An 84,219-nucleotide genomic window follows, 5' to 3' on the forward strand; every position below is an offset into this window, starting at 1 on the left:
ACCCCACCCCACCCCGCCCCGTCCGGTCGCGGCGGGAGCCGGCCCGGACGCGAGCGGCCCGGGGCGCCGGTCCCAAGGCCCGCCGCTCCCCGCCGCGAGGGCCCACCCATGGTTCGCCCTTCCCCGCCGCGAGGGGCCCCGGGGTCCACGACCCCGCCCCTCCCCGCCGCCGCTTTAGAGCGCCGCCCCACGGGGCAGGACTGGCCCATGACTTCCGTACACTCCGCAGCCCCGAGCGGTCCCGGTGCCCCGGGTGCGTGGCAATTCACCGACTCGCGCGGCCAGTTGGTCACCGCCGCCGTCCGTCCCACCCGTATCGCCGCCTACATCCAGGCCGGTGCCACCCTCTGGGACCACGGCGTGCGGCCCGCCGGGATCTTTGGCTCCTTCCACGACGGTCCCGCACCCGACCGGGCCAAGTCCGGCCGTCTGCCCCTCTCCGGCCTGACCTACTTAGGTGCGGGCGCCACTCTCGACCCGGACGCCGTCCTCGCCCTGGGCGCGGATCTCCTGGTCGCCGTCAGTTACGGCGGCGGTGCCGTCTACGGCATGGCCCCCGAAGCCGCCAAGCACCTGGAGGAGCAGATCCCGGTGGCCGTGATCGACGTCGGCCAGGGCCGTTCCCTGTCGGAGTTACGAGAGAGCTTCGGCGCTCTCGCGGCGAGCCTGGGCGGTTCGGAGCCCCCGAGGGCGGGCCATCTGCTGGCCGACGCCCAGGCCAAGCTGAAGTCGCTGGCAGGCCCACAGACCCCGCCCCTCCTCGCGCTCTCCCCGGCGAGCGGCACCGAGGTCCACCTGGCCCGCTCGCACGCCTGGCCCGACCTCCGTGCGCTCACCGCACTCGGCGTACCCCTGCTCTCCCCGCCCGCGGGGGGCGGCGCGAACTGGGCCACCGTCGACTGGCCCACGGCCGCCGCACTGGCCCCGCGTCTCGTCCTCGCCGACGTACGGGCGAACGCCCTGCCACTGGACCCGGCCCTCCTGGGCGACGGCGTCCGCACGCTCCCCTGGAACCCCGAACTCCCGGCCTCCAGCACGGCCCACACCCTCTTCTACGACACGGTCGCGGACGCCCTGACCAGCTGAACCACCCCGCCCGCACACCCCGGCGCCTCCTGACGGATCATGCACACAGCGCGACGCACCCGCCCCAGGAGGCACCCATGTCCCAGCCCGCACCTTCGGCACCCCCGGCCCGCCCCCGCACGCTCGTCACCGGCGGCAGCCGGGGCATCGGGGCCGCCACCTGCCTGCGGCTCGCGGCCGACGGCCATGACGTGGCCCTCGCGTACGTACGGGACGACGCGGCCGCGGAGGAGACGGCGGCGGGCGTACGGGCGGCCGGGGCGCGCTGTGCGGTGGTGCGGGCCGACACCTCCGACGAGGCGGACGTGGAGCGGCTGTTCGACACCGTCGCCGCCGAACTGGGGCCGCTCACCGGCCTGGTGAACAACGCCGGAGTCACCGGAAAGCTCAGCCGCCTTGCCGACGCGACCACCGAGGACCTGCGCAGGGTCCTCGACGTCAACGTGTTCGGCACCCTGCTGTGCTGCCGCCGCGCCGCCCGCGACATGGCGGCCCACGGCGGCGGCGCCATCGTCAACGTCTCCTCCGGTGCGGCCACCCTCGGCAGCCCGGGAGAGTACGTCCACTACGCCGCCTCCAAGGCCGCCGTCGACACTCTCACCCTCGGTCTGTCCAAGGAGCTCGGCCCCGACGGCATCCGCGTCAACGGCGTGGCCCCCGGCCTCACCGACACCGACATGCACGCCACCATGGGCGACCCCGACCGCCCGGCCCGGATGGCCCCCGGCATCCCGCTGCGCCGCGCGGCCGACCCTTCCGAGGTCGCGGCGGGCATCGCCTGGCTGCTCTCGCCGGAGGCCTCGTACACGACGGGCACGGTGCTGCGGATCGCGGGCGGCAGGTAACCGGGCGGCGAGCAACCGGGCGACCGGCAGCCGGGTCACGGGGTCCGCTCCCAGCCCCCGGTGGCCGCGTGTGCCCACGCCCGCGCCGCATGAGCGCCCGCCCGGGCCCCCAGGCCCCCGCCCCGCCGCACGAGCGCACGCCCCGACCCCCAGGCGCCCGCCCCGGCCCCCAGGCGCCCGCCCCCCCGCTCCCGTCCCGCCCCTCACCTGCCGCGCGGCGCCCCCGTCGACCCGCGCACCCTCAGCTCCGCCGCCACCGGCTCCACCGCGTCCGGGCCCGCCGGGACCTCCGCGGTGGTGGCCAGCAGGCCCGCACGCGCTCCCGCCTCGTGCAGCGGCAGCCGCACCGTCGTCAGCGCCGGCACCGTGTCCGTCGCCGAAGGGAGGTCGTCGAAGCCCGCGACCGAGAGGTCATCGGGGACCCGCAGGCCGTGGGAGCGGGCGGCGGTGCAGACGCCCAGGGCGATGGTGTCGTTGGCGGCCACGACGGCCGTCAGGTCCGGCGCCAGCGCCAGGAGCCGGGTGGCGGCCGAGACACCGGAGGCGCGGTCGAACGCGCCGTGCAGCGTCAGGGCGGGGTCGTCGGCCACACCCGCCGCGCGCAGCGCCTCGCGGTGGCCCTCCAGCCGGTGGCGGGTGGTGGTGCGCTCGGCCGGGCCCGCGACGTAACCGATACGGGTGTGGCCCAGGGCGAGCAGGTGCTCGGTGAGCCGCCGGGCCCCGCCCCGGTTGTCGAACGAGAGCGTCGCGGTGACCGGCGCCCGCTCGGCGGCGGGCAGCGGAGGCCGCCCGCACAGCACGATCCTGGTCCCCGCCGCGGCCAGTTTCGCCAGCTTGGCGGAGACCGCCGCCGAGTGCTCCGGGTCCTCGATCGCGCCGCCGGTGAGGATCACCGCCGCCGCGCGCTGCCGCTGGAGCAGGGTGAGGTAGGTGAGTTCGCGCGCGGGGGAGCCGCCCGTGTTGCAGACCACGGCCAGCTTCTCGCCGCCCGCTCCGGCCCTCCCCTCCGCCGCGCTGATCTGCGCCTGGGCAGCGCTCGCCATGATCCCGAAGAACGGGTCGGCGATGTCGTTGACCAGGATGCCCACCAGGTCGGAGGTGGCGGCGGCGAGCGCGCTCGCCGGGCCGTTCACCACGTAGTCCAGCTCCGCCACGGCCGCCAGCACCCGCGCGCGAGTGGCCTCGGCAACCGGGTAGTTGCCGTTGAGCACCCGGGAGACCGTGGCCGGGGACACCCGGGCCCGCTGCGCCACGTCCGACAACGTCACCGACATCGCACTGCCCTCGCCCGTCCCACGCCGCTGCCCCCGGCCCGATTCGCCCCCGTGCACGCCACCGCGCACACTCCACGCCCCACTTCGCCCACGCCCGCCCTCATCCCATGCCCCTTCGGGTCTTGTCCGCGTTGCCCCCAGCAGGCTAGCTTCTTGCTTCATAACCCATAGAAAGCGCTTTCTATACGACGTGCTTTCTATGCGATCACCTACACGGCCATGCGACGACGCGACCCGGCAGCGGTTGTACGGAGGGACTGACGTGACACGCAGGACAGTGCGGATCGCCATGAACGGCGTCACCGGACGGATGGGGTACCGCCAGCACCTCGTACGCTCCCTGCTCGCCCTGCGCGAGCAGGGCGGCCTGGACCTCGGCAACGGCGACGTGCTGTGGCCCGAACCGGTCCTGGTCGGCCGTCGCGAGCACGCCCTGCGCGCGATCGCCGAACGGCACGGCCTCACCGAGTGGTCGACCGACCTGGCCGCCGTACTGGCGGACGAGACGGTCGACATCTACTTCGACGCGCAGGTGACCTCGGCCCGCGAGGACGCCCTCAAGCAGGCCATCGCCGCCGGCAAGCACGTCTACACCGAGAAGCCCACCGCCACGGGCGTGGACGGCGCACTGGAGCTGGCCCGCCTCGCCCGCGCCGCCGGCATCAAGCACGGCGTCGTCCAGGACAAGATCTTCCTGCCGGGGCTGCGCAAGCTGAAGCGCCTCATCGACGGCGGCTTCTTCGGTGAAATCCTGTCCGTACGGGGCGAGTTCGGCTACTGGGTCTTCGAGGGGGACTGGCAGGAGGCGCAGCGGCCGTCGTGGAACTACCGGGCCGAGGACGGCGGCGGCATCGTCGTCGACATGTTCCCGCACTGGGAGTACGTGCTGCACGAGCTCTTCGGCCGCGTCACCTCCGTCCAGGCGCTGGTCACCACGCACATTCCGCAGCGCTGGGACGAGCAGGGCAAGCCGTACGCCGCGACCGCCGACGACTCCGCGTACGGCGTCTTCCAGCTGGCGGGCGGCGCGGTCGCCCAGATCAACTCCTCGTGGGCGGTGCGCGTGCACCGCGACGAACTCGTGGAGTTCCAGGTCGACGGCACCCACGGCTCCGCCGTCGCGGGGCTGCGCAACTGCCGTGTCCAGCACCGTTCCGCGACCCCCAAGCCGGTCTGGAACCCGGACCTGCCCGCCACCGAGTCCTTCCGCGACCAGTGGAGCGAGGTCCCCGACAACGCCGTCTTCGACAACGGCTTCAAGGCGCAGTGGGAACTCTTCCTGCGCCACGTCGCCCTCGACGAGCCGTACACCTGGGACCTGCTCGCCGGTGCGCGCGGCGTGCAGCTCGCCGAGCTGGGCCTCAAGTCCTCGGCCGAGGGACGCCGTTACGACGTACCGGAGCTGTCGCTGTGAGCGCGCTGACCCTGCCCGTCGCGGGCGGCGGCACCCGCGTCCACACCCCGCGCACCGAGCCCGCGCCGTACGGTGCGGGAGGCGGGCCCCTCGCCTCCCGTACGGTCTTCTCGGCCGCCCACGTGGTCGCCGACCCGTATGCCGACACCTCGCCCGACTCCCCGGCCGCCGTCGACTGGGACGCCACCCTCGCCTTCCGCCGCCACCTGTGGTCGCACGGCCTCGGGGTCGCCGAGGCGATGGACACCGCCCAGCGCGGCATGGGCCTGGACTGGGCGGGCGCGGCGGAGCTGATCCGCCGCTCAGCCGCCGAGGCGAAGGCGGTGGGCGGCGCGGTCGCCTGCGGCGTCGGCACCGATCAACTGGCCCCCGGTGCACACGACCTGGCGACGGTCACCGCCGCGTACGAGGAGCAGCTGGCCCTCGTCGAGGAGTCCGGCGCCCAGGCGATCCTGATGGCCTCGCGTGCCCTGGCCGCCACCGCGCGGGGTCCCGAGGACTACCTCACCGTCTACGGCCACCTGCTGCGCCAGGCGAGCGAACCGGTGATCCTGCACTGGCTCGGCCCGATGTTCGACCCGGCGCTGGACGGCTACTGGGGGTCGGCGGACCTGGACGCGGCGACCGAGACCTTCCTCCAGGTCATCGCCGCCCACCCGGACAGGATCGACGGCATCAAGGTCTCCCTCCTCGACGCCGGACGCGAGATCGCCCTGCGCCGCAGACTCCCGGCCGGCGTCCGCTGCTACACCGGCGACGACTTCCACTACCCGGAGCTGATCGCGGGCGACGCACGCGGGTTCTCGCACGCCCTGCTGGGCATCTTCGACCCGCTCGGCCCGCTCGCGGCCGAAGCGGTACGCGTCCTGGACACGGGCGACACGGCCGCCTTCCGCAAGCTCCTCGATCCGACCGTCGCCCTCTCCCGCCACCTCTTCCAGGCACCGACCCGCTTCTACAAGACCGGGGTGGTGTTCCTGGCCTGGCTGGCGGGACACCAGTCGCACTTCACCATGGTCGGCGGCCTCCAGTCGGCCCGCTCGCTGCCGCATCTGGCGCGGGCGTACGAACTCGCCGACGGACTCGGCCTGTTCCCCGACCCCGCCCTCGCGGCGACCCGGATGCGGGCGCTGCTGGCCGTGAACGGAGTGGCCCAGTGACCGCCGACCACGCCCCGCAGGGGGCCGGCGGCGACCTCTCCCGCCTGAGCATCAACCAGGAGACACTCAAGCAGTGGTCGCTCCCGGAACTCGCCGAGGGCTGCGCGGCGGCCGGGATCGGCGCGGTGGGCCTGTGGCGTGCCCCCGTCCAGGAGTACGGGCCCACACGCGCGGCCAAGCTGATGCGCGAGCACGGCCTCACCGTCACCAGCCTCTGCCGTGGGGGCTTCCTCACCGCTCCCGACGCGGATGGCCGGGGCCGCGCGCTCGCCGACAACCGCACCGCGATCGAAGAGGCCGCCACTCTCGGCACGGACACCCTGGTCCTGGTCTCGGGCGGCCTCCCGCCCGGTGAGAAGGACCTGACGGGCGCCAGGGAGCGGATCGCCGACGCGCTGGCCGTCCTCGCCCCGTACGCGCGGGAGCGGGGGGTGCGGCTCGCGATCGAACCCCTGCACCCGATGTTCGCGGCCGACCGCTGCGTGGTCTCCACTCTCGGCCAGGCTCTCGACCTCGCCGAACGCTTCCCGGCCGCCGAGGTGGGCGTGGTCGTCGACACGTACCACCTGTGGTGGGACGACCTGGCGCCCGCACAGATCGTGCGCGCGGGGGCAGGCGGGCGCATCCACGCCTTCCAGGTCGCCGACTGGATCACCCCGCTTCCGGCCGGAGTGCTGCTGGGCCGGGGCCAGTTGGGTGACGGCAGTATCGACCTGCGCGGCTTCCGCGAACAGGTCGACGCGACGGGCTTCACCGGCCCGGTCGAGGTCGAGATCTTCAACGAGGGGCTGTGGGCCCGGGACGGCGACGAGGCCCTGGCGGAGGTGGTGGAGCGGTACCGGCAGCACGTGCTCTGACCGGCTGGTTTGTACGGGGAGCGCTGGACGGCTCCTTGGGGGCCGCACCCCCTGGGGGCCATCCCGGGGGGCGATCCGGCCACTTCCCAGGTTCCCGGGGGCCGCCCCAACCGGGGAGCGCTCCCCGGTTGGGGCCACCCTTCCCGAGGGCCACCACTCGGGGAGGGGGCACTCCCCGGGGGCGTCGCTCCTACTTCTTGCCGCCGCCCAGCACCTGGCCCAGCAGGTCTCCCAGACCGCCACCGGGACGGCCCGCTCCGCCCGGCGCCGCACCTGCTGTCGGAGATTCGGGATTCCCGCGCTGCGTGGCCCGCTTGGTCACCACGGCCACCACGACCGGCAGCGCGATCTCGATGGCCCGGGTGACGCTCGCCACCGGAAGACCGGTCTTCTTGGCCACGGCGTTGGCGACCGGCCTGGCCAGCTTGCCGAGCACGCCGGCCATCATCCCGCCGCCGAGCAGCCCGCCCATGCCGCCGCCCAGCGTGGCAACGCCCTGGAGCGGCGGTTCGGCCGCCTCGGCGAAGGCGGCCTTCACCTCCTCGGCCTCCTCCGGGGTGGCGGCCTCCGCCTTCTGGGTGAGCCCGCCCGCGAAGGCGTCGGCCGTCGAAGCGACGACGTTCTGCGCGCCCGCCGCGTCCGTGCCGAGCACCCCGGCGATCTCGGAGAGCTTGTCGTCACCCAGCTCGTTGAGCACTTCCTGCTGAAAGGAGTCGTTGTCCATGCCGAAAACGCTACGTCCGTGCCCATATGTCGGCACCTTCTGAGCGTTTCCCGGGCGGCCAAGATTTTCTCATTCGGCCGTACAACCCTTCCGCCCCTTGGCGGGTCATACGTGGCATCAGGGCTTCCGGGGGAGGGGATCCGGGGGGATGCGCGGAAGCCTGTAGGGGGAGGGGACGCTGGGGGGCCCGGTCGACGGACCGGGTCCTTTGGCTTTTCCGGTGTGGGGCGGGAGCGGCGCGGTTACGGCACGGAACCTGACGCGGGCCCCGTCAAGTCCGACGGGGCCCGCGTGCTGCTGCGGTTCAGACGGCGAACTGTCCTTCGTTCAGCGCGCGGACGAACGAGGTCCAGTCCGCCGCCGCGAAGACCAGAACGGGCCCGTCCGGCGCCTTGCTGTCGCGTACGGGTACGTCGCCGTAGCCCCGCGTCACTTCCAGGCACTCGCCCTGCTCGCCGCTGCTGTAGCTGGACTTGTACCAGCCGGTGAAGCCGGAGGCATCAGAGACCGTGCGCTCACTGCTGACCATGCGCATACCCCTCAGGTGGTGGGTAGGCCATCCTTCACGGCGGTGACGAAGGATGCCCAGGAGGAGGTGGGGAAGCGGAGGGCGGGGCCGTTCGCGGTCTTGCTGTCGCGTACCGGTACGTCGCCGTAACCGTGCGCGACTTCCAAGCACTCACCCTGGACTCCGCTGCTGTAGCTGGACTTGTACCAGCCTGCAAGGGTGGACGAGTCGTGAATGGTGTTGCGGCTAGTGCTGTTCATGCTCGAGTTCCTCCGCTGCGGCTCGGATTACGGCCAGTGATTCCTTTTGCGGCAATGCCTCGCTCAATGCAAGGCTGTAGAGCTCACGACAGGTGGCAACCATAGCGGGATCGTCCAGCAGTCGGCCGGTGTTGACGGCTTCGACGTATCCCACCGGCGCGGAGTCCTCGAACTCCATGAGGGTGAGCAAGCTCTCCAGCAAGGAGTGGGCGCCTGCCCCAAAAGGCAGAAGGTGCAGTCGCAGTCGGCCCTCCTCCGCCATGTCCGCGACCTTGTGCAGTTGCTCCGCCATGACGAGTGACCCGCCGATTTTGCGCCGGATCACGGCCTCGTCCAGCAGTGCCCATACAACCGGCTTCCGGGGTGCGTGGAGGATCTGGGCACGGCTTGTTCGGATGACAACCGCTTCGTCAAGTTCTTCGGGCGTGTGGTTGGGCCGGTACGCGCGGAACAGGGCTCGTGCATAGCTCGGTGTCTGGAGAATGCCAGGCACCAGGGTCAGCGCGAAGAGCCTGATGAGGGTGGCCAGCTTTTCCAGGTCCACCACCGGGTCGAAGTGCTGGACGTACTTCGTCTCAAGGTTCTCCCGCCACCGCTCGAAGAACCCGTCCGTGCCCAGCGCCCGGTCGATCCGGCGGGCGTCCTCAGCGCTGGGCAGTCGGCGCCCCGACTCGTAATGGCTGATCAGCGTCGGGGAGCACACGACCATCTCGCCCAGTGCTTCCTGGGTCAACCCGGCCGCCAGGCGCCGGAGTTTGAGCTCCTCGCCGTACTTCTCGCGTGGTGACCTCGGCTTGTCCTGCTTGTCCATTGCCTCAACTCCCGGACCTGACGGGCACCTTGTCAAGCTCTGACCCCTAGCAGCGTAGAAGAGGCCACCGCACGCTGTGAGTGATTCGCCACAGAACGTGTTCCCCGCACGTCGGGGACCCAGGGAAAGGCCCACATGAAGCACCTCCTCACCCGCCTTCTCGCACGACTGCGCCGCCCGCAGCCGCAGCGGGGGCCGCAGCCCGAGCCCCGCCGCCAGCCGGAATCCCTCCCGTCACCGCTCCCGTACCCCCAGCCAGCCGCCCCCGAGTGCTGCTGCCCGAACCCGCCGCTCCCGCAGCCGCCCGTGTACGCGTTTGCCTTCCCGTACTCCTGCCCCTACGTCGGCGGCACGGGAAGTGGTGCCCCCGAGCCCCGCGAGCCGGGGTCCGGCCGGTGAGCGGCTCCTGGCGGCTGCTGCCGTGGACCGGCGACGGGGGCAAGCCCTGTTACGTGCATACCGACGCCGCCGCGGGCCCGGCCTCGCGCGTCGCGGACACCGTCGAGAGCATCCAGCTCGGCATGGCGGGCGACCTCCTCAGGCACGCCGAGGACATGCTCGTCCAACGCCGCGTCACCCGGGGCGAACTGCACTTCCTGGCGGGCCGCCTGTCGGAGTCGCTCCGTGACGTCCTGCGCATCGCCGAGAGCAGAGGGGCACGCCTGGGGGAGACACCGCCGCCTCCTCGCGGCGACGCCGGCCCGTAGGGCGTGCCACGAGAAGCACCGCGTTGGTACGAGTTTTCGGTACCATAGATGTACAGGAAGCCCGTACGACCTGGAGGCGGACCATGTCCATAAGTGCAAGCGAAGCGAGGGCGACCCTGTTCCCTCTGATCGAGCGGGTGAATACGGATCACGATCCCGTCCGGATCACCTCCAAGGCGGGCGATGCGGTCCTTATGTCCGCCGACGACTACGACTCCTGGCAGGAGACCGTCTACCTGCTCCGCTCCCCGGCGAACGCCCAGCGCCTCATGGAGGCGGTGGCGCGCGACCGGGCAGGCGCCGCCGTGGTGGCGCAGAACGTGGAGACCCTCAGGGACATGGCCGGGGGCGAGGAGTGAGGAGTGTTCTCTTCGATCCCGCCGCCTGGGAGGATTTCCTGTTCTGGCTGTCTGCGGACCGCAAGATGGCCCGCAGGATCACCCGCCTGATCGGGGAGATCCAACGAGACCCGTTTGCCGGTATCGGAAAGCCTGAACCGTTGAAGGGCGACCTGTCCGGGTACTGGTCCCGCCGGATCGACGATGAGCACCGGCTTGTGTACCGGGCGGACGAGAAGGAAGTGAAGATCCTCAAGGCGCGGTACCACTACTGAGGAGCCGCACCTGTGCCCGCCCGGCGGGCAGCCCCGGCGTGCGCCTGTCCACACGCCGCCCCCGTTGTCACACCCCAGCGGTAACGTCGGACCATGACCAGTACAGGGGGTGGGGCGGCACCCGGTTTCGCCGTGGTCGAAGGGGTCCTTGAGCGGATCACGTACGCCAACGAGGACACCGGGTACACGGTCGGGCGGGTCGACACCGGGCGCGGGTCGGGGATGGGCGATCTGCTGACCGTCGTCGGCGCGCTGCTCGGTGCGCAGCCGGGGGAGTCGCTGCGGATGGAGGGGCGCTGGGGGTCCCATCCGCAGTACGGCAAGCAGTTCACCGTGGAGAACTACACGACCGTGCTGCCCGCCACCATCCAGGGCATCCGCCGCTACCTGGGCTCCGGGCTGATCAAGGGCATCGGGCCTGTGATGGCCGACCGGATCACCACCCACTTCGGCGTCGACACCCTCGACATCATCGAGCAGGAGCCGAAGCGGCTCGTCGAGGTGCCCGGGCTCGGGCCCAAGCGGACGAAGATGATCGCCGCCGCCTGGGAGGAGCAGAAGGCCATCAAGGAGGTGATGGTGTTCCTGCAAGGGGTGGGGGTGTCCACGTCCATCGCCGTGCGGATCTACAAGAAGTACGGGGACGCCTCCATCTCCGTCGTGAAGAACGAGCCGTACCGGCTGGCCGCCGACGTCTGGGGCATCGGCTTCCTGACCGCCGACCGCATCGCCCAGGCCGTCGGCATCCCGCACGACAGCCCGCAGCGGGTCAAGGCCGGACTCCAGTACGCGCTGTCGCAGTCCACCGACCAGGGCCACTGCTTCCTGCCCGAGGAACAGCTGATCAGCGACTCGGTGAAGCTCCTCCAGGTCGACACCGGGTTGGTCATCGAGTGCCTCGCCGAGCTGGCGGAGGAGCCCGAGGGCGTCGTACGGGAGAAGGTGCCGGGGCCCGACGGCGGTGAGCCGGTCACGGCCGTCTACCTGGTGCCCTTCCACCGGGCCGAACTCTCCCTCGCCGGGCAGGTCAACCGTCTGCTGCGGACCGGCGAGGACCGGATGCCCGCCTTCAGGGACGTGGAGTGGGACAAGGCGCTGGGCTGGCTGGCGCAGCGCACCGGTGCCACCCTCGCCCCCGGGCAGGAGGCTGCCGTCAAGCTGGCGCTGACGGAGAAGGTGGCGGTGCTGACCGGTGGTCCCGGGTGCGGGAAGTCGTTCACCGTGCGCTCCGTGGTGGAGCTGGCGCGGGCGAAGAAGGCCAAGGTGGTGCTGGCCGCGCCGACCGGGCGGGCGGCGAAACGGCTGTCGGAGCTGACCGGGGCGGACGCCTCCACCGTGCACCGGCTGCTGGAGCTCAAGCCCGGCGGCGACGCCGCGTACGACAGGGACCGGCCGCTCGACGCCGATCTGGTGGTGGTCGACGAGGCGTCCATGCTGGACCTGCTGCTGGCCAACAAGCTGGTCAAGGCAGTGGCCCCCGGTGCGCACCTGCTGCTCGTGGGGGACGTGGACCAGCTGCCGTCCGTCGGCGCGGGGGAGGTGCTGCGCGACCTGCTCGCCGAGGGCGGGCCCGTGCCGCACGTACGGCTCACCCAGATCTTCCGGCAGGCCCAGCAGTCGGGCGTCGTCACCAACGCACACCGGATCAACTCCGGGAGCCACCCCCTCACCCAGGGCCTCAGCGATTTCTTCCTCTTCGTCGAGGACGACACCGAGGAGGCCGGGCGGCTCACCGTGGACGTCGCCGCCCGCCGCATCCCGCAGAAGTTCGGGCTCGATCCGAGGCGGGACGTACAAGTGCTGGCCCCCATGCACCGGGGCCCCGCCGGGGCGGGCAACCTCAACGGGCTCCTCCAGCAGGCCATCACCCCCGCCCGCCCGGACCTCCCCGAGAAGCGGTTCGGCGGCCGCACCTTCCGCGTCGGCGACAAGGTCACCCAGATCCGCAACAACTACGACAAGGGCCAGAACGGCGTCTTCAACGGCACGGTGGGCGTCGTCACCGCCCTCGACCCGGACGAGCAGACGCTGACCGTGCGCACCGACGAGGAGGAGGACATCGGGTACGACTTCGACGAGCTGGACGAGCTGGCGCACGCCTACGCCGTCACCATCCACCGTTCCCAGGGGAGTGAATATCCAGCCGTGGTGATCCCCGTCACCACCGGGGCCTGGATGATGCTCCAGCGGAACCTGCTCTACACGGCCGTCACCCGGGCCAAGAAGCTCGTCGTCCTGGTCGGGTCGCGCAAGGCCATCGGCCAGGCGGTGCGTACGGTTTCGGCGGGCCGGCGGTGCACCGCGCTCGACCACCGGCTCTCCGGCGGAACGTACGTACCGCCACCCCGGCAACCCGGCGGGGGCCATCGGTGGGAAACATCACCTGGGGGTTCCGGAACCGGGGCGAAGGGGGCAGTATGAGCAGGTTGGCGGCACTCAGTGCCGCGAATGGGCCTGATGGCCGACCCCGAGTGCACTCTGCTGAGCCAAGTGGGGGATGGTAGAGACAGTCAGGGCACCTCGAAGAAGAGGCACTACGTCGGTGAGGGATGACGTGAGCGAGAGCGACAACTCTGTAGTACTGCGGTACGGCGATGGCGAGTACACCTACCCGGTGATCGACAGCACCGTCGGCGACAAGGGCTTCGACATCGGGAAGCTCAGGGCCCAGACGGGCCTGGTGACGCTCGACAGCGGATACGGCAACACAGCCGCCTATAAATCCGCCATCACCTATCTCGACGGCGAGCAGGGCATCCTGCGCTACCGCGGGTACCCCATCGAGCAGCTGGCCGAGCAGAGCAGTTTCCTGGAGACCGCCTACCTGCTGATCAACGGCGAGCTCCCGAAGGACGACGAGCTGTCGACCTTCCGGAACGAGATCACCCAGCACACGCTGCTGCACGAGGACGTCAAGCGGTTCTTTGACGGCTTCCCGCGCGACGCGCACCCGATGGCCATGCTGTCCTCGGTCGTCTCGGCGCTGTCCACGTTCTACCAGGACAGCCACAACCCGTTCGACGAGCAGCAGCGCCACCTCTCGACGATCCGTCTGCTGGCCAAGCTGCCGACGATCGCCGCGTACGCGTACAAGAAGTCGATCGGCCACCCCTTCGTGTACCCGCGCAACGACCTGGGTTACGTGGAGAACTTCCTGCGCATGACCTTCTCGGTCCCCGCCCAGGAGTACGTGCCGGACCCGGTCGTCGTCTCCGCGCTGGAGAAGCTGCTGATCCTGCACGCGGACCACGAGCAGAACTGCTCGACCTCCACCGTGCGTCTGGTCGGCTCCTCGCAGGCGAACATGTTCGCCTCGATCTCCGCCGGCATCAGCGCCCTGTGGGGCCCGCTGCACGGTGGTGCCAACGCGTCCGTCCTGGAGATGCTCGAAGCGATCCAGGCCGACGGCGGCGACGTCGACGCCTTCATCCAGAAGGTGAAGAACAAGGAGGACGGCGTCCGCCTGATGGGCTTCGGCCACCGGGTGTACAAGTCCTTCGACCCGCGCGCCAAGATCATCAAGGCTGCGGCGCACGACGTCCTCTCGGCCCTCGGCAAGTCCGACGAGCTGCTGGACATCGCGCTCAAGCTGGAGGAGCACGCGCTCTCCGACGACTACTTCGTCTCGCGCAACCTCTACCCGAACGTGGACTTCTACACGGGTCTGATCTACCGGGCGATGGGCTTCCCCACCGACATGTTCACCGTGCTCTTCGCGATCGGCCGCCTTCCCGGCTGGATCGCCCAGTGGCACGAGATGATCAAGGAGCCGGGTTCGCGCATCGGCCGTCCGCGCCAGATCTACACGGGAGAGGTCCTCCGCGACTTCGTACCTGTCGACGAGCGCTGACACCAGGACGAGCGCCGGCACCTTCAGGCACTTCCGTACGCAGAAAAGCGCCCCGCCGCCGATCCCCCCACGGGTCGACGATACGGGGCGCTTCCCTGTTCCCCGGTCCGGATTCCCCCCACGGGATCCCCACCGGGCGTCTGCCGGCTTGCGCCGCCAGAGGTCTGTGTGCCCTGACTCGGTACTGCTCTTGCCGTACCCGGTAGTGCTCCTACCGGTACAGCTCCTGCCGGTCCAGCTCCTACCGGTTACCGCTCACTGCCTGCTCCGCCTGCCCTGCCGCGCGGTCCGCCGGGACGCGTACGAACGGGAGGGCCGCTCAGAGCTCCCCGGTATACGTGTCCCGGCCAACGCTTGCCGGGGACGTCCCCCAAGACATCCCACGATGGACGTCCCCCAAGACGTCCGTGGCGTCGCCTCTTTAGACTCGCGACCCCCGCCAATGGTTACCCCGCCGATGCCGTGATCTACGTCACTTCACGTATGTCAGGTGTTCGTGTGCGTCATGTGAAGGTACGTCATGTGAAGGTACGTAGCCGAAGGCTGTTTGTCACTACGAAGACGGACGAAAAAGCCATCGCGAACCCGGCGATCATCGGGTTGAGCAGCCCGGCCGCCGCCAGCGGCAGTGCGGCCACGTTGTAGCCGAAGGCCCAGAAGAGGTTGCCCTTGATGGTGGCCAGGGTGCGCCGGGACAGCCGGATCGCGTCGGCGGCGACCCGCAGGTCCCCGCGTACCAGGGTCAGGTCGCCTGCCTCGATAGCGGCGTCCGTACCGGTGCCCATGGCGAGCCCGAGGTCGGCGGTGGCGAGCGCCGCCGCGTCGTTCACCCCGTCACCCACCATCGCCACCGTCGCTCCCGACTCCTTCAGCCGGCCGATCACGGCGGCCTTGTCCTCGGGGAGCACCTGCGCGTACACCTCGCCGGGGCCGATGCCGACCTCGGCGGCCACTGCGTCCGCGACCGCCCGGTTGTCCCCGGTCAGCAGCACCGGGGTGAGCCCCAGGGCGCGCAACCGCCGTACCGCTTCCGCGCTGGTGTCCTTCACCGTGTCCGCCACCGTGAGCACCCCGCGCGCCTCGCCGTCCCAGGCGGCCACCACGGCGGTGCGCCCCGCCGCCTCCGCCGCGGCCTTCGCGTCGGCCAGCGCGACGGGAAGCTCCACGGCCCGGTCGGTGAGCAGCTTCTCCTGCCCCACCCACACCGAGTGCCCCTCGACCGTGCCCCTCACTCCGAGCCCGGGGACGTTGACGAAGCCGGTGACGTCCGGCAACGGGCCCGCGGCGGCGGCTCCCGCGGCGATCGCCCGTGCGATGGGGTGCTCCGAGGCGTGCTCCAACGCCCCGGCCAGCCGCAGCAGTTGCGCCCTGTCCACTCCTGCGGCCGGCAGTACGTCCACCAGCGCCATCCGCCCGGTGGTCACCGTGCCCGTCTTGTCGAGGACGACGGTGTCCACGCGCCGCGTCGACTCCAGCACCTCCGGGCCCTTGATCAGAATGCCGAGCTGGGCGCCCCGCCCCGTACCGACCATCAGCGCCGTCGGGGTGGCGAGCCCCAGCGCGCACGGGCAGGCGATGATCAGCACCGCGACGGCGGCGGTGAACGCGGCGGTCGGATCGTTGGTCACCAGCAGCCAGGTCACCAGGGTGCCGAGCGCGATGAGCAGGACGACGGGTACGAAGACGGCCGAGATGCGGTCGGCGAGCCGCTGCACCTGCGCCTTGCCGTTCTGCGCGTCCTCCACCATCCGTGCCATCCGCGCCAGTTGGGTGTCGGCGCCGACCCGGGTCGCCTCGACGACGAGCCGGCCGCCCGCGTTCACCGTCGCCCCGGTCACCGGGTCGCCGGGGCCGACGTCCACCGGGACCGACTCGCCGGTGAGCAGGGACGCGTCCACGGCCGAGTCGCCCTCGACGACCCTGCCGTCGGTGGCGACCTTTTCCCCGGGCCGCACCACGAACCGGTCGCCCGCGCCCAGCAGACGTACCGGAATCCGCACTTCGACTCCGCCCCGCAGCACCGTCACGTCCCGGGCGCCCAGATCCATCAGCGCCCGCAGCGCGGCCCCCGCCCGGCGCTTCGAGCGGGCCTCCAGCCAGCGGCCGAGCAGGATGAACACGGTGACCCCGGCGGCCACTTCGAGATAGACGGTGGAGGGGGAGTCGGTGCGCGAGACGGCGAAGGAGAAGCCGTGCCGCATCCCAGGCATCCCCGCGTCCCCCAGGAACAGCGCCCACAGCGACCATCCGAAGGCGGCCAGCGTGCCGACCGAGACGAGGGTGTCCATGGTGGCCGCGCCGTGCCGCAGATTGGTCCAGGCGGCCCGGTGGAAGGGCAGCGCACCCCACACCACGACCGGGGCCGCCAGGGTCAGCGACAGCCACTGCCAGTTGTCGAACTGGAGGGCCGGGACCATCGAGAGCAGGATCACCGGGACGGCCAGGACGGCGCAGACGGTCAGCCGCTGCCGCAGGGCGGCCTGCTCGGCGTCCGCCGCGGGCACGGGGCCTTCCCCGGTCCCGGAGGTGTCCGCCGGGGCGGGTTCCTCCGCCGTGTAGCCGGTCTTCTCGACGGTCGCGATGAGGTCCGCGACCTGGACCGCGCCCTTGTCGTACGCGACTCTCGCCCGCTCGGTCGCATAGTTGACCCCGGCGGCGACGCCGTCCATCCGGTTGAGCTTCTTCTCGATGCGGGCCGCGCAGGAGGCGCAGGTCATCCCGCCGATGCTCAGTTCGACATGGCCGTCGAGGACCGGTGGCGCGGGGGCCGGGGCGGGGGTGGCGCTGTTCATCGTGAGGCTCCAGGAAAGTCCAGGAAAACGGACCGGGCCGTACCCGACCAGTATGGACAACCGGCGGGTACGGCCCGAAGAAGCTGTGGACAACCGGCGGGGACCGCCGGAAGAAGCGGTGGATCACCCGCAGGCACGGCCCGGAGAAGCGGTGGACCGCAGGCGGAGCCGCAAGAGGGCAGAGGTGGGTCAGAGGGTGCCGACCAGCTCGTAGCCCGCCTCGTCGACGGCGGCCCGTACGGCCTCCTCGTCGAGCGGGGCCGCGGAGACGACGGTCACCCGGCCGGTCGCGGCGGTGGCGTCGACGGACTCGACCCCGGCGATCTCGGAGATCTCGGAGGAGACGGCGCCCTCGCAGTGCCCGCAGGTCATGCCCTTCACCTCGTAGACGGTGGTGACGGCACCCACCTGCACGTCGGCCGCACCGGCCGAACCGCAGGAACCGGAAGGCGAGCAGCAGGAACCGGAGGCCTGGGCGGTCTCGTCGGCGGCGGGGGTCTGGGTCTCAGCGGACATCTGGACGCTCCTCTTCGAAGACTTCGCGGCGCACGCGGCGTACACGGATACGCCGCCGTGGTGCTCAGTGCGGCCCACGGGACTGCCGTGACCGCCTGACACTCCACACACTATACCCCTGGGGGGTATCAAATCCAGTTCCGTCGACGTCCTTCGCGGCGAAGACCTCCCAGTCTGGATTAAATGCCCCTTATGTCACATTCGGGGACGCTCATTCTCATCATGGCCATCGCGGTGCTCGCGCCGCTCCTCGCCTACGCGGCGGGCCGCCGGCTGCCCGTGCCGCTCGTCATCTTCGAGATCCTGCTCGGCATCCTCATCGGCCCCGACGTCCTGGGCTGGGCGCACCGGGACGCCGTCATCGACGTGCTCTCCGAGCTCGGCCTCGCGATGCTGATCTTCCTCGCGGGTTATGAGATCGAGTTCGGCAAGGTCCGCGGCGACACACTGAAACGGTCCGTCCTGTCCTGGCTGATCGCCCTCGGACTCGGTCTGGGCCTCGGCACCCTGCTCGCGAACCTCGGCGACGACGGCGGCTTCAGCAAAGGCGTGTTCATCGGCACCGCCCTGACCAGCACCGCACTGGGCACCGTCCTGCCCGTGCTGCGCGACGCGGGCGAGCTCGGCGGCCGGTTCGGCACGGTGATGATGGCCTTCGGTTCGGTCGGCGAGTTCGGGCCGATCATCGCGATGGCCCTGCTGCTCAGCGGCCGCAGCGCCTGGCAGTCCACCGCGCTGCTCGCGGCCTTCGCCGTACTGACGGCGGCGGCGGTGTTCTGGGCGCTGCGCCCCAAGCCGCCGTGGTTCGCCCGGATCATCGCCAAGACCCTGCACACCAGCGGACAGTTCGCGGTGCGCCTGGTGGTGCTGCTGCTCGCCCTGATGCTGGGGGCGTCCCAGGTGCTGGGGCTGGACGTGCTGCTCGGCGCGTTCGCCGCCGGACTGATCACCCGGCTGGTGCTGAACGGGGCCGCCCCCGACAGTAGCGAGGAGATCCTCGCCAAGGTCGAGGCGATGGGTTTCGGATTCCTGGTGCCGGTGTTCTTCGTGGTGACGGGCATCGAGTTCGACCTGCGCTCGCTGCTCGACGGCGGCCGGGCGCTGCTCCTGCTGCCCGTCTTCCTCGCCCTGTTCGTGGTCGTGCGGGGCCTGCCCGTGCTGCTCCTCGCCCCGCGCGACCTGGGGCGCAGGGACAGGACGGCCCTGATGCTCTTCAGCTCCACCGCGCTGCCGCTGATCGTGGCCATCACCACCATCGGCCTGGACGACAGGACCCTCGCCGCGAGTGAGGCCGCCGCCCTGGTCGGGGCGGGCATGGTGTCGGTGCTGGTCTTCCCGCTGCTGGCTCTCAAGTGCCGGGCGGGCGCCGGGGAGAAGCCCAGGCTGGGGCGGGTGGAGGCGGAGTCCTGGTAGGGGACGGGGGCGGAACTAAGGGCAGGGGGCGACCTCAGGGCCGGGGGGGCCGAGGTCAGGGCTCCGGGTGGCCCCGGTGGGCAGCCCACTCGTGCGCCAGGATGGACATGTACGTCGAGTCGACCCACCTGCCGTCCGCCCACAGCGCCTCGCGCTCGGTGCCCTCGGCGACGAAGCCGGCCTTCTCGTACGCCCGCCTGGCACGCGGATTGAAGTCGTAGACGCCGAGCGAGACCCGGTGCGTCGCGAGCACCTCGAACGCGTACCCCACGATCAGCCGGCAGGCCTCGGAGCCCAGCCCGCGATTCCGCCCGCCTGGCCCCAGCAACGTACGGAAGTTGATGCTCCGGTTGGCCGGGTCCCACTCGTTGAGGACGACCTCGCCCGCGCACGTCCCGGTGGCGAGGTCGACCACGGCCAGGTCGATGCGGTCGCTTTGAGCGGCCCGGCTCAGGTACCAGGCCCGGGTGGCCGCCTCGTCGAAGTCGTCCGCGGGCGAGCCGGTCAGCCGCAGCACCTCCGGATCCCGCAGCGCGGCCAGCATGGCCGGCAGGTCGTCCTCCGTGAAGGGGCGCAACAGGGCGCGCGCCCCGGCGAGGGTCGGCTTGACGGAGAGGTCTCCGGTGGGGGGCTGGGGAGGGAGAGCGGGGGGCGGGTCCGGCGACTGGTCCATGGCGTCATCCTGGCCGCCGTACGGCCCCGTGGCCAGCACTTTTCCCCTGGGCGCGAGCACGACCTCCGAGCACGTCTGCCCGGTACGACGTTTGCCCGGTACGACGACCGCCCGGCACGCCGACGTTTGCCCGGTACGACGACCACCTGGTACGACGACCGCCCGGCACGAGAGCGGGGCCCCGCCCCTCGCGCTGCTCGCGGCAGGACGGGTGCGGGGCCCGGGACGGTCGGGTGGACGGTGTCAGCTCCTGCGGCCTCTGTTGCCGGGGCGGCTCGACACCCAGCGGCGGATGGTGTCCGGGTACCAGTAGGGCTTGCCGCTCTCCACGTGGTCGGGAGGGGGCAGCAGCCCGTGCTTGCGGTAGGAACGCACGGTGTCCGTCTGCACCTGGATGTGCGCGGCGATCTCTTTGTACGACCAGAGCTTGTGGTCCGTCATCTGTGCACCTCCCTGCGTGAGCCGCAGCCACGGCCGGGGGGCCGTCGGGGGAGCTGCGGCATTCGCTGGCGATCACTCAGCCTCTGCCCCGTGAACGACGCTCCGTGAAGGTCGGGCTGGGGCTGTGGTGCGCCTGTGACGGAAGGGCCGCGTAATGGCGACATGTGTGACCGAAGCGGCATGTACGTGACGTAAGTGGTGCGCGGGAGGAACGAGACACGCCGGACTGTCCGGGCCGATCTGCCGGGCCGGGGCCGCACGCGGGTGTAATGGACCACCCCTCAGGAGGCCGCCGCTCACGCCCCGCAGGACCGCAGGAACGTACGTGTGCGCCGGGCTATCGGCAGCGGTTTGTCCGGCGGGCACGGGTACATGTCCTGCTCGACGACCGCGAACAGTTCCGCCCCCCGCCGTTCCGCCAGGTCCTGCGCCGCAGCGAGTACGGGCTCCAGCGCGGGCTCCCCGTGGGGCGGCTCGCACATCACCCCCAGGCCGACGGCGGGGCCGAACGGCACGTCCCCCTCCCGCACCCGGGCCAGCAGCACCGGATCCACCTGCTTCAGATGCAGATAGCCGATGCGCTCCCCGTACGTCCCGATCAGCTTGACGCTGTCGCCACCGCAGTACGCGTAGTGCCCGGTGTCCAGGCACAGCTGGACCAGATCGGGGTCGGTCGCGTCGAGCAGCCGGACGACGTGCTCCTCGGTGTCGATGTGGGTGTCGGCGTGGGGATGCACCACCACCCGCAGCCCGAACTCCTCGCGCACCCGCCGCGACAGCCGCTCGGTCTGCGCGGCGAGCGTGCGCCACTGCCCGGGGGTCAGGGTGCTGTCCTCCAGACGTTCCCCGGTCCTGTCGTCCCGCCAGAAGGCCGGGATCATGACCAGGTGCTCCGCGCCCACCGCCGCCGCGTGCCGGGCAACCCCGGAGACATGCGTCCAGGTCCGCTCCCAGGCGTGCGCACCGCCGTGGTGCAGCGCGGTGAAGACCGTCCCGGCGCAGACGCGCAGACCGCGGGCCCGCAGCTCCCGCCCGAGCAGGGCCGGATCGTCGGGGAGATAGCCGTGCGGCCCCAGCTCGATCCACTCGTAGCCGCTCGCCGCGACCTCGTCCAGGAAGCGCCGCCAGGGCACCTGCCCGGGATCGTCCGCGAACCACACCCCCCACGAGTCGGGGGCGGACCCGATCCTGATGCGCGTCAGCTCTCCTCCTGCGGTCATGGCCGCAGCCTCCCCGCGGGCGGGGAGAAGTGTCAAGGGAACGGTGGCCGACCGTAGTTGGTATGTCAGGACAAACCATTGACAGTGCTCGGCGTGCGCGGATAGACCGTGAGGCCATGGGCAGGACGGGTCTGAGCGGGCAGGCCGTGGACAGGGACGGGCCTGACGGAATGGCCGTGAGGCAGGACGGGCCTGACGGAATGGCCGTGGGGCGGGACGGGCCCGACCGGGCCGTGGGGCCGGGCGTCCGGCCGGGAGGGGCGGTGCTCGGTGCGCGACCTGGTGGCGATGGGCCGGCTCGGGGTGGATCTCTATCCGTTGCAGATCGGGGTCTGCCTGGACCGGGTCGAGACGTTCGGCAGGTTCCTCGGCGGGTCGGCGGCGAACGTGGCGGTGGCGGCGGCCCGGCTGGGGCTGGACACCGCCCTCGTCTCACGCACCGGGGCCGACCCCTTCGGGGCCTATCTGCGCAGGGAGCTGCGGGCCTTCGGGGTGGACGCGCGCTGGGTGACGGAGGTCCCGGACCTGCCCACCCCGCTCACCTTCTGCGAGGTCTTCCCGCCCGACGACTTCCCGCTGTACTTCTACCGCAGGCCGAAGGCGCCCGACCTGGAGATCCGTACCGGCGAACTGGACCTGGCGGCGATCCGCCGGACCCGCGTGCTGTGGGTGACCGGCACCGGGCTGTGCGCGGAGCCCAGCAGAAGCGCCACCCTGGCGGCGCTCGCGGCCCGCTCGCGCACCGCGCACACGGTACTGGACCTGGACTGGCGGCCGGTCTTCTGGGACACGGCGGACGACCCCGGCCACCTCTACGCGCAGGCCCTGCGGCACGCGACGGTCGCGGTCGGCAACCTCGACGAGTGCGAGATCGCCACAGGTGTACGCGACCCCGGCGCCGCCGCCGAGAAGCTGCTGGCGCGGGGCGTGGAGCTGGCCGTGGTCAAGCAGGGCCCGGCCGGCGTGCTGGCGGTGCACAGGGACGGCACCGTGGCCGAGGTGCCGCCAGTGCCCGTCGAGGTGGTCAACGGGCTCGGCGCGGGCGACGCGTTCGGCGGCGCGCTGTGCCAGGGGCTGGTGGCGGGCTGGCCGCTGGAACGCACCATCCGCCGGGCGAACGCGGCGGGCGCCCTGGTCGCGGGACGGCTGGAGTGCTCCTCCGCGATGCCCTGGCCCCACGAGATCGACGACCTTCTGACGACGGGTGGAACGTCATGACCGGTGAACGGGCGTACGGGTACGGCGAGCAGCCGGACCGGGCCGGCGCGCACCCAGGCGGAGGCGGGCAGCCCGGCAGCGGCGGGCACTCCGGCGGGGGCGGGCATTCCGGCGGGTGCGGGCAGCCCGGCGGGGGGCTGCACGTGCCGGCCGGGAGCGCGCCCCCGGGCCCGTACACCGTGGACATCGGGCCCTGGCGCAAGGACCCCCCGTACGAGGACTGGCAGTACACCGCGCTGCGCGTGCTCACGCTGGGGCCCGACGGGTCGCATCACCTGGCCACCGGGGAGTACGAGTGGATCGTGCTGCCGCTGGCCGGGGCGTGCAGCGTGCTGATCGACGGACGGATCATCGAACTGCGGGGCAGAGAAGGGGTGTTCGCGGGCGTCAGTGACTTCGGGTACCTCCCGCGCGACGCCCACGCGCAGATCGCTTCCGGCGCGGGCGGACGCTTCGCCCTGGCGGGAGCGAAGTGCGCACGGCGGCTCCCCGCCCGCCACGGCCGCGCGCCGGACGTTCCCGTCGAGCAGCGGGGGAGCAGGGCGACCACCCGTCAGGTGCGCAACTTCGCCGCCGCCGAGGCCTTCGACTGCGACCGGCTGATCGCGGTGGAGGTGGTGACGCCCGCAGGGAACTGGTCGTCGTACCCGCCGCACAAGCACGACGAGGCGGTGCCGGGGCGGGAGTCGGTGCTGGAGGAGATCTACCACTACGAGATCGAGGACGGCGGACTCGGCTACCAGCGGATCTCGCCGTCCCGGCCGGGCGGCGCCGACCTGCTGGCCGAGGTCCGCACCGGCGACACGGTCCTGGTCCCCGACGGCTGGCACGGCCCGTCGATCGCACCGCCGGAGCACGCCATGTACTACCTGAACGTGATGGCGGGGCCGGGCCCCGTACGCGAGTGGAAGATCCGCTTCCACCCGGATCACGGGGACGCCTACCGGTGAGGCCGGGATCACGGGGACGCCTACCGGTGAGACCCGGACGACGGGGACGCCTACCGGTGACGGCCGGTTCGCGGGGACGCCCGGACCGCGGGGCCACCTACCCGTGATCCGGACCCCCGGCCCCCCCGACCCCCCGGACCCCCCGGGCCGCTGGGACACCCAACGGGTCCCCCCCCGGGAGCATCCCGGCACCTGCCCGTGAGAGGAGACCGCCCATGCCCGTCCGCCGCCTCACCACCGCCCAGGCCCTGCTCGCCTTCCTCACCCGCCAGTACACCGAACACGACGGCACCCGCCACCGCCTGATCGCCGCCACCTGGGGCATCTTCGGCCACGGCAACGTCGCCGGACTCGGCCAGGCGCTCCTGGAAACCGGGCATACCGGCCCCGACGGCATGCCCTTCCTCCAGGGCCGCAACGAGCAGGCCATGGTCCACGCCGCCGTCGGCCACGCCCGCCAGTGCCGCCGGCTGTCCACGCACGCCGTCACCACCTCCATCGGCCCCGGCGCCACCAATCTCGTCACCGGAGCCGCCCTCGCCACCGTCAACCGGCTTCCCGTCCTCCTCCTCCCGGGCGACACCTTCGCCGCGCGCCCGGCCGACCCGGTACTCCAGCAGCTCGAAGTCCCGCACTCCGGCGACCTGTCCGTCAACGACTGCCTGCGCCCGGTCTCCCGTTACTTCGACCGCATCACCCGCCCCGAGGCCCTGATCCCCGCCGCACTCGCCGCGATGCGCGTCCTCGCCGACCCCGCCGAGACGGGCGCCGTCACCCTCTGCCTGCCGCAGGACGTGCAGAGCGAGGCGTACGACTGGCCCGAGGAGTTCTTCGCGGAACGCGTCTGGCGGATACGTGCCCCCGCACCGGACCAGCACGACCTGTTCCGGGCGTCGCAGGCGGTACGGGCCGCCCGCCGCCCGCTCCTCGTCGCGGGCGGCGGCGTCCGTCACGGCCGGGCCGAGGACGCCCTGCGCCGGTTCGCCGACGCCACCGGCATCCCCGTCGCCTCCACCCAGGCGGGCAAGGGCTCCCTCCCGTACGACCACCCCGCCGACGTCGGCGGCATCGGCCACACCGGCACCGCCACCGCCAACCACCTCGCCCGCACCGCCGACCTGGTGATCGGCGTCGGCACCCGCTGGACCGACTTCACCACTGCGTCCCGCACGCTCTTCCAGAACCCCGGCGTCCGCTTCGTCAACCTCAACCTCGCCTCCTTCGACGCCCACAAGATGAGCGGCGACGCGCTGACCTGCGACGCCGACCAGGGCCTGCGGCACCTCGCCGACGCGCTCCGCCCCCAGGCCGTCCCCGAGCTCCCGGACGGCACCGACTCGTACCTCCCCCCGTACCGCGTCGAGAAGAAGTACGAGGCGGAGTACCGCACGGCGAAAGGGCGTTGGGAGGAGCACGTCTGCGCCGTCTACGCCGCCCCCGACGACAAGGCCGTCCCCACCCAGGCCCAAGTCCTCGGCGTGCTCGACACCCTGGTCACCGGGGACGACATCCTGATCAACGCCGCGGGCTCGCTCCCCGGCGACCTCCACAAGCTCTGGCGGACCCGCTCGCACGACCAGTACCACGTCGAATACGGCTACTCCTGCATGGGCTACGAGATCCCCGCCGCCCTCGGCGTCCAGCTCGCCGCGCCCGGCCGCCCCGTCTGGGCGCTCGTCGGCGACGGGACGTACCTCATGAACCCCACCGAAATCGTCACCGCCGTGCAGGAGCGGCTGCCGGTCAATGTGGTGATCCTCGACAACCACGGGTATGCCTCCATCGGCGGCCTCTCCGAGACCGTCGGCGCGGAGCGGTTCGCCACCGACTACCGCTTCCGGGCCCCCGACGGCACCTACACGGGGGAGCCCCTGCCGCTGGACCTCGCCGCCAACGCGGCCTCGCTCGGCATGCGCACCCTGCGCGCCCACACCATCGCTGACCTGCGCGAAGCCCTGGCGGATGCGCGCGCGAGCACGGAACCCACATGTGTCTACGTGGCGACCGAAACGGGCGACACAGTGTCGGGCCCGGTGGAGGGCGCCGCATGGTGGGATGTTCCCGTGGCCGAGACCGCGACCCGCCCGTCGGCGGCCCGGGCACGCGCACAGTACGACCGGCACGTCGCAGCCCGACGCCACCACCTCTGAAGGAGTGCAGTTCATGAAGACCGTCAACCACTGGATCGGTGGCAGGACCGTCGAGGGTGCGTCGGGCAACTGGGGCCCCGTCACCGACCCGGCCACCGGCGAAGCCGGCACCCGGGTCGCGCTCGCCTCCGCCGAGGAGGTCGACGCGGCCGTCGCTTCCGCCAAGGCCGCCTATGCCACCTGGGGCACCTCCTCCCTCTCGGCACGCACCACGGTCCTCTTCCGCTACCGCGCCCTGCTGGACGCACACCGCGACGAGATCGCCGCCCTGATCACCGCCGAACACGGCAAGGTGCACTCGGACGCACTCGGCGAGGTGGCCCGCGGTCTGGAGATCGTCGAGCTGGCGTGCGGCATCACCACCCAGCTCAAGGGCGAGCTCTCCACCGAGGTGGCCACCCGCGTCGACGTGTCCTCGATCCGCCAGTCGCTCGGCGTCGTGGCCGGCATCACGCCGTTCAACTTCCCCGCCATGGTGCCGATGTGGATGTTCCCGCTCGCCATCGCCTGCGGCAACACCTTCGTACTGAAGCCCTCCGAGAAGGACCCCTCCGCCTCGCTGCGCCTCGCCGAACTGGCCACCGAGGCCGGGCTGCCGGACGGCGTCCTGAACGTGCTGCACGGTGACAAGGTCGCCGTCGACCGCCTCCTGGAGCACCCGGACGTCGCGGCGGTCTCCTTCGTCGGCTCCACCCCGATCGCCCGCCACATCCACGCCACCGCCTCCGCCAACGGCAAGCGCGTCCAGGCGCTCGGCGGCGCCAAGAACCACATGCTGGTCCTCCCGGACGCCGACCTGGACGCGGCCGCCGACGCCGCCGTCTCCGCCGCCTACGGTTCGGCCGGCGAGCGCTGCATGGCGATCTCCGCGGTCGTGGCCGTCGGCGCCATCGGCGACGAACTCGTCTCGAAGATCGTCGAGCGTGCCCGGAAGATCAAGATCGGCCCCGGCAACGACCCGGCGTCCGAGATGGGCCCGCTGATCACCGCCGCCCACCGCGACAAGGTGGCGAGCTACGTCACCGGCGCGGCCGCCCAGGGCTCCAAGGTCGTCCTCGACGGCACCGGGTACACGGTCGAGGGCTTCGAGAACGGCCACTGGATCGGCCTCTCCCTCCTGGACCACGTCCCCACCGACTCCGACGCCTACCGCGACGAGATCTTCGGCCCGGTGCTCTGCGTCCTGCGCGTGGACACCTACGAGGAGGGCGTCGCCCTCATGAACGCCTCGCCGTTCGGCAACGGCACCGCGATCTTCACCCGCGACGGCGGCGCCGCCCGCCGCTTCCAGCTGGAGATCGAGGCCGGCATGGTCGGCGTCAACGTCCCGATCCCGGTCCCCGTCGGTTACCACAGCTTCGGCGGCTGGAAGGACAGCCTCTTCGGCGACCACCACATCTACGGCACCGACGGCATCCACTTCTACACCCGCGGCAAGGTCACCACGACGCGCTGGCCCGACCCGGCCGACGCCCCCTCGGGCGTCGACCTGGGCTTCCCGCGCAACCACTGACCCCCACCCCCGGGGCCACCCCGGCAACGGCCCGTACCGGACCCCCTCACCGGGTCCGGTACGGGCCGCTGTCCTGTGCCGCCGCGGCGGTACGGGACAGCCGGGGCGGTACAGGCTTTGCCCGTGCGGTACGGGGATCAGACGGCGGGCGCCGGCTCCTTCGCGGGCAGCGGCTGCCGGGCGACTCCTCCGGCCCCAGCCCCTCCGGCCCCAGCCCCTCCGGTCCCCGCTCCTGCGGTCTCGGCCCCGAGCAACCGCTGCATCGGCATGACCGCCGCCCGCCCCGACACCACGACCGTCGCCGACAGCACCACCGCCGCGATCGCCCCGCCCAGCCCCACCATCACGTGCACCGGCACCGTGTACGCGCCGGCCACCCGCAACACCGACTCCAGCAGCAGCCCCGCACCCCAGATCAGCGAGAAGCGCGCCTCGTGCCGCCGCATCGGACCGGGTGCCGCCGTCAGTCGCTCCCAGGCGGCCGTGCGCCCCGCGTCACCGCGCAGCAGCACCGGCAGCATCGCCGAGGACATCAGCGGCCGCCCGTACAGGGCCGCGACAAGCACCACGAGCCCCAGCGCTCCCGTGATGCCGCTGTCCTTGGCGAGCATCAGCCGGGGGTCCCCGGTCACCGCGCTCAGCGCGAAACCGACCGCGTTGGCCACCAGGATGAGCGCGGCCAGCACGTTGAGCTTCCGCTCGGCCAGGGCGCTCCACACCGTGCGGACCAGCGGGACGACGCTGCTCAGGGCGAGCGCCGCGAAGGTGCCGACACCGGCCGCAGTCAGGGCGTAGTACAGACCGAGGGGCAGGCCGGCGTCCAGGGCCAGCGGCTTCAGGCCGGCGATCATCCCGTGCTTGCTGCTGCTCATCCGGAAACGCTCCTCGTGTCGCGGCCTCGTGTGGTGCGCCGTCAAGAAGAAGCCTGCCGGGAAGGGCGGTTGTGGTGGCAGAGCCGCGTGTACCCGGCTCCGCAGGACATTTGTCATGGGTGCGGGGGTGCGGGGGTGCGGGGGTGCGGGGGTGCGGGGGTGCGGGGGTGCGGGGTGCGGGGGTGCGGGGGTGCGGGGTGCGGCGGGTCGGCGGATCGGCGGATCGGCGGACCCTGCCCCACTAGAGACCGGCTCGTGCCGCCGCCCCGCCGGACGGCAGTCGGGAGGCCGTCACCAGGACGTACTCGCGGTCCCGCAGGCCCTCCACCAGGGCGGGGAGGGCGGCCACCACCGCCGGATTGCTGTCGTCCAGCACCACGGTGGCACCCGGGGCCGCTCCGTCGAGCGCCCGCTCCACCACGGCCCGGTCGTCGCGGGCACCGTGCCCCGCAGCCGGTACCCCACCGAGAACCTGCGTCAGGCCCAACGAGCGGCAGATGGCCGCCACTTGAGCGTTCGAAACGCCGTGCGGCGGCCGCACCAGGGTGGGCCGGTGCCCGGTGACCTGGGTGAGTACGCGTTGCGTCTGGGCAAGCTGCCGACGCGCCTCCTTCGCCGGTACATCGGTCAGCCGGGGGCGGGTCCAGGTGCCATTGCCCACCTCGTGCCCCTCCTCGCCCATCCGCCGCACCAGCTCCGGGTGGCGGAAGGCCGGCACCCGGCCCGTCACGAAGAACGTCGCAGGCGCCCCCTCGTCCGCCAGCGTGTCCAGGAGTGCGCCGGTGTGCGGCCCAGGTCCGCCCTCGAAGACCAGCGCCACGCACTTCTCGGCCCGGCAGTCCGCCGCAGTGTGGGCGGGGCTGCTCGCGACACCGCCCAGCAGGGACGCGCCGACGAACGCGACGGCGGCGATCAGGGAACGCTTGCGTTTCGTCACCGGTCACCGGTACCAGCGGCGGCACCGTCAAAAACCGGTGCCGCCGCAGGTCACCCGGTCAGCGCGTCAACGTACCGCTGACGCCGCAACGGCCGCGCGCGGGAAGCGCGACCGGCTGCTGGGCCATCGGACGTCGGGCAGTCAGGCCGTCAGGCAGTCAGGTCGGCGGGCAGCCAGGCCGTCGGGCCGCAGGCAGTCAGGCCGGCGGCCCGGCGTACCTGCCGATGACCACGGTCGCCCCGGTCTCCTCGTCCTCCACGACCCGTGCACGCAGCCCGCCGCGCTCCATCGCCTCCGCGGTCCACCGGGACTGCCGTTCGCTGGTCTCGATCAGCAGACTGCCGCCCGGAGCCAGCCACTCGGCGGCCTCCGCCGTCACCCGCCGCTGCACATCGAGGCCGTCGGCCCCGCCGTCCAGGGCGACCAGTGGTTCGTGCTCGCGTGCCTCGGGCGGCAGCAGCGCGATGTCGTCCGTGGGAACGTACGGCGCGTTCGCCACCAGTACGCCGACCCTTCCGCGCAGCTCCGCGGGCAGCGGCGCGTAGAGATCGCCCTCGTACACGGCTCCGCCCACCGCCCCCAGGTTCCGCCGTGCGCAGCGCACCGCGGCGGCCTCCACGTCGGCGGCGTACAGCTCGATGCCGGGCAGCCGCGCCCCCAGCACCGCGCCGACCGCCCCGGACCCGCAGCACAGATCGAGCACCACGGCGCCCGGCTGCCGGGCCTCCGCCAGAGCGAGGGCGTGGCCCGCCAGGAACTCGGTGCGCGGCCGGGGCACGAACACCCCGGCGTCCACCGCGATCCGCAGCCCGCAGAACTCCGCCCAGCCCACCACGTGTTCCAGGGGCAGGCCCCCGGCCCGCCGGAGCACCATGGCCGCCAGCTCGTCGGGCGAACCGGCGGCGGCGAGCAGCAGCCGCGCCTCGTCCTCGGCGAACACACAGCCCGCGGCACGGAGCCGCCCGACGGTGGCCTCGAAGGGCGGCAAGGAACCGGCGGAACCGAAGGGGGAGGAAACGGCACCGGCGGCCCGGGAAGCGGCGGCCGGGGAAACGGAAGTCAGCGATATCGACATGGGAGAGCCTTTCGGTACGACCGAGGGCACTCTCCGGATCCGTGACGACTACGTCGAAGTCGTACGACCGTGAGGCGAGAGCACCCAACCTGCGACAGCGGTAATGGGTCTCACCTCCCTGGTCCGGGCTCCGCGCGGACGGCGGAGCAACAGGTCCAGACCCTACAGGGCCCGTCCGGGGACCGTAAAGAACGTCCGGGGACGGCGAGTAGAGGGGCCGGACGTACACCGACTGCGGTACTCCGCCCGGGGCGCCTACTCCCGCAGGAGGTGCACGGGTTCCGCCCGGCGGCATCCCGGGGGGCGCCAACGGCCGCTTAGGGTCTGGAGTATGGAGAATCCCCTTCGCCGAAGGCCGGGCACCCGCCTGCGCGGCCGCCGGCTCGCCGCCGTGACAGCGGTGCTCGCCGTGCTGGTGGGCGGTGGTGTCTGGGCGGGTGTCGCCGCCGCGGACGATCCGGCCCCCGTACACAGGTCCGACCAGGTGCTCCCGATGCCTGGTGCGCGTATCGACACCTCCCTGTTCACCGACGGCACGGACAAGCGCAGGCCCGCCGTCCTCATCGGGCACGGCTTCGGCGGCAGCAAGCAGGACGTCAGGGCCCAGGCCGAGGAACTGGCCAGGCAGGGCTACACCGTGCTGACCTGGTCCGCCCGGGGCTTCGGCCGATCCGGCGGCAGGATCGGGCTGAACGACCCGGACGCCGAGGTCAGGGACGTGTCCCGGCTGCTCGACTGGCTGGCCGCACGGGACGACGTACAGCTGGACAAGGACGGCGACCCGCGCGTCGGGGTCACCGGCGGGTCCTACGGCGGCGCGGTCTCGCTGCTCGCCGCCGGGTACGACCGGCGCGTCGACGCCATCGCCCCCACCATCACCTACTGGAACCTCGCCGACGCGCTCTTCCCCGACGGTGTCTTCAAGAAGCTGTGGGCGGGCATCTTCGTCACCACCGGCGGCGGCTGCGCCCGCTTCGAGCCGAAGCTGTGCGAGCTGTACGAGCGGGTGGCGGTCGACGGCAAGCCCGACGAGGCGGCCCGCAAGACCCTTGAGGCCCTGAGCCCCTCCGCAGTCGCCGACCGCATCAAGGTGCCCGCGCTGATCGTGCAGGGGCAGAGCGACTCACTGTTCCCGCTGAGCCACGCCGACGCCATGGCGAAGGCGATCAGCGGCAACGGCGCCCCCGTCGCGGTCGACTGGATCTCCGGAGGCCACGACGGCGGCGACCGGGAGGACGCCCGCGTCGAGGGCCGGATCACCCGCTGGTTCGACAAGTACCTCAAGGACGAGAAGGGCGCCGACACCGGCCCCGCCTTCCGGGTCACCCGTACCGGAGGCGTCGACTCCACCAATGGCAGCGCCCAGCTGCGCGGCGCCGACACCGACCGCTACCCGGGCCTGCGCCACGATCTGAAGGACGTCCCCCTCACGGCCGGCGGCCCCGGCCCGGCCGGTGGCCTCTTCCCCGGCCAGGGCAACGCCCCGGCGGACGAGGGCGCGCCCGGCCAGGGAGCGCCCAGGGCCCAGGCGGCCCCTGCCCGTGGGGGAAGTGAGCAGACCTTCGTCAACCCGGCCGGGGCCAGCCCGCCCGCCATCTCCGGGGTTCCCGGCATCGGCGGCGCGCTTGCCTCGTTCTCCGGCCTCGGCGTGGGGCTCTCGCTCGACTTCCCCGGCCAGTACGCGCGGTTCGACTCCGCGCCACTGACCACCGGACTGCACGTCACGGGATCCCCGGCCGTCAAGGTCAAGGTGAAGTCCGACCGCGACGACATGGTGCTCTTCGCCAAGGTCTACGACGCGAGCGCCAACGGCACGCAGATCCTCCCGCACCAGCTCGTCACCCCGGTCAGGATCACCGGCGCCAAGGCGGGCCGCACCGTCGCGCTGTCGCTGCCCGCCATCGACCACAAGTTCCAGGCCGGGCACCGGATGCGGCTGCTGCTCACCTCGACCGACCTCGGTTACGCCTCCCCTGCCGAGCCCGCGACGTACACCGTCGCGCTGGACGGCGGCCTGAGCGTCCCGACCGACCCGCAGCTGGCGACCGCCGCCACGGGGCTCCCCGCCTGGGTGTGGTGGCTCCCCCTGGCCGGCGCCCTGGCCGCCGGCGCACTGCTGCTCAGCGCACGCCGCAGGGCAGCCGCACCCGCCCCCGACCCGGCACTCGCCGGTGTGCCGCTGCAGATCACCGGACTGAGCAAGCGCTACGGCAAGTCCGGTGACAGGTACGCGGTCCGCGACCTCTCCTTCCGGGTGGACAAGGGCCAGGTGCTCGGCCTGCTGGGGCCCAACGGTGCGGGCAAGACCACCACCCTGCGCATGCTGATGGGCCTCATCACCCCCGACGAGGGCGAGATCCACGTCTTCGGGCACGCCATCAGGCCCGGCGCCCCCGTCCTCTCCCGGGTCGGCGCCTTCGTCGAGGGCGCGGGCTTCCTTCCGCACCTCTCCGGTCGCGCCAACCTCGACCTGTACTGGCAGGCCACCGGGCGCCCCGCCGAGGACGCGCGCATCGAAGAGGCCCTGGAGATCGCCGGACTCGGCGACGCGCTCCAGCGCGCGGTACGCACGTACTCCCAGGGCATGCGCCAGCGCCTCGCCATCGCCCAGGCCATGCTCGGCATGCCGGACCTGCTGATCCTCGACGAGCCGACCAACGGACTCGACCCGCCGCAGATCCGCGAGATGCGCGACGTGATGATCCGGTACGCGGCCGGCGGACGCACCGTGATCGTCTCCAGCCACCTGCTGTCCGAGGTCGAACAGTCCTGCACGGACCTCGTCGTCATGGACCGGGGCAGGCTGGTGCAGGCAGGACCGGTCGCCGAGATCATCGGCTCGGGCGACACCCTGCTGGTCACCGTCGACGGCGAGGTGCCGGACGCGGTCGTCGAGAAGGTCGGCGCGCTGCCCGGAGTCGACTCCGCGCTGCGGGCCGAGGGCGGGCTGCTGGTCAGGCTCGACGGACTGACCTCGACCGCGCTCATCGCCGAACTGGTCCGCATGGACCTGCCACTGACCGGTGTGGGACCGCACCGCCGCCTGGAGGACGCGTTCCTCACCCTGATCGGAGGCTCCGCGTGAGCAGCACCCTGCGGGAGACGGCCGCCGCGCCCGCGCCCGCCCGCGACACCGCCCCCGGCTACCGCCCCGGCCGCACCCTGCCCTTCCTGGTGGAGGCGAAACGGCAGTGGCGGCGGCGCCGCACGATGGTCATGGCGATCATCCTGGGCGCGCTGCCGTTCGTCCTGATCGCCGCCTTCGCCATCGGCGGCACCCCCGAGGAGCGCGGCGGCAGCGCGAGCGGCCGGATCAACCTGATGGACACGGCCACCGCGTCCGGCGCGAACTTCGCCGCCACCTGCCTGTTCGTGTCCGCAGGATTCCTGCTGGTCATCCCGGTCGCCCTGTTCTGCGGGGACACCGTCGCCTCGGAGGCCAGCTGGTCCTCGCTGCGCTACCTGCTGGCCGCCCCCGTGCCCCGGGCCAGGCTGCTGTGGAGCAAGCTGGCGGTGGCGCTGTCGTTCAGTCTGGCGGCGATGGTGCTGCTGCCCCTGGTCGCGCTGATCGCCGGTACGGCGGCGTACGGCTGGGGCCCGCTGGAGATGCCCACCGGCGGTGCGCTCCCGGCGGGCACGGCCGCGCCGCGCCTCGCGCTCGTCGTCGCGTACCTCTTCGTCTCCCAGCTGATCACCGCCGCGCTCGCCTTCTGGCTGTCCACGAAGACGGACGCGCCGCTGGGCGCGGTCGGCGGCGCGGTCGGCCTGACGATCGTCGGCAACGTCCTGGACGCGGTCACCGCGCTCGGCTCGTGGCGCGACTTCCTGCCCGCGCACTGGCAGTTCGCCTGGGTGGACGCGCTCCAGCCGCAGCTGGAGTGGGGCGGAATGATCAAGGGGGCCGCGGTCTCGGTGACGTACGCGCTGATCCTCTTCGCCCTGGCGTTCCGGGGCTTCTCCCGCAAGGACATCGTGTCGTGAGGATGGGGGAGCGGCGGTTGCCGCCAATGGGACGGCTGTCGGCACCTGGCACCTGACGAGGGCCCTGACCCGGTGAGTTGCCGGAAGGGAGCTGCGAGGCGGGCCGACTCCGTACATCATGAGCGACATGTCAACTCTTCTGCTCGCACTGGCAGTTGTTTCCACCGGCCTCTACGCGGGCATGATGCTCATCTTCCAGACCGGCATCATGCCCGCACTGGCGAAGCTCACCGACGAGCAGTTCGTACCGGCGATGCGGCGCGTCAACGAATCCGTGCCGCGCGGCACCTTCGTGCTGACGATGTTCGCCTCCGTCGCCTTCCCCATCGCCGCCCTGATCGTCGGCCCCGAGGGCGGCCGTACGAACACCCAGCGGTGGCTCCTCATCGGCGGCCTGGTCCTCTCGTTCCTCAACCACGCGGTCACCTCGGGGGGCAACGTCCCCCTGAACACCGCCCTGGCCAACTCCGAGCGCTCCGGCACCTCGGACGCCCAGGCCCGCGCCGCCTTCGAATCCCGCTGGAACAAGCTGCACGCGGTACGCACGCTCTTCGCGGTGGCGGCGTTCGCGCTGGTGACGGCGAGCGCGATGGCGTAGGGGGAGCGGGGGCAGGGCACGGGTGCGGTGCTGCGCGGCCTCCGGGTCGTGCCCCCCCCGGCCTGCTCCTCTCATCGCCCGAGCAGGGCGAAGAGCCGCTCCCAGCGCTCGGCGACCACCTCCGGCGCGTACTGGCGCGCCTTCTCCCTGGCCGCGTCCCCCAGCCGGTCCCGCAGCTCCGCATCCGCCATCAACCGGCCCAGCTGCGCCGCCAGTTCCTCCACATGGCCCGGCCGGGCCAGCAGTCCGTCGACTCCGTCCGTGACGAACTCCCGCACCGCCGGCGAGGCGTCGAAGGCGACACACGGCAGCCCGGCCGCCATCGCCTCCAGAGGGGCCAGCGGGAACCCCTCCTGCCGCGAGGGCAGCACGAACACGGAGCCCTCGGCGAGCGCCCCGGCCACATCGGCCGCGTACCCCCGCCACTCGACGGACCCCACGATGCCCAGATCCGCACACTGCTTCCCGAGGGCCTCCCGGCGCGCCCGCGCCCGCGTGCCGCCCGTGGCCTCTCCGTACAGCCGCAGCAGCCACCCCGGATGGTGCGCGGCGAGCTGTGCCCACGCGTCGAGGAGGAGGTCCGTCCCCTTGTCGTGGTCGAGCCGCCCGACGGAGACCACGCACTTGCGGGTGCGCGCGGACGGCCGGTCAGGGAAGCCGAACAGCGGACTGGGCATCACCCCCACGTTGTTCAGCCAGCCGCGGATCCACCAGTCGGCGTCCTGCCGGGTCGGGGCGAGCACCCGGTCCGCGTGCTGCCGGTAGAGCCAGCGCAGCCGCTGGTAGCGCGCGGACCGCTTGGTGACCGCGTACGGCTCGTGGCTCAGCACCACCACGGGCAGCCCCGCCGTGTCCGCGAGTGCCACCCACTCCAGCGCCCACCCCTCCGTGACGACCACGGCCCCGGGGCGCCCCGGGCCCGCGCGCCCTTCCCGTAACAGCGCGGACAGCTCGTCGGCCTTGGCCCGCATCCCGCGCCGGTGCAGGTGCCGTCGCCCCCGGGCCGCCAGGTCCCACGGATGGCGGGCCTTCGCGGGGGCTGCGGCCGGAGGGCGGTCGTACAGGGCGCTGATCCGGTACGGGAGTGCTCCGGCGCCGGCGCCGCCGAAACCTGAGCCGGTCTCGGCGAGGCCGGCGCCAGCCTCGGCCTCGGGCGGATCTGTACCGGGAGCGATCCCGATCAGATGCACGCCGTGCCCCTGCCCGGCGAACATCCCGGCGAGGTGCCGTGCCCTCAGAGCGGGCCCGAAGCGGCCGCCGGTGCTGCCGGAGACGAGGAAGAGATCCAAGAGCACTCCCACGACGAGTGAGGCCTGATGAAGAAGTGGGGTAAATCTACCAAAAATAGTATTTTGTGCAGATTCGTTTCTCCATAAGCGGGGGGAGAGTCACCTGGGGGCATGGGCTCCTGACCCCACCCGCTCGAGACTTTCGGCAACGCCCCGTATCCCTTCGGCCGACGCGCGGCGTACCGCCGTACGGGCAGCCTCTTCCCGTACGGCTTCCGGTACGACAAGAACCCCCACGGGAACCCCCACGGGTGCAGGGACGGGCTGATCCACGGTGACGGACAAGCAGGACGCAACGCTGGACGGACCCACCGTCCTGAAGCAGTCGACCCGGGTGCTGGCGCTGATGGCCGCCGCCTTCCTGGCGCTGGGCGCGGGCCTGGGCTGGTTCGTCAAGATCGCAGCGAAGTGGCTGGTCACGCTGGACTGGGCCCCGTTGCAGGGTCCTGCCGGGCTGGTCGCGTCGATCCCCGAACCCGGCCTGACCCTCGCGGCGACGGGCCTGGGGGCGCTGCTGGGCGTGGCCCTGGCGCTGTACGCGCGCTTCGAGGAACTCTCGGCCGAGGTCACCGCCGACCACCTCACACTCACCCGAAAGGGAGAGTCCTGGCAGATCCCCGGCTCCAAAGTCGCCCTCGCCTTCGTGGCCGACAAGCACTTCGTCCTGCTCGGGCACGACACCGCCGAACTGGCCCGCGAGAAGACCGACCTTCCGCGGGACCGCCTGGCCGCCGCCCTCACGGCACACGGCTACACCTGGTCGGACGCCGACCCGCACCAGCAGGACTTCCGGCGCTGGGTCCCCGGCGCGGCAGGCCTCCCCGACGGCGCCCACGCCCTCCTCAGGGCCCGCGCGACCGTCCTGGAGAAGGGCTCCGACGACGAGCAGCTCCGCGAACTCCGTGCCGAACTGGCCCGCTTGGGCGTGGTCGTCCGCGACGACAGGAAGCGCCAGTACTGGCGCCCGACCCGCCCGGCCGGGGGCTGACGCGGCCCCGCCCCGGACTGACGCGGCTCCGCCCCGCCATCTCCCGGCGGAGGCGGGCCGGAGCCGGTGTCGGCTCCGGCTCCGGCGTTTATGCCGCCTCTATGGCCGCCTCGCTAAGGTGCCCGGAAGAGCCAGAAGGCCCTCCCTGGAGGGAAGGCCTTCTGGTGCGTGCATGCTGCGCCCCCGGCAGGACTCGAACCTGCGGCCAAGCGCTTAGAAGGCGCCTGCTCTATCCACTGAGCTACGGGGGCCGATGGTGGGCCTGGGGCCCGGATCGGCCGGTGTGGCGGTTGCCGGGGACAAGGATAGGGGTCCTGCCACCGCGGCCCGGTTGCTTCACCTGCGTGGCACGATGTGGAGGTTCAGTGAAGCGCCCCCGATAATCGCAGGCGAGTGCGAATCGCGCACCGCTTTTGGCGTCTCGCGCCCCGGGTGTTGTGCACTCGTTATGCCTGTGCCCCACTCGTCCCAAGTGTCCCAGGGTGCGCATTGTCCCCGATTGGGGGGATATCGGCGCGCAGAGACTGTCTATACGCTTCAAAAAACGGGCATAGTTGGGCATTCTTCGTATGTGGTGACCTTGGACGTACGGCCTCAGCTGCTTGACGCACTCTCCGCCCTGCGCGACCGTGTCGGCGCCGTGCGCCTCCCCTTCCCGCTGCCGGGGGCTCCCCGCGCCCGGCAGACCCGGCTTGAACTCCTCGCGCAGCTCGACGATTATCTCGTGCCCCGGCTGCGCGATCCCGAAGCGCCCCTGCTCGCCGTCATCGGCGGCTCCACGGGGGCCGGCAAGTCGACGCTGGTCAACTCGCTGGTGGGGCGCCGGGTCAGTGAAGCGGGGGTGCTGCGGCCGACGACGCGTACGCCGGTGCTGGTGTGCCACCCGGACGACCACCACTGGTTCGCCGGGATGCGCGTGCTGCCCCGCCTGACCCGGGTGTGGCTGCCCGAGCGGTGCGACGACGGGGCGCAGGACGAGGACAGCGGCGTGCTGCGGGTGGAGACCTCCGAGTCGCTGCCCCTGGGACTGGCGCTGCTCGACGCCCCCGACATCGACTCCCTGGTGGCCGCCAACCGGGTACTGGCCGCCGAACTGATCTGCGCGGCGGACGTCTGGGTCATGGTGACCACCGCGTCGCGGTACGCCGACGCCGTCCCGTGGCATCTGCTGCGGGCCGCCAAGGAGTACGACGCGATGCTGGTGACCGTCCTGGACCGGGTGCCGCACCAGGTGGTGGGCGAGGTGTCCCGCCAGTACGCGGCGCTGCTGACCCGGGCCGGGCTCGGCGAAGTGCCCCGCTTCACCATCCCCGAGCTGCCCGAGTCTGCCGGCGGGGGAAGCGGGTTGCTGCCGTCGACCGCGGTCGCACCGCTCCTCGAATGGCTCACCCACCGGGTGCGGGACCCCGCGGCCCGGCAGCAGGCCGTGGCCCGTACCGCGCGCGGCGCCATGGACTCGCTGAACGCCCGGATGCCGGAACTGGCGGGCGCGGTGTCCGCGCAGTACGCCGCCGCCGTACGGCTGACCGGCGCCGTCGAGGAGGCGTACGCGCACGAGGGTGAGCGGGTGGCCACCCGGCTGCGGAACGGAGCTGTCCTCTCCGGCGGCGCCCTCACCCGGTGGCGCGCCCACCCGGCCGACGCCACCGACTCCGAACTGCTGGACTCGCTGGTCGACAGCCTGACCGCGCTGCTCCAGTGCGCGGTGGCCGCCGCCGACGAACGCGTACGGGCGGTCTGGCGCGACGAACCGGCCGCCCTCGCGGTCGCCCCGGGCGGGCCCGACCCGGAGTCGGGGGAGCGGATCGGCCTGGTCGTACGCCGCTGGCGCCGGGTGCTGGAGGAGCTGGCCGAGGAAGTCGTACGAGAGCTGGACAGGCCCGCCGCACCCGACCCGGAGGCCGTGGCGGCCCTGCTCGCGGCGGCCCTGCTCGGCGGGCGGCGGGCCAGGTCGGCGGGCGAGCGGCTGGCCGAGCGGATCGGGGCCCAGAGCGCGCTGCGGCTGCGCGACCGGGGCGGCGAACTGGTGGCGACGTACATCGAACAGGTACTGCACGCCGAGCGGGACCGGCGGCTGGCACCGATCGACGCGCTGGACGTGACGCCGGAGCCGCAGTCCGCGCTGATCGCCGCGCTGTCCGTGACGAAGAAGGAGAGGTGACGGCGGTGACCGCGAGGACGACGGCGACGACCGGGGCGAGCGAGGCGGGTGGCATGAGGAAGGTGGAAGCGGTAACGGTGCTGAGCGGGGCGCAGAAGTTCGGCGAGGCCGCGGCGGATGAAGCGGCTGCGGTGGGCGGGGCGGACACGGAGGAGCCTGCGGGAGCGCCGGACGCCGACGCGGCATGGGGCGCGGTTGCTGCCGGGAGCGGTGGCTGGGACGACGGGCTGATCGCGCGCCGGGCGGTCGGGCGTGCCCCGGACCCGGGCGGCCGGTCCCTCGGTGAGCTGCGGGAGTGGCCGGGGGAACTACCCGACGAGTCCGGCGACGTACCGCCCGGCGGCGGGGAGTACACGGACGACCTGCGCGTACGGCTCGACGCCCTGCGGGAACTGGTGGGACTTTCGCGGGCCAGGCTCGAAGGGGACACGCTGCACGAAGCGGGCCGGGTACTGGACGAGGCGGTGGCGCGGCGGCGGCTCTCCGCCCAGCACACCGTCGTCGCGATCGCCGGAGCAACCGGAAGCGGCAAGTCCACACTCTTCAATTCGCTCGCAGGAGTGAGGATTTCGGAGACCGGGCTGAAACGGCCCACCACGTCCTCGCCGATCGCCTGCAGCTGGACGGACGGTGCGGCCGGCCTGCTCGACCGGCTCGGCATCCCGGGACGGCTGCGGAGGCGGCCGTTCCAGGTCGGCACGGGTGCCGGGAGCGGCGGTGACGAGGGGCTGCGCGGACTTGTCCTGGTCGATCTGCCGGACCACGACTCGGCCGTCATCGCGCACCGGGAACAGGTCGACCGGGTGCTGGCGCTGGTGGACGCGGTGATCTGGGTGGTCGATCCGGAGAAGTACGCGGACGCCGCCCTCCACGAACGCTATCTGCGTCCGCTCGCCGGGCACGCGGAGGTCACCTTCGTCGTGCTCAACCAGACCGACCGGCTGCCCGGAGAAGCCGCCGACCTGGTCCTCGACGACCTGCGCCGGCTCCTCGACGAGGACGGCATGGCGCTCGGCGAGCACGGCGAGCCGGGTGCCACCGTCCTCGCGCTCTCCGCCCTGACGGGTGACGGGGTGGGGGAACTACGCGAACTGCTGAGGACGTTCGTCACGGAAAGGGGTGCCGCGGGGCGGCGGCTCGCCGCCGATGTGGACGCGGCGGCGGCCAGGCTGCGCCCGGTGTACGTGGCGGAGGGCAGGGCGGGGCTGGGGGAGGAGGCACGGCAGGAGTTCACGGACCGGCTGGCCGAGGCGATCGGCGCCGCGGCGGCGGGCGAGGCGGCGGAGCGCGAATGGCGGCGCCACGCGGGCCGGGCCTGCGGGACGCCCTGGCTGCGGCTGTGGCGCTGGTACGACGCCCGGCGGATGCCCGGCGGCGGCGCACCGACGGAGCGGACGCGGACCACGGCCGGCGACACGGAGGTGACGGCGCGCCAGCGGGTCGAGCAGGCGGTGCGCACGGTCGCCGACGCCGCCACGGCCGGGCTGCCCGCGCCCTGGGCCCAGGCCGTACGGGAAGCCGCGGTGCGCGGCGCCGAAGGCCTGCCGGAGGAACTCGACACGCTGGCCGGGTCCGCCGGGTCCGCCGGGTCCGCCGGGTCCGCCGGGGCGTCGCGGGCAAACCCCCCCTCGGGCTCCCGGCCCCGCTCGAACAGGGGACACCCCCCGCGGCCCGCGTGGTGGCCCGTCGCCGTGCTGGCCCAGGCGGCCATGACGCTCCTTCAGGTGCTCGGCGGGATCTGGCTGCTGGGGCAGGTCCTGGGCGTCCTGGAGCCGGGCCTGCTCCTGCCGTTCCTGCTGATGCTGGCGGGCGTCGCCGGGGGGCCCGCGGTCGAGTGGGGCTGCTGGGCGGCCGCGCGCGGCCCCGCCAGGCGGTACGGGCAGGACGTCGAGCGGAGGCTGCGCGAGGCCGCGGCCGGCTGCGGGCGGGCCAAGGTGCTGGACCCTGTGGCGGCGGAACTGCTGCGCTACCGGGAGGTGCGGGAGCGGTACGTGACGGTCACGGGGGCGGGGCGGTGAGGGGCGTGTGTCCGTCGCGGACGCCGCGGTGGTGGGCGCGGGGGCGCGGCAGTGCGGGGCGTGTGTCCGTCACGGATGCCGTGGCGTGCGCACCGGGGTGGGGCCCTGGCGGGCCGCCGCTGCGGCCTGCCAATGAGGGCCGCCACTGACGGCCGCCCCGTACGGGTGACGGAGTTGTCCCCAACCGGCGGATGATCCACAGGCCGCAGCGGGAAATCCGGGCTCCGGCCAGCATGGAGTCACCAGAGGGAGACACCAGCCGGGAGCCGGCTGGCCATGGAGGGGAGTTCCGTGATGAACGAGACGATGGTGACCCTGGTGGGCAACGCCGCCACCGGCCCTATCGGCACCGAAACGGCACTGGGGCACGTGGTCAGGCTGCGGCTCGCGGTGCGGGCGCGGCGCTGGGACCGCGAGCAGCAGACCTGGGCGGACGGACCGACCAGCTTCTACACGGTGTGGGCGAGAAGGACCCTGGCGGCGAACCTGTCCTCCTCGGTCGACGTCGGCGACCCCCTCGTCGTCCACGGCCGACTGCGCGTCAAGGACGAGACCAGGGAAGGCGAACGCAGGTTCTCGGCGGACGTCGACGCCATCGCGGTGGGCCACGACATGACGCGCGGTACGTCGGCGTTCCGCCGGGTGGCCAGGGCGGACCCCCGACTGGTGGAACCGGCGGCGACCCGCGCCGCGGACCACGGAGAACCCGTCGCCGCGCAGACCGCACCCGCCGTGCCCGCCGCGCAGACCGCACCGGCCGTGCCCGCCGCGCAGACCGTGCCGCAGGGCTGGGCGGCCGAAACCCCGGTGAGCTGGGCGGCCCAGGGCGCGCCCGACCGCAAAGCGGTCCGGGCATCGGTCGGGCCGCCGGACCGGCAGGCCGCGGAGGCGGTGTCCTGAACATCCGCAATGTGGAGGGGACTTGTCGACAACGCAGGGAGGGTTCACTCGTGGGCGATAACGATTGCGATTCGGAATCGGACGTCTGGCCGCATGGCGGGGGGTTGTTCGGCCTTGCTTCCTTAGGATTCCTGGATACCCATGGGGCACTTGGGGTTGCAGGCGAGGCACGCCCCACACGCGCATCACTGCGAAGGAACCTCGCCCGGAGGGGACTTGCATGACTGCCGTAGCGCCGGCTTCCGACCGGAAGTCGCATCCTGCCCGCTCGGAACGCGTACCCCGGGCCCGCCGCCTGCTTGCCGCGGCACTGGCCCCCGGCCTGCTCGCGGCCGGGGTGCTGGCTGGTGCGGGGAGCGCGGTGGCGGACCAGCAGCCGCGCACCTCGGGCGGCGCCGCCGCCACCCTCGGCAAGCTGGCGGTCCACGGCGCGGTGACCATCCGTGACGCGGGCGAGGAGTGGACGGCGGAGGCCGGACTCTTCGAGATGGCCGTCACAGGCGGCGGTGCCCTGCAGAGCTACAGCATCGACCTGCGGACCCCGGCACGCGAGGGGACCACGTACAAGGAAGTCGGCTGGGACCAGTCCTCGCTGCATCGCAACCAGAACGCCGGCAAGATCCGCTGGATCCTGGAGAACTCCTACCCCCAGGTCAACGATCTCGCGGCGCTCGCCGAGAAGGCCGACGTCAAGGCGCTCGACCAGAAGTCCGCGGCCGCGGGCACCCAGGCCGCCATCTGGCGCTTCTCCGACAACGTCGAGGCCCGCCCCGCCGACCCGGGCGCGGCAGGGCTCGCCGCGTACCTGGAGCGGGCCGCGAAGAACGCCCCGCAGCCGCCCGCCTCGCTCTCCCTCAACCCGCCCGCGGTGGCCGGACGAGCCGGTGAGCGGGTCGGCCCGGTCACGGTCCGCGCCCAGGCGGACCGGGTCGACGTGGGCCTCGCAGCCGACGCGCCCGACGGCGTCAAGGTCGTCGACAAGCAGGGCCGCCCCGTCACGCACGCCAAGGACGGAACCCAGCTCTACTTCGACATCCCGGCCTCCGCACCGGCGGGCACGAGCGCGCTCAGCGTCCAGGCGGACGCCCGGGTGCCGATCGGGCGTGCCTTCGTCAGCGACTCCCACAGCCAGACCCAGATCCTGGCCGGGGCCAGTACCTCCACGGTCACCGCCGGCGCCTCCGTCACTTGGGCCGCCCCGAAGGCGGCCGGAGCGGTCCCGGCACTGTCCGCCAGGAAGGACTGCGCCAAGGGCGGTGTCGGCATCACCGCCGCCAACGCCGGCGACGCCGCCTTCACGTTCGAGCTCCTCGGCTTCCGCCACACCATCGCGGCAGGCACCTCGCGGACGGTGACCATCCCCCTGCAGGAGGACCAGGCGTACGACCTCACGGTCTCCGGCCCCGGCGGCCTGCGCAAGAATTTCACCGGGGTCCTGGACTGCGAGACCGCGGGCACCGTGGCCGTCGGCACCGCGGTCGCCCCGGCCAACCGGCCCACCCCGGCCACCGCCGGAAAGCCCACACCGATCGCCACGGGCGACGACGAGAACCTGGCCGCCACCGGCAGCTCCGCCGCGACGCCGACCATCGGTTACCTCGCGCTCGGCATGCTCGTCATCGGCGGCGGCACGGTGTTCCTGCTGCGCAAGAAGACCCCCGCCCCCCAGGGCGAGTAACCACCCACGGCCCCGGGGACCGGACACCCCTGCCGGGTGCCCGGTCCCCGGCCTGCCCGCCGCACCGGCACGGCCGCCACGGTCATGCCCGCCCGCACACCGGTCAGCCGTGCTGCAGCGCGGCAAGACCCTTCTGCAGGTCCTCGCCGTTCATCACCGGCGTGATCTCGACCTTCGCGCCGAGTCCCTCGAAGAGCGGCTCCGAGATCGAGGGCAGCAGGGAACTGTCCTGCATGTCGAAGACGAAGGTGCAGCAGCGCCCGCCCTCACTGGGGCCGAAGTAGGCCGCCTCGGGCTTGAGCCGTTCCGTCATCGACCGCATGATGTCCGGCAGCGTGCCGTTCTTGAGTGCCTCGTTCGAGATCTGGGTGTCCAGATGTGCTCTCAGCATGACCCTCATCGCACGCGCTCCTTCCGGTCACCACGACCGGCGCGATGTCCGCGCTCGCTTGAGACCCGGTGACGTTCCGTTCAGCCTCACCCCGAGCGATCAGGGCAGCAACATCTCGTCCTGCGTCCGTGTCGCAGGACAGGGGCAGGCACGAAACCGTCGCGAAGCCCGCTCGGCGGCGCCCGGCGGCACTCGCCGGCGACACCCAGTGACAGTCCGGCTACCGGTGTACGTCCAGGTCGTGGGCTCTCGGCCATACGGGTTTCCCCCCAGAGGTAGCGGTCAGGCAAGATGGGGTGTATCTGCCCACCCCACGATCTGCCGGACGGTTTCTCTTGGCTGAGTTCATCTACACCATGCGCAAGGCGCGTAAAGCGCACGGCGACAAGGTGATTCTCGACGACGTCTTCCTGAACTTCATGCCCGGCGCCAAGATCGGTGTGGTGGGCCCCAACGGTGCCGGTAAGTCCACCGTTCTCAAGATCATGGCCGGGATCGAGCAGCCGTCCAACGGCGACGCGTTCCTGTCGCCGGGCTACAGCGTCGGCATCCTGATGCAGGAGCCGAAGCTCGACGAGTCGAAGACCGTCCTGGAGAACGTGCAGGACGGCGCCGCCGAGCAAATGGGCAAGCTCAAGCGCTTCAACGAGGTCGCCGAGCTCATGGCGACCGACTACAGCGACGCGCTCATGGAGGAGATGGGCAAGCTCCAGGAGGACCTCGACCACTCCAACGCCTGGGACCTCGACGCCCAGCTGGAGCAGGCCATGGACGCCCTGGGCTGCCCGCCCGGCGACTGGCCGGTCACCAACCTCTCCGGTGGCGAGAAGCGCCGCGTGGCGCTCTGCAAGCTGCTCATCGAGGCCCCGGACCTGCTCCTCCTCGACGAGCCCACCAACCACCTGGACGCCGAGTCGGTGAACTGGCTGGAGCAGCACCTCGCGAAGTACCCGGGTGCCGTCGTGGCCGTCACCCACGACCGTTACTTCCTGAACAACGTCGCCGAGTGGATCCTGGAGCTCGACCGCGGCCGGGCGATCCCCTACGAGGGCAACTACTCCACGTATCTGGAGAAGAAGCAGACCCGCCTCAAGGTCGAGGGCAAGAAGGACGAGAAGCGCGCCAAGCGCCTCAAGGAAGAGCTGGAGTGGGTGCGGTCGAACGCCAAGGGGCGCCAGACCAAGTCCAAGGCCCGTCTCGCCCGTTACGAGGAGATGGCTGCCGAGGCCGACAAGATGCGGAAGCTGGACTTCGAGGAGATCCAGATCCCGCCGGGCCCGCGTCTGGGTTCGATCGTCGTCAACGTCGAGAACCTCTCCAAGGCTTTCGGCGACAAGGTCCTGATCGACGACCTGAGCTTCACGCTGCCGCGCAACGGCATCGTCGGCGTCATCGGCCCGAACGGTGCGGGCAAGACCACGCTGTTCAAGATGATCCAGGGCCTGGAGACTCCGGACTCCGGTTCGATCAAGGTCGGCGACACGGTCAAGATCAGCTACGTCGACCAGTCCCGCGCCAACATCGACCCCAAGAAGACGCTGTGGGCCGTCGTCTCCGACGAGCTGGACTACATCAACGTCGGCCAGGTCGAGATGCCCTCGCGCGCCTACGTCTCCGCCTTCGGGTTCAAGGGCCCGGACCAGCAGAAGCCGGCCGGGGTCCTCTCCGGTGGTGAGCGCAACCGCCTCAACCTGGCGCTGACCCTCAAGGAGGGCGGCAACCTGCTCCTCCTCGACGAACCGACCAACGACCTCGACGTCGAGACCCTGTCGTCGCTCGAGAACGCGCTGCTGGAGTTCCCCGGTGCGGCCGTGGTCATCTCCCACGACCGCTGGTTCCTGGACCGGGTGGCGACGCACATCCTCGCCTACGAGGGCGAGTCCAAGTGGTACTGGTTCGAGGGCAACTTCGAGTCGTACGAGAAGAACAAGATCGAGCGTCTGGGGGCCGATGCGGCACGTCCGCACCGCGCCACCTACAAGAAGCTCACGCGAGGCTGACAGCTGTGGCTCGGCACATCTACTCCTGCCCCCTGCGCTGGTCGGACATGGACGCCTTCGGGCACGTCAACAACGTGGTCTTCCTGCGGTACCTGGAAGAGGCGCGGATCGACTTCATGTTCCGGCTGGCGCCCGGGGAGGGCAGCACGTCCTTCACGGGCGGGTCCGTCGTGGCCCGGCACGAGATCGACTACGTGCGGCCCCTGGTCCACCGGCACGAGCCGGTCACGATCGAGTCATGGGTGACGAAGATCGGCGCGGCGTCACTGACGATCGCGTACGAGATCAAGGACCCCGAGCAGGTGTACGTACGGGCCTCGACGGTCGTCGTCCCGTTCAACCTGGCGGAAGGCCGGCCGCGGCGGATCTCCGCCGAGGAGCGGTCCTTCCTGGAGGAGTACCGCGACGACTCCGCGGACGGCGGCAGGAGCGGCAGGTCCGGTGCGGCCGGGGCTGTCGCGGCATGACGGCGGGGCGGCCATGACGGTGCGCGCGCGGGAGCAGGCCCGGAGGCTGGAGCTGGAAGGACCCGGGGAGGCGGCGGACCTCGCCGCCTTCCTGGGCCGGCTTGTCCACTACGACCGGGCCGCCGCCGTCCGCCTCCAGGCGCGGGGCGGTGCGCTGGCCGTGTTCGGCCGGCCGCCGTCCTTCGAGGTGCTCGCGGTGCGCACGGCCCGCCTGGCGCGGCCCGCCGCGCTGGACGTGACCGTGTCCGCCGGAGAGCTCCTGGAGGCGATCGACGAGCAGGCCGGTGCGCTGCGGGTGCCGGACGCGGTCACCGGGCCGCCGTGGGCGGGCGTGCTGCCGCCGCACGGCGGCTGGCAGCAGGTCGAAGGGATGCCGGACGCGGCGGCACTGCGCGAGGTCGTGGCGGCCGCGGTCGCCGAATTCCGCGCGCGGGACGAGGAGTTGGCTCCCGAGGAGCGGACCAGGGCAGCCCGGGACCGGATCGGGCGCGACATCTGGTCGCGGACGCTCGCCGGTACGCAACTGCCACTGCGGGCGGTGCACGCCGCCCAGTCGCTGGGCTTCCTGCGGCCCGGCGTGCCGGTGGCCCTGCTGGTGGCCGGAAACTGGCTGCGGCTGCGTACGCCCTACGGCTCGGTCTCGGTACGGACGGCGGCTTCCGCGGGACTGGGCTCACTGGCGGTCGCACCGGTCTGAACAGGCCATTGAACCGGGACGGCAGAGCCGGGCCCGGCTCTGCCGTCCCGGACTCAGGACTCCGTGTTGACCATGGAAGCCGCGGCGTACGTCATGTAGTTCCACAGCTGCCGCTCGTGCTCGGCGTCCAGGCCCAGCTCGTCCACCGCCACCCGCATGTGCCGCAGCCACGCGTCGTGCGCCGCCCTGTCCACCTGGAACGGGGCGTGCCGCATCCGCAGCCGGGGGTGGCCGCGCTCGTCGCTGTAGGTGCGGGGCCCGCCCCAGTACTGCATCAGGAACAGCGTGAAGCGCTCCTCGGCCGGGCCGAGGTCCTCCTCCGGGTACATCGGCCGCAGCAGCGGGTCCTCGGCGACGCCCTGGTAGAAGCGGTGCACCAGGCGCCGGAAGGTCGCCTCCCCGCCCACCTGCTCGTAGAAGGTCTGCTCCTGAAGGGTTCCCCGCGGAATCTCGTTCACCTGTCCATCGTCTCAGACGGCAGGGACCAGGACCTGGGCCCTACGACCACCGCGGCCGCGGGATCCGCCCGCACCCGCCGGGGCCGGTGCGGCCCGCGTACTCGCCAAGGGGCCGGTGGGCGCGCCACAGTGGACCCATGGGCGCACACGCGGAGCACGTCGACCTGTACGCCGGCGAGCGGGCGGCGCTGGTCCGCGCCGTCGCGGCGTCCGGAGCTCTTGATGACCCGGCCTGGCGGGCCGCCTTCGAACAGGTGCCGCGCCATCTGTTCGTACCGCACTGGTTCCAGCACGGGCCCGGCGGCTACGAGTGCCTCTGGGGCCGGGACCCGGACCCCAAGCGGCGGCAGCGCTGGCTGAAGGGGGTGTACGCCGACACCGCGCTCGCCACCCGGGTCCAGGACGGCGTGCTGCTCTCCTCCAGCAGCCAGCCCTCACTGATGGCACGGATGCTGCACGAACTGGAGGTACGGGACGGCCTGCGGGTCCTGGAGATCGGCGCGGGCACCGGCTACAACGCGGCCCTGCTCGCCCACCGGCTCGGCGAGGACAACGTCACCACGGTCGACCTGGACCCGGAGGTCACGGAATCGGCCCGGGCGCATCTGGCCGAGGCCGGGTTCCGGCCCGCCGTGGTCGTGGGGGACGGGGCGCGGGGATGCCCGGAGCGCGGGCCCTTCGACCGGATCGTCGCCACCTGCACGGTGCCCGCGGTGCCCCGAGCGTGGCTGCGGCAGTGCACGCCGGGCGCCCGCATCCTGGCCCCGCTGTCGACCGGACTGATCGCCCTGCGGGTACGGGACGCAGGGCACGCCGAAGGGCGCTTCCTGACCACGCCCGCCTACTTCGTACCGCTGCGCGGCGGCCCGGCGGCGCCCACGCCCCGCTACACCGGCGGACTGCCCAGGTCCGCACTGGAGAACGACCTGTTCCGCTTCCTGCTGACGCTCAGCGCGAGCAGTCTGGACCCGCACGAGGCCCTCTCCCTGTGGCACCTGGAGGGCAGGCCGCGCCGGGAGCGGTTCGGGGTGGCGGTCGGCGCCGCGGGCCAGTGGGCCTGGCTGGACGACCCGGCAGGCCCCTACACGTGGCCCATGGCGGAGTGACCCGGCGAAGCGGCCTGCGCCCGGGCGACCCACGGCCGGGCGACCCATGGCGGAGCGACCCATGGCCGAGTGGGAGAACAGCGGCGGGGGGGGGGGGGGGGGGGGGGGGGGCCCCCCCCCCCCCGCCGGGGCGCGGCCCGTCAGCCGCGGTGGATCGTGATCGTCGTCCAGGCGCCGACGTGCACCCGGTCGCCGTCCTGCAACGGCATCGGCACGTACGGCTGGATCGGGTCCTCGCCGCCGTTGATGGTCGTGCCGTTCGTCGAGTTCTGGTCGACGACCGCCCAGGTGCCGTCCGGCTGCTGCACCAGCACCGCGTGCTGGTGCGAGACGCCCGGGTCCTCCGGCGGCACCGCGAGGTCCACGTCGGGGGACTCACCGGTGGAGTGCCGGCGGCGGCCGATGGTGATCTGGTTGCCGGTGAGCTGGAGCTGCTGCTCGGGGGAGTACGCCGGCAGGTTCAGGCCACCCGCCTCCGGGCCGCTGCGCTGCATCATCGCCATGAAGTAGTCACGGTCGGGGCCGACCGTCGCGGACCACTGCCCGCCGCCCTGCTGCGGATGGCCCTGCTGCGGCCCCTGCTGGTAGTCGCCCTGGTATCCGCCCTGCTGCCCCTGCTGCGGGTATCCGCCCTGGTGCTGCTGCCCCTGCTGGTATCCGCCCTGCTGCCCCTGCTGCGAGGGCGGCGGCAGCATCCAGTCGTCGTCGCCCGCACCGCCGGTGTGCTGCGGCTGCTGCTGGTACTCCTGCTGGTACGGGGCCTGCTGCTGCTGGAACGGCTCCGCGGGGCGGTTCATCTGCGAGGGCCGCGAACCCTGGTACTCGTACGGGTCGCGCTGCTGCTGCCCGCCGTACGGGGGCTGCGGGGCGTTCTGCTGCGGGTACGTCGCCTGGTGGGTGAGGAAGTTCCACCGGCACTCCTCGCAGAACGGCGCCAGCGCCTCACGCGGGGTGCGGCACTGCGGGCACAGCTCCGCCTGGGCGGTGGCGTCCTGGCCGCCGTACCCGCCCTGGTCGGGCTGCGGGTAGCCGTACGCGGGCGGCGGTGGCGGGGGCGGCGGCACGGCGCCGGCCATGCGATGGCCGCAGACCTCGCACCAGTCGTCGGAACCCGACTGGTGTCCGTTCGGGCAGGTCGGCATGTCGGCGCTTCCCCCTCTCCTCGTCCGGCCCGCAGGCCGTACACAGTTCTGAACCGAAACGTTCTACTTCTTGACGCGAACAGTCTTGGTGGAGCGCGTCTCGAGAGTCATCTCGTCCGCTTCCGCGACCTTCGCCTTCAGCCGCACAGTACCCGTCGCCTCGTCGACGACATCCACCACCTTCGCAAGCAGTTTCGCAGTATCCGCGTTCCCGGAGGCCGCCGCGAGCTGGACGGCCCGTCCCAGTTTGGACGTGGCACCGTCGAAATCGCCCGACTTCCGCGCATCCAGGCCCTGTTGAATTGCTTGTGCAAGTTCCGCCTGACCCGTGTAGTGGGCGACCTGCGGATTGATGGAGGTGGAGGCCACCATGTCGTCCGTCCATACTGCCCGCACCAGCCCCTGGGAAAGCGTCTGCGGGGTGCCCCCGGCGGCGTCCGGGAGGATCAGGGAGACCCGGGCGGCCAGCATTTCCTGGCCCACACCGGCCTCCGGAACGGTCACGCACACGTGGTAGTCGCGGGACTCGTCGCCCCAGGAACCGGTCGGATAGTCGCCCGCGCGGGGATTGGCCTCGGTGCGCCGCGAGGTCAGCTCCTCCACCGTCGGGGCAACCTGCTTGACGAATTTGATCTCGACTCCGACGGGCGTCCACAGCCGCAGATTCACATCCGCGACCTCCTTGCCCATCGCGTTCTCCATCATCTGCGTGAAGTCCGCGGCGAGCCCGGCGGGGTCCGCGACGATGTCGGCGGTGCCGAGCAGGGCGGAGGCGATGCCCGTGACTTCCTTCACTTCCCAGTCCGTCCCCACACCGCGGGCATCGCAGGTGAAGCGGCCGGCGCAGGCCTCCAGGGCGGCGGCCAGGTCCTGGGGCGACTCGTGCTCGTTGCGGCCGTCGGTGAGCAGGATGCCGTGCCGGATCGGGGCGTCGGAGGTGGCGAGCAGCCGGTCGGCCATTTTCAGCCACGTTCCGATGGCGGTGCCACCGCCCGCGCTCAGCGACCGCAGCGCCGTCCTGGCCTGCGCCCGGGTCTCCGCGCTCGCGACCGCGAGCCGGTCCTGCTTCGGATAGACCTGCCTGGCGATGTGGGTGCCGTCGACGACGGCGAACTCCACACCGTCGCGCAGCGCGTCGATCGCGGCGGCCGTCGCATCCCTGGCACCGCGCATCTTGGTCGGCGGGTAGTCCATCGAACCCGAACAGTCCACCATGATCACCACGGCCGCCGCCGGACCCTCGCCGGGTATGCGCGGGGGCGGGGCGGAGGCCCCCGCGAGGGGGGCCGCCCCGCTGGTGCCGCCGCCGGTCGAGGTGACCGTCACGATCGCGTTGACCTCACGGCCGCCTTCCGGCAGAAACTCGTTCTGGTACACGTCGACGGAGAACTGCGGCACGTGGGACTTGGAGAAATTGGCCATCGAATCGGCTCCTAGCGAGACCTGCGGACGGTGCGAGACGTGGTTTTCGACCTGCATCTGGCGTACTGCTGACCTGCGCCGGGCGGGGAGGGCCGGAACCCGGCGGCGCACATGCCCCTGCCGCCGGACCTGCCTTTCCCCGCAGCCGGGACTACTGCTGCGCGGTGCCGTTTCCGTAGGCGGAGCCTGCCCCCTGGGGCAGCATCGGGAACGGCAGCACCGCCACTGTTACGTTGTCGTGCCCGCCCCCGTCGAGGGCGTGCCCCACCAGCACCTGCGCACTGTGCAGGGGGCGCGCCGCCGCATCGGCCGGCAGGGCGAGGGCCATGTCCCGGGCCGCCTCGGCGTAGTTCCACAGCCCGTCCGTGCAGACCACGACCACACCCGGCCGGTCCGGCTTGAAGGACGCGGTGTGCGGATCGATCTCGTACGCGTCCGCGCCCAGCCACCCCGTGATCGCGTGAGCCCGGTCGTCCGCGTACGCCTCCGCCTCACCCATCAGACCCGCGGCGACCATCTGGGCCGCCCACGAGTCGTCCTCGGTGAGCCGGGCGGGCGGCGCGGAGCGGTCGTCGGGCACCCAGTAGACCCGGCTGTCGCCGATCCAGCCGACGACCAGAAGGCCGTCCGCGACGATCGAGGACACCAGCGTGCAGGCCGGGGCGTTCTCGTGGCGGTGCGGTTCGTGCTCCTCGGCGGCCGGCCGGTCGGCGGCCAGCACGTTGACCGCCTCGGCGGCGGCCAGGATCGCCTCGTGCAGCGCCTGCTGCGGATGGGTGCCCTGCGGCAGCGACTCCTGGAGCAGGGCGTTCGCGGCGGCCGCCGCGGCGGCCGAGGCCTCGTCGGGGCGGGTCGCCGACGACACCCCGTCGCAGACCACGGCGATCGTCGCCGTCGTACCGCTCGGCAGCGTCGCCTCCGAGATCGCGAACGCGTCCTCGTTGCGGTGGTGGCGCAGCCCGCGGTCGCTCACCGCGGCCACCGAACCCAGCTCCCGCTCCTGGTGGTCGCGTTCGCGCGGCTGGGCGTGGCCGCAGTTCTCGCAGTAGCCGTCGGTGTCGATCCGGCCGGCCCGGCAGGCCACGCACACCTGCTGCGGCTGCTCGGCCGGCCCGCCGGGCGCCGCCAGGGGGTAGTCGCCGGCCCCGGGCGGCTGGACGACGGGCATGTCGGCGGTGTCCTCGCCGTGGTCGTCGAAGCCGCCGGGCGCGCCGGCTTCGTGGTGGCCGCCCGGTGCGCCGGGCTCGTGGTGACCGCCGGGTGCGCCGGCCTCGTGCCCGGCGGGGGTGCGCGGATCGGCGGCCCGGACGGCTTCGTCGCCGAAGCCCGGCGCGGAGGACTCCTGGGTCGGGCCGCCGGTGGACTGCCCGTTGACCGCGACGCCCGCAGGGGGCGCCCCGGGCGCGGGCGTGCCGATCGCGACCGTCGGACGGTCCTGCGGCGGCTCGGGCACGGCCGTCAGGTCGTACCCGCACACCTCACAGAACGAGTCGCCCGATTCCAGCGGCTCCTCGCAGCCGGGGCAGGCCGACAGCTGGTGCGTCTGAGACATCATCACACCCAAGTCCGGGGGCGGAGACGGTTGGCCCGCTCCACCAGTTCGATCCTCTCGTCGCCGCGCTGCGCGAGCCGTGCGAGCACCCGGTACGAGCGTTCCAGGCCGAAGCGCAGGCCCCGCTCGTCCAACGGGCTGCCGAGCAGCGCGGTCTGCACGGGGCGGGCCCCGTGCCCACCGGAGAGTACCCAGTCCAGTGCCGTACCCAGCACCTCGGTGGCCAGCTGCTCCCTGCGCACGGCGTCCAGACCGAAGCCCTGAAGGGCCTCCACCTGCGCCGCGGACGCCAGCAGATCGTCGATCAGCGGGTCCTGTGCGGCGCGCCGCCGCAGCCTCGCCCGTACGGCGGCGACCCGTGCCGCCGTGTAGTGGATCGACGCCTCGGGCACCGACTCCAGCGTCCGTACCGCGGCCGGCCGGTCCCCCGCCGCGAGCTGTACGCGGGCCAGCCCGAACGCGGCGCTGACGTAGGAGGGATCCGTCGTCCACACCAGGCGGTAGTACTCGGCTGCGTTGTCCAGCTGGCCGAGCACCTCCGCGCACACCGCGAGCGCCAGCTTCGGGGCTGCCTCGCCGGGGAACGCGTCGTAGATCGCGTCGAAGGACAGTGCCGCGGTCTCGTTGTCCCCGGCGGCCAGCGAGGCGATGCCGCGGTACCAGACCACCCGCCAGTCGTCCGGGTACGCGGCCTCCAGCTCGGCCAGGGTCCGCGCGGCATCCGCCGCCTCGTCCATCTCCAGCAGGGCCCGCAGTTCGCGCAGCCGCCGCTCCACCGAGTCGGCGGGGGCCGAGCGCAGGGCACCGATCAGCTCAGCGGGGGCGGCCGCCATCAGGCCCGCGAGGAACCCGGCGTTCGGGTCGTTCGGGTCGACCCGGGGGACCGGCAGGGCGAGCGAGGTGGTCCGGGATTCCAGGGGCCGCAGATAGGCGGCGTTCTCCGGGACCACCGACGGCACGGCGGCAGGCTCTGTGGCCGCGGGCGGGACGCCCGGCGCGGGCGGCACCGGAAGCCCGCCCTGGGTGGGCGCGTACGCGACGGCCGCCGCCGTCGGCGCGGACACGGCGCCGGGCTGGGCCCCACCGGGCTGCGGTGTGCCCTGGAGCGCATACGGGGACTGCTGCCCGGCGGGCACTGCCTGCGCGGGGACCGGCGCCTGGGACGGTGCGGGAAGCCGCGGTACCGCTGCCGGCTGCTCCTTCTGCCGCACGCGGCGCGGCGCGGGCAGCGACCGGATGCCCAACTGCGACACCGAACCGCTCAGTTCGGCGAACAGACCGGTGTCCGTGACCCGCAGCTCGGGGCCGAACAGGGTGGACAGCGACGGCCTGGGCCGCCCCGTCTGGAGCGCCACGACCTCCCGCAGCACCCCCGTCAGCTGCTCGGCCATCTCCGAAGCGGAAGCGAACCGGCGGGCCGGGTCCGGGTCCGTCGCCCGGACGAGAAGGCGGTAGAAGGACTCGTACTTCTGGAAGACCGGAATGTTGTCCGGGTCCGGGAGCGAGTCCGCGAAGACATTCGTGTAGCCCTGGAAGTCGAAGGTGAGAACGGCCAGCGTGCGGGCCACCGTGTACAGGTCGGAGGCCACCGAGGGGCCGACCTCGGCGACCTCGGGAGCCTGGTAGCCGACCGTGCCGTAGATGGCCGACTCGTCGTCGTCCATCCGCCGCACCGCACCCATGTCGATCAGCTTCAGCTGGTCCTGCTGCTGGATCGCGTTGTCGACCTTGAAGTCGCAGTACAGCAGATTGCGGCTGTGCAGGTGCCCGAGGGCTTCGAGGGCCTCGATGCCGAACGCGCAGGCCTGCTCGACCGGCAGCGGGTCGCGCTTGCCGCCGGTGTCGCGGCGCTCGTTGGCGATCTCCTTGAGCGACTTGCCGCCCACGTACTCCATGACGATGTAGCCGTCCATGGAGCCGGTGCGGGTGTCCAGGTGCTCGACGAAGTTGTAGATCCGGACGATGTTGGAGTGCTCGATCTCGGCGAGGAAGCGGCGCTCTGAGATCGCGGCCGCCATCGCGTCCTGGTCACCGGTGTCGAGCAGGCCCTTGAGGACCACCCAGCGGTCGGAGACGGCCTTGTCGACGGCGAGGTAGACCCAGCCGAGACCGCCGTGCGCCAGACAGCCGACCACCTCGTACTGGCCGTGCACCACATCGCCCGTGCCCAGCTTGGGCACGAAGGAATACGGGTTGCCGCACTTGGTGCAGAACCCCTCGGTGCGCCCGATCCGCTCCCCGCGGGTCCGCCCCACCGGCGCCCCGCACTCCGAGCGCGAGCAGAACCGCTTCCGCTCGGGGACCTCGGGGTTGTCCATGATCGCGGTACGGGGATCGGGGCGCGGCACGTCGGGCACGGTGACCAGGCCCGCGCCGAGCCGGTTGCGCGCGGAGGCCGCCGTCGCCTTGCCGGACGAGCGCACCGACACCGAACGCGAGGCAGTCGAGCCGGACAGCGCCCGCGACAGCCGGCCGGAGACCGAGCGCCGGGAGGTGGCCGAGCGGGAGGACCGCGACGACTGCGAGGAGGCGCGGGAACTGCCGCGCAGCGAGCCGCTGCGGGAGCCCCGCGACGATGCCTTGCCGCCACCGGTGACGCCGGTCGCGGGGGCGGAGATCAGCCCGTTCTGCGACACCACGGGGGCCAGCCCGCAGGTGTCGCAGTACATCTCCCCGCCACCCATGTCCTCGTAGGTGCCCCCGCAGCCGGGGCGCTGACAGGCGGTGCTCATGAGTTACCCCCGTGGATGCGGTCGTTGGGTGCCGTGGGGCGTGGGGTCAGGAGGTCCCTGGCCGTGTCCTGGTAGCGCAGCACCGCCTGCTCGGCGGCGCGCAGGTCGCACGGCGCGCTCCACAGCATCCGGCGCGCGGCGTCGTACCGCTCGACGAGCTGCGGATCCTCCGCCATGCCGTTCCGGGCGACCTTCGCCTTGTACGCGTCGAGCCTGCCGCGCAGCTCCGCCCGTACGGCCAGCGGTGCGGTGACGGCACTCAACGACTCGCGGGCCCGCAGCAGTTCGTCCTCCGCGTCCCGCTCCAGCGAGTCGAGCAGCGGGGAAAGCCGGTGCCAGCGGGCGTGCCGGCGGTGCTCGGCGGCAGCCGCCAGCAGCTCCTGGAGGGTGGTCGGCGGGCCGCTCACCGCCGGCACCGAGGAACCGGCGATCTTCGCGAGGACCTCGGTGCGCGCGGACCTCGCCTCGGTGAGGGTGCGGTCCGCCCGGGACAGCACGTCGCGCAGCTTCACCAGACGCTGCTCGGCGTCCTGCCGCACGGTCAGCACGGCGTCGATCTCCCGGCGCACGTCCTCCAGGCCGCGGGCCGCCCGGTCGTAGCGGCCGGTGTCGGGCCGGCCGCCGCCGGGCGCCGAACTCCCGGGTGCGGCATGCCAGAAGGCCAGCGGGTCGGACACCACCTGGGCGCGCAGCGACGCCAGCTCCTGGGTGATCGACTCCAGGTCGTCGCCCGCCGGGTGCTCACCGGGCCGCACCCCCACCGAGTGCGCGAGGGAACGGGTGCGGCGCAGTTCGGCGGCGAGGAGGTCTATCCGGGCGGGCAGCGCCGACCACACGGCGTCGGCCGTGACCACCATGTCGAGGGAGGCGGCGTACAGCTCGTTCATCCGCCGGACCAGCTCGGCGAGCGAGAAGTGCTCGGAGAGCTTGGCGGGCCCGGTGAGGGAGGCGGGGGCGCCGTGCGTGTGCGCGCCGCCGGACACCGTGATGCCGTCCCCCTGGAGCACGTCGGTCAGCTCCACCAGGTCCTCCCGGCTGGGCCAGCGGCGCCGGGCACGCACCTCGCGGGCCCCCTCGACGGCCGCCGTGTACGCGTCGAAGTACGTCCACAGCAGCGCGATCGAGCGCTCCGTGTCGGCCCACCGGTCCTTGGTGACGCCGGTCAGCTCGGCACCCTCCAGCAGCCGCCGTCCGGCGTGGTCCTGGAGGGCGAGCAGCGAGGTCTCGATCGCCTCGTGCTCGGCGCCGAGCCGCGCCAGCGCACGGTCCGCCCGGTCCCGGTCCAGGACCGGGCCCGGAGGACTCCCCGCCGGGCCGGAGGAGGATCCCGCGACGCCCATCGATCACCTCTCCGCTTCTGCCGTCACATGCTGCCGTGCCGTGGACAATTCCCGGGATCAGTTCTTGAACTTCGGTGGCGGCGGGCCGGTGAGGCCCGGCAGGTCCGCCTCCAGCCAGCGCTCGTAGGAGTTCACCCACGCGGTCTTGCCGCCCGTCGCCTTCGCCGTGCTGTACGTGGCGAGGACCTTGTTGATGCGGCTCACCAGGTCGGTGTGGTTCTTGTTGGTCGCCACCCCGTAGTACTCGGTGGTGAACGGGTCGCCCATCAGCTTGATCGCCGGGTCCTGGGCGGCCTGGCCGGCCGCCAGGGCGTTGTCCGTGACGATCGCGTCGGCGCGGCCGAGCTGGAGCCGCACCAGACAGTCGAGCTGGTTGGGCACGATGTACTCGGGCCTGTCGAACACCGCGCCGTGCGCGTCCTTCTTCATCGCGTCGTACGCCGTGGAGCCCTTGGCGGTGCAGACCCGCTTGCCCTTGAGGGAGTCGTCGTACCCGGTGATGCCGGAGCCCTCCGGGGCCAGCACCTGCTGGCCCGCCTGGAAGTAGGCGTGGGAGAACGCGACGTCCTTGATGCGGGAGCAGTTGACGGTCATCGTGCGCACCACGATGTCGATCTTGTCGTCCTTCAGCAGCGGTACGCGCTGACTGGTCGGTATCGCCCGGTAGATCACCTTGTCCGGGCTGCCGAGCAGTTCGGTGGCGATGGCCTTGACGATGTCGATGTCGAAACCCTCGAGGGCGCCGCTGGCCGGGTTGCGGTACCCCCAGCGGAAGCTGTTCTGGTCGACCCCCGCGATGAGCTTGCCGCGCGCCTTGATCTTCTGGATCGCGGCCCCCTCCGGCAGTCCTGGCCGCAGACTCGCCTCGGGGTCCTTGCAGTCGTCGGCCTTCGCCTGACTCGCGGCAGCCACGCCGCCGCCGGACCGGGCGACGGTGTCCGCGCCGCCGGCGGGCAGCGGCAGCACGGCGACCCCCGCCGTCAGGGCGCAGGCGGCACCCAGCGCGAGCAGCCCGGACCGCCAGCCCGCCCGCAGCGTGCGGGCCGAACCGCTCCCCTTCGTCCCGCTCCTGTGCATCGCGCCCCCTCCGGCTGCCTGGTCCCGAGCGTCCCGCGCACCCCGGCCGTCCGGTGCGCCCTGCGCGTCCTGTGCCCTCATCACCTGTACTCCGCGAGCCTGCGGCCGATGCCAAGCACGGCCGCCGCCGCGGCGAGCACGGTCAGTGCGGCCGCCCCGATCGCCAGCCCGGACAGGGCGCCGCGACCGCCCTCGGCGGCCTCGGTGAATTCGCGCTGCTCCCAGCTCACCGCCTTCTCCAGGGCGTTGTCGACCTCGGTGAACGACTGGCCGGTGGAGGCCTTCTCGCCGATGACCTTGTCGCGTGCCTGGTCGTAGTCGCCGAGGTCGTCGGCGACGCGCGCGGCGGTGTGCCGTTCCTTCCACTCCTTGACGGCCGCGGTGGCCTGCTGCACCGGGGCACTGCCCCCGGCGTCGTCGGCCAGCCGCCCCGCGTCGCCGAGCCGGCGCACCAGCTCGGCCATGTTGCTGGTGTAGTCCGTGTCGTACTTGTCCTTGTTGTCCGCGGTGGTGACCGCGCCCCGGGACACCAGAGTGAGGTTCTCGTTGGCGCGCGCCTGGAGCGAGTTGATCCGGGCGTCGTTGAGGACCTTCAGCGACTCCTGGCCGTGCGCCTTGGAGTCGTCGAGCCCCGACGAGGCGACCGCGTGCCCGGCCACCAGCCACAGCAGTACGGCGCCGGAGGCGACGGTCGCGGTCAGCAGCCCCTGGTTGAACACCCGGTTGGTGCGCCGGTAGTTGCGGTGCTGCGCCCAGCCGAGCGCGCCGAGCGCGACCACGCCCAGGGCCAGCGCGACGAACGGCCAGGCGCTCGCCTCGTCGTAGTCGCGGTGGAGCCGCTCGGTCTCCTCGTCGTACAGCTTCTTCGCGGCGGGCAGCAGCTGGGTGGTCATCTGCTCGTTGGCGTACCGCAGATAGGCGCCGCCGAGCGGCAGGCCCTGCCGGTTGTTGGCCCGGGCCCGCTCGATCAGGCCGGTGTACCGGGGGAGTTGCTGGTTGAGCTTGGCTATCTCCTGGCCGGAGGCGCTGGATCCTTCGGTGTTGGCTGCGGCCTTGACCAGCAGCCGGGACGCCTCGGCGATGTCCTTCTCGTACTTCTCGGTCACCGAGCGGGGCTCCTGCGCGCCGGCCAGGAAGCCGCTGGCGGCGGAGGTGTCGGCGTCGGCGAGGGAGCGGTAGATGCTCGCTGCGTCGGCGGACAGCGGCTGGCTGCTCGTCACCACGTCGTCGGCGGCCGCGGCCCTGCCGGAGACCTGCCAGGCGGTCACCGCGCCGAACGCGACCACCAGCAGCGCCAGTGCGGCCCCGATGATCCGCAGCCGCCCCGGTTCGGTCGTCGCTCCGGCCCGCAGCCGGTCCACTCCCTCGGACCACGCGCTGCGGCGCGCGGGCGGCCGGGCCCCGGTGCCCGCGGGCACCGGTGTGGGAACCGGCGTGGGCGCGGGCGCCACCGCGGTGCCCCCTGGGCCGCTCATCGGCGGGTGTGCCACGTGACCTCCCCCTCGGTCGTGGACGGACGGCCCGTCTCCCGGCGGGCTTCCCTCCCCATGAATACGACGGAGAGATCCGTTTGGTTCCCGTTCGGGGCCCTCGGACGATCAGCGCACCGGTCGGCGGGCGACCGGGGCGGTGACCGACCGGACACCGGTCGTTGCCCAATTCGCGCCAGGGACATGCCACTTCGTGGCCAGATCCTATGCGGGTACGGGGCCGGGTGCCATGGGGACCGGACCGCCGACCGTGTCGTCCCCAAATGCGCGGTAACGGTACGGCGGGCGGCCCGTGACGGTGCGGTCGGGACGCCCAGACGTGGTGGCCCGCAGCTCCCGGTGCGGCCGGGGCGCTCAGGCTCAGTAAGCCCGTAGCTCGCGTGTGCGCCCGGGGACGGTCAGGCGTAGTGCGCCCGTAGCTCGCGTGTGCGCCCGGGGACGGTCAGGCGTAGTGCGCCCGCAGCTCCCGGTGAGCCCGGGGACGCTCAGGCGTAGTGCGCCCGCAGCTCCCGGTGTGCCGCGGGGGGTGCTCCGACGTGGTCGAGGCCCAGCAGGGCGGCGCCCAGCACAGGGGCTGCCGTCACCACTGCGGCGGTCGCCTTCGGTGCCCGCTCGGCCAGCCGGGCCGCGATCCGGCCGTCCAGCTCCGGGTGCCCGGCCGCCAGCACACTGCCGCCGAGCAGCACCGGAACCTCCTCCTCCAGCAGGCCCAGGCGGCCGAGCGCCACCGTGGACATGGCGACGACCTCGTCGGCGAGCCGGTGCACCAGCGCACGCGCCACGGCGTCCCCCTCCGCGCTCACCGCGAACACCAGCGGGGCGGCCTCGTGCAGCCGCACCATCGGAATCCGGCCGAGGTGCAACGCCTCCACGAGCGCGTACACCGACTCCACCCCGTAGTGCGCGGGCAGTACGTCCGCGAGGACGGTCGGGCCGCCCCGCCCGTCCTCGGCGCGGGCGGCGAACCACATGGCCTCCTCCGCGAGGCCCCCGCCGCCGCCCCAGTCGCCGGAGATCTTGCCGATCGCGGGGAAGCGGGCGGTGCGCCCGTCGGGCAGCATGCCGACGCAGTTGATGCCGGCGCCGCACACCACCGCGACACCGCGCGGCTCGTCCACCCCGGCGCGCAGGATCGCGAAGGTGTCGTTGCGGACCTCGGTGCTGCGGCCCCAGCCGCGCGCCTGCACCGCGGCCGCCAGCTCCCGTTCCTCGACCGGCAGATCGGCGTTGGCGAGGCACGCCGACACATGGTCCACCCCGTCGGCCCCGGCCGCCCGCAGGGCCCGTTCGACGGTGGCCGCCAACGCGTCCACGGCCACCTGGACGCCCACCAGGGGCGGCTGGAAACCGCCGCCCCTGCCGGTGCCCAGGACCCGTCCGTCCGCGCCGACGACGGCCACGTCCGTCTTGCTGTTGCCCGCGTCGATCGCCAGTACGGAACCGCAGGCCGACGGGGTCGTACTCATGCCCACGCCAGGTGCTCCCTGTTGTGGGCGATCAGCTTGTCCGTGAGCGCGTCGGCGTACTCGAACTGGCCGGTCAGGGGGTGCGCGAGCAGCGCCTTGAAGACCCGCTCGCGGCCCCCGCGCAGGGCTGCCTCCAGCGCGAGGTCCTCGTACGCCGTCACATGGGCGATCAGCCCCGCGTACATCGGCTCCAGGGCGGGCACCGCGAGGGGCGTGGCCCCGGACGCGTCGATCCGCGCCTGCGTCTCGATGACGGCGTCGTCGGGGAGGAACGGCAGCGTCCCGTTGTTGTACGTGTTGACGACCTGCACGGGTGAGCCGCCGCCGCCGAGCAGTGCGGACGCGAGGTCGACCGCCGCTTCCGAGTAAAAGGCGCCGCCGCGCTTGGCGAGCAGTTCCGGCTTCTCGTCCAGGGCCGGGTCGCCGTACATCGCGAGCAGTTCCTTCTCCATGGCGGCGACTTCGGCCGCACGCGAGGGCTTGGTGCCGAGCTCCCGGACGACCTCGTCGTGCTGGTAGAAGTAGCGCAGGTAGTACGAGGGGACGACACCGAGCCGGTCGACGACGGCGCGCGGCATGTGCAGGTCGTCGGCGATGGTGTCGCCGTGCTCGGCGATCAGCTTCGGCAGCAGGTCCTCCCCGGACGGGCCCCCGAGGCGCACGCCCCGCTCCCAGGTGAGGTGGTTGAGCCCCACGTGGTCGAGATGGACCTCGGCCGGGGAGACGCCGAGCAGCGCGGCGAACTTCCGCTGGAAGCCGATCGCCACGTTGCACAGCCCCACCGCCCTGTGACCGGCCTGGAGCAGAGCGCGGGTGACGATGCCGACGGGATTGGTGAAGTCGATGATCCACGCGTCGGGGCTGGCGCGGCGTACGCGCTCGGCGATGTCCAGGACGACGGGCACCGTGCGCAGCGCCTTGGCGAGACCGCCCGCACCGGTCGTCTCCTGGCCGACGCAGCCGCACTCCAGCGGCCACGTCTCGTCCTGCTCGCGGGCCGCCTGGCCGCCCACCCGGAGCTGGAGCAGCACCGCGTCGGCGCCGGCCACTCCGGCGTCCAGGTCAGCGGTGGTGGTGACGGTGCCCGGGTGGCCCTGCTTGGCGAAGATCCGCCGGGCCAGGCCGCCGACCAGCTCCAGCCGGTCGGCGGCCGGGTCGATGAGGACCAGCTCGGTGACCGGGAGCGAGTCCCGCAGCCGGGCGAAACCGTCGATCAGCTCGGGTGTGTAGGTGGAACCTCCACCGACTACGGCGAGTTTCATGAATGGATGACCTAGCCCTTCACTCCGGTCAGCGTGACACCCTCGACGAACGCCTTCTGGGCGAAGAAGAAGACGAGGATCACAGGGGCCATGACCAGTACGGTCGCGGCCATGGTCAAATTCCAGTTGGTCTGGTGGGCGCCCTTGAAGGACTCCAGGCCGTAACTCAGGGTCCACGCCGCCGGGTTCTCCGAGGCGTAGATCTGCGGGCCGAAGTAGTCGTTCCACAGGGCGAAGAACTGGAACAGGGCGATCGCCGCGATGCCGGGTTTCGCCATCGGCAGCACGACGCGCAGCAGCGTGCGGAACTCGCCGCAGCCGTCCACCTTCGCCGCGTCCAGGTACTCGCCCGGAATGGTCAGCAGGAACTGCCGCAGCAGGAAGATGGAGAACGCGTCGCCGAACGCCAGCGGAATGATCAGCGGCCACAGCGTGCCGGTGAGGTCCAGCTGCTTCGACCAGAACAGGTACATCGGGATGATGACGACCTGCTGCGGCAGCATCATCATCGAGATCACCAGCAGCAGTGACAGATTGCGCCCGCGGAAGCGGAACTTGGCGAGCGCGTACGCCACCGGCACCGACGACAGCACGGTCAGCAGCGTGCCCAGGCCGGCGTACAGCAGGCTGTTCTTCCACCAGCCGAGGAAGCCGGGCGTGCGGAAGACCTCGACGTAGTTGCTCCACTCCCAGGTGCGGGGCACCAGATCGCTGGTGAGCGCCTGCTGGTCGCTCATCACCGAGGTGAGGAAGAGGAAGAGGAAGGGCAGCACGAAGAACAGCGCCGCCGCGACCCCCAGCGCGTGCACGGCGATCCAGTGCAGCAGTGCCGTGCGGCGGGCCGTGCGGTGGGCCGGGGTGGGGGCGGGGGACGGGGTGTTGAGCGGACGCTCAAGTGTCTGGGTGGACATGGAGTCAGTCACCTGCCGTGAGGAGGCCGCCGCGACGTCGCATCAGCAGGGCCGTGAAGGCCATCGCCAGGACGAACAGCACGAGCGCGGTGACCGCCGCCGCACCGTAGTCGAAGCGCTGGAAGCCGAGGTTGTAGACGAGCTGCGGCAGGGTCAGGGTCGACTTGTCGGGGAAGCCGGGTTCCAACTGCTGGCCCGAGTTGCCGATGATGCCCGAGGCGACCTTTCCCGCCACCAGCGGCTGGGTGTAGTACTGCATCGCCTGGATGACCCCGGTGACCACCGCAAACATGACGATGGGCGAGATGTTCGGCAGCGTCACGAAGCGGAACCGCTGCCAGGACGAGGCCCCGTCGAGTTCGGCGGCCTCGTACTGCTCCTTCGGCACGTCGAGCAGCGCGGCCATGAAGATGACCATCAGGTCGCCGATGCCCCACACCGCGAGGAGGGTGAGCGCCGGCTTGGAGAACGCCGCGTCGGTGAACCAGCCGGGGGTGGGCAGCCCGAGACTGCCCAGAATCTCGTTGACCGGTCCGGTGCCCGGGTTCAGCAGGAAGACGAAGCCGAGCGTGGCGGCCACCGGCGGGGCCAGGTAGGGCAGGTAGAACAGGGTGCGGAAGACCCCCGTCCCCGTCTTGATCCTGGTGATCAGCAGACCGATGCCGAGGCCGAAGAGGACCCGGCACAGCACCATCACGACGACCAGCCACAGCGTGTTGCGCATCGCGGGCCAGAAGTTCGGATAGTCCTGGAAGACATAGGTCCAGTTGGCGAAGCCGTTGAACGACGGCACGCCGAAGCCGTCGTACTTCATGAACGAGAAGTACACGGTGGACACGAGCGGGTACGCGAAGAACACCGCGAACCCGATCAGCCAGGGCGACATGAAGGCCGCCGTACGAAGCGCCGACGCGCGGCGCTTCGTACGAAGCGTGTGCGTGCTCATGAGGGGACTACTTCGCCTTCGCGATGTCGGTGTCGATCTGCTTCGCGGTGCGCTCCAGGCCTGCCTTCAGGTCCTTCTCGGCGCCCTTCTCGTACTGGTAGCCGAAGTCCTGCAAGGTGTTGAGGTGGGCGGAGCCGTTGACGGCGCCCGCCGGGGTGTTGGACTTCGGGTGCTGCGCGATGTCGAGGAAGGTCTTGAACTCCGGGTCGTTCTTCAGTGCCGGCGACTTCAGTGCCGCGAACGTGGACGGCACGTTGTGGATGGCGTTGGAGAACTCCACGACGGCGTTGGTGTCGGTCGCCATGTACTTCACCAGCTCCCACGCGGCGTTCTGCTTCTTGCTCTGCGGGGCGATGCCCAGCACCGTGCCCGACAGGAAGCCCCTGCCGTAACTGTCCTTCTGGCTGTCGGGGACCGGCATCGGGGCGACCCCGATCCCGAACGGCACCTTGGCGTCCTTGGCCATCCCCAGCCGCCACTCGCCGTCCAGCTGCATGGCCACCTGGCCGGTGTGGAAGGGGTGCTTGGCACTGAACTCGTTGCCGAAGGTGGCCCGGTACTTCTCCAGCTTGGGGAGGCCGCCCAGGTCGTCCACGAGCTTCTTCTGCGTGGTGAGCATCTCCGCGAACGCCGGGTCCTTGGCGATGTTGGACTTGCCGTCCTTGTCGAAGTACTCGGGGCCCCAGGAGCCCAGGTAGTGCTCGGTGGTCGTCTCGTAGCCGTGGAAGTTCGGCATGAAGCCGAGCTGTTCGTAGCTGTCGCCCTTGGTCTTCGTCAGCTTCTTCGCGGTCGCGGCGAGCTCGCTGTACGTCTCGGGCGCCTTGGTGATGCCGGCCTTCGCGAAGGCGTCCTTGTTGTAGTAGAGCCCGTACGCGTCCGTCAGCAGTGGCAGCGCGCAGCGCTTCCCGGCGAACTGCGTGTAGTCGAGCAGCACCTTCGGGAAGGTCTTCTCCAGGTCCAGCTTCGACTTCTCGATGAACGGCTTCAGGTCGGCGAAGGCGCCCGAGGAGCAGAACTTCCCGATGTTGGACGTCGTGAACGACGACACGACGTCAGGACCGGTGGAACTGTTGGTGCGCAGCGCCTGGTTGAGCTTGTCGTCGTTGATGTTGCCGACGACATTCACCTTGATGTGGGGGTATGCCTTCTCGAAGCGAGCGATGTTCTCCTTGACCGCCTTGACCTCGCTCGGGGCGGCCCAGCCGTGCCAGAAGTTGATCGTCGTGGCCGCGTTCGGGTCGTCCTTCGCCACGTCGCCGGCGGAGCCGGTACAGGCGGTGGCGACCACGGATATCGCGGCGACGGCGGCAGCGGCGGCGGACAGACGGCGGTTTCTGCGCATGACGGAACTCCCAGGGGCAGGGCGGGGAACGCGTGGATCGCGGGGGGCGGACGGGGACGGGCAGTGGCACTAGCGCGACGTGGTGTCGAACACTTCGTCGCGGGTGGCCTCCAGGGCGCTTTGCAGCGCACCTCTCAGCACGGGGTCCTGCTGGATCTCGCCGATCACGAGACGCGGACGGGGCGCGGCCAGATCGGCCAGCTCCGTCTGTACGAGGGCGCGCAGCGGCTCGCCGCCCGAGGCGACCACCGCCCCGGACAGCACGATCAGTTCGGGGTCGAGCACGGCCACCACGGACGCCAGGCCCACGGCGAGCCGGTGCGCGTACTCCGGGAGCAGACCGGCCAGTTCTGGCTCCCCGGCCGCCGCGCGGCCGAGCAGTCCGGTCGCCACCGGCACCGCGGGCTGCTCCGGGGTGTCCACGCCGAGCCGCTTGGCGATCCGCGGCACGGCGACGGGCCCCACCAGTTCCTGGAAGCCGCCGCCGTTGGCCTGGGCCACCCGCCGGATCAGCGGCGCGCCGGGCACCGGCAGGAAGCCCACCTCGCCCGCGCCACCGGTCCAGCCGCGGTGCAGCCGGCCGCCGAGCACCAGCGCGGCGCCCAGGCCTTCCTCCGCCCACAGCAGCACGAAGTCCTGGTGGCCGCGTGCCGCGCCCAGCCGCTGCTCGGCGACCGCCGCCAGGTTCACGTCGTTCTCGTACTCCACCGGCATCGGCAGCACCGCCGCCAGCTCGTCGAGCAGTGTGGGGGAGTGCCAGCCGGGCAGGTGCGAGGCGTACCGCAGGCGACCGGTGCTCGGGTCGAAGGCGCCCGGCGTGCCGATCACGACCCGGTGCAGGTCGGCGCGGGTGAGCCCGGCGTCCTTGGCCGCTCCGTCGACCGCCTGCGTCACCTGGCGCACGACACCCTCGGCGGTCCGTCCGGGGGTGGCCAGTTCGAAGCTGCCGACGGCGACGCCCGTGAGGCCGGCGACAGCGGCGCGGATCCGCTCCGGGGTCACGTCGAGTGCGGCGACGTGGGCGGCGCCCGCGTTCACCGCGTACAGCTGGGCGCCGGGGCCGGGGCGGCCCTCGGTGGTGCCGGTGACGACGACGAGGCCGGCCGCTTCGAGGCGGGCCAGGAGCTGGGAGGCGGTCGGCTTGGAGAGGCCGGTCAGCTTGCCGATCCTGGTCCGGGAGAGGGGGCCGTGGGCCAGCAGAAGATCAAGTGCGGCCCGGTCGTTCATCGCCCGCAGCACGCTCGGGGTGCCCGGGGTACCCGGCGGTCCCGCCATGACGGAGTCACCTGCCTCTCGGCTGCCTGCTCTCCCAACCCCACCGCGCTGTTAGGAAAGTTTCCTATTCGATGAGAGGAACGTAAGGGGCGGTGAAGGGACCGTCAATGGGAAGCGCCGGGGAGGCAACCAAAGCGTTACCTGCCGGGGCCGCCCGGGTGCCTCTCACCGGGCTGCCTCCCGCGCGGGGCGCGAGAGGCAGCAGGGATGCGAGACGCAGCAGAGGCGCGAGAGGCAGCAGGGGCACGAGCGCTACACGGAGGGGAAACGGCAGGGTGGTCAGGGCTTGTGGAGAGGGGGGCCGGGAGTCGCCGGACCCGAGCCCGGGGTGGCACCGGCCGGCGGGATCGGAGCGCTCGCCAGGGCCTGCGGCGACGTCGGATTGGCCATGGCGGACGGCGCGGCGACCCCTGCCGAGGCGTCCACCGCCTCGCTCTCCAGCACCGGGACCGGCCCGCCGACGATCCGGATGCCCGCCTCGTCGAACGCCTGCTTCACCCGCCAGCGCAGTTCCCGCTCCACCCCGAGCGCCTTGCCCGGCATGGTCTTGGCGGACAGCCTGACGATCATCGAGTCGAGCAGTACGGAGTCCAGGCCGAGGACCTCGATGGGGCCCCAGAGCCGCTCGTTCCACGGCTCGGCCTTCGCCATGTCCTCCGCCACCCCGGCGAGCACGGTCCTGATGTTCTCCAGGTCCTCCGTCGGGCGGACCTGGACGTCGATGCCCGCCGTGGCCCAGCCCTGGCTGAGGTTGCCGATCCGCTTGACCTCGCCGTTGCGGACGTACCAGATCTCGCCGTTGTCGCCCCGCAGCTTGGTGACCCGCAGACCGACCTCGATGACCTCGCCGGAGGCCACGCCGGCGTCGATGGTGTCGCCCACCCCGTACTGGTCCTCCAGGATCATGAACACGCCGGACAGGAAGTCGGTGACCAGGTTCCGCGCGCCGAAGCCCAGCGCCACACCGGCCACACCGGCGCTCGCCAGCAGCGGCGCGAGGTTGATGTTCAGCGCGCCCAGCACCATCAGCGCGGCCGTGCCGAGAATCAGGAACGACGCCACCGACCGCAGCACGGAACCGATCGCCTCGGAACGCTGGCGCCGCCGCTCCGCGTTGACCAGCAGTCCGCCCAGCGCGGTGCCCTCCACCGCCTGGGCGCTGTTGTTCATGTGCGCTATCAGCTTGGTGATCGTGCGCCGGATCACCGTCCGCAGCACGGTGGCGATGATGATGATCAGGAGGATGCGCAGGCCGACGCTCAGCCAGGTGGACCAGTTCTGCTCCACCCAGCTCGCGGCGTTGCCCGCCCGCTCGGCCGCCTCGCCGAGCGTGTCGGGGTCGGCTGGCGGTTCTGCGATCAATAGGGCGGACCAGGACACTGCGGGCACCTCCATGCGATGTGGCAGACCCATCACACTAACGGGGCAAGGTGAAGGGCCCCGGCGATACGGGGGCACCGGCCCTGTGGTCCGTGACACCCCGCGGACCGGTTCCCGGTTGTGCCGCAGAACACGTGTGGCCCATTACCCGGACGTGGTGGCGCCGCGACCAGGCATGAGGGGAGACTGTTCCTGCATCGTCCCGGCGCGAGCCACGCGCCGCCGGCGTACAAGGAGGCATCCGTGCCGCATGTCCTGGTCCTCAACGCGTCGTACGAGCCGCTCGGCGTCGTACCGCTCCGCCGCGCGCTCGTCCTCGTCCTGGAGAACAAGGCACTCTGCCTCGAGGAGTCCGGCGCCTTTCTGCGCAGTGCGACCCGTGTCGTCCCCGCGCCCAGCGTGGTCCGGCTCAAACGGTTCGTGCGGGTCCCCTACCGGGGGCCCGTTCCTCTCACCCGCCGTGCGCTCTTCGCCAGGGACGGCGGGCGCTGTATGTACTGCGGTGGCGTCGCAACCAGCGTCGACCACGTCATTCCGCGCAGTCGCGGCGGACAGCACGCCTGGGAGAACGTGGTGGCGGCCTGTCGCCGCTGCAATCACGTCAAGGCGGACCGGCATCTCCTGGAACTCGGCTGGCGGCTGCGCCATCAGCCCGCCCCGCCGTCCGGTCTGGCCTGGCGCATCATCGGGACCGGGCACAGGGATCCGCGCTGGCTTCCCTACCTGCAACCGTTCGGCGCGGACGACGCCCTGGCCCGGATCGACGGCATCTCAGCCTGAGACCGGGATTTTTTGTTTCCGCGCGGACGTACGACGCCGGGGTTGAGCGGGTGCTCAACCCCGGCGTCGTACCCGCCCGCCAGCTCTTGAGCACCCGCTCAACGCCAGTGCCGTCGGCTCTTGAGCACCCGCTCAACCTCAGTGCGTCAGCCCTTGAGCACTCGCTCAACCTCTGCTCGGGCGACGCCCCGCCCCCCCCGCACGGCTCAGTCCGGGGCCACCTCGTACGCCTCCACGGACCACAGCGAGTACCCGAACCGGGTGGCCCGCTCGTCGCCCTGGACCCTGACGAAACGCGTGTCGGGTGCGTCGAAGCGGACCGTCTCGCGGCCGCCCCTGCCGTCCCGCACAGTGGCCGCCGTGCGCCAGTTGCGGCCGTCCGCCGACACCTGCACGCGGTAGGCCCTGGCGTACGCGTCCTGCCAGGACAGCTCCAGCCTGCCGAGCCTGGCCGGCCGCGACAGCTCAGCCTGCCACCACGCGGAAGGCCCGGCAGGAGAGGACCAGCGGGTTCCGGCGTCGCCGTCGGACGCCGCGGCCGCCGGGAAACCAGCCGTCTCGTCGCCCGAGGACGACGCCGTGGAACCGCGCAGCAGCTCGGGACCGCCGGTGCGCGGGGCGACCCGTACGGTCAGGATCTGCTCCTCGCCGCCCGCGAACGACACCGGGACCCGGTACTCGCCCGCCACCGCGCCCTTCGCGGCCCTGATCTCCAGCGGCACCGAGGCGTCCGTGCCGCGCGGCACGACGGTCGCCTTCGGCGCCACCACCTCGATGCCCTTGGGCGCCCTGGCGCGCAGCTCGCCGCGCACCTCGCCGGGCCGCTGCCCGTTCAGCGCGGCCCGCACGTGCGCGGGCGCGCCACCGATCTCCACGTCCGTCTCCGTGCGGGAGAGGGTGAGCCTGGCCTGCGGTTCGTCCTCGAACCACGGCACCACCCGGCGCACGGCCGGCGCCCGCGCACCCCAGGCGATCCGCACCGCGTCCACGCGCGCGCCGCCGACCGCGGTCTGCGTCCAGCCGTCCGCGGTGAGCACACCGACGCGCCGCCAGCCCTCACCCGGCAGGTGCACCTCGACGGTGGCGTCGCTCTCCCCGGGGTCGGCCATCGTCGTCACCGCCGTCACCGGGCGCGGGTGCTTGAGCCGCACCGTGTACGAGCCCGGCCCCTGCGAGACCGGGGCGGGCGCGCGGTCCGCGCCGGTCCACGCGGCGCCCTGCCCCACCGCCCTCGACAGGAACGGGTCCAGTACGCCCTTGCCGACGGTGACCCGGGGGCCCTTCAGCTCCGTCACCGAACCGTCCAGGGCGCGTGACGCCCGCCAGGCGGCGGCACCGTCCCCCGCGGCCTGCGCCTGCAGCATGTCGACCGCCTGCTCACCCGCCGTGCCGTACAGCGCGAGCCGGTCCAGCCAGGGCCGCACTTCGTCGTCGAAGGCTCCGCCGGCCGCCCGGCCGAGGCGCCGCGGGCTCTCCTTCATCACCGTGAACGCGGCCCGCAGCCGCGCGGCCGCCGCATCGCGCTTCGCGGCGTCACCGGCCGAACGGGACTTCCAGAACGCGTCCATCAGCGGACGCAGGTACGCCGACTCGTGCGACGGGTCGAGGATCGAGGAGGCGTGGTTCCCGGCGAACGCGCGCAGCGCCTCCCCGGCCCCCTCGTCGTCGCCCGCCAGATCGTCGATCGCCGCCCGCCAGGACTCCTGCGGTTGGTAACCCCGCGGGTTCCAGGCGAAGTCGGCGGCCGTGAACAGCGGAATGCGCGACGCGGAGGGCTGCTCCATCGCGTTGGACAGCAGGGCGGCACTGCGGCTCGCCACGGCGGGCTCACGGCCCGTGTAGGGGCCCAGGAAAATACGGCCGGGCGCGTAGTCGTTGACCGGGTAGTTGTCCATGGTGACCAGCGGGTGCCCGAACGCGGCCCGGGTGGTGACCAGTTCGCGCCCGCTGATGGTGCGCGGCACCGCACCGACCCCGGTCCACGCGACCTGCACACGAGGGTCGAGCTCGGCCGCCAGAGCACGCCGGTAGGCGGTCGCCCCCGACTGGTAGAACTCGGTCGGCATCATCGACAACGGCTCGCTGCCGGGATGCCGTTCGGCGAGATGGCGGGCCACCGCACTGGCCACGCGCGCGTGGGCCCTGGCGGCCGCCTCCGGGCCCGACCCGAAGACGTCGGCGTCCTGGCCGCAGTGCCACTCGCTGTAACTGACGTCCTGGAACTGCAGCTGGAAGACCCGCACCCCCAGGGCCCACATCGAGTCCACCTTGCGGGCCAGCGCCTGCACGTCCCGCTCGTCCGACATGCACATCGCCTGCCCCGGGGCCACCGCCCAGCCCAGCGACACGTGGTTGCGCCTCGCGTGCTCGGCGAGCACCCGGAACCCGGACCGCTCCGCCGCCGGGTACGGCTCACGCCACTGCGCCTGGCGGTACGGGTCGTCGCCCGGCGCGTAGAGGTAGCGGTTCTGCTTGGTGCGGCCCATGAAGTCGATCTGGGCGAGCCGCTGTTCCGTGCTCCAGGGGCGGCCGTAGAAGCCCTCCGTCATGCCCCGCACCGCCGTTCCCGGCCAGTCGCGCACGGTGACCGCGGCGATCTCGGAGGAACCGCCGGCCCCCTTGCGCACCAACTGCCGCAGGGTCTGCGCCGCATGGAACATCCCGTCGGCCCCGGCACCGTCCAGGGCGACCGTGTCACGGCCGGCGAACTGCCCCACCGCGATCCGGTAACCGCCCGCGGGCAGGTCGTCCCGCGCGGGGGCGCGCAGCGCCCGCAGCGCGTCGTCGGCGCCGCCCGCCCTGACCACCAGACCGCGCGGCGGCAGCGCCTCGCCCGGAGCACTCTCGTACAGGGTGTGCGCACCCGCGCTCCTGAGCACACTGCGCAGGACGTCCACGGCATACGGATCGGTGCCCGGCGCCACCACCAGCACCGCCTGGTCTCCGACCGGCACCGCCCTGCCCGCCGCGCGCATCGTGTGCGGGCGCGGCCACACGGGCGGCAGGGACGCCGCGTTCTCCCCCTCGCGCGCGGCGGGAGCGGGGACGTCCGGGGCGGGCGGGGCGGCCACGGCCCCCGGCGCACCGCCGAGCAGACCACCCATCACCGCGAAGGCGACGGCGGTCGCTCCCCTCCTGCGCCCCAGCTGCACGCCGTACTCCTAGGTTCTCGTCGCTGTGCTGTCCCTGCATCCGGCCGGGCGTCAGGACCCGACCGGATCCGGACCCGACCGCTTCCGGACCCGGCCGTTTCCGGACCCGGACGGGAGTCCTGAACATGCCTGTCCTTGAACCGGCCAAGTGTCCCGAACGTGCCCGTTCCCGGACCCGGTCGTCCGCGAACCTGTTCCCCCACGCTGTCGCGCACGCGCGCCGACCCCATCACCCGTCCGCCGGGGGTGTCAATGCGGGCAACTGCTGTGCCGCATTTGCACCATGGGGTACGGCGGACAGTCTGCGGTCGTCCGTACGATTCCTTCAACTTCTTCCGTCAACTCCCGCCACGGGGAGGAACATGTGACCCGTCTCACGTTCCGGGGCCGGACAGGTCTGCCGTCGCGCCCACTGGGTATGGCTGCTGTAGTCCGCGTTCCCCATCAAGGGAGGCCCTCCGTGGCCGCTTCCGCCCAGCTCCTCTTCTCGGCCCTTTCCCCCCAGGTCTCGGGCCCCGACTCGGGTCTCGACGGATCCTGTGCCTGCGGCTGCGCCGAGCCGCCCCTCACCAGCGAGCCGCCGCTCGCCGACGCCGCGCCGCTGACCAGTGAGCCGCCGCTCACCGATGCGACGCCCCTCACCAGCGAGCCCTCGTCGTACGGAACGGCGTCCGGCATGGAGTACCCGGGCTACTGATGGCAGCCGAGCCCGTGTCACCGCAGCCGCCCGCGGAGTCCGACGCGCTCGCCCGCCTGGCCGCCCTGCACGGCGTCGCCACGTCCTACGCGCCGTCCGAGGACCGCACGGTCCGCGTCCCTGACGCCACCGTCGTCGCTGTCCTGGCCGCACTCGGCGTCGACGCCGCCACACCGGAGGCGATCGACACCTCCCTCGCCGCCCACGAGAGCGCCGCCCGCGCCGCCCTGCTGCCCCCGACGCTCGTCCTGTGGCAGGAGGCACCAGCCCTGCCCGCAGCCCTGGCCGCACTCCCGCCGGGCACGTCCGTGCGCGTGGCGACGGAGGGAGGCGAGACGCGCACGTGGCCGGTGCAGGAGCCGGAGGACGCCACCACCCCTCCGCCCACGCCGGACTCCTCCTGGGCCCGGCTCCCCCTCGGGGTGCACGACCTCGACGTCCGGCTGCCCGACGGCCGGGAGGGCTCCTGCCACCTGATGGTCGCGCCGGACCGGGTGTCGCAGCCGCGGGGCCCCCGGCACGGGTTCCTGGTGCAGCTCTACTCGGTGCTCTCCACGCGCTCCTGGGGCATGGGGGACCTGGGTGACTTAAGAGAACTGGCCGGCTGGGCGGGGCGTGCGCACGGGGCCGGGTTCGTCCAGGTCAACCCGCTGCACGCCGCCGTACCCGGCACCCCGACCGACCCGTCCCCGTACCGCCCCTCCTCCCGGCGCTTCCCCGACCCGGTGCACCTGCGGATCGAGGACGTGCCCGAACACGGATACGTCACCGGGGCGGCCGGCCGCGAACGGCTCGCGGAGCTGACCGAGCGGGCCGCCGCCCTGCGCGCCGACGTCCTGCACAAGGGCGCCCTGATCGACCGGGACGCCGTCTGGGACCTCAAGAAGCAGGCCCTGGAGATCCTGGCGGCAGTACCGCTGGGCCCCGGCCGCAGCGCCGCCTACTGCGAGTTCCTCGCCGCCCAGGGCCAAGCGCTGGAGGACCACGCCACCTGGTGCGCGCTCACCGAACTGCACGGGCCCGACCGCCGCGACTGGCCCGGCGCACTCGCCGACCGCCACTCCGCCGACACCGCCCGCGCCCGCACCGCCCTGCGCGACCGCATCGACTTCTACTCCCGCCTCGCCTGGCTCACCGACGAACAGCTCGCCGCCGCCCAGCGGGAGGCCCGCGCCGCCGGCATGACCGTGGGACTCGTGCACGACCTCGCCGTCGGCGTGCACCCCGCGGGCGCCGACACCTGGGCGCAGCCGGACGCCTACGCGCCGGGGATGTCGGTCGGCGCGCCCCCCGACGCGTTCAACGCGCTCGGCCAGGACTGGGGCCTGCCGCCCTGGCGCCCCGACGCGCTCGCCGCGTCGGGTTACTCCCCGTACCGCGGCCTGCTGCGCGGCATCCTGAGGCACGGCGGCGCGATCCGCATCGACCACGTCATGGGCCTGTTCCGCCTCTGGTGGGTGCCCGAGGGGCACGATCCCGCCGACGGGACGTACGTCCGCTACGACGCGGAGGCCATGCTCGCCGTCCTCGTCCTGGAGGCGCACCGGGCGGGCGCCGCCGTCGTCGGTGAGGACCTCGGCACCGTGGAGCCGGGCGTCCGCGACGCGCTCGCCGCGCGCGGCGTGCTCGGCACCTCGGTGCTCTGGTTCGAGCGCGACTGGACCGGCACCGGCCGCCCGTTGCCCCCCGGCACCTGGCGCGAGGGCTGCGTCGCCACCGCCACCACCCACGACCTGCCCTCCACCGCCGCCCGCCTGACCGGCGACCACGTCGCCCTGCGCCACCGGCTCGGGCTGCTGACCCGCCCGTTCGCGCAGGAGCGCGCCGAGGACGCGGCGGAGGTCACCGAATGGCTGACCTGCCTGGCCGGGCTCGGACTGCTGCCCGAAGGCGTGGGCGGTGCGGGTGAGGAGGCGGCCGTGCGCGCCGTCCACCGGTTCCTGCTGCGCACCCCGGCCCGGATGGTGGGGGTGTGGCTGCCGGACACGGTCGGCGACCGCCGCCCGCAGAACCTCCCCGGTACCTGGGACCAGTACCCCAACTGGCGGCTGCCCCTCGCCGACGCCGAGGGACGTCCGCTCACCCTGGAGGAACTGGTCCTCTCGCCACGGCTGCACGCCCTGATGGAGACGATCCGCGCCGAGGGCCGAGGGGGGCCGGGCCCCGGACCGGGAGCAGACCCGGGCGCGGGCCCGGGCCCGAGTGCAGGCCCCGGCCCGAGTGCAGGCCAGGGCGCGGGCCCGAGCCCGGGTGCAGGCGCGGGAACGGGCCCCGGAGCTGGGGCGCCACCTCTTACGGCACCCCCGGGCGCGCGCCCCGCTTAGTCGTTCGCTACTTTTGCACCGTGGACAAGAAGAACGCTCTGCGCGCCGGCGCTGTCGCGACCGGTACGACGCTGATGATGCTGCTCCTGTCGTCTCCCGCGCTCGCGGCCGTACGGGACGACGGTGACGACCCGGGCCCCGGCCTGAGTGTGGCCGAGACCCTCGGTCTCTTCGTGGTGGCCCCGATCGGCCTGTTCGTGATCATCGCCGGCCTGGTGATGGTGCTGGACAAGTCCCGCAAGCAGATCTGACCGCTCCGGCGCACATCTGACCGCTCCGGCGGCCGGACCGCACGGAACCTCTCCGAGGGCGCTGCCCGCCCGTACTCACCTCGTACGGGCCGGCAGCGCCCTCGGCGTGTGCGCGGCACCCCTTACCGTTCAGTTCTGCTGAAGAGATTCGTCGAAAAGTTTCGATAGACCTGAATGTGTCCCGGGTGTGACGGTGGGTCCCTCACCAGGAACCACCGATCACCCCAGGGGGCAGCGATGGCACTTCTCGACCGCATCCGCACACCGACCACCACGACGTCCGCGAGCCCGGCAGAGAAGAGCGCCGCGAAGAAGGGCGCCGTCCTCGGCCTCCTGCTCGCGCTCCTCGCCACCGTGGTCTGGTCCGGCAGTTTCGTCACCTCGCGCGGACTGCACGACTCCGTGCCGCCCGTCCAGGCCGCCTTCTGGCGCTGGATGGTGGCGCTGCTCGCCGTCGCCCCCTTCGCGCTCCGCGAGACCTGGCGCCAACGCGCCCTGATCCGCCGCCACCTGGGCTTCCTCACCCTCGCCGCCCTGCTCGGCGTCACCGTCTACAACACCCTCGTCAACCAGGCGGGACTCGACACCCCGGCCGGCACCATGGGCATGATCATGGCCGCATCCCCGGTCGTCATGGCGGGCTACGAACGCCTCGCCGGGCAGCGCCTGGGCGCCCGCAGGGCCGTCGGCATGCTGGTCGCCTGCGCCGGAGTGCTGCTCCTGGTCAGCAAGGGTTCGCTGACGCCGGCACTGTCCGTCGGTGCCTTCTGGATGATCGCCGCCGCCCTCTGCTTCGGCTCGTACAGCGCCCTGCTGCGGCGCAGGCCGGCCGGGATCGGCGGACTCGCCCTCCTCTTCTGCACCTTCGTGCTCGGCGCGCTGATGCTGGCCCCCGCGTACGGCATCAGCCTCGCCGTCCAGGGCGGCTTCGAGGCCCGCCCCGGTACGGTCGGCCCGCTGGTCTACGTCGGCGTGTTCTCCTCCGCCGTCGCCTTCTTCGCCTGGAACAAGGCCATCTCACTGATCGGCGCGGCCCGCGCCGGAATCGTCTACTACCTGCAGCCGGTGTGCGTCGCTCTGCTCTCGTTCGCCGTCCTGGGCGAGCGGATGGGCCCGCTCCAGGTCCTCTGCATGGTGCTGATCCTGGGCGGCGTGATCCTGGGTGCCGGTGCGGGTACCAGTGCCGGTACTAGTGCCCGTGCCGGTGCCGGTACTCGTGCCCGTGCCGGAGCCGGTGCCGGGTCCCGTCAGTAGGTCGGCCGGAAGACCTGCCCCGGCTGCGGGAGGGCCGGGGCGATCAGCTGCGGCACGGTCACCAGGGTGTACCCCCGCTTCTTCAGCTGCGCGACGATGCCAGGCACCGCGGGGACCGTACCGTCGTAGATGTCGTGCAGCAGGACGATCCCGTCCCGCTTCGCCTGGGCGAGTACCCGGGACTCGATGAGGGCGGAGTCGGTCGTCGCGTAGTCGCGGGCGGTGTTGTCCCACAGCACCAAGGAGAGGCCGAGATCCCGGGCGACGCCGGTGACCATGGGGTTGGTACGGCCCTGGGGCGGGCGCATCAGGGTGGGCGCGCGGCCCGTGACGTCCGCGATCGCCTTCTGCGTGCGGGCCAGCTCGTCCCGTACCTCGGCCTCGCTGTGGTTGACCAGAATGCGGTGGGTCCACGTGTGGTTGGCGACCTCGTGGCCCTCGCGGGCCATCCGGCGCACCACGTCCGGATAGCGGGTGACGTGCTTGTCGCCGAGCAGGAAGAAGGTCGCGGGCACCTGCTCCCGCCGGAGGATGTCGAGCAGCCGCGCGGTGTCCCTGCCGGGGCCGCCGTCGAAGGTCAGCGCGATGCACTTGGCGACCCGGCAGTCGGTCGTCCCGGACGCCTTCGCCCTGGCGTCCGCGTCGCGGCCCTGGGCCACCCCCGCCTGGAAGCGGACCAGGTCGGGCGCGTCCGGCTCGACCGCACAGCCCCCCAGTACGAGGGAAAGGGCCGCCACTGCCGCCGCGACCGCCGAACGCCCGTATCTCTTCCGCCCATTCACCGCCCGACCGTATCGCGCGCCGGCCGGTGCCGGCGGGGCCGGGGGTTCCGGTGGGATTCCGGATAGGTTGCGGTCATGGCCGAGTGGGACATCAAGAAGCTGCGGATCCTGCGCACCCTGCGCGACCGGGGCACCGTGACCGCGACGGCCGAGGCGCTGCTGATGACGCCCTCGGCCGTCTCCCAGCAGCTCTCCAACCTGGCGAAACAGCTGGACGTGACACTGCTCGAAGCACACGGGCGGCGGGTCCGCCTCACCGACGCCGCACACCTCGTACTGCGCCACGCGGAAGCCGTCTTCGCCCAGCTGGAGCGGGCCGAGGCCGAGTTGCAGGGGTATGCGCAGGGGGAGGTGGGGGAGGTGCGGATCGGGGCCTTCTCCACGGCCGTGCCCGCGCTCGTCGTACCCGCCGTCCGCCGCCTGCGCGAGACGCACCCGGGACTGGAGGTGCGGGTACGGGAGGCGGAGGCCGCGGAGGCGTACGAACTGCTGTCGGCGGGGGCGGTGGACCTGGCGCTGTCGCTGGCCGCGCACGCGCCGACGGAGCGGGACCCGGCCTTCGCGCGCGTGCCGCTGCTGGCCGACCCGCTCGACGTCGCGCTGCCCGCCGGACACCCGCTGGCCTCCACCGCCGGGCTGCGGCTCGCGGACCTCGCGGGTGAGCGGTGGATCTTCGGCGGGAGCGGGCCGTGGTCGGAGATCACCACGGCGGCCTGCGAGGCGGCGGGCTTCGTACCCGAGCAGGCCCACAGCGCTGCGGGGTGGACGGCCATCCTGGCCATGGTGGAGGCCGGGATGGGCGTGGCGCTCGTGCCGCGGATGGCGGTCGCCGAGCGGGCTGTGGGCGGGGTCGCGGTCCGGGTGCTCGGCGGGGACCAGCCGCGGCGGCACGTGGTGGCGGCGGTGCGGCGGGGCGCGGAAGGCGGTGCGGGGGTGGCGCGCGTGCTCGCCGCCCTCCGCGACGCGGTGCCCGTCCCCTGAGACCGCGGCCGGGACGAACCGGCCCGGCCCCGGCGGCACCCAAGGACCAGGACCGACGAACCTTTCGTATCTGCTTAAGGGACCGTTCGGAAACATTCGATGGACCTGAGGGGTGTCGGCGGGGGACAGTCGGCACATGACGCCGAAGCCCGCGCCCCAGGAAGATCCCCACGCCAACGATGCCTCCCCGTACGCCGGAGGCGACCCGTACGCCGACTACCGGACCGCAGGTGACGACACCGCGGCCTTCGCCGGCCTCGTCGACCTCGCCGACCGCCGCCTCGGCGCGGGCGTCATCGCCGCCAACGACGAGTTCTTCGCCGAGCGCGAGAACCTCCTGATCCGCGAGCGCGCCGTCTTCGACCCGGAGCACTTCGGGCACAAGGGCAAGATCATGGACGGCTGGGAGACCCGCCGCCGGCGCGGCACCGACGCCGCCCACCCCTTCCCCGGGCCCGAGGACCACGACTGGGCGATCATCCGCCTCGGCGCGGCGGGCGTCATCCGCGGCATCGTCGTCGACACCGCCCACTTCCGCGGCAACTACCCGCAGCGCGTCAGCATCCAGGCCACCGCCGTCGAGGGCTCCCCGAGCCCGGAGCAGCTGCTGGCCGACGACGTGAAGTGGGAGGAGATCGTGCCCGTCACGCCGGTCAAGGGGCACGCGGCCAACGCGTTCGCGATCTCCGTCGAGCGCCGCTTCACCCACGTCCGTCTCTGCCAGCACCCCGACGGCGGCATCGCCCGTCTGCGCGTGCACGGCGAGGTCGTGCCGGACCCCGAGTGGCTCCAGCTGCTCGGCACCGTCGACCTCCTCGCCGTACAGAACGGCGGCACCTACGAGGACGCGTCCGACAAGTTCTACTCCTCGCCCACCCAGATCATCCTGCCCGGCACCTCGCGCAAGATGGACGACGGCTGGGAGAACCGCCGCCGCCGCGTCCGCGGCACCAACGACTGGGTGCGCTTCAAGCTGCTCGCCCAGGGCGCCGTCCGCGCCGTCGAGATCGACACCGCGTACCTCAAGGGCAACTCGGCCGGCTGGATCGCGCTCAGCGGCCGCAACGGCGACAGCGGCGACTGGTTCGAGATCCTGCCGCGCACCAGGCTCCAGCCCGACACCCTGCACCGCTTCAAGCTACCGGCGCAGGCCGTCGCCACCCATGTGCGCCTCGACGCCTTCCCCGACGGCGGCGTCGCCCGCATGCGGCTGCACGGCACCATAACCGAGCAGGGCCAGGCCGGACTCACCGCCCGCTACCGGGACCTGAGCAGCTAGCCGCACCGCACAGACCACCGTGCGTGCGGTCGACACCGGTCCCGCACGCACGGGTACGACAGAGGGCCCCGGCGCACACCCACCCGCGCCGGGGCCCTCCTCCCATGTCACAGCGACACGGTGCTACGAGGCGGCAGCCCCGTCGGCCGCCTGCGCCTTGAGCGCCCGCTCCACGCCCGACCGCGACTCCGACATCAGGCGCCGCAGTCCCGCACTCGGCTCCGCCGACGCCAGCCAGGCGTCCGTCGCGTCCAGCGTCTCCTGCGACACCTGGAGCGTCGGGTACAGGCCGACCGCGATCTGCTGCGCGATCTCGTGCGAGCGTGCGTCCCACACGCCCTTGACCGCCGCGAAGTACTTCTGCGCGTACGGGGCGAGCAGCTCGCGCTGGTCGGTCTGCACGAAGCCGCCGATGACCGCCTCCTGGAGGGAGTTGGTCAGCTCGTCGGACTCCACGACCGACGCCCAGGCCTCCGCCTTCGCCTCCTCGGTCGGACGCGCCGCCCGGGCCGAGGCCGCGTGCTGCTTGCCCGCCGAGGTGTTGTCCCGCGCCAGCTCCGCCGCGATCTCGTCCTCGTCGACCACGCCGACGGCCGCAAGACGGTTCACGAACGCCCAGCGCAGGTCGGTGTCGACGGCCAGGCCCTCGACCGACTCCGCGCCCTCCAGCAGCCCCCGCAGCAGGTCCAGCTGCTGCGGCGTACGGGCGGTGGCGGCGAACGCCCGCGCCCAGGCCAGCTGGTGGTCGCTGCCCGGTTCCGCCGACCGCAGATGGGCCAGCGTCGCCTCCGTCCACTGGTTCAGCCCGGCCTCGCGCCAGGAAGGCGCCGCGTACAGGTCGAGCGCCAGCTTCACCTGGCGGTGCAGCGACTGCACCACGCCGATGTCCGACTCCTTGGAGATCCCGGACAGCACCAGCGCCAGGTAGTCGCGGGCCGCCAGTTCGCCGTCGCGCGTCATGTCCCAGGCCGAGGCCCAGCACAGCGCACGCGGCAGCGACTCGGCGAAGTCGCCCAGGTGCTCGGTGACGAAGGCCAGCGACTGCTCGTCGAGGCGCACCTTGGCGTACGAGAGGTCGTCGTCGTTGAGGAGCACGACGGCGGGGCGCGGGCGGCCCGCCAGCTCGGCCACCGGCGTCAGTTCGCCGTCGACGTCCAGCTCGACGCGGCCGGTGCGCACCAGCTTGCCCGCGTCGTCCAGGTCGTACAGGCCGACCGCGATGCGGTGCGGACGCAGCGTCGAGGAACCCTTGGCGCCGGCCGGCAGCGCGGGCGCCTCCTGCCGGACCGCGAAGGAGGTGATGACACCGTCCGCGCCGGTCTCGATCTCCGGGCGCAGGACATTGATCCCGGCCGTCTGCAGCCACTTCTGCGACCAGTTCTTCAGATCGCGGCCACTGGTCCGCTCCAGGGCGCCCAGCAGATCGCTCAGCTGGGTGTTCCCGAAGGCGTGCGCCTTGAAGTACGCCTGCACGCCCGCGAAGAACTCGTCCATGCCGACGTACGCCACCAGCTGCTTGAGCACCGAGGCGCCCTTGGCGTAGGTGATGCCGTCGAAGTTGACCAGCACGTCGTCCAGGTCACGGATGTCCGCCATGATCGGGTGCGTCGAGGGCAGCTGGTCCTGGCGGTACGCCCACGTCTTCATGGAGTTGGCGAACGTGGTCCACGAGTGCGGCCACTTCGAGCCCTCCGCGTACGCCTGGCAGGCGATGGAGGTGTAGGTGGCGAACGACTCGTTCAGCCACAGGTCGTTCCACCACTCCATGGTGACCAGGTCACCGAACCACATGTGGGCGAGCTCGTGCAGGATCGTCTCGGCGCGCACCTCGTACGCGGCGTCCGTCACCTTCGAGCGGAACACGTACTGGTCGCGGATGGTCACCGCGCCCGCGTTCTCCATCGCGCCCGCGTTGAACTCCGGCACGAACAGCTGGTCGTACTTGGCGAACGGGTAGGCGTAGTCGAACTTCTCCTGGAACCAGTCGAAGCCCTGGCGGGTGACCGCGAAGATGTCCTCCGCGTCCAGGTGCTCGGCCAGCGAAGGGCGGCAGTAGATGCCCAGTGGTACCCGCTGCCCGTCCTTGCCCACGTACTCCGAGTGCACGGCGTGGTACGGGCCCGCGATCAGCGCGGTGATGTACGTCGAGATGCGCGGCGTCGGCTCGAAGGCCCAGACGTCGTCCTTCGGTTCCGGCGTCGGCGAGTTGGAGATCACGGTCCAGCCGGACGGCGCCTTCACGGTGAACCGGAAGGTCGCCTTGAGGTCGGGCTGCTCGAACGACGCGAACACCCGCCGTGCGTCCGGCACCTCGAACTGGGTGTAGAGGTAGGCCTGCTCGTCGACCGGGTCGACGAAACGGTGCAGACCCTCACCCGTGTTGGTGTACGCGCAGTCCGCGACCACCTTCAGCTCGTTCGCACCGGCGCGCAGTCCCGCGAGGGCGATCCGCGAGTCCGCGAACACCGCATTCGCGTCAAGCGCCTCGCCGTTCAGCACGACCTCGTGCACCGTGGGCGCCACGAGGTCGATGAAGCTCGCCCCGTCCTCGGCCGCCTCGAACCGCACCGTGGTCACCGAACGGTACGTGCCGCCCTCCTGCGCACCACTGAGGTCGAGCTCGACCTCGTACGCATCAACCGTGAGCAGCCGCGCCCGCTCCTGCGCCTCTTCGCGGGTCAGATTCGTACCAGGCACCCTGTCATCTCCTCGGATCGTGACGTTCTGGGCCATCCTTCCACGCGGTGGGCCCCCGGCGGGAGACGGATTTTCCGGCGCGGGGGTGCGGGGGCGCCCGGATGACGCGCGAAAGCGGGGCGGGACCCGCGAAGGTCCCGCCCCGCCCCGTGCCCGCCCGGCTCAGCCGTTGAGCTCAGCCGCCACCAGCTCGGCGATCTGCACCGCGTTCAGGGCCGCGCCCTTGCGGAGGTTGTCGCCGGAGAGGAACAGTGCGAGGCCGTTGTCGACGGTCTCGTCCACGCGGATGCGGCCCACGTAGGAGACGTCCTGGCCCGCGGCCTCCAGCGGCGTCGGAATCTCGGAGAGCGCCACACCGGGAGCGCCGCCGAGCAGCTCGTACGCGCGCTCCACGCTGAGCGGTCGCTCAAAACGCAGGTTGACCTGGAGCGAGTGGCCCGAGAAGACCGGCACGCGCACACAGGTGCCGGAGACCTTCAGCTCCGGAATCTCCAGGATCTTGCGGGACTCGTTGCGGAGCTTCTGCTCCTCGTCGGTCTCGAAGGAGCCGTCGTCGACAATGTTGCCGGCCAGCGGCAGCACGTTGAAGGCGATCGGCTTCTTGTAGACCTGCGGCTCGGGCAGCTCCACCTTGTCGCCGCCGTGGGTGAGCTCGGCCGCCTCCTCGACGACCTTCTTCACCTGGCCGTCGAGCTCGGCGACACCGGCCAGACCGGAGCCGGAGACGGCCTGGTAGGTGGTGGCGATCATCGCGAGGAGGCCGGCCTCGCCGTGCAGCGGCTTCAGCACCGGCATCGCGGCCATGGTCGTGCAGTTCGGGTTGGCGATGATGCCCTTGGGGCGGTCGGCCACCGCGTGCGGGTTGACCTCGGACACCACGAGGGGCACCTCGGGGTCGCGGCGCCAGGCGGAGGAGTTGTCGATGACGACGGCGCCCTGCGCGGCGACCTTCTCGGCGAGGGCCTTGGAGGTGGAGCCTCCGGCGGAGAAGATCACGATGTCGAGGCCGGTGTAGTCGGCCGCCGAGGCGTCCTCGATGGTGACCGGCTTGCCGTCCCACTCCCGCGTCGAACCGGCGGACCTGGCGGAGGCGAACAGGCGCAGCTCCGTCACCGGGAACTTCCGCTCCGCGAGGATCCGCAGCACAACTCCGCCGACCTGACCGGTGGCTCCGACGATTCCGACCCTCACGGTGACTCCTCAGTCCTCTGTGTGTGCAGGTATGACGACCTGCGGCGATGGCACCCATGATGCGGGAGGTGCCATCCGGCTTGTCCAATCGATTGTCCGAAGGACGGACGCGCTGTCCCGGCCGATTCTGCGAACGCCGGGACACAGGGTCCCTGCCCCCGGGATGCTCGGGTCATGACTGTGACAAAGAACAAGTGGACACCGACCCACGGCGACCCCTACCGGCCGGTTCCCTACACCCCCGCCCGGATGGACCCGGCCGCATCCCTGGCCCGCGCCGCCGAGCTCCGTGCCCGGATGGACGAGCGCCGCACGGTCCGCCAGTTCTCCCCCGACCCCGTGCCCGACCAGGTGATACGCGACGCCATCGCGTGCGGCGCGACCGCACCCTCCGGCGCCCACCAGCAGCCCTGGACCTTCGTCCTGGTCAAGGACGCGGACGTACGCCGCCGGATCCGCGAGGCCGCCGAGGAGGAGGAGCAGCTCTCCTACGAGGGCCGGCTCGGCGAGGAATGGCTCGACGCGCTGCGCCCGCTGGGCACCGACGAGGTGAAGCCCCACCTCACCGACGCCCCCGCCCTGATCGTCGTCTTCCAGCAGCGCTACTGGCTCGCCGATGACGGCACCAAGCGCAAGCACTACTACGTCGACGAGTCGGTGGGCATCGCGGTCGGCATGCTGCTCTCCGCCCTCCACCTCTCCGGGCTCGCCGCCCTCGTCCACACCCCGAGCCCCATGCGCTTCCTCTCCGAGGTGCTGGGCCGCCCGGTCAACGAGAAGGCGTTCGCGGTGATCCCGGTCGGCTACCCGGCGGACGACTGCCAGGTCCCCGACCTGGTCCGCAAGTCGCTCGACCAGGTCATGGTCGAGATCTAGCACGGGG

68 protein-coding genes, 1 tRNA gene and 1 pseudogene are annotated in these 84,219 nt (G+C 72.3%); 35 read left to right on the plus strand and 35 right to left on the minus strand.

Features of this window, described 5'->3' with window-relative positions:
• Positions 1 to 207 precede the first annotated feature (207 nt).
• Together ACFWVV_RS26980 and ACFWVV_RS26985 are read left to right on the plus strand one after the other, a co-directional pair.
• Entirely contained in the window at positions 208 to 1,086 is an 879-nt protein-coding gene (locus ACFWVV_RS26980) for an ABC transporter substrate-binding protein (RefSeq protein ID WP_384342007.1), read from the plus strand.
• Between the two features lie 77 nt (positions 1,087 to 1,163).
• Positions 1,164 to 1,931, plus strand: a complete 768-nt coding sequence (locus tag ACFWVV_RS26985) for an SDR family oxidoreductase (RefSeq protein WP_384342005.1) — start codon at positions 1,164 to 1,166, stop codon at positions 1,929 to 1,931.
• Between the two features lie 203 nt (positions 1,932 to 2,134).
• Here the strand turns inward: ACFWVV_RS26985 and ACFWVV_RS26990 are convergent, their stop codons facing one another.
• Positions 2,135 to 3,205 carry a LacI family DNA-binding transcriptional regulator gene (locus ACFWVV_RS26990; RefSeq protein ID WP_384342003.1) on the minus strand — a complete coding sequence of 357 codons (1,071 nt, stop codon included), beginning with the start codon at positions 3,203 to 3,205 and terminating at the stop codon, positions 2,135 to 2,137.
• 262 nt (positions 3,206 to 3,467) lie between these two features.
• Between ACFWVV_RS26990 and ACFWVV_RS26995 the strand changes: the two genes are divergently transcribed.
• Genes ACFWVV_RS26995 through ACFWVV_RS27005 form a run of 3 tightly spaced genes read left to right on the plus strand, consistent with a single transcriptional unit; the run spans position 3,468 to position 6,636 of the window.
• Positions 3,468 to 4,619: a Gfo/Idh/MocA family protein gene (locus ACFWVV_RS26995; RefSeq protein ID WP_384342001.1), complete on the plus strand. Its 1,152-nt coding sequence runs from the start codon at positions 3,468 to 3,470 to the stop codon at positions 4,617 to 4,619.
• A complete protein-coding gene (locus ACFWVV_RS27000) occupies positions 4,616 to 5,779 on the plus strand; it encodes a dihydrodipicolinate synthase family protein (protein WP_384341999.1) in 1,164 nt (387 codons plus the stop codon). Before ACFWVV_RS26995 ends, ACFWVV_RS27000 begins: the two co-directional genes overlap by 4 nt.
• Positions 5,776 to 6,636 (plus strand): sugar phosphate isomerase/epimerase family protein, encoded by an 861-nt coding sequence (locus ACFWVV_RS27005; RefSeq protein ID WP_384341998.1) that lies wholly within the window; start codon positions 5,776 to 5,778, stop codon positions 6,634 to 6,636. Before ACFWVV_RS27000 ends, ACFWVV_RS27005 begins: the two co-directional genes overlap by 4 nt.
• A 190-nt stretch (positions 6,637 to 6,826) precedes the next feature.
• Here ACFWVV_RS27005 and ACFWVV_RS27010 read toward each other — a convergent pair whose 3' ends face one another.
• From ACFWVV_RS27010 to ACFWVV_RS27025, 4 genes are all read right to left on the minus strand, one after another.
• Positions 6,827 to 7,360 carry a DUF937 domain-containing protein gene (locus ACFWVV_RS27010; RefSeq protein ID WP_384341996.1) on the minus strand — a complete coding sequence of 178 codons (534 nt, stop codon included), beginning with the start codon at positions 7,358 to 7,360 and terminating at the stop codon, positions 6,827 to 6,829.
• A gap of 304 nt (positions 7,361 to 7,664) precedes the next feature.
• Positions 7,665 to 7,889, minus strand: a complete 225-nt coding sequence (locus ACFWVV_RS27015) for a DUF397 domain-containing protein (RefSeq protein ID WP_384341995.1) — start codon at positions 7,887 to 7,889, stop codon at positions 7,665 to 7,667.
• Between the two features lie 11 nt (positions 7,890 to 7,900).
• Positions 7,901 to 8,128, minus strand: coding sequence for a DUF397 domain-containing protein (locus tag ACFWVV_RS27020; RefSeq protein WP_384341993.1), 228 nt, complete (start codon positions 8,126 to 8,128; stop codon positions 7,901 to 7,903).
• Entirely contained in the window at positions 8,115 to 8,939 is an 825-nt protein-coding gene (locus ACFWVV_RS27025) for a helix-turn-helix domain-containing protein (protein WP_384341992.1), read from the minus strand. Before ACFWVV_RS27025 ends, ACFWVV_RS27020 begins: the two co-directional genes overlap by 14 nt.
• Before the next feature lie 395 nt (positions 8,940 to 9,334).
• Here ACFWVV_RS27025 and ACFWVV_RS27030 point away from each other — a divergent pair, with 395 nt between their 5' ends.
• From ACFWVV_RS27030 to ACFWVV_RS27050, 5 genes are all read left to right on the plus strand, one after another.
• A complete protein-coding gene (locus ACFWVV_RS27030; RefSeq protein ID WP_384341990.1) occupies positions 9,335 to 9,646 on the plus strand; it encodes a hypothetical protein in 312 nt (103 codons plus the stop codon).
• Between the two features lie 83 nt (positions 9,647 to 9,729).
• Positions 9,730 to 10,005 (plus strand): type II toxin-antitoxin system Phd/YefM family antitoxin, encoded by a 276-nt coding sequence (locus tag ACFWVV_RS27035; protein WP_384341989.1) that lies wholly within the window; start codon positions 9,730 to 9,732, stop codon positions 10,003 to 10,005.
• The gene (locus ACFWVV_RS27040; RefSeq protein ID WP_384341987.1) at positions 10,002 to 10,259 is read left to right on the plus strand and encodes a Txe/YoeB family addiction module toxin; all 258 of its coding nucleotides are present in this window, start codon (positions 10,002 to 10,004) and stop codon (positions 10,257 to 10,259) included. Before ACFWVV_RS27035 ends, ACFWVV_RS27040 begins: the two co-directional genes overlap by 4 nt.
• Positions 10,260 to 10,352: 93 nt before the next feature.
• The gene (locus ACFWVV_RS27045) at positions 10,353 to 12,680 is read left to right on the plus strand and encodes an ATP-dependent RecD-like DNA helicase (RefSeq protein WP_384341985.1); all 2,328 of its coding nucleotides are present in this window, start codon (positions 10,353 to 10,355) and stop codon (positions 12,678 to 12,680) included.
• Positions 12,681 to 12,813: 133 nt separating this feature from the next.
• Positions 12,814 to 14,109 carry a citrate synthase gene (locus ACFWVV_RS27050; RefSeq protein WP_384341983.1) on the plus strand — a complete coding sequence of 432 codons (1,296 nt, stop codon included), beginning with the start codon at positions 12,814 to 12,816 and terminating at the stop codon, positions 14,107 to 14,109.
• Between the two features lie 518 nt (positions 14,110 to 14,627).
• On the opposite strand, the gene ACFWVV_RS27055 is transcribed toward ACFWVV_RS27050, so the two are convergent.
• Entirely contained in the window at positions 14,628 to 16,901 is a 2,274-nt protein-coding gene (locus ACFWVV_RS27055; protein WP_384341982.1) for a heavy metal translocating P-type ATPase, read from the minus strand.
• Positions 16,902 to 17,090: 189 nt separating this feature from the next.
• Entirely contained in the window at positions 17,091 to 17,417 is a 327-nt protein-coding gene (locus ACFWVV_RS27060; protein ID WP_384341980.1) for a heavy-metal-associated domain-containing protein, read from the minus strand.
• A 192-nt stretch (positions 17,418 to 17,609) separates the two neighbouring features.
• On the opposite strand from ACFWVV_RS27060, the gene ACFWVV_RS27065 reads away from it, so the two are divergent.
• On the plus strand, positions 17,610 to 18,830 hold the full coding sequence (locus ACFWVV_RS27065) for a cation:proton antiporter (protein WP_384341978.1): 1,221 nt from the start codon (positions 17,610 to 17,612) through the stop codon (positions 18,828 to 18,830).
• 55 nt (positions 18,831 to 18,885) lie between these two features.
• Here ACFWVV_RS27065 and ACFWVV_RS27070 read toward each other — a convergent pair whose 3' ends face one another.
• The 3 genes from ACFWVV_RS27070 to ACFWVV_RS27080 all read right to left on the minus strand — a co-directional run bounded on the left by ACFWVV_RS27070 (position 18,886) and on the right by ACFWVV_RS27080 (position 21,164).
• Positions 18,886 to 19,503: a GNAT family N-acetyltransferase gene (locus tag ACFWVV_RS27070; RefSeq protein ID WP_384341977.1), complete on the minus strand. Its 618-nt coding sequence runs from the start codon at positions 19,501 to 19,503 to the stop codon at positions 18,886 to 18,888.
• Between the two features lie 243 nt (positions 19,504 to 19,746).
• The gene (locus ACFWVV_RS27075) at positions 19,747 to 19,944 is read right to left on the minus strand and encodes a helix-turn-helix transcriptional regulator (RefSeq protein ID WP_384341975.1); all 198 of its coding nucleotides are present in this window, start codon (positions 19,942 to 19,944) and stop codon (positions 19,747 to 19,749) included.
• Between the two features lie 296 nt (positions 19,945 to 20,240).
• Entirely contained in the window at positions 20,241 to 21,164 is a 924-nt protein-coding gene (locus tag ACFWVV_RS27080) for a sugar phosphate isomerase/epimerase family protein (protein ID WP_384341973.1), read from the minus strand.
• Between the two features lie 270 nt (positions 21,165 to 21,434).
• Between ACFWVV_RS27080 and iolC the strand changes: the two genes are divergently transcribed.
• The 4 genes from iolC (at position 21,435) to ACFWVV_RS27100 (ending at position 26,995) form a co-directional block, all read left to right on the plus strand.
• Positions 21,435 to 22,382: a 5-dehydro-2-deoxygluconokinase gene (gene iolC / locus ACFWVV_RS27085; RefSeq protein WP_384341971.1), complete on the plus strand. Its 948-nt coding sequence runs from the start codon at positions 21,435 to 21,437 to the stop codon at positions 22,380 to 22,382.
• Positions 22,379 to 23,332, plus strand: coding sequence for a 5-deoxy-glucuronate isomerase (iolB, locus tag ACFWVV_RS27090; RefSeq protein WP_384341969.1), 954 nt, complete (start codon positions 22,379 to 22,381; stop codon positions 23,330 to 23,332). Before iolC ends, iolB begins: the two co-directional genes overlap by 4 nt.
• A 215-nt stretch (positions 23,333 to 23,547) precedes the next feature.
• Entirely contained in the window at positions 23,548 to 25,482 is a 1,935-nt protein-coding gene (gene iolD, locus ACFWVV_RS27095; protein ID WP_384341967.1) for a 3D-(3,5/4)-trihydroxycyclohexane-1,2-dione acylhydrolase (decyclizing), read from the plus strand.
• 13 nt (positions 25,483 to 25,495) lie between these two features.
• On the plus strand, positions 25,496 to 26,995 hold the full coding sequence (locus ACFWVV_RS27100; protein WP_384341965.1) for a CoA-acylating methylmalonate-semialdehyde dehydrogenase: 1,500 nt from the start codon (positions 25,496 to 25,498) through the stop codon (positions 26,993 to 26,995).
• Positions 26,996 to 27,132: 137 nt separating this feature from the next.
• Here ACFWVV_RS27100 and ACFWVV_RS27105 read toward each other — a convergent pair whose 3' ends face one another.
• From ACFWVV_RS27105 to ACFWVV_RS27115, 3 genes are all read right to left on the minus strand, one after another.
• Complete coding sequence (locus ACFWVV_RS27105; RefSeq protein WP_384341963.1) at positions 27,133 to 27,867, minus strand: VC0807 family protein; 735 nt, start codon at positions 27,865 to 27,867, stop codon at positions 27,133 to 27,135.
• Between the two features lie 241 nt (positions 27,868 to 28,108).
• Complete coding sequence (locus tag ACFWVV_RS27110; RefSeq protein WP_384341961.1) at positions 28,109 to 28,804, minus strand: polysaccharide deacetylase family protein; 696 nt, start codon at positions 28,802 to 28,804, stop codon at positions 28,109 to 28,111.
• A gap of 196 nt (positions 28,805 to 29,000) precedes the next feature.
• Positions 29,001 to 29,879: a putative protein N(5)-glutamine methyltransferase gene (locus ACFWVV_RS27115; RefSeq protein WP_384341959.1), complete on the minus strand. Its 879-nt coding sequence runs from the start codon at positions 29,877 to 29,879 to the stop codon at positions 29,001 to 29,003.
• 331 nt (positions 29,880 to 30,210) lie between these two features.
• On the opposite strand from ACFWVV_RS27115, the gene ACFWVV_RS27120 reads away from it, so the two are divergent.
• The 3 genes from ACFWVV_RS27120 to ACFWVV_RS27130 all read left to right on the plus strand — a co-directional run bounded on the left by ACFWVV_RS27120 (position 30,211) and on the right by ACFWVV_RS27130 (position 34,458).
• Positions 30,211 to 32,964: an alpha/beta fold hydrolase gene (locus ACFWVV_RS27120; RefSeq protein ID WP_384341957.1), complete on the plus strand. Its 2,754-nt coding sequence runs from the start codon at positions 30,211 to 30,213 to the stop codon at positions 32,962 to 32,964.
• Positions 32,961 to 33,860 carry an ABC transporter permease gene (locus ACFWVV_RS27125; protein WP_384341955.1) on the plus strand — a complete coding sequence of 300 codons (900 nt, stop codon included), beginning with the start codon at positions 32,961 to 32,963 and terminating at the stop codon, positions 33,858 to 33,860. Before ACFWVV_RS27120 ends, ACFWVV_RS27125 begins: the two co-directional genes overlap by 4 nt.
• A gap of 127 nt (positions 33,861 to 33,987) precedes the next feature.
• Positions 33,988 to 34,458 carry a DUF1772 domain-containing protein gene (locus tag ACFWVV_RS27130; protein WP_384341953.1) on the plus strand — a complete coding sequence of 157 codons (471 nt, stop codon included), beginning with the start codon at positions 33,988 to 33,990 and terminating at the stop codon, positions 34,456 to 34,458.
• Positions 34,459 to 34,529: 71 nt separating this feature from the next.
• On the opposite strand, the gene ACFWVV_RS27135 is transcribed toward ACFWVV_RS27130, so the two are convergent.
• Complete coding sequence (locus ACFWVV_RS27135; protein WP_384341951.1) at positions 34,530 to 35,747, minus strand: glycosyltransferase; 1,218 nt, start codon at positions 35,745 to 35,747, stop codon at positions 34,530 to 34,532.
• A gap of 274 nt (positions 35,748 to 36,021) precedes the next feature.
• Between ACFWVV_RS27135 and ACFWVV_RS27140 the strand changes: the two genes are divergently transcribed.
• Entirely contained in the window at positions 36,022 to 36,735 is a 714-nt protein-coding gene (locus ACFWVV_RS27140) for a hypothetical protein (protein ID WP_384341949.1), read from the plus strand.
• 178 nt (positions 36,736 to 36,913) lie between these two features.
• Here ACFWVV_RS27140 and ACFWVV_RS27145 read toward each other — a convergent pair.
• Positions 36,914 to 36,986 (minus strand) — tRNA-Arg (locus ACFWVV_RS27145).
• Positions 36,987 to 37,315: 329 nt separating this feature from the next.
• Between ACFWVV_RS27145 and ACFWVV_RS27150 the strand changes: the two genes are divergently transcribed.
• From ACFWVV_RS27150 to ACFWVV_RS27165, 4 genes and pseudogenes are all read left to right on the plus strand, one after another.
• The gene (locus ACFWVV_RS27150) at positions 37,316 to 38,896 is read left to right on the plus strand and encodes a dynamin family protein (protein ID WP_384342193.1); all 1,581 of its coding nucleotides are present in this window, start codon (positions 37,316 to 37,318) and stop codon (positions 38,894 to 38,896) included.
• A 5-nt stretch (positions 38,897 to 38,901) separates the two neighbouring features.
• The gene (locus ACFWVV_RS27155) at positions 38,902 to 40,914 is read left to right on the plus strand and encodes a GTPase (protein WP_384341947.1); all 2,013 of its coding nucleotides are present in this window, start codon (positions 38,902 to 38,904) and stop codon (positions 40,912 to 40,914) included.
• Between the two features lie 294 nt (positions 40,915 to 41,208).
• Positions 41,209 to 41,655 (plus strand): annotated as a pseudogene (locus ACFWVV_RS27160) (single-stranded DNA-binding protein); the annotation flags it as partial.
• A 379-nt stretch (positions 41,656 to 42,034) separates the two neighbouring features.
• Entirely contained in the window at positions 42,035 to 43,492 is a 1,458-nt protein-coding gene (locus tag ACFWVV_RS27165; RefSeq protein ID WP_384341945.1) for a TQXA domain-containing protein, read from the plus strand.
• Between the two features lie 103 nt (positions 43,493 to 43,595).
• Here ACFWVV_RS27165 and ACFWVV_RS27170 read toward each other — a convergent pair whose 3' ends face one another.
• A complete protein-coding gene (locus ACFWVV_RS27170; protein ID WP_384341943.1) occupies positions 43,596 to 43,892 on the minus strand; it encodes a hypothetical protein in 297 nt (98 codons plus the stop codon).
• Positions 43,893 to 44,218: 326 nt separating this feature from the next.
• Here ACFWVV_RS27170 and ettA point away from each other — a divergent pair, with 326 nt between their 5' ends.
• The 3 genes from ettA to ACFWVV_RS27185 are packed head-to-tail and all read left to right on the plus strand — an operon-like array spanning position 44,219 to position 47,047.
• Positions 44,219 to 45,883, plus strand: coding sequence for an energy-dependent translational throttle protein EttA (ettA, locus tag ACFWVV_RS27175; protein WP_384341941.1), 1,665 nt, complete (start codon positions 44,219 to 44,221; stop codon positions 45,881 to 45,883).
• Positions 45,884 to 45,888: 5 nt separating this feature from the next.
• Positions 45,889 to 46,350 carry an acyl-CoA thioesterase gene (locus ACFWVV_RS27180; RefSeq protein WP_384341939.1) on the plus strand — a complete coding sequence of 154 codons (462 nt, stop codon included), beginning with the start codon at positions 45,889 to 45,891 and terminating at the stop codon, positions 46,348 to 46,350.
• 13 nt (positions 46,351 to 46,363) lie between these two features.
• Positions 46,364 to 47,047, plus strand: a complete 684-nt coding sequence (locus ACFWVV_RS27185; protein ID WP_384341937.1) for a hypothetical protein — start codon at positions 46,364 to 46,366, stop codon at positions 47,045 to 47,047.
• Positions 47,048 to 47,100: 53 nt separating this feature from the next.
• Here ACFWVV_RS27185 and ACFWVV_RS27190 read toward each other — a convergent pair whose 3' ends face one another.
• The gene (locus ACFWVV_RS27190; RefSeq protein ID WP_384341935.1) at positions 47,101 to 47,505 is read right to left on the minus strand and encodes a globin; all 405 of its coding nucleotides are present in this window, start codon (positions 47,503 to 47,505) and stop codon (positions 47,101 to 47,103) included.
• Between the two features lie 137 nt (positions 47,506 to 47,642).
• Between ACFWVV_RS27190 and ACFWVV_RS27195 the strand changes: the two genes are divergently transcribed.
• Positions 47,643 to 48,611, plus strand: coding sequence for a methyltransferase domain-containing protein (locus ACFWVV_RS27195; RefSeq protein WP_384341933.1), 969 nt, complete (start codon positions 47,643 to 47,645; stop codon positions 48,609 to 48,611).
• A 140-nt stretch (positions 48,612 to 48,751) separates the two neighbouring features.
• On the opposite strand, the gene ACFWVV_RS27200 is transcribed toward ACFWVV_RS27195, so the two are convergent.
• From ACFWVV_RS27200 to ACFWVV_RS27265, 14 genes are all read right to left on the minus strand, one after another.
• Positions 48,752 to 49,753 (minus strand): FHA domain-containing protein, encoded by a 1,002-nt coding sequence (locus tag ACFWVV_RS27200; RefSeq protein ID WP_384341931.1) that lies wholly within the window; start codon positions 49,751 to 49,753, stop codon positions 48,752 to 48,754.
• 63 nt (positions 49,754 to 49,816) lie between these two features.
• Complete coding sequence (locus tag ACFWVV_RS27205; RefSeq protein WP_384341929.1) at positions 49,817 to 51,175, minus strand: VWA domain-containing protein; 1,359 nt, start codon at positions 51,173 to 51,175, stop codon at positions 49,817 to 49,819.
• Positions 51,176 to 51,326: 151 nt separating this feature from the next.
• On the minus strand, positions 51,327 to 52,727 hold the full coding sequence (locus ACFWVV_RS27210; RefSeq protein WP_384341927.1) for a PP2C family protein-serine/threonine phosphatase: 1,401 nt from the start codon (positions 52,725 to 52,727) through the stop codon (positions 51,327 to 51,329).
• A gap of 2 nt (positions 52,728 to 52,729) precedes the next feature.
• Positions 52,730 to 55,459 carry a tetratricopeptide repeat protein gene (locus ACFWVV_RS27215; protein ID WP_384341925.1) on the minus strand — a complete coding sequence of 910 codons (2,730 nt, stop codon included), beginning with the start codon at positions 55,457 to 55,459 and terminating at the stop codon, positions 52,730 to 52,732.
• On the minus strand, positions 55,456 to 56,799 hold the full coding sequence (locus ACFWVV_RS27220; RefSeq protein WP_384341923.1) for a hypothetical protein: 1,344 nt from the start codon (positions 56,797 to 56,799) through the stop codon (positions 55,456 to 55,458). The genes ACFWVV_RS27215 and ACFWVV_RS27220 overlap by 4 nt, the downstream gene beginning before the upstream one ends.
• Positions 56,800 to 56,856: 57 nt before the next feature.
• Complete coding sequence (locus ACFWVV_RS27225) at positions 56,857 to 57,876, minus strand: glutamate ABC transporter substrate-binding protein (protein ID WP_384341921.1); 1,020 nt, start codon at positions 57,874 to 57,876, stop codon at positions 56,857 to 56,859.
• An 80-nt stretch (positions 57,877 to 57,956) separates the two neighbouring features.
• The gene (locus tag ACFWVV_RS27230; RefSeq protein WP_384422825.1) at positions 57,957 to 59,366 is read right to left on the minus strand and encodes a hypothetical protein; all 1,410 of its coding nucleotides are present in this window, start codon (positions 59,364 to 59,366) and stop codon (positions 57,957 to 57,959) included.
• 485 nt (positions 59,367 to 59,851) lie between these two features.
• A complete protein-coding gene (locus ACFWVV_RS27235) occupies positions 59,852 to 60,832 on the minus strand; it encodes an N-acetylglucosamine kinase (protein ID WP_384341918.1) in 981 nt (326 codons plus the stop codon).
• Positions 60,829 to 62,094, minus strand: a complete 1,266-nt coding sequence (locus ACFWVV_RS27240; RefSeq protein WP_384341917.1) for a 6-phospho-beta-glucosidase — start codon at positions 62,092 to 62,094, stop codon at positions 60,829 to 60,831. The genes ACFWVV_RS27235 and ACFWVV_RS27240 overlap by 4 nt, the downstream gene beginning before the upstream one ends.
• An 11-nt stretch (positions 62,095 to 62,105) precedes the next feature.
• Positions 62,106 to 63,005, minus strand: coding sequence for a carbohydrate ABC transporter permease (locus ACFWVV_RS27245; RefSeq protein WP_384341915.1), 900 nt, complete (start codon positions 63,003 to 63,005; stop codon positions 62,106 to 62,108).
• Between the two features lie 4 nt (positions 63,006 to 63,009).
• Complete coding sequence (locus ACFWVV_RS27250; protein ID WP_384341913.1) at positions 63,010 to 63,951, minus strand: carbohydrate ABC transporter permease; 942 nt, start codon at positions 63,949 to 63,951, stop codon at positions 63,010 to 63,012.
• 7 nt (positions 63,952 to 63,958) lie between these two features.
• A complete protein-coding gene (locus ACFWVV_RS27255; RefSeq protein WP_384341911.1) occupies positions 63,959 to 65,293 on the minus strand; it encodes an ABC transporter substrate-binding protein in 1,335 nt (444 codons plus the stop codon).
• Positions 65,294 to 65,362: 69 nt separating this feature from the next.
• Positions 65,363 to 66,568 carry an ROK family transcriptional regulator gene (locus tag ACFWVV_RS27260; RefSeq protein WP_384341909.1) on the minus strand — a complete coding sequence of 402 codons (1,206 nt, stop codon included), beginning with the start codon at positions 66,566 to 66,568 and terminating at the stop codon, positions 65,363 to 65,365.
• Between the two features lie 279 nt (positions 66,569 to 66,847).
• Positions 66,848 to 67,948 carry a mechanosensitive ion channel family protein gene (locus tag ACFWVV_RS27265; protein WP_384341907.1) on the minus strand — a complete coding sequence of 367 codons (1,101 nt, stop codon included), beginning with the start codon at positions 67,946 to 67,948 and terminating at the stop codon, positions 66,848 to 66,850.
• Positions 67,949 to 68,191: 243 nt separating this feature from the next.
• On the opposite strand from ACFWVV_RS27265, the gene ACFWVV_RS27270 reads away from it, so the two are divergent.
• Entirely contained in the window at positions 68,192 to 68,728 is a 537-nt protein-coding gene (locus ACFWVV_RS27270; RefSeq protein WP_384341906.1) for an HNH endonuclease, read from the plus strand.
• Between the two features lie 206 nt (positions 68,729 to 68,934).
• On the opposite strand, the gene ACFWVV_RS27275 is transcribed toward ACFWVV_RS27270, so the two are convergent.
• A complete protein-coding gene (locus ACFWVV_RS27275) occupies positions 68,935 to 71,880 on the minus strand; it encodes a beta-N-acetylglucosaminidase domain-containing protein (protein WP_384341904.1) in 2,946 nt (981 codons plus the stop codon).
• A gap of 460 nt (positions 71,881 to 72,340) precedes the next feature.
• On the opposite strand from ACFWVV_RS27275, the gene ACFWVV_RS27280 reads away from it, so the two are divergent.
• The 4 genes from ACFWVV_RS27280 (at position 72,341) to ACFWVV_RS27295 (ending at position 76,406) form a co-directional block, all read left to right on the plus strand.
• Positions 72,341 to 72,577 (plus strand): hypothetical protein, encoded by a 237-nt coding sequence (locus ACFWVV_RS27280; RefSeq protein WP_384341903.1) that lies wholly within the window; start codon positions 72,341 to 72,343, stop codon positions 72,575 to 72,577.
• Positions 72,577 to 74,901, plus strand: coding sequence for a 4-alpha-glucanotransferase (malQ, locus tag ACFWVV_RS27285; RefSeq protein ID WP_384341902.1), 2,325 nt, complete (start codon positions 72,577 to 72,579; stop codon positions 74,899 to 74,901). Before ACFWVV_RS27280 ends, malQ begins: the two co-directional genes overlap by 1 nt.
• 20 nt (positions 74,902 to 74,921) lie before the next feature.
• Positions 74,922 to 75,152: a hypothetical protein gene (locus tag ACFWVV_RS27290; RefSeq protein ID WP_384341900.1), complete on the plus strand. Its 231-nt coding sequence runs from the start codon at positions 74,922 to 74,924 to the stop codon at positions 75,150 to 75,152.
• Between the two features lie 237 nt (positions 75,153 to 75,389).
• The gene (locus ACFWVV_RS27295; RefSeq protein ID WP_384341898.1) at positions 75,390 to 76,406 is read left to right on the plus strand and encodes a DMT family transporter; all 1,017 of its coding nucleotides are present in this window, start codon (positions 75,390 to 75,392) and stop codon (positions 76,404 to 76,406) included.
• Here the strand turns inward: ACFWVV_RS27295 and ACFWVV_RS27300 are convergent.
• Positions 76,400 to 77,188: a polysaccharide deacetylase family protein gene (locus ACFWVV_RS27300; protein ID WP_384341896.1), complete on the minus strand. Its 789-nt coding sequence runs from the start codon at positions 77,186 to 77,188 to the stop codon at positions 76,400 to 76,402. The two genes, ACFWVV_RS27295 and ACFWVV_RS27300, sit on opposite strands and share 7 nt — an antisense overlap.
• Positions 77,189 to 77,263: 75 nt before the next feature.
• On the opposite strand from ACFWVV_RS27300, the gene ACFWVV_RS27305 reads away from it, so the two are divergent.
• Both ACFWVV_RS27305 and alc read left to right on the plus strand, forming a co-directional pair.
• Positions 77,264 to 78,169: a LysR family transcriptional regulator gene (locus ACFWVV_RS27305; RefSeq protein ID WP_384341895.1), complete on the plus strand. Its 906-nt coding sequence runs from the start codon at positions 77,264 to 77,266 to the stop codon at positions 78,167 to 78,169.
• A 136-nt stretch (positions 78,170 to 78,305) separates the two neighbouring features.
• Positions 78,306 to 79,448: an allantoicase gene (gene alc / locus ACFWVV_RS27310; protein WP_384341893.1), complete on the plus strand. Its 1,143-nt coding sequence runs from the start codon at positions 78,306 to 78,308 to the stop codon at positions 79,446 to 79,448.
• Between the two features lie 123 nt (positions 79,449 to 79,571).
• Here the strand turns inward: alc and pepN are convergent, their stop codons facing one another.
• Together pepN and ACFWVV_RS27320 are read right to left on the minus strand one after the other, a co-directional pair.
• Positions 79,572 to 82,145 (minus strand): aminopeptidase N, encoded by a 2,574-nt coding sequence (gene pepN, locus ACFWVV_RS27315; protein ID WP_384341892.1) that lies wholly within the window; start codon positions 82,143 to 82,145, stop codon positions 79,572 to 79,574.
• A gap of 162 nt (positions 82,146 to 82,307) precedes the next feature.
• Complete coding sequence (locus tag ACFWVV_RS27320) at positions 82,308 to 83,336, minus strand: aspartate-semialdehyde dehydrogenase (protein ID WP_384341890.1); 1,029 nt, start codon at positions 83,334 to 83,336, stop codon at positions 82,308 to 82,310.
• Between the two features lie 174 nt (positions 83,337 to 83,510).
• On the opposite strand from ACFWVV_RS27320, the gene ACFWVV_RS27325 reads away from it, so the two are divergent.
• The gene (locus tag ACFWVV_RS27325) at positions 83,511 to 84,212 is read left to right on the plus strand and encodes a nitroreductase family protein (RefSeq protein ID WP_384341888.1); all 702 of its coding nucleotides are present in this window, start codon (positions 83,511 to 83,513) and stop codon (positions 84,210 to 84,212) included.
• Positions 84,213 to 84,219 lie beyond the last annotated feature (7 nt).

Origin of the sequence: Streptomyces sp. NPDC058663, from assembly GCF_042716745.1 — a bacterium.
Classification (GTDB): domain Bacteria; phylum Actinomycetota; class Actinomycetes; order Streptomycetales; family Streptomycetaceae; genus Streptomyces.

Excerpts from the sequence above, each read along its gene's own strand:
- ACFWVV_RS26980 (WP_384342007.1), top strand. The coding sequence starts at position 208 with ATGACTTCCGTACACTCCGCAGCCCCGAGCGGTCCCGGTGCCCCGGGT.
- ACFWVV_RS26985 (WP_384342005.1), top strand. The coding sequence starts at position 1,164 with ATGTCCCAGCCCGCACCTTCGGCACCCCCGGCCCGCCCCCGCACGCTC.
- ACFWVV_RS26990 (WP_384342003.1), bottom strand. The coding sequence starts at position 3,205 with ATGTCGGTGACGTTGTCGGACGTGGCGCAGCGGGCCCGGGTGTCCCCG.
- ACFWVV_RS27010 (WP_384341996.1), bottom strand. The coding sequence starts at position 7,360 with ATGGACAACGACTCCTTTCAGCAGGAAGTGCTCAACGAGCTGGGTGAC.
- ACFWVV_RS27015 (WP_384341995.1), bottom strand. The coding sequence starts at position 7,889 with ATGGTCAGCAGTGAGCGCACGGTCTCTGATGCCTCCGGCTTCACCGGC.
- ACFWVV_RS27020 (WP_384341993.1), bottom strand. The coding sequence starts at position 8,128 with ATGAACAGCACTAGCCGCAACACCATTCACGACTCGTCCACCCTTGCA.
- ACFWVV_RS27025 (WP_384341992.1), bottom strand. The coding sequence starts at position 8,939 with ATGGACAAGCAGGACAAGCCGAGGTCACCACGCGAGAAGTACGGCGAG.
- ACFWVV_RS27035 (WP_384341989.1), top strand. The coding sequence starts at position 9,730 with ATGTCCATAAGTGCAAGCGAAGCGAGGGCGACCCTGTTCCCTCTGATC.
- ACFWVV_RS27045 (WP_384341985.1), top strand. The coding sequence starts at position 10,353 with ATGACCAGTACAGGGGGTGGGGCGGCACCCGGTTTCGCCGTGGTCGAA.
- ACFWVV_RS27055 (WP_384341982.1), bottom strand. The coding sequence starts at position 16,901 with ATGAACAGCGCCACCCCCGCCCCGGCCCCCGCGCCACCGGTCCTCGAC.
- ACFWVV_RS27060 (WP_384341980.1), bottom strand. The coding sequence starts at position 17,417 with ATGTCCGCTGAGACCCAGACCCCCGCCGCCGACGAGACCGCCCAGGCC.
- ACFWVV_RS27065 (WP_384341978.1), top strand. The coding sequence starts at position 17,610 with ATGTCACATTCGGGGACGCTCATTCTCATCATGGCCATCGCGGTGCTC.
- ACFWVV_RS27070 (WP_384341977.1), bottom strand. The coding sequence starts at position 19,503 with ATGGACCAGTCGCCGGACCCGCCCCCCGCTCTCCCTCCCCAGCCCCCC.
- ACFWVV_RS27075 (WP_384341975.1), bottom strand. The coding sequence starts at position 19,944 with ATGACGGACCACAAGCTCTGGTCGTACAAAGAGATCGCCGCGCACATC.
- ACFWVV_RS27080 (WP_384341973.1), bottom strand. The coding sequence starts at position 21,164 with ATGACCGCAGGAGGAGAGCTGACGCGCATCAGGATCGGGTCCGCCCCC.
- iolB (WP_384341969.1), top strand. The coding sequence starts at position 22,379 with ATGACCGGTGAACGGGCGTACGGGTACGGCGAGCAGCCGGACCGGGCC.
- iolD (WP_384341967.1), top strand. The coding sequence starts at position 23,548 with ATGCCCGTCCGCCGCCTCACCACCGCCCAGGCCCTGCTCGCCTTCCTC.
- ACFWVV_RS27100 (WP_384341965.1), top strand. The coding sequence starts at position 25,496 with ATGAAGACCGTCAACCACTGGATCGGTGGCAGGACCGTCGAGGGTGCG.
- ACFWVV_RS27105 (WP_384341963.1), bottom strand. The coding sequence starts at position 27,867 with ATGAGCAGCAGCAAGCACGGGATGATCGCCGGCCTGAAGCCGCTGGCC.
- ACFWVV_RS27115 (WP_384341959.1), bottom strand. The coding sequence starts at position 29,879 with ATGTCGATATCGCTGACTTCCGTTTCCCCGGCCGCCGCTTCCCGGGCC.
- ACFWVV_RS27120 (WP_384341957.1), top strand. The coding sequence starts at position 30,211 with ATGGAGAATCCCCTTCGCCGAAGGCCGGGCACCCGCCTGCGCGGCCGC.
- ACFWVV_RS27130 (WP_384341953.1), top strand. The coding sequence starts at position 33,988 with ATGTCAACTCTTCTGCTCGCACTGGCAGTTGTTTCCACCGGCCTCTAC.
- ACFWVV_RS27165 (WP_384341945.1), top strand. The coding sequence starts at position 42,035 with ATGACTGCCGTAGCGCCGGCTTCCGACCGGAAGTCGCATCCTGCCCGC.
- ACFWVV_RS27170 (WP_384341943.1), bottom strand. The coding sequence starts at position 43,892 with ATGAGGGTCATGCTGAGAGCACATCTGGACACCCAGATCTCGAACGAG.
- ACFWVV_RS27185 (WP_384341937.1), top strand. The coding sequence starts at position 46,364 with ATGACGGTGCGCGCGCGGGAGCAGGCCCGGAGGCTGGAGCTGGAAGGA.
- ACFWVV_RS27195 (WP_384341933.1), top strand. The coding sequence starts at position 47,643 with ATGGGCGCACACGCGGAGCACGTCGACCTGTACGCCGGCGAGCGGGCG.
- ACFWVV_RS27200 (WP_384341931.1), bottom strand. The coding sequence starts at position 49,753 with ATGCCGACCTGCCCGAACGGACACCAGTCGGGTTCCGACGACTGGTGC.
- ACFWVV_RS27205 (WP_384341929.1), bottom strand. The coding sequence starts at position 51,175 with ATGGCCAATTTCTCCAAGTCCCACGTGCCGCAGTTCTCCGTCGACGTG.
- ACFWVV_RS27210 (WP_384341927.1), bottom strand. The coding sequence starts at position 52,727 with ATGTCTCAGACGCACCAGCTGTCGGCCTGCCCCGGCTGCGAGGAGCCG.
- ACFWVV_RS27215 (WP_384341925.1), bottom strand. The coding sequence starts at position 55,459 with ATGAGCACCGCCTGTCAGCGCCCCGGCTGCGGGGGCACCTACGAGGAC.
- ACFWVV_RS27220 (WP_384341923.1), bottom strand. The coding sequence starts at position 56,799 with ATGGGCGTCGCGGGATCCTCCTCCGGCCCGGCGGGGAGTCCTCCGGGC.
- ACFWVV_RS27225 (WP_384341921.1), bottom strand. The coding sequence starts at position 57,876 with ATGCACAGGAGCGGGACGAAGGGGAGCGGTTCGGCCCGCACGCTGCGG.
- ACFWVV_RS27235 (WP_384341918.1), bottom strand. The coding sequence starts at position 60,832 with ATGAGTACGACCCCGTCGGCCTGCGGTTCCGTACTGGCGATCGACGCG.
- ACFWVV_RS27240 (WP_384341917.1), bottom strand. The coding sequence starts at position 62,094 with ATGAAACTCGCCGTAGTCGGTGGAGGTTCCACCTACACACCCGAGCTG.
- ACFWVV_RS27245 (WP_384341915.1), bottom strand. The coding sequence starts at position 63,005 with ATGTCCACCCAGACACTTGAGCGTCCGCTCAACACCCCGTCCCCCGCC.
- ACFWVV_RS27250 (WP_384341913.1), bottom strand. The coding sequence starts at position 63,951 with ATGAGCACGCACACGCTTCGTACGAAGCGCCGCGCGTCGGCGCTTCGT.
- ACFWVV_RS27255 (WP_384341911.1), bottom strand. The coding sequence starts at position 65,293 with ATGCGCAGAAACCGCCGTCTGTCCGCCGCCGCTGCCGCCGTCGCCGCG.
- ACFWVV_RS27260 (WP_384341909.1), bottom strand. The coding sequence starts at position 66,568 with ATGGCGGGACCGCCGGGTACCCCGGGCACCCCGAGCGTGCTGCGGGCG.
- malQ (WP_384341902.1), top strand. The coding sequence starts at position 72,577 with ATGGCAGCCGAGCCCGTGTCACCGCAGCCGCCCGCGGAGTCCGACGCG.
- ACFWVV_RS27295 (WP_384341898.1), top strand. The coding sequence starts at position 75,390 with ATGGCACTTCTCGACCGCATCCGCACACCGACCACCACGACGTCCGCG.
- ACFWVV_RS27305 (WP_384341895.1), top strand. The coding sequence starts at position 77,264 with ATGGCCGAGTGGGACATCAAGAAGCTGCGGATCCTGCGCACCCTGCGC.
- alc (WP_384341893.1), top strand. The coding sequence starts at position 78,306 with ATGACGCCGAAGCCCGCGCCCCAGGAAGATCCCCACGCCAACGATGCC.
- ACFWVV_RS27325 (WP_384341888.1), top strand. The coding sequence starts at position 83,511 with ATGACTGTGACAAAGAACAAGTGGACACCGACCCACGGCGACCCCTAC.